Source organism: Marivivens sp. ABH4_498 (genome assembly GCF_056160585.1).
The window spans coordinates 564,158-676,319 of sequence record NZ_JBSWXL010000001.1 but is presented as its reverse complement, the minus strand read 5'-3'; the positions used below and the strand labels follow the sequence as shown (position 1 = coordinate 676,319).

Genomic DNA, 112,162 nt, shown 5'->3' with positions numbered 1-112,162 from the left:
GTCGCAGGGGCGCCCTGTGATCCTCGCCAGCGCGTCTGATCAACGTTTGGTTCAAGCCGTCGCCGATCACTATGGTTTCGATGGTGCGATCGGATCCAAGGATGGTCATAATCTAAAAGGTTCGAACAAAGCCGCGGCACTGGTCGAACGGTTTGGCGAAGGCGGCTTTGATTATGCAGGCGATCATCCTGTTGATGTCGCGATATGGGACAAATCGGATCGCGCAATTGTTGTTGGGGGTGCCAAAGGCGCAGCCGATCATTACGCAGCCGACCGTGTCACGCATATTCCGGCCGAACAGAAAACGTCAGAGATCATCCGCGCAATGCGTCCCCATCAGTGGGTGAAAAACGTCTTGTTGTTCTTGCCGATGATCGCGGCGCACCAATTCGATCTGAAAACCATTGGCCTGATCCTTTTGGGGATGATGTCATTTTCGTTCGCCGCATCCTGCATTTACATTGTGAATGACCTGCTGGACCTAGAGGCAGATCGTCTACACACCAAAAAATGTAAACGTCCCTTTGCGGCGGGCACCGTGCCGATCAAAACGGGCATGATCGTATGTGCCGCGTTGGGCCTGTCATCCATGTTGATCGGCGCGTTTTTGGGCTGGGCATTCTTTGGCGTGGTCGTTTTGTATATGATCCTGTCGCTTGCCTATTCGCTGAAACTAAAACGCCTGCGTTGGATCGATATTTTCACGCTTGCGTCGCTATATACCATTCGCGTGGTTGCGGGCGCGGCGGCATCGCAGGTTGATGCATCGGTCTTTATGCTGATCTTTATTTTCCCGATCTTCGTCACGTTGGGCTGTGTGAAACGCCTGACCGAATTGACGCTGGCTGTTGATGATAACCGTCTGCCGGGGCGCGGGTACGGACGCCCCGACCGGCCTGATTTGCTAAACGTCGCAGTGTTGGGCATGGTCGGCGCGCTGGTTATCTTTTTCCTGTATTCGTTTAGCGATCAGGCGCAATCGCTGTATCCGTCGCGATGGCTGCTGTGGGTGGCGCTGATCCCGATTTTTGCATGGCTTAACCGGATGGTGCGATTGGGCTGGTATGGCAAACAGGACTATGACCCGATCGTTTTCGCGCTAAAGGATAAACGGGGTATCGGCCTACTGCTGATCACTGTTTCGCTGATGTTCTATTCAGCAGGGCTGTGGCAGCAGTGGTTTGGGTTCTAGGGCACAGGCCCTAGAACGATAGCTTTTTGAACACAGGTTCGGGGATCAATTTGATCACCGTCATGATCGGGAACCAGATTTTCGCGGTATAGATCACGTTCCGTTTCTTTGAGACGCCTTTTAGGATGTCGGCAACGGCGGCCTCTGGCGTTGTCATCGCGGGCATTTTCATACCCCAAGTCATCGACGTATCCACAGGCCCTGGTTTCACCGTCATCACGTGCACGCCCGAACGGCCCAAACGGTTGCGCAGGCCCGACAGATACGTGGCAAATCCGGCCTTGGCCGCGCCGTAGACATAGTTGCCCAATCGGCCACGGTCGCCCGCAACGGACCCAACGCCAACAATGGTGCCCTGTTCGCGCAATTCCATGATGGGCGCCAGCTGCGTCAGGAAATGCGCAGGGCCGGTAAAGCTGTCGGTGACAACGCCGTCGATCAACGACGGGTCGGCGTCAATTTCAGACTGTTCCGGCATCGATCCCACGAAAACAGCGCAGTTGATGGTCCCGACGATGGTCTTTGCGGCCTCGATTACTGGCGCAAAGGTTTCCGGCGCGCGGACGTCGATCGGCAACACCTGCGCTTCGGCTGAACCGCGCGCTTGCGCATCGGCGGCAGTTGCAGCCATGTCGTCGGTATCGCGGCCGCACAGAATGAAAGATGCGCCTTTTTCGGCCTCGGCACGAATAAACGCGCGGGCGATGGCCGATGTCGCGCCCAAGATGATCCAAGTATTGTTCATTTTTCACCTCTTAGGTTCAGGCGGCGGGTCAGGTCTGTTGCGAATGTGTGGTCGGGGTCGGTGGCATTGACCGCGTTCGCCCAATCGGTTTGTTCGGGATACATACCCGCGATTGCGGCGGGTGTGGCCATGCTATCCTTGGCGAAATAGATGCGGCCTTGGGCGGCTGCGGTCAGGGTGATTAATTCTTTGATCAGGTCCTTTGCTGCGTCGCGGGCTGGGAAATCAACGGCCAAGGTGTACCCTTCGATCGGGAAAGACATCATGCCGCCGCGACCAGGGCCCATGCGTTTCAGCACCGCCAAAGGTGACGCAAGGCCCGATTCCGCGATCGCGTTTAACATCGCCTTTAGCGCGTCGACCTGATTGGTCGGCACCACGCATTGAAACTGGTGGAACCCGCGTTTGCCATACAGTTTGTTCCAGTCCTGCACTTTATCCAGCGGGAAAAAGAACTGTTCGAAACTGCGGTTCACGGTGCGGCCTTCGGCGGGGACGCGGTTGTAATAGGCCGTGTTGAACAGTTTCACGATTGGTTTCGACAGGGCAAAGCTGGGCGCATCCAAAGGCACCTTTTTGCCGCCCTTCGGCGCATCGTATTCGCCGGATGTTACCTGTGCCTCTTCGATGATGCCGCGGCCCATGGCGTCGCCTTTGGCGGTGGCATCGATCCAGCCCACGCAATAGGGCGCCGTGCTGGCGTCCAGCCGTTCGATATGCTGTTCCCAGTTTGCCGCGCGGGTTTCCGTCACTTTCATCTGGCCCCCGCTGATTGGCGACAGCTTTAGTTTGGCGGACAGGATCACACCCGTCTGGCCCAAACCGCCGATTGTTGCACGCCATAGCGCATCATCGGCAGGCGTGATCGTTTTGTCGCCATCCGCCGTGCGCAGTGTGATTTCTGTCACGTGCTGGCCAAATGATCCGGCGTGGTGATGGTTTTTGCCGTGCACGTCCATGCCGATCGCGCCGCCAACTGTGGCGAACCCCGTGCCGGGCATAACTGTCGGCAGGTATCCCTGTTTGGCGTAAATGCGGGTCAATTCGCCCAGCGTCACGCCCGCCTCGGCATGTACGATGCCGTTTTCGAACCCGATGATACGGTTCATGCGGGACATGTCTGTTGCTTTGCCATCGGAATTCAGCGGCGCATCGCCATAGCTGCGGCGGTTGCCGATTGCGGGGCCTTCGGCGGTGATGTTGCGGGTCCGTTCTGGGCGCGCCAATTCGCCCGTAGCGGTCAGGGCGCGGCCCCAACCGGCGTAGGTGTCAGTCTTCCATTGCATGTCTTAAATTGCCTGTTTGATCGATTGCCGTTCGGCATATGGAAATACGATGAGCCCCAGACCAATCGCGAACCACAGGGTGGTCACACGGATAATGGCCGTCGCGGGCAAAGAGGTTTCTAGCGGGACGCCTTGCAGCGAAAGCAGGGCGATCATTGCGGCTTCGGCGCCGCCAACGCCGCCGGGGGCACCCGTCAGGCCGCCCGCAAGCGTCGAGAATGTAAAGATGGTCACAGCCATCCAAAATCCGATGTCCGCGCCCATCCAGACCAGCAGCAGATGGAACGCCATGCCTTCGGCGATCCAGCCAATCAGGCCCAGCCCTAAGGTCACGATCATCGTTTTGGGTGACGTAAATGCGGTCAGCGAATGGGCAGCGCGGCGCAAACGCACCATAAGCCGTGGGAACAGGCCTGTCGCGCGGTAGGCATAGGTCGTGATCGCCGACAGCAGTGTCGGGCGCGTTGCCACATAGGCCGCAAGCAAGGCCACGCAAACGACAGGCGCGCCAAAGGTCACGCCGCCCGTGCCCAATGCCAACCCCATCGCCAAAATCAGCGCCATCGCCGCCAAATCGGACGCGCGGTCCATCAGGACCAGCGGCGCGGTACGTTCTACGGCCCAACCCGTTTCGCGTTTGATCCAACGCATGCGGATCAATTCGCCCACGCGGCCGGGGGTCACGGACATGGCAAAACCACCAATGAAATGGCGAATATCTTGGCTGAATGTCGTTGGTAGACCCAGTTTCTGCGCCATGATGTGCCAGCGCCCGCCGCGAAACAGATAGTTCACTAGGCTCAGCGCAAGTAGGGCCATAAACTGCCACGCCTGCAATTTGCGCAGCTGTGCAATCGTTTCGTCCCACCCCGTCGCGGCGGCAAGCCCCGCAAGGCCAAGGATGACGAACCCGAACAACCCGCCCAATAGCGCGATGTCACGCCAGCGGCGGTTTGCCGGATTCGATTGCGCAGTATGAGGCATGATATGTGCGGTGTTTGCTGTCATTTGCCGCTGTTATGGCGACAAAATGGGGCAGGATTGTGAACCTGTTGCGGCATTGGAAACAATTTTTGCCCAAAGTGGGGGAGGAGCAGTGCCCCTCTGGGCCGAAGGCCCGTTTTCCCCGTTTTTTATAACCTTAGTGATCGGTTAGACGATCTGCGCCTCTGTCGCGGCTTTGATGTCGTCTTCGGTCACGCCATCCGCGCATTCGACGATTTTCAATCCGCCTTCGACCACATCCAAAACGCCAAGGTTTGTGATGATGCGATCTACAACGGCTTTGCCCGTCAAAGGCAAGGTGCAGGATTTCAGCAGTTTGGATTCGCCGTGTTTATTGGTGTGATCCATGACCACAACCACGCGGCCAACGCCCGCAACCAGATCCATGGCGCCGCCCATACCTTTGACCAGCTTGCCCGGGATCATCCAGTTCGCCAGATCGCCGTTTTCGGCAACCTCCATAGCGCCCAAAATCGCCATGGCGATTTTACCGCCGCGGATCATACCGAACGACGTTGCACTGTCAAAATAGGCGGTGTGGGGCAATTCAGTGATGGTTTGTTTGCCCGCGTTGATCAGGTCGGCGTCTTCTTCGCCTTCGATCGGAAACGGGCCCATGCCCAGCATGCCGTTTTCAGACTGCAGAGTGACCGACACACCTTCGGGGATGTAGTTGGCGACCAGCGTCGGGATGCCGATACCCAGATTCACATACCAACCGTCTTGTAGCTCTTGTGCGGCACGTGCCGCCATTTGATTACGATCCCAGCCCATTATACGTCCTCCGCCTTGCGCACGGTGCGTTGTTCGATACGTTTTTCATGTGCGCCTTCGATCAGGCGATGCACATAAATACCGGGTAGGTGAATGTGATCGGGGTCCAAGGTGCCCGCTTCGACGATCTCTTCGACCTCGGCGACGCAAATTTTACCGCAAGTCGCTGCGGGTACGTTGAAGTTACGCGCAGTTTTACGGAAAATCAGGTTGCCGGTGGTGTCGGCTTTCCACGCTTTGACGATGGCAAGGTCGGCAAAAATGCCTTCTTCCATGATGTAGGTTTCGCCGTTGAAATCACGATGGTCTTTGCCTTCGGCGATGACGGTGCCGACACCGGTTTTGGTGTAAAATCCGGGGATACCAGCGCCGCCCGCGCGCATACGCTCGGCCAAAGTGCCCTGCGGGTTAAATTCCAGTTCCAGTTCGCCAGACAGGTATTGGCGCATAAATTCTGCGTTTTCCCCAACATAGGACGAAATCATTTTTTTGACCTGACGAGTCTGCAGCAATAGGCCGATGCCGAAATCGTCGACGCCTGCGTTGTTGGATGCAAATGTAAGGTCTTTGGTGCCTGCTTCTTTTATGGCGTCAATCAGCAGTTCAGGAATGCCGCACAAGCCGAAGCCGCCCGATGCGATGAACATGCCATCGAACAACAGACCGTCTAGGGCTTCGGATGCGCTTCCGAATATTTTATTCATAACTTCCCCCTCTTTGGGTTAGGCCAAATTGGCTGGCGGTCCCCCCTCGTAGGGTCAAGTTAGGTCGGATTTTTATGCGGTTGTCAAATTTTTGCTGTGGTGCAGCGAAAAAAGCTGCAGCGCAAAAAAGAAGCGGGCCGTAGCCCGCTGCCTTATTCGTCTTTTTCTGCGGTTTTTTTCTTTGCCGCAGTTTTCTTGGCGGCCGGTTTTTTCGCCGCTGGTTTCTTCGCGGCGGCCTTTTTGGCGGGGGCTTTGCGTTTCTTACCGCTTTTCGCCGCCTTTTCGTTCACCAGTTCGATCGCTTGTTCGACGGTGACCTCTTGCGGGTCGACATCTTTGGGCAGGGTCGCGTTGACCTTTTCCCATTTGACATAAGGCCCATAGCGGCCTTCCATCACCGCCATTGCGCCGCCATCTGGGTGATCTCCCAGCTCTTTCAAAGGCTTAGCAGCCTGACGTCCGCCGCGACCCGCAGCTTTCAATGCCAACACTTCGACTGCGCGGTTCATGCCGATTTCAAACACCTCGTCGACCTCTTTGAGGTTGGCATAGGTGGTGCCGTGTTTGACGAAGGGACCAAAGCGGCCCAATCCGGCCTCGATCATCACGCCGTCATCTGGGTGAGGGCCAATTTCGCGCGGCAGGTTCAGCAGGGTCAGCGCCTTTTCCAAATCGATGGATTCGGGCGACCAGCCTTTGGGCAGCGATGCGCGGGGCGGTTTTGGCACCTCTTCGGTCACATCGCCGCGCTGAACGTAGGGGCCATAGCGGCCATCGCGCAGCGTGATTTTGTCTTCGTTATCGTAGCCCAGCAATTTGCCATCTGGACCAATACCCGAATCTGCCGCACCCGGAGGGCCGAACGGACGCGTGTAACGGCATTCTGGATAGTTCGAACAGCCAATGAACGCGCCGCCGGAACGCGCGGTGCGCATCGACAAACGACCAGCGCCGCAGTTTGGGCACAGGCGCGGATCGGTGCCTTCGTCATTCGCTGGGAACAGGTGCGGCTCTAGGACTTCGTTGATTTTTTCCAGAACGTCGGTGATCCGCAGTTCGGATGTTTCCGCAACCGCAGCAGAAAAATCTTTCCAGAATTTTTCCAGCAGTTTGTGGTAATCCACATTGCCTGCCGACACTTCGTCCAGTTCGTGTTCCAGTTCCGCCGTGAAATCGTATTCCACGTATTGTTTGAAATAGTTCGACAGGAACACCGTGACCAAACGGCCTTTGTCCTGCGGGATCAGGCGGTTTTTATCTTTGCGAACGTAATCGCGATCCTGAATTGTGGTCACAATCGACGCATAGGTGGACGGACGGCCGATACCCAATTCTTCCATGCGTTTGACCAGCGTTGCCTCGGTATAGCGGGGCGGAGGCTGAGTGAAATGCTGTTCGGGTGTGACCGATTTTTTGTCGGCCTTGTCGCCCGTGTTCAGCAATGGCAGGCGTTTGTCGTCGTCATCGATAACGCTGTCGTCGCGGCCTTCTTCGTAGACGGCGATGAAACCTTCGAACAACACGACCTGACCTGTCGCGCGCAGAACGACCTGATCGTCGTCAGAGGCGATATCAACGGTTGTGCGTTCCATCTGTGCGGCGGCCATCTGGCTGGCGATGGTGCGTTTGTAGATCAGATCGTACAGTTTTTTCTGATCGGATTCAGATAGTTTGGCGTCCTCGGGAGATACAAACATATCCGTTGGGCGGATACATTCGTGGGCCTCTTGCGCGTTTTTCGCTTTGTTTTTGTACATGCGCGGGCTGGACGGCAGGTATTTTTCGCCGAACTTTGCCTTGATCGCGTCGCGGGCGGACATGACAGCCTCGGGGGCCATGTCGATGCCGTCGGTACGCATGTAGGTGATCAAACCGGCCTCGTACAAACGCTGCGCCGCGTTCATGGTCTGACGCGCGCCCATGCCAAATTTGCGCGATGCCTCTTGCTGCAGGGTCGAGGTCATAAAGGGCGGCGATGGGTTGCGGTTGGCGGGTTTCGCTTCGACCGATGTCACCTTTAGGTCGCGGTGTTCGATAGCGGCAGCGGCAATCGCGGCCTGATTTTCATCAGGGATGTCGAATTTATCCAGCTTTTTGCCAGCGAAATGGGTTAGGCGGGCTTCGAATGCTTGGCCGCGCGGGTTGGCCAGCATTGCTTTGACCGTCCAATATTCTTGGGCGCGGAAGGATTCGATTTCCATTTCGCGTTCAACGATCAGACGCAGGCACACCGATTGCACGCGGCCAGCCGAACGGGCGCCAGGCAGTTTGCGCCACAGAACAGGCGACAGGTTGAAACCCACCAGATAGTCCAACGCACGGCGGGCCAGATAGGCCTCGACCAGTGGCGCGTCGACCTGACGTGGGTTTTGCATGGCTTCGGTGACGGCGGCTTTGGTGATCGCGTTGAATGTCACGCGGCTAACGGCGGTCGATTTTTTGATCGCGCGGCGTTTGGTCAGCGCCTCTTGCAGGTGCCAGCTGATCGCTTCTCCTTCGCGATCGGGGTCGGTCGCGAGGATCAGTTCGTCGTCGTCTTTTAGGGCGTCTGCAATCGCTTTGACATGCTTTTTGCTGTCGTTTGCGACCTCCCAAGTCATCTCGAAATTGTTTTCGGGGTCAACCGAACCGTCTTTGGGGGGCAGGTCACGGACGTGTCCGTAGGATGCCAGAACGGTATAGTTCGGTCCCAAATATTTGTTGATTGTCTTAGCTTTAGCCGGAGATTCGACAACAACAACTGGCATGGGGACTCCTGTAACGACAGCATGGTCTATAGCGGCGCAACATGTGTGCGATGCATTTGAAATGTCAATGCATCAAAATTAATTGCGTCAAACGGTCGTCATGACAAGAGCGATATCATCCCCCCGGGTTGGCGTTGAATGCGGCCGTCCAATTCCAAATCCACGATCGCCGGTCCGCCTTGTTTTGGGTTCAGTTTGAGATCGCGTAAAACCTGATCTTCGGCGATCGGCGATGGGCCAAGACGCGACAGGATCTGTGTGTGCAAATCTGCGGTTTCCCGCAAGCTGCGTTTTTGCGGTTTCGGTTTGGGCTGAGGTAAGTCGAGCGGCATTTGCGGTGCGATTGGCGCGAGGGCCTGTAAAATATCGTCGGCGCTGCGCACCAATGTCGCACCATCGCGGATCAAGGCGTTGCAGCCGCCTGCGCGACCATCAAATGGGTGTCCGGGCACGGCCATAACATCGCGGCCTTGGGCCAATGCGGTTTCTGCTGTGATCAAACTGCCAGATTTCTGCGCGGCTTCGACCACGACAGTGGCGCGGCACAAGCCCGAAATGATCCGATTACGCGCCGGAAAATGGCGGGCTTGGGGTTGCAGGCCAACGGGTTGTTCCGACAATCGCAACCCTTTGGCACCGATCGCATGGAATAAATCGGTATTTTCTTGCGGGTATATAACGTCCACGCCGCCGCCTAATACCGCGATTGTGCCACTTTCGACGGTGACCGAATGAACGGCCGCATCGATCCCGCGCGCCAGTCCCGACACAACCACGTAGCCTGCCTCGGCCATTTCGGTCGCGAGCTTGCGCGCCATCCGCGTGCCCAGTGATGATGTATTGCGGGCGCCGATCAGTGCGATCATCGGGCGCTGTAAAAGGTCGACATTGCCGATTGCCCATAAAAACGGAGGGGCGTCGTTGATGTCCGCCAAATCCGTTGGGTATTCTGGTTCGCCCATGCAAATCATCCGCGCTTTGGCAGTGCGGGCCGATTTCAGTTCGGCGTGAATGACGCCTTCGGGACAGATTTCATAGTTTCGCACGCCAGCAGCGGCTGCGATTTGTGGCAAAGCCTCTAACGCGGCGGCGGCGCTGCCGTGTTCCGCCATAAGGCGATGATATGTAGACACGCCCACGCGCCGTGATCGCAACAGACGAAGACGATTAAAACGGTCTTCCTCCGTGGTGGGTGGGAGTTGGGGGTGAAAAGAAGACTGTGATGCTGGGGGCATTCTGCGCTCCGTCTGTTGCAAGACTTGGATAGCAATCCGAATCTTAAACAGACGTAAACGCAGATAAATTAATTCGAATTAGGCCGAACCACCGACGGTCAGGCCGCCAATCATCAGCGACGGCTGGCCAACGCCGACAGGCACCCATTGGCCTGCTTTGCCGCAGTTGCCGATGCCCGGATCCAGCGCCATATCATTGCCGATGGCGCGAATTTGGCCCATTGCAGTTGGCCCATCGCCAATCAGCGTGGCCCCTTTGACGGGTGCGCCGACCTGACCGTTTTTGACGCGGTAGGCTTCGGTGCAGGAGAAAACAAATTTGCCGTTGGTGATATCCACCTGACCACCGCCAAAGCCGACGGCGTAAATGCCATCTTTGAGATCAGCCAGAATCGCCGCAGGGTCAGAATCGCCGCCCAGCATGTAGGTGTTTGTCATGCGCGGCATTGGCGCGTGTTCGAAACTTTCGCGGCGGCCGTTACCTGTGGGTTCGACGCCCATCAGGCGGGCGTTTTGGCGGTCTTGCATATAGCCGACCAAAATGCCGTCTTCGATCAGGACGTTTTTGGCCGATGGCGTGCCTTCGTCATCGACGGTAATCGACCCGCGGCGGCCTTCGATGGTGCCATCGTCCAGAACGGTCACGCCTTTGGCAGCGACCTGTTGGCCAATGCGGCCCGAAAACGCGCTGGTGCCTTTGCGGTTGAAATCACCCTCTAACCCGTGACCGACCGCTTCGTGCAGCAGAACGCCGGGCCAGCCTGGGCCCAATACGACATCCATGACACCTGCTGGCGCGGCTTCAGCATCAAGGTTGACCAAGGCGATCCGCAACGCTTCGCGTAGTGCAGGTTCCCAGTGGTCGCGGGTGATCAGGCCCAGCAGTCCTTCGCGGCCGCCGCCGCCGTGGCTGCCGGATTCGCGACGGCCGTTGGCGTCTTCAACGATGACGCTGATGTTGATGCGGCTCATTGGGCGGGTGTCGGTGACCAAAATGCCGTCAGGGCGCAGGATCACGACCTCTTGCAATGATGCGGCAAGCGACGCTGTGACTTGAACGACGCGTTTGTCCATCTGGCGCGCGGTTTCGTCGATTTCCTTTAGCAGGTCGATCTTCGCAGGGAACGTCGCCTGAGAGATCGGGTCAACGTCGCTATATAGATGACGGTTGGTTGGTTTCGGTCCATCGGCCAACACGCCGCCGCCCGCGCCAATCGCCAGCATCGCGGTTTGTGCGGCGCGTTTCAGCGAAGATTCGGAAATCGTGGTGGAATGGGCATAACCGGTGGTTTCGCCGCGAACGGCGCGCAAACCGAATCCTTCAGAGGCGTCATAGCTGGCGGTTTTGATACGACCATCGTCTAAAACCAGTGCTTCGGACCGGCGGCGTTCCAGAAAAAGCTCTCCGTCATCAGCGCCGTTCGTGGCCTGTTGGACGATCGAAAGGGCCGATTCCATGTCCAAATTGGTGTCAAACGGGCGGAAAATGTCGGTTTGCATGGGCGTCTATCCTGTTGGCGGCTTTGATATAGGTCAAAAAAAGGACAATATGCCGCCCTTGGGGTTCTTGAGTTGTGCCTCAGGATATGTGACATGCTTCGCTGGATACAATGGGATTCCGTAAATCTGTTTGCGACATTCCGAGACGGGAGGGGTTTTGGCCCCGACAAGACACAGGGTATAAAATGCGACTGACCAATTTTGCCACCAAGCTTTCGGCAGCTGCTGCGATGGTATTCGCCGGCATGGCCGCCCGGGCGCAAGATGTGACCGAGGGACTGGAAATCGTTGGTGCACCAGTTGATGGTGCATTAGGTTTTCAACCTGCTTCGACCGAACTAGCCCGCGATCTGCAGTGGCTGGACGGCATGCTGCTAGTGATCATTACCGCGATCACACTGTTTGTTGTTGCGCTGCTGGCGTTCGTAATCGTTCGCTACAACCGCCGCGCCAACCCAAATGCAGCGACCTTCACCCACAACTCTCCTTTGGAAGTTGCATGGACCGTCCTGCCGATCGTGATCCTTGTGGTCATCGGTTCGTTCTCTTTGCCGATCCTGTTCAAACAGCAGGAATTCCCAGAAGGTGACATCACCATCAAAGTAACCGGCTACCAGTGGTACTGGAGCTACGAATATGTTGATGACGCCGTGATGTTCGACAGCTACATGCTGGGCCACCCTGCAACTATGCCTGCGTCGATCGAAGCAGAACCATTCGTTCGCTCTGAAGGCATGAATGAACTGCTGGCATCCTACGGCTACTCCGAAGATGAATTCCTACTGGCAACGGACACCGCAGTTGTTGTTCCTGTAGGCGCAACCGTTGTGATGCAGGTGACCGCAGCAGACGTGATCCATTCGTGGACAATCCCAGCATTCGGCGTCAAACAAGACGCTGTTCCTGGCCGTCTGGCACAGCTGTGGTTCGCAGCGGAACGCGAAGGCATCTACTTTGGCCAGTGTTCGGAACTGTGCGGTAAAGACCACGCATACATGCCGATCACCGTCAAAGTCGTAAGCCAAGAAGCCTATGACGCATGGCTGGAAACTGCGAAAGAAGAATTCCCAGCGTAATCGCGGAATTCGGGCGGCTTTGGTCGCCACCTGATAAAGCTGCGCGGCGGGTGATCCCCGCCGCCTTTGTCAAACAAAACCTTGGACCTCGATATGACGGACGCTAGCTTGCAAGATACGCCACGCGAAGCCGGTTTGGGTGATTACTTTGCCCTGTTAAAACCGCGTGTGATGTCGCTTGTGGTTTTCACCGCACTTGTTGGTTTGATTGTTGCGCCGGTGCCGGTCCATCCGTTCATCGCGTTTGTTGGCATTTTGTGCGTCGCTGTGGGTGCAGGTGCATCCGCGTCGCTGAACATGTGGTGGGATGCGGACATTGACCGCATCATGAAACGCACCGCAAACCGCCCGATTCCGTCGGGCAAGGTTCAACCCGAAGAAGCCTTGGCCGTTGGTCTGGCGCTGTCGGGATTTTCCGTGATCCTGCTGGGATTGGCCGCCAACTGGCTGGCTGCGTTCCTGCTGGCGTTCACCATCTTTTTCTACGCCGTTGTCTATTCGATGTGGCTGAAACGTTCGACACCGCAGAACATCGTGATTGGCGGCCTCTCTGGCGCGCTGCCTCCGATGATCGGTTGGGCGATTGCGACGGGCAACATCACCATTGAATCGACGCTGCTGGTTGCGCTGATTTTCATGTGGACCCCGCCGCATTTCTGGTCGCTGGCGATTTTCGTGAAATCGGACTACGGCCGCGCTGGTGTGCCTATGCTGACCGAAACGCATGGTCGCCGCGTCACCCGTAATAACATCATGGGTTACATGGTCGCACTTGTGCCGGTTGCGCTGGCGATTGGCTTCACCTCGATCGGTGGCCCCCTATATCTGGCCGTGTCTGCGGCGCTGAATGTGTGGTTCTTGAAAGCGTGCTTTGTGGTTTGGCGCCGCGACGAAGAGCAGGCAGAGGCCGACAATTTCGCCGCTGAAAAGAACGCGTTCAAAGTGTCCTTGGCTTATCTGTTCCTGCATTTCGCAGTGTTGCTGGTTCTGCCGGCAACCGGATTTGGAGGCTGGTAATGACGATTAAAGTCGAACACGAAATGCACACCCGCCGTAAGTCAAAGAACTACGGTGTGTTCATCCTTTTGATTGCGTTTGTTGCGCTGGTTTTTGGCCTGACTGTGGTCAAAGTCCTGCAGCTGGGCGACGCGAAAATGTTTGAAGCAAACGACCATGTTGTGCGCCCTGCGTTGATCCCGACCGAGGAGGCGCAGCAATGAAACTGTTCCCAAACGTACAGGGCCCCAAACGCACCGTGCTGCAATTGCTGACGGTTGTGTTTGTGATGGGCGGGCTGTCTTGGGCGTCGGTGCCGTTTTACAGCTGGTTTTGCGCTGTAACGGGTTTCGGCGGCGTCACAGACGTGGCCGATGCGGGTAGTGATGTCGTATTGGACCGCGAAATGACCATCCGTTTTGATGCGTCGACCGATCCATCGCTCGCGTGGACTTTCAAACCGGTTGAACGCGAAATGACCGTGAAAATCGGTCAAACTGCTTTGGCCTATTACGAGGCAACGAATATTTCCGACCGCCCTGTTGCGGGTCAGGCGACATATAACGTTGTCCCATACGAAGCAGGCGGCTTTTTCGACAAAATCGAATGTTTCTGCTTTACCGAACAGGTGTTGCAGCCGGGTGAAACCGTGCTGATGCCCGTTAGCTTTTTCGTCGACCCTGCAATCGTCGACGACCGCGATGCAAAGTATACACACACGATCACGTTGGGTTATACTTTCTTCGAAATTCCGCTGCCGGAGGAACAAACCGCGGCATTAATCAACGCGGCTCCGGCCGAAACACAGACAAACTAAAGTCCAGCCTCAGGGAATACCGACATGGCTCACGCTAAGAACCACGACTATCACATCCTACCGCCTTCGATTTGGCCGTTCCTTTCGTCCGTTGCAGCATTCATCATGCTGTTCGGCGCGGTCATGTGGATGGCCAACGACATGCCTTGGCTGTTCTTCATCGGCTTTGTTGCGACGCTGTATTCGGCAGGCGCATGGTGGGCTGACACCATCAAAGAAAACATCGCAGGCGATCACACCCCTGTTGTGCGCATCGGTCTGCGTTACGGCGTGATCTTTTTCATCATGTCCGAAGTCATGTTCTTTGTGGCTTGGTTCTGGGCGTTCTTCAAAACCAGCATGTACCCAATGTGGACATATGCAGGCACCGAATACGTCAAACCAGAAATCCACACGGTTGACGCATTCCACCTGCCACTGATCAACACGCTGATCCTGCTGTGTTCGGGTGCTGCAGTGACTTGGGCACACCACGCGCTGGTTCACGAAAACAACCGCAAAGACCTGATCCAAGGTCTGACCATCGGTATCCTGCTGGGCGCTGTTTTCACCCTGTTCCAGGCATACGAATACTACGAACTGATCGCACACGAAGGTTGGTCGCTGGGTGGTGACATCTTCTACAACACCTTCTTCATGGCGACCGGTTTCCACGGCTTCCACGTTCTGGTTGGTACCGTATTCCTGCTGGTCTGCTTGATCCGCGCGAAAAAAGGTCACTTCACCCCAGAGAGCCACGTTGGTTTCGAAGCAGCAGCTTGGTATTGGCACTTTGTTGATGTTGTGTGGCTGTTCCTCTTCGTTGCTGTATACATTTGGGGTCAGAGCGGCTTCTAAAGCTGTGGCGGGGTTGACCCGCCGCCCAAGACAAGACAACAAACGCGCGGGGCAATGCCTTGCGCGTTTTGCGTATGAATAGGGGTTACGATGCGTCGTTATTTATTCGTTTTTTTGTTGGGAATTCCTGGCTTGGCCGTTTTGCTGGGGCTGGGCGTCTGGCAGATGCAGCGCCTAGACTGGAAACAGGACATTCTGGCGGAAATGGACACGCGTATTGCTGCGCGCCCCATCGAATTGCCGATGAACCCACAAGAAGGCACCGACGAATATCTGTCCGTTCGCATGACGGGAACGCCCACGGGGGACGAACTGCATGTTCTGTCGTCGGGCACTGCTGCGGGCACAGGATACCGCGTGATTTCGGCGTGGGAAACGGATACGGGCCGCCGCGTCATGGTCGACATGGGCGTGATGCCGCTGGACCGCAAACGCCTGAACCCTGACATCGCGACGCAAAACATCACTGGTAACTTGCTGTGGCCCAATGACGCCGCCGATAAATCGCCAGCGCCGGATCTGGAAAACAATCTATGGTTCGCCCGTGATGCGGCCGCAATGGCGAACGTGTTGCAGGCAGAACCATTCATGGTCGTTCTGCGCGATTCCGATAACCCCGACCGCCGGATCACGATGGTTCCGGTCGATACATCCAATATTAAAAACGACCACCGCGAATATGCGATCACTTGGTTCCTGTTGGCGCTGGTATGGGCGGCGATGACAGGGTATTTCGTGTATCGGTCGAACAAAGCCGCAAAGAAGGACTGATAGATGCGTTACATTTCTACTCGTGGGCAGGCGCCTGCACTGACCTTTGAAGAGGCGATGATGACCGGTCTGGCCCGCGATGGCGGCCTGTACGTACCTGAAACCGTGCCGACCTTTACCGCCGATGACATCGCGGCAATGGCGGGCAAATCCTACGAAGACATCGCATTCACCGTGATGAAACCGTTTATCGGCGACACGTTCACTGACGAAGAATTCAAAGGCTTGATCGACAAAGCCTATGCTGATTTCGGCCACGACGCCCGCGCGCCTTTGGTGCAATTGGCGCCGAACCATTTCTTGTTGGAACTGTTCCACGGCCCGACGCTGGCGTTCAAAGATTTCGCCATGCAGATCATCGGCCAGATGATGCAGGCCGCATTGGCACGTTCGGGTAAACGCATCACCATCGTGGGCGCGACATCTGGCGACACAGGGTCGGCCGCGATCGAAGCGTTCCGCGGTTTGGACAACGTTGATGTGTTCATCATGTACCCGCATGGCCGCGTGTCCGAAGTGCAGCGCCGTCAGATGACCACTGCGGTTGAATCGAACGTGCATGCCCTAGCCGTCGAAGGCGATTTCGACGATTGCCAAGGCAAGCTGAAAGAGATGTTCAACGATTTCGAATTCCGCGACGAAGTGCATCTGGCTGGCGTAAATTCGATCAACTGGGGCCGCGTTCTCGCGCAGGTCGTTTATTACTTTAGCTCGGCGGTTTCGCTGGGCGCGCCGCACCGCAAAGTGTCGTTCACCGTGCCAACGGGTAACTTTGGCGACATTTTTGCAGGGTTCATTGCAAAACAAATGGGCCTACCTGTGGAACGTCTGGTGATTGCGACCAACCAAAACGACATCCTGCACCGCTGTATGCAGTCCAGCGATTACACCAAACACGGTGTGACTCCGTCGATTTCGCCATCGATGGATATCGAAGTGTCGTCGAATTTCGAACGCGCGCTGTTCTGGGCGCATGACCACGATGGCGCGGCCGTTGCGGGCCTGATGGACGAATTGAAAACCAAAGGCACGTTCCGCATTTCGCAAAACGCGATGACCGCTTTGCGCGATCATTACGACAGCGGCGCCGTGGACGAACCAACCACCTATGCGACCATCGCGTCGGCGTTGGAACATTCGGGCGAATTGCTATGCCCGCATTCGGCTGTTGGCGTTCATGTCGGCACCGAACATCAGGGCGAAAACCCAGAGGTGCCGATGATCACCTTGGCCACCGCACACCCTGCAAAGTTCCCGGCAGCTGTCGAAAAAGCAGCGGATGTCTATCCACCCCTTCCACCGCGTATGGCTGATCTATATGATCGTGCGGAACGGGTAACGCAGGTACCAAACGACCTAGCCGCCCTACAGGCAATCATTCGGGAGCGTCGCGCGCATTGACAGTACAGACCCACACTTTGTCCAATGGCATGCGCATCGTAACCGAAGCCATGCCGGGCATGCATTCTGCCTCTATCGGTGTTTGGGTTTTGGTTGGCGGACGTCACGAACGTCTGGACCAAAACGGGATTGCCCATTTCCTTGAACATATGGCGTTCAAGGGGACAAAGACGCGCAGCGCGCTACAGATCGCCGAAATGATCGAAGACGTAGGCGGTTATATCAACGCCTACACCAGCCGCGAAATGACCGCCTACTACGCCCGCGTGTTAGAAGAGCACGTACCGCTGGGTTTGGAAATCATCGCGGATATCCTGAACAATTCCGTCTTTGATCCCAAAGAGATCGAAGTCGAACGCGGCGTGATCTTGCAAGAAATCGGTCAGGCTTACGACACGCCCGACGACATCGTGTTTGATTGGCTGCAAGAGGCCGCATACCCTGATCAACCGTTGGGGCGCACCATTTTGGGGCCTGCTGAACGTGTGTCGCATTTCGGACGCGATGATCTGTCCAGCTTTGTGGCGGAACATTACGATCCGTCCCGCATGATCCTATCGGCGGCTGGCGCTGTGGATCACGACGCATTGGTCAAACAGGCCGAGGCGTTATTCGGCCATCTGGCCAAACACGAAAATAGCAATGTGATCGTTCCTGCGCGTTTTCAGGGCGGCGAAAAACGCGAACTGAAATCGCTGGAACAGGTGCATTTCGCATTGGCGTTCGAAGGCCCAGATTATCGCGGCGCGGATATCTATACCGCGCAGGTTTATGCAACTGCGATGGGCGGCGGCATGTCGTCCCGTTTGTTCCAAGAAATTCGCGAAAATCGCGGTCTGTGCTACACGATCTTTACCCAAGCGGGTGCCTATGCCGATACTGGCATGATGACGCTATATGCGGGGACTTCGGCGGCGCAGATCGGGGAACTTGCGCAGATCGCGGTGGATGAAATCAAGCGGTCCGCCGATGGTTTGTCCACTGCTGAAATCGAACGGGCCCGTGCGCAGATGAAGGCAGGATTGTTGATGGGGCTGGAAAGCCCGTCTTCACGTGCCGAACGGATGGCGCATATGATCCATATTCATGGCCGCGTTCCAACGATCGAAGAAAGCACAGCGCTGATTGATGGCGTCACAACCGAAGTGCTGCGTGATTTTGCAGGTGGTCTGCTGGGGCCAGCTGGCAAAGCGATGGCGCTATACGGCCCTGCGGATCAAGCGCCCAATCTGGATGCGTTAAAAGCAAGGCTGGTCGCGTAATGTTGGGGCGGCGTCGGAAGGTTCAGCTCGAAACCGAGCGGATGTCACTGCGCCTGCCTGACCACGGTGATTGGCGCGCGTGGGCCGACCTGCGCGTCCAAAGCCGCGATTTTCTGACGCCGTGGGAACCTGCGTGGTCGCCCGATCATTTGTCGCGCAAGGCGTTTACGAACCGTGTGTATTGGGCCCAGCGGTCGTATTCCAACGGCACGGCTGTTCCGTTTTTCCTGATCCGACGGTCCGATAATCAGTTGCTGGGGGCCATCACGCTGGACAACATCCGCCGCGGCCCTGCGCAGGCGGGCACGACGGGCTATTGGATCGGTGAACCATTCGCACGTCAGGGATACATGCGCGAAGCGATTGCAGCCGTGGTTCACTATGCCTTTGTTGATCTGGACCTAAGCCGGATCGAAGCGGGCTGTTTGCCTGAAAACACGCCTTCGCGTCGTTTGTTGGAAGACTGCGGTTACAAATACGAAGGCGTGGCGCAAAGCTATCTGGAAATCAACGGACGTTGGCGCAACCACGTCTTATATGCAAATCTACGCGCTGACCGGCGCGGTAAAGCGGTTATTGCCTAATGTTAAATTCTGCGACTCCTGACGTCGTGGCGGCGCTGAAAGCGGCGTTGCCTTCCTTGCGTGTCATTGATGATAGCGCGAAATACCTAGAGGAGCCCAGAGGGCGGTATGTGGGGCAGGGCGTTGTCGTCGCACCAGTGGACACCGCCGAGGTCGCGGCCGTCGTCAAATTCTGTTCGGACCGTGCATTGGCCGTTGTCCCCTATGCAGGCGGTACGGGGCTCGTTGGCGGCCAAATTATGGAAGGCGGCATTGTTCCTATTGTTATCAGTATGGAACGTATGACGCGGATTCGTGATGTGTTTCCGACTGAAAATGTACTGGTTTGCGATGCGGGCTGTATTTTGGCCGATGTGCAAACCGCAGCGTCGGACGCGGGCCGTTTGTTTCCGCTGTCGCTCGCCTCTGAAGGGTCTGCGCGTATTGGCGGGCTGTTGGCAACCAACGCGGGCGGATTGAATGTCCTGCGCTATGGAAACGCGCGCGCGCAGGTATTGGGGTTAGAGGTCGTGACAGCCCAAGGCGACGTGCTGAATGGACTGACCCGACTGCGCAAAGATAACACTGGCTATGATCTGCGCGATCTGATGATCGGATCCGAAGGGTCATTGGGAATTATCACGGCTGCCGCGTTAAAACTGGTGCCGAAACCATCGGTCGAAGGCACAGCGATGATGGTCGTTCCGTCACCGACGGCGGCTTTGGATTTGTTGTCCATGGCGCAAGCGCGCATTGGCGAAGGAATCTCTGCCTTTGAATTGATTGGCCGTCAGGGGCTGGAGTTTTTGGATGAGGTTGGGCCGCAGGTGGTCAAACCATTTGAAACCCATCCCGACTGGTGCGTTTTGATTGACCTTGGATTGCCGGCTGGGTTGGATCCGCAAGCTGCGTTGGAAAACCTGTTCGTCGAAGCGAGCGAAGCAGGCATCGTCACAGATGGCATGATTGCCCAGAGCCAGCAACAGCGCAACGATTTCTGGACCATCCGCGAAAGCATTCCGGCCGCGAACAAACGGATCGGTTCCGTGTCGTCGCATGATATTTCGGTGCCCCTGTCGAAAATCGCCGATTACATTGTCGAAGGCCGCAATAATTTAGCGGCCATCGCGGATTTCCGCGTCAATTGCTTTGGGCATTTGGGCGATGGAAATTTGCATTTCAACGTCTTCCCCGCCAAAGGCAAATCCCGTTCCGAATACGAACATTTGCGTGGAGACGTGAAAAAATGCGTCCATGATTTGGTTCACAAATACAACGGATCCGTCAGCGCGGAACACGGTGTGGGGCGTCTAAAAGTTGAAGATCTGGAACGATATTCGGATCCGGTAAAGCTGCAGATGATGCGCGCGATCAAAGATGCGCTGGACCCACAAGGTATTATGAACCCCGGCGCAGTACTAAGGGCCCGCTGACAAAAGGCGCGGCTGCGCCGCATTGGTATATGCCGCACCCGTGAGGTGCGGCGGTGGGCGCTATTTCGCGTCGGGGCGCACCAAAGAAAAGATCGTGTCGATGGCAGCGTAGTCTTGGTACCCTAGGCGGGCGAGTGGTTTGTATGTCGTCACATCAAAGATGCCGTTTACAACGCAATCGTCGCGCAAACGAATGCCTGTCACCTCTCCGAAAATGGCGTGAGATCGGTCGCCTTCGAGTTTGATGATTTGTGTCATTTTGCATTCAAGCGTTGCCGGTGCAGAGGCGACATAGGAACAGGCAATCGTATCGCATTCGGCGCGTTCGATATCTGCGTGGCTAAATTCGTCGATATGCGATTCCATTGTTGCGGATGTTTTGTTCATCACATCACGCATGGCATATTCGACGATGTTGACACAAAATACGCCTGTTTCGCGAATATTGGCTAGTGTGTCTTTGCCATCTTGGTCGGCCTTTTTGCCGTTCGACGAAAACATGACCTGAGGCGGGGTATATGCAACGGCGTTGAAAAACGAATAGGGTGCAATATTGTCAATGCCGTCGGCGCTGCGGGTCGATATCCATCCAATCGGACGAGGGGACACGATTGCAGGGAATGGGTTATGTGGCAGTCCGTGGCCATCATTTGGGCGATAGAACATGGATGGGTCCCTTCTGGTTTGCGGCAGAGGTAGCGTCATGTTACGGCCACATCCAGACCCAGAGCGGAAAAAAGGCCCAATGATCGAAATTACGCGGGAAACTAAAAACGACTGGTGGGAAGTCGAGGCGCTGTACGATTTGTGTTTTGCGCCTGGGCGGACGGCTTTGTCGTCGTACCGTTTGCGCGATGGGGTCGATCCATTGTCCGATTTATGTTTTGTCGCGCGGGACGCCGATGGGATTTTGGGCGGGGTGATCCGCAATTGGCCGGTTTGCGTTGGTGGTCGCATGGCCATTTTGTTGGGTCCCGTCGCGGTGCATCCAACCCGCCAAGGTGAAGGTGTGGGCGCCATGCTGATGCGCAAAGCGTTGAACCGTGCCCACGATTTGGGGTGGGCACGCGTGATGCTGGTGGGGGACTATCCCTATTATAAACGTTTTGGGTTTTTCAAACTTGAAGGCGTGGACATGCCGCCGCCGACCAACCCTGATCGAATTTTGGGATATAACCTGACACCAGCTGCGTGGATCGGGGTTTCCGGCGAAGTTACATCCGCGAAGGATTGTAAAAATTGGGAACGCCCCCAATCTATTGATCATGAGCAATCGAGATGACGAGTTAAGGGTCGTAAACCCGACTGACCCTTTGGATGATCAGGGCCGTGCTGATATTCAGCGATTGGCCGCGCGCCAGCGCAGCGCAAATGGTGTCCTGATGAAGGCGATCAATTTTGTCGGCTCTCAGGTCGAGGATGGTTTGAAATCGATGCCTTCGCCGGTTCGAACGCGGTTCGAAGCCGCGGCGAAAAAAGCTTTGGGTTACAGTTTTCACGCGGCCAAAGCGACCCACGGAAAAGCGACGCTGACCGACAAGGGACATACCGCGGTTGCGGCGATCGCTGGTGCTGTCGGAGGTATCGGCGGACTGCCGACGGCGATCGCTGAATTGCCCATAACAACGACAATCATTTTTCGTGCGGTGCTGGGCGTTGCCGAAGCTTATGGCGAAGACCCTGATGCAGAAGATACCCGCGTCGAATGCCTGCGCGTTTTCGGGGCCGGCGGCCCAGGTGGAGAGGATGATGGCATCGACACGGCGTTGATCGGGGCCCGATTGGGGCTGTCGGGGGCGGGGATCAACAGTCTGATTGCGCGAATCTCTCCTAGATTCGCGGCGGTGATGTCACAAAAACTGGCGGGGCAGGCGGTTCCGATTATTGGTGCTGCGGCGGGCGCGGGCACGAACTATGCCTTTGTGCGTTATTACGTTGAAATGGCCCACGTCCATTTCGGACTGCGACAGTTGTGCCGAATTTATGATGAAAATCAGGTGGTTGAAGAGTTTCACAAGGCCCTAAATGTGAGAAAATTGCGATAACGCATCATGTGGTGATTTTTCGGCCTGTCAAAAATGCGACAAGGGAAAGTCCTCTAATCTTTGACCTGATGTTCGAAATTGTTATGCTGCAGGTGCAAAAGGGTGGTGTCATTTTTTAGCACCAAACCTTTTTAAATCAGCTCCGTTATTTTCGGGGGAGTGAGTGGCCCGAAGCTAGCCACCCTTTTGCAGCTTTACTGATTTGCCAACCAATGCGTGATCGACGAACGGACGGATTGTTCGCCATTTTTGCACGCGGCATCGATGACCTCACGTGCTTCGGTCAGGTCGATTTTCCGCAAAATATGTTTCACTGGGCCGATAGATGCAGGGCGCATCGATAGGTTTTTGATGCCCATCGCGGCAAGGCAAATTGCCTCAACCGGACGGCCCGCATCTTCTCCGCAGAAGGACAACGGTTTGCCTGCGCGTTCGCAGCGTTCCACCACCTGACGCAGGAACGATAGAAAGCTAACGTTCAAAGTATCATAGCGGCGGCGGACCCGTTCGTTTTCACGGTCTGCCGCGAAAAAGAACTGTTTCAAATCGTTGCCGCCAATCGATAGGAAATCGACTTCTTCGAAAAAGACATCTGGCGCAAAGGCAAGGCTGGGCGTTTCCAGCATCGCGCCGATTTTGATGTCCGACGGCGCGGGGTGGCCTAGTTTGATTTCGCGGTCCAATGCCTTTTGCATTTCAGCTTTGGCATCGCGGAATTCTTGCAACTGCGCGACAAATGGGAACATGACTGTCAAAGGCCGTCCATTTGCAGCACGGATCAGGGCCTGCAGCTGCATCCGCAAAATGCCCGGTTTATCTAAACCCACGCGGATCGCACGCCAGCCCATCGCGGGGTTGGGTTCGTCTTGCGGGGTCATGTAGGGCAACACTTTGTCGGAACCGATATCCAAGGTGCGGAATACAACGCGTTTGCCATCGGCCGCATCCATGACGCGCTGGTACAGTGCAGACAGTTCCGCGCGTTTTGGCATTTGGTTTCGAACAAGAAACTGTAGCTCTGTCCGGAATAGCCCGACGCCTTCGGCGCCCGATGATGGCAGCGATGGCAAATCTGCCATAAGGCCCGCGTTCATTTGCAGGGAAATGGTCGTGCCGCATTTTGACGTCGCTGGCAAATCGCGGATCGAGGCATAGCGTTCTTGGGCGCGGGCCTGCATCGCGATTTTGTCACGGAACGCGTTCTGTACGTTTTCGTCGGGGCGCAGGTGCGCGATGCCCTGATCGCCATCGACCAAAATCGTATCGCCGTTCAGGGCGTCAGCGGTAATATTTTTGGCGTGAATGACCAAAGGAATGGCCCATGCGCGCGCTACGATCGCAGCGTGAGACCCGACCGAGCCTTCCTCTAGCACGATACCGCGCAGGGTCTTGCCGTATTCCAGCAATTCACCGGGGCCAATGTTGCGGGCGACCAAAACAGGGTTTTCGGGCATTTCTGCGCCGGTTTCTTTGCCCTGACCGGTTAGAATACGCAGCAAACGGTTTGATAGGTCATCCAGATCGTGCAGACGATCACGCAGGTACGCGTCACCCGCCGATTGCATGCGGCTACGGGCCAGCGATTGTTCTTTTTCCACCGCGGCTTCGGCAGAAAGGCCGGATTGCACGTCCTCTTCCATGCGGCGCATCCAGCTGCGCGAATTTGCGAACATGCGGTAGGCCTCTAGAACTTGGACCTGTTCGGCGTTCACCGTTGTCGTGGTGGATAGCATTTCATCGACCGAAATGCGCAACGCGTCCACGGCTTCGCGCAGGCGAGTAAGTTCGGTTTCCGGATCGTCAGCCACCGGATTTGTCACAACAACGCGCGGTTCATGCAGGTAAACCTGACCTTCGGTCGCGCCTTCTTGGGCGGTGGATCCGCGGAACAAAATGGGTTGCTGATGGCGGGCGCTTAGGGCAGCACCTTCGCCGACAAAGGCACCCAGTTCGGTCATTTCTGCCAGAACCATCGCTACGACTTCTAACGCGTACACTTCGTCACTGGAAAACTGGCGGGCGGCTTTGGACTGAACCACCAAAACGCCCAATGCGTTGCCAAGACGCTGAATGGGAACGCCGCAGAACGACGAATACCGTTCCTCGCCCGTTTCGGGCATATAGCGGAACCCTTTTTCGGACGGTGCATCGGCGGTGTTGATGACATTTCTGGTGCGCGCGGCGCGACCAACCAGACCTTCGCCCAAACGCATACGGGTTTGGTGCACAGCGGCGGCATCCAAACCTTCGGTGGCGCATAGTTCCAACGTTTCGGCGTCGCGGAACAGATAGATAGAACACACTTCGGTTTGCATCGAAGACGCAATGAGATGCACAATTTTGTCCAGACGCGCCTGACCAGCCGAATCCTCGGCCATAGTGTCACGCAAACGGCCTAACAGCTTGCGGCTATCTGTTTCGATGCGTTCTGGCATACTTCTGTCCCTTCTGGTCAGCCTATCTATAGGCGATGCGTCACGCAAATGGGAGTGGGCAAAACCGTCACAGGCAAATCATTGACACTACGTTGTTTTTTGCATGTGCAGCATTTTTGGAAAACCGCCCGCCGTCCAACCCAAAAGGGTTTTGAATGGTCCAAAATTTAAGCAACAGCCAAACCTTCGCATTGGCAGCAAAATGTGCACGGCGAAGACTGACAGAATTGTGAAGGCCGTGGGGTTTCAAAAATCGACGATGATTCTGCCTGTCGCGATGCCAAAACGACGAAAGCCGCCCCATTGGGACGGCTTTCTAGACAAGTCTGCTATTTAACTCAGGCTTTATCCAGCTCGAACGCGTCGTGCAGGGCCTGAACAGCCAGCTCCATGTATTTACGGTCAATCAGGACCGAAATTTTAATTTCCGATGTCGCGATGACTTTGATGTTGATGCCTTCGTTCGACAGAACTTGGAACATCTTTGCAGCAACACCTGCGTGGCTGCGCATGCCGATGCCAACAACCGAAACCTTGGCAACTTCGGTGTCTGCTTCCAGACGGTCGAAATTGATCAGGCCTTTTTCTTTGGCTTCGTTCAGAGCCTTTTCCGCGCGCATTTTCTGATCGATCGGGCACGAGAAGGTCATGTCGGTCACGCCGCCAGCGTGGCCCTGATAGTTCGTTTCAGAAATGTTCTGAACGATCATATCGACGTTTACGCCTGCTTCGGACAGTGGGCCAAAGATCGACGCGGCAATGCCTGGTTTGTCATCGATGGTGACAAGCGTCATCTTTGCTTCTTCGCGGGAATAGGCGACGCCAGAAACTACGTTGGATTCCATGATTTGCTCCTCTGCGCAGACCAGCGTGCCTGCGTCATCTGACGGTTCTTCGAACGAGCTGAGCACGCGCAGTTTCACATTATAGCGCATTGCCAGTTCAACCGAACGGGTTTGCAGTACTTTGGCACCCAGCGACGCCAATTCCAGCATTTCTTCAAAAGCGATCTTGTCCAGCTTGCGGGCTTTGGACGTGATGCGTGGGTCGGTCGTGTAAACGCCGTCCACGTCGGTGTAGATGTCGCAACGCTCTGCATCAAAGGCAGCGGCGAACGCCACAGCGGTGGTGTCCGATCCGCCACGGCCCAGCGTGGTGATGCGGCCTTCGGGGGAAATACCTTGGAAACCAGCGACGACAGCAACTTTCATGCCTTCGCCGAATTTCTGGTTGATGTTGTCCGATGGGATTTCTTCGATCCGTGCGGCGCCGTGTGCGCTGGTGGTTTTTACCGGCACTTGCCAGCCTTGCCAGCTGCGCGCAGGGATACCCATTTCCTGAAGACGTAGCGCCATCAGGCCCGCGGTGACGTTTTCACCAGACGATACGATCGCATCGTATTCACGTGCGTCATACAGCGGAGAGGTTTCGTTAACCCAACCCACCAGTTCATTGGTCTTTCCCGACATGGCCGAGACGATGACGATCACGTCATAGCCTTTTCCCACCTCAAGAGCGACGCGTTTCGCGGCGCGGGCAATTCGATCTAGATTGGCGACCGAAGTGCCGCCGAATTTCATGACAAGCGTCGGCATAGCTGTCCCTTGCAAAATATCGCGCATCCCTTAGCGGCTGTGGCGCTAAAGGGCAATTGGACAAAGCAGCTATGGCAACATTTTTGTAACACGAAATCCCCTGTTTTGCGGGGATTTCGTTAATTTGGCCAACGACGCCTGTTTCTACAGGTCGTTCAATCCGCCACCCACGCCGCCGCTGGACGATTGCGTTGCGACAGCGATCAGGGCCAAAAACACCAATGGGATGATAATCGAAGAGCTGGAGCCGGCAGGCGCGGCTTCGACGATTGTTTCTTCTTCCATGACTGGTACCATGGGCGCCATTCCCCCAGCGAACGCGGTGGACCCAGCAAATGCGAATGTGGCTGCGAGCAATAATTTTTTCACGTTGAACTCCTTTTTACTTAAACGCGAAGCCTTAAAAACTTCGGTTCAAGTATCGTCACGCGGGCGTGATCGAGTCCAGATTTTTTTACCTTTTGGTCTGGGATGCCATACCCCAACCAAACTGAAACCGCGTTTTTTGCCCAATCCCCGCGCAAAACGGGACTAGAAACGGGTCAATTTGTCTGTTTGCGCGGGGTAAATGGCAGTGGCGCGACGGGAATGCCGTCTTCGATCAGTTTGATCGCATCCGCCGGTTTGGTTTCGCCCCAAATGTTGCGTTCAGGTGCATCGCCATCGTGGATTTTGCGGGCTTCGGTTGCAAAATCGCTACCCACGTAATCGGCATTCTGTTCAACGTCTTTGCGCAATTTGGCAATCGCGTCTTCGGTCGGGGTGCTGGGCGTCGATAGTGGTCGCTTTGATTCTTTGGCCACCGCAGGTGCCATGAGCGATTTTGTCACTTCGGTTGATCCGCAATGGGTGCAAGCCACCATCCCCGTCTGAAACAGCCGGTCAAATGCGTCAGCCGATTTGAACCAGCTATCAAAGCTGTGACCATCAGCGCATTTTAGCGAATAGCGGATCATTACGAACCTTTGGTTGCATCAAGGCCCAACCAAAATAGCGATTTCAGCGGGGGGATTCAATCTGGGTAAACAAAAGGGCGGCAGGCCATCGTGCCGCCGCCCTGTCGCGTATGATTGTAGGCTATTTGTTAGAACGTTCCATAGCCGCGTTCGTCTTCGTCCACGACAACCGGTCCACTATACGCTGGCGCGGTCGTTTTATTTGCGGCAGGTGCATCAACGGCTTTGCGGTACAATTCATCGTTTGTCGCTGGCGTTTGCTCGGCCACCGACAATGGCGTGATATCGATGGTATCGGACACCACCGTATCGCTCAGTTTGAATTTGGCGATTTCTTCGCGCAGGGCTGCGTTGGTCATCGCCAGTTCGGTCGCGGTCGATGCAAATGTATCAGCCTGCTTGCTGGTAAACCGCGTGATGCGGGCAATATCAACAATCGCTTCGTTTACTTGTTCAACGCCGCGAGCCTGTTCGGTGCTTGCCGCAGAAATATCGCTGACCAAATTAGATACTTTGTCGATGTTCTGCGCAATTTCGTCAAAGGCTGCGCGGGTCTGTTCCGAAATTTCGACGCCTTGCTGAACGCTGGCGCGGCTTTTTTCGATCAGGCTGCTGGATTCGCTTGCTGCTTTGGATGACCGTGCGGCCAGATTGCGAACCTCTTGGGCGACCACGGCAAACCCGCGGCCGTGTTGCCCGGCGCGCGCTGCTTCGACTGCGGCGTTCAGCGCCAAAAGGTTTGTCTGGAACGCGATTTCATCAATCACTTTGATGATCTTTGCGATATCTTGGCTCGATTTGTTGATGTGGGTCATCGCATCAACCATATCGGTGATTTTTTCACTGCCCCGCGTCACAACGGACGATGTCGCGGCAACCACGCCTTCGGCGCTTTGTGCGGCTTCGGCGTTGTTACGCACCTGCGCCGACGTCTGTTCCAAAGAGGCTGACAGTTCTTCGACCGCAGAGGACTGGGTTTCTGCATTGTTCGCAAGCGATTGGGCGGCTTGTTCCAATTCCGACGATGCGGATCCCAGCCGGTCGGTACGCGCACGCACCTGAGCCAAAGAGTTGTCGATAAACATGATGAGACGATCAAATGCGCCCGCAGTCTGACCCATTTCGTCATTGCGTTCGATGACCAGCATCCGTTTCGTCAGGTCACGTTCGTCCGCCATTTTGTCCATGCGGTGCGATACCCATTTGATCGGGCGTACAATGGCGCGGCCAACAAAGAAACTGATCGCCGAGGTGACCAGAATAATGCCAATCACCACATAGAAAATCGTCCAGCGCAGCGAAATCGCATCCGCCATCAGAGCGTTGTAATTCACTGTTGTGCTGAACAGATGCGGGCGGCCGCTTAGGTCGATGGTTCCGTAGGTCGAGATCAGTTTTTGACCGTTGTCGCTGGTAAAGACGGCGGTGCCTTCTTCGCCGTTGATGGCCGCAGCAATGTTCGTGTCCGTGCGTTCCTGAACCAATTCAGTGCCGTCAGCATTGGTCAAACTTCCTGCGGATGCGATTGCGCGGCCCGTGGTGCGCATAAGCAATGTTTGCGACGGCACGCTTAGTCCCGTTTCTTGGGACATTGCGATTTCCAAAGGGGTCACAGGCATCGCAAGGACCAGAATGCCGGCGAATTCGCCATAGCGGTCCAACACAGGGGACCCCATGAATGCGTTCAGTGCATTTTGGCCAGGGTTATACGGGCGGAATTCCGACATAAACACAGGATAGGCCTGTGCGTTGGGATCAGAGGACGCAAGATAGGATTCGGTTGCTTTCAGGGTTTCGTCGAACGTCAGTTTCAGTTGCGTATTTGCAATGTGCATCGCGTCGACAGTGTTTCCGAAATCACCCCGTTTTGCGTAACTGTAAACGACTGTCCCGTCCTTATCGATCAGCAGAATATCGTCCAGCGACATTTCGTTTACGGTATCCGTAAACCATCCGTGCCAATGGGCATGCACACGCGAATAGGCGCCAGCGCCTTCAGCTTCGAATAGTTCGTGACGGCGATCAATTGGCAGGTCGTTGCCACCCACGAATGCGTTGCGGATGTTCCCCATCGCAGGTTCACCGTCAACGATCTGAGTCGTCAGCATATAGAACGTGGAAAGCGCAGAATGCAGGCTGCGGTCTTGGGCCAGAATACTGGTCAAAGATTTGTAGTGATCAATTTCGGTTTCGATCGCGCCGGATACGACATTCTGGCTTGCCGACAGTTGTTCGTTTGCGGCGCGCTCTATCGTGGTCGACATGCGATTCGACGCCAAAACACCAACAAGCACCGCGGCTGTTGTGGTTAGGGCTACAAAAACAAGCTGAAGCTTGATCAATAGTGAAAGTTTCATTTGGGCATTCCGACGTTTTCCCGACCTCTGCACTGGGCCTCGGATGGGTGAACGACCAGATCGCCTATATTTTTAGAAACATATCCGCATGGTATACAGAAAACCGTATAGACTAGTATTCAGCCAGCGCAGTCATGAAACGAATGTGGGGGGGATGGTGCTGCAGGGGAGGATTGAACTCCCGACCTCTCCCTTACCAAGGGAGTGCTCTACCACTGAGCTACTGCAGCGTCCGTTTTGTGCCCGCCGAAGCGGTGAGCGGGGATTTAGTCGCAAAAAAATCTATGCGCAACCCCTATCTGGACGGTTTTTTTATCTAAGGGTACAACACCCCCCATGAAGAACAGTTCTGGCGATAAAAAAACCACTAAAAATAAGACAAGTCGCGAAGACCGGTTAAAGGCCGCGCTAAAGTCTAATATGGCAAAACGTAAGGCTCAGGCGCGTGCGCGGGCCGAGCAAACAGATAAAACCGAGGATAGCGAGTAGTATGGATTCGATTTTGGTAAAAGGCGGTAAGGCTCTGAAAGGGCAAATCGCGATTGCGGGTGCAAAGAACGCGGCGCTGACATTGATGCCCGCCACATTGCTAAGCGAAGAGCCGCTGACCCTAACCAACATGCCGCGCCTGTCGGATATCCGTACTATGACGCTGTTGTTGCAATCGCTGGGCGCCGAAGTGTCGTCGCTGGCCGATAACAAAGTGGTAGCGATGTCCTGCCACGGTTTGTCATCCACCCACGCCGATTACGACATCGTTCGCAAAATGCGTGCGTCCAACCTTGTTCTGGGTCCATTGCTGGCACGCGAAGGTCACGCAACCGTATCGTTGCCCGGTGGCTGCGCAATCGGTGCGCGCCCCATGGATATTCACATCACCGCACTAGAGGCGCTGGGCGCGCAGATCGAACTGAAAGACGGCTATTTGCACGCAACGACCCAAGGCGGCCTAAAGGGCGGTCTGGTCAAACTGCGTTTCGCATCCGTTGGTGCAACCGAAAACGTTCTGATGGCAGCAACGCTGGCCAAAGGCACGACCATTATCGAAAACGCCGCGCGCGAACCTGAAATCGTGGATCTGGCCGACTGTCTGCGTGCCATGGGCGCCCAGATCGAAGGCGACGGCACGTCCCGCATCGAAATTCAGGGCGTTGATCGTCTACACGGCGCGACCCACCCCGTTGTGACCGACCGTATCGAACTGGGCACTTATATGCTGGCCCCGGTCATCGCGGGCGGCGAGGTCGAATGCCTGGGCGGTAAACTGTCGCTGGTCGAATCGTTTGTTGAAAAACTGCACGAAGCCGGCGTCACCGTCGAAGAAACCGCCAAAGGTTTGAAAGTCCGCTGTGATGGTGGCCGCCCGAACGCGGTGAACGTGACCACCGAACCGTTCCCCGGTTTCCCGACCGACCTACAGGCGCAGATGATGGCGATGCTGTGCTTTGCCAACGGCACATCGGTGTTGGAAGAAAAGATTTTCGAAAACCGTTTCATGCACGCCCCTGAATTGACCCGCATGGGCGCAAACATCGAAGTGCACGGCGGCCACGCAACCGTTCACGGCGTTGAAAAAATGAAGGGCGCTCAAGTCATGGCGACCGACCTGCGCGCATCGGTGTCGCTGATTCTGGCGGGTCTCGCTGCCGAAGGCGAAACCCAAGTGAACCGCGTCTATCACCTAGACCGTGGTTACGAACACGTCGAAGATAAACTGGGCGCAGTTGGTGCGACCATCGAACGGATCAAGGAATAACCCATGACCGATGCCCGTTTCGAAGACGCCGGTGAACAGCCCCTACGTATCAAAGCGTTGGATGCAGAAGACCTGAAAATCCTGTCCAGCCTTGTGCAGGATTCGGTGTTTCCGGCCTCCGAAATGGTTTGGAAATCGAAAGAACGACGCTTTGCCGTTCTTTTGAATCGCTTCCGCTGGGAAGACGTAGACGCGGCGCAGGCCCGTGGCCGTGCGTTTGAACGGGTGCAATCCGTTTTGGCGATTGAGGACGTTCAAAAAATCCGATCCGCAGGCGTTCCGCGCGGCGATGCGGATACCGTTTTGTCCCTTTTGGCCATTGAATGGGCCGAAAAACAGGACGGCGCGGGGACTGTCACGCTGGTGCTGGCGGGCGACGGCGCGATTGAAATCGACGTCGAAGCTCTAGAGGTCGTCGTCAAAGATGTGACGCGCCCCTATGCCGCCCCATCGGGAAAATCGCCCAAACACGCGATTTAGTCGCGGAATTAACGACAGACGTGCATTGAAGCGGCCCCATCCCAAGGGTATCTACCCAAGAGAAGGAGACCGCCCATGCCGCATTTTCTGAACACTCTGGATGATAATTTCGAGGCCGCGTTCGTTGCCCTGCTGGGAATGAAACGCGAAGACAGCCCCGATGTGGATGCTGTGGTCGCAGATATCATCGCAGATGTCCGTGCACGGGGCGATGCGGCGGTTCTGGAATTGACCGCGAAATTCGACCGTTTGGAACTGACGCCTGAAACCATGCGGTTTTCGGATGCAGAAATCGAATCCGAATGCGCCAAGGTCGATGACGAAGACCGCGCAGCGTTGGAAATGGCCGCTGCCCGTATTCGCGCCTATCACGAACGCCAAATGCCCGCCGATGCATGGTGGGAAGACGAAACAGGCGCGGCGCTGGGCTGGCGCTGGTCGGCTGTTTCGGCGGCTGGTCTATATGTGCCTGGTGGTTTGGCATCCTATCCTTCGTCCGTATTGATGAACGCGATTCCGGCCAAAGTGGCGGGCGTTGACCGTTTGGCGATTGTGGTGCCGACCCCAGATGGCGTTGTGAACCCGCTGGTGCTGTTGGCTGCAAAAATCGCGGGCGTCGATGAAATCTATCGTATCGGCGGCGCGCAGGCCGTTGCGGCGTTGGCCTATGGCACCGATACCATTGCGCCCGTTGATAAAATCACTGGCCCAGGCAACGCTTTTGTAGCCGCCGCGAAACGCCGTGTATTCGGCAAGGTCGGCATCGATATGATCGCAGGCCCGTCCGAAATTTTGGTGATCGCGGACAAAGACAACGATCCCGACTGGATCGCCGTCGATCTACTTAGCCAAGCCGAACACGACGAAAGCGCACAATCCATCCTGATCACCGATGACGCCGATTTTGGCCGCGCGGTCGCCGCTGCGGTGGAAAAACAGCTGGAAACGCTGGAACGCCGCGCCATCGCTGGCCCCAGCTGGCGCGATTTCGGCGCTGTGATTGTTGTGAAAGATATGGAGGAAGCCGTCCGCCTGTCCGACCGTATCGCGCCCGAACATTTGGAAATTTGCACCAACGATGCCGAAGACCTGCAAACCAAAATCCGCCACGCTGGCGCGATTTTCATCGGGTCGTGGACGCCAGAGGCGATCGGCGATTATATCGGCGGGCCGAACCACGTGTTGCCGACGGCCCGTTCTGCCCGTTTTTCGTCCGGTTTGTCGGTCATGGACTTCATTAAACGGACAACTTTGTCACGCATGACGCCTGATGCTCTTTTGGCTATTGGCCCATCGGCCGAACGTCTGGCAAAGTCAGAAAGCCTAGAAGCGCATGGTTTGTCTGTGCGGGCGCGTTTGGATCGTTTGAATAAAGGTTAGGGTCATGTCAAAGATTGTTCATATTGAATTGGACGACAGCAATCTGCCGCCCCCCACGCCAGAGGTGGAACAGGAACGCAAGGTTGCGATTTTTGACCTGCTAGAAGACAACTCTTTTGCGTTGTTGGACCGTGATGGGCGTACCCCGCCCGAAGGTCCGTACAAACTGTATCTGTCTGTGCGCGAACGTCGTTTGGTGTTTGATATCAAAACGGAAAACGGCAGCCCTGCGGGCGAACTGCACCTTGCGCTGGGGCCATTTCGTCAGGTGGTCAAAGATTATTTCCAAATCTGCGCGACCTATTTCGATGCCGTGAAAACCGCCGCGCCCAGCCAGATTGAAACCATCGATATGGCCCGCCGCGGTATCCACAACGAAGGCGCCAATGTTCTGCAAGAACGGTTAGAAGGCAAAGCCGAGATGGACCATGACACCGCCCGCCGCTTGTTCACCCTAATCTGTGTTTTGCATTTCGGGGGATAACGTGAGCGAGGGAGGAAAGGAATATCAGGATCTACCGCAGTCCATTCTGTTCTGCTGCGATCACAATTCGGTACGGTCGCCGATGGCCGAAGGGCTCATGAAAAAAATCTACGGCCCGAACTGCTATGTGCAGTCTGTGGGCGTGAAATCCGACTTGGAAATCGATGGGTTTGCCATCGCGGTCTGCCAAGAATTGGATGTGGAACTGTCGCGTCATCGCTCTCGATCATTCGAAGAGCTGAAAGAATGGGGCGATGATCTGTCGTCGTTCGATCTGGTGGTGGCATTGACGCCTGCCAGCCAACGCCAAGCATTGGAATTAACCCGTTTTTTCCATCTGGATGTCGAATATTGGCCAATTATGGACCCTTCTGGGTTAGGCACGACCCGCGATGAAAAGTTAGAGTTCTATCGCAAAGCCCGTGATCAGATCATTGATCGCCTTCAGGAAAGGTGGGGCCCTTCTAAGGAGTGACCATGGACGCCAAAGCCGTTCTGAAACGTTATTTTGATGCCTTTAATGCGGGTGATAAGGCCGGAATGCTGGCCGAATTGTCCGATGACGTTGCCCACCACGTGAACGAAGGCCAAGTGCGCGTTGGTAAAGACCTGTTCAGCCAGTTTTGCGACCACATGGATCGCTGCTATCGCGAAACTCTGACCGACGTCGTGATTTTCGGTAACGACGACGGCACGCGCGCATCCGCTGAATTCGTTGTGAATGGCGAATACCTAGCAACGGACGAAGGCCTGCCAGAGGCGAAGGGCCAGAAATACGTCCTGCCTGCCGGATCGTTTATGTCATTGAAAGACGGCAAAATTTCGCGGGTTACGACCTATTACAACCTTGCTGATTGGGTTCGTCAGGTCAGCGCATGACGTTGAACTATGACGTTCTGACAGGCGATGCCGTCACCGATGCGCTGGATGATCTGGCGCGCTTGCGGATCGACGTTTTCGCCGCGTGGCCATATTTGTACGACGGATCGTTGGACTATGAACGCGGGTATGTCGCGACCTATCGCGACGCGCCAAATTCCATTCTGGTGGCCGCAAAATCGGGCGACAAAATCGTGGGCGCGGCAACGGGCACCCCGATGGAGGATCACGCGTCAGATTTCTCCGATGCCTTTGCGTCGACGGGCATTGCGCTGACCGACATTTTCTACTGCGCCGAATCGGTATTGCTGCCGGACTATCGCGGGCAGGGCGCGGGCCATGTGTTTTTCGATAAACGAGAGGCAAAGGCGCGGGCGCTGGGTCGCAGACACATCGCTTTTTGTTCGGTGATGCGGCCAGCGGATCACCCCGCGCGGCCCGCTGATTATCGCCCGCTGGATGGGTTCTGGTCCGCCCGCGGATATGCGCCATTGGACGGCGTGATTGCGCATTTTGAATGGCCCGATATCGGCGCGGATGGTCCGACCAAGAAACCCCTGCAATTCTGGATGAAATCCTTATGAAAATCGCCACCTCTGCCTATTTGCCCGAATGGCACCCCAGCTGGTCGTCGGTCGAAGAAAAGCTGGCAAAATGGGTCGAAGCAGCGGTCGCCCAAGGCGCGGACCTGTTGGTATTTCCTGAATACGCGGGATGCGAGGCTGCGCTGGTCGGCGCGCCGAATGACTGCGCCCCCGCCGATTGGCCCGCGCGCATGGCCGACCGCGCCGAAGATTGGCTATCGCTGCATTGCGATCTGGCGGCACAGCATGGCGTCTATATCGTGGCGGGGTCCATCTGTGTACGCAGTGGCGACACATATGTGAATCGGTCATATTTTATTGGGCCTTCGGGCGATGCCGAATGGCAGGATAAACTGATCCTGACGCCCTATGAACGGGTTGATATGCAGATAAGCGGCGGGGATGAAATCCGCCTGTTTGATACCAAACATGGCCGCGTTGGCATCCTGATTTGCTACGACAGCGAATTCCCCATCTGGTCGCGCACCATGTGTGAACAGGGGGCCGATATGATTCTGGTCCCGTCGGCCACGGATTTTCCTGCGGGGCAAACGCGCGTGCGTCAATCGTGCCGTGCACGGGCGATCGAAAACCAATGTTTGATCGTGCAATCCCCCGTTCTGGGGCCTGTGGCGGATTGCGATATTCTGGATCAGGGCACGGGCCGCGCCGCGATTTTCTGCCCGCCAGATCATGGGCTACCCAGCAACGGCATCATTGCCCAAGGCGAAACAGACGAGGCCGGTTGGATCATCGCCGATGTGGACCCAGCCGCGATCTGTGCACCGCGTCAAACGGGGCAGGTGGGCAATTTCAGCCATTGGATCGAACAAGATTCCCGCGCAAATAGCGTTATCATTTCGGCATTGGCCTGATTAACCCTTGAATAATTGGCAAATCGGGCGCATTTAACCGCCGTTCCGCATAATTTGGCGGAAGGTGCTACTATGGAGATCACATGGCCAAGGAAGAACTGCTCGAATTCCCCGGTGTCGTGAAGGAACTCCTGCCGAACGCGACATTCCTGGTCGAGCTTGAAAACGGCCACACGATCATCGCGCACACGGCGGGCAAACTTCGCAAAAACCGCATCCGCGTCCTAGCAGGCGATAAGGTGCAGGTTGAAATGACGCCTTATGACCTGACCAAAGGTCGTATCAACTATCGTTTTCGGTGAGCACCGTTTCACCGACATCCGGTCTGAAACTTGTCTTGGGCTCTGGTTCGCCGCGGCGACTGGAGCTTTTGGCGCAGATCGGTGTGACGCCTACGGATGTTCGTCCGCCTGACGTGGACGAAGGCCCGATCAAAGGCGAAATCCCCCGTGAATATGTAAACCGCATTGCCGCCAGCAAGGCTGCAGTGGTGACCTGCGCAGATGACGAAATCGTTCTGTGTGCCGATACGACCGTCGCTTTGGGCCGCCGTATCATGGGCAAACCCGCTGACGCGGCAGAGGCTGCGGAATTTCTGCATGCTTTGTCGGGCCGTCGCCACCGTGTTATCACGGCTGTGGCTGTCAAACGCGGCGAACGTATCTGGCAAAAGGACGTTGTGACCACCGTTTCGATGAAACGTTTGTCCAACCCCGAAGTGAATGCCTACCTTGCGTCGAATGACTGGCAGGGCAAGGCGGGTGGCTATGCCATCCAAGGGCCAGCAGGTGCCTTTATCCCGTGGATCAATGGATCTTTTACGGGTGTTGTGGGCCTGCCTCTGACCGAAACCGCCGGTCTGCTGACCGCTGCGGGCTATCCCCTATACGGAGAGAAATAAATGAAGGGTCGCACGATTCTATTGGATCACGTCGCAGGGCGTGAGGCTGCAGCGCTGATGGTTGATGGCAAATTGGATGATTTGCTGATTGATGACGACAGCCAGCCGCGTCCTGGGGCGATCTTTCGTGCGATCTGTGACCGTCCGCTAAAAGGGCAGGGCGGCATGATGCTGCGTTTGCCTGACGGCGAAACAGGGTTCTTGCGTCAGGGCCGCGGACTGCGCCCCGGTCAGCCGATTTTGGTGCAGGTGACAGGCTATTCCGAAGCGGGCAAAGCGATCCCTGTGACCGACCGCGTCATTTTCAAAAGCCGCTACGCCATCGTCACGCCCAACGCGCCCGGTATCAACACCAGCCGCGCCATCGCGGACGAAGAAGAACGCGCACGCATCAACGCCATTGGTCACGCCGTGATGGAAGGGGTCGAACACGGCCTGATCCTGCGGTCGTCCTGTGCGGGCGCTGACGACGAAGATATCGCCGAAGATATCGAAGCGATGCTGGACATGGCCACGGCCGTTTTGGGCGATTTGGACGGCTCAGACCCCGAAGCCCTGACCGAAGGCGACGGCCCCCACGTTCTGGCGTGGCGTGAATGGACGTCCCGTGCTGATGTCATCACGGACGAAGATTGTTTCGAACACCACGGTGTTCTGGACCAGATCGAAGACATCAAATCCGCCCATGTCGATCTGGGCGAAGGCCACATGTACGTGGAATCCACCCGTGCGCTGGTCGCTGTGGATGTGAACACGGGCGGCGATACGTCGCCTGCTGCGGCGCTCAAGGCGAATTTGGCGGCATCGCGTGCGTTGCCCCGTGCGCTGCGCCTGCGCGGGCTGGGCGGGCAGATAGCCGTCGATTTCGCACCTATGTCCAAGGCGCACCGCAAACAGGTGGAACAGTCCCTGCGCGCGTCATTCAAAAACGATGGCATCGAAACCAGTCTGGTGGGTTGGACAACGATGGGTCTGTTCGAATTGCAGCGCAAACGCGAACGTCTACCAATCGCGGAATTCATTCGGAAAATCTAATGGCCTGCCCGATTTGTTCAAAAGAAACAGTCAAGGACTACCGTCCGTTTTGTTCGAAACGCTGCGCGGATATAGATTTGTCTAAATGGCTATCGGGCAGTTACGTTATTGCTGGAAATACTTCGATAGAGGACGAAGAAATTCCTGACGTCGAAAATAAAGAATTTCCACATTAGATACGATAACGGCAATCGCGCGACGCGTTTTAGCCTGGAAATGAAATTAATTTAGCGAATGATTCGAAAGTCGGCCTTTGGGCTGGCTTTTTGTTTTTGCGGTCACTTTGTCTGCAATCTTGGGTGGTTTTTCTAAAATTTCTTCCGCTTTGGCGTTTTAGACTTTTGGACAAATAAACTCGATAGTTCGGTTTTGGGGTATGCGAACAAAACTATTCGCATGGTTCCAATCTATCCTTTTGAAACCCCATGCTGACCTTTGGATTCATCGCCAACCTCTTGGTCATGCGCCTTAACCTTATGTTTCCTTAAGGTTTCCCCCTTCGGGAGAGACAATCTGTTTGTGGCTAGTTCGCCACTCTGATCGTCGGTGACGGTCCGGATTTCAGGTTGCCTGCGGGGGCGGTTGTGTCGGTTCATCGGTTAACATTTGGAGAAGCAGAATACAGCTCTGATGTTCTAACTTCAGAAATGTTCGGTCTGAATTCTTTGTTCACAAAAGACAGCGTTCGCGAAGATGGTCAATACGATACATTCGTTGATCAAATGGGTGCGAATTCGTTTCGTTTTCCGGGTGGAACTGTAACCGAAAAAATCCTTAATCCTAATTCGGCTGAATACGATCGTTTTTGGGAATTGGACGGCGAACCAGTTCTGGACGACGATTTTATTACGGCCGGTCAATTCGTCGAATATGCAGATAGCAAAGACGCAACTGTTGATTGGGTATTGCCGACCGAAGGCTATTTTTCGTCGAAAACGGACAGCAACGGCAACCGCTACATCAACCATACCGCCGTCAACAACCTGATGGATCGCATCGATGCGCTGATCCGCGGTGAATATGGCGACGTGAACATCGACACGATTACGATCGGGAACGAATATTGGTACGACAACGGGGACCGTTCGTCTGCTGTTGAATATGGCCGCATGGTTAATGTCATGGCGGACAAACTGAACACCGTGATCGAAAACTATCGTGCAGAGCTGGATGATCCAGACAGCTGGGACGCGCCAAAAATCGCCATGCAGTCGGTTTTGCCATGGGACGGGGATGATATCCCTAAAATCCTGAACCAGATCGACATCGAAACGCGTGGCTATATCGACGTTATCGAATCTCACTACTATCCAAATACGCTGGACGACGCGGTCAATGGTCAGGTCATGTTTGATCGTATGGATCAGATCGCGGATGCGCCAGGTTTTGGTGACGTAGAATATTACGTGTCTGAATGGAACGTGCAGGCACGTGACTATAGCGAATTCGGGATGGAGCACGCCTCGAACCTGATCCAGATTATGGAAACGATGTCCGAACGCGGTGTCGATCAGGCATCTGTTTGGGGCACGACCTACAAATCTTTGTGCACACGTTTGTCACGCATCTATAACGACACGGATGCACCTGGCGGTACTGCCAGCGAATTGACGGCTGCTGGCGAAGTCATGCGGATGATGTCGCGCAGTTTGGAAGGTACCCAGGTTCTGGATATCAGCACACCTGCCTATCTGTCGGATGAGATCGGCGAAGACGGCGCCACAGATCAGGTGTGGTTCAATGCCTTTGGCAGCGATGAGACGGTTGTTATCTTTATCTCGTCCCGTTCTGCAGATGGTATTGATCTGAATTTGAACATTGATGAACTGGTTGGTGATTACGATCACCTATGGGTCCAGCAACTGTCGACCATTGATAACCCGTGGTCAGATTGGTTGGATGAAAGCGACCCGTTGTCCGAATTGGCGCGCCCTTACACTGAAACGTTCATGGGCGACGAAGTGACGGCCAGCAATGGCACCATCAATCTGTCTCTTGATGGCTATGACATCGTAAAGCTAGAGTTTTCGACAGGGACCGGCGTTGATATGTGGGGCAATGACGCCCGCGTAGACCGGAACGCAGATTACAACGATCATCTGGTCGGCACGGACCACGGCGACACGATCCAAGGCAACTTGGGCGATGACGCGCTATACGGTATGGAAGGCCGCGACAGCATTTATGGCGGCTCGGGTGATGACTATCTGGACGGCGGTGATGGCGACGACACCATCGTCACGGGCGAAGGCCACGATACCGTCGTTGCGGGTGCGGGTGAAAACATCATCTTTGCCGAAGAAGGCGAAAACGACATCGATATCACCGATGGCACGGGCCACCTGTTCGTCGATACCTCTGGCGATACGATTGTTACGGGGTTCGACGTTGAAACGGGTGACACGCTGTCGTTCATGGGGGATTACGACAACCTGTCCGACCTTATGGACACCGTACAAGTGTTCGAAGATGATCTGGTGTTTTTCCACGAAGCAGGCGGTACAACCGAATTGATTGGTGCCGCTGGTCAGTTGGATAAACTGGATGCAGCCTTGGTCGATTTCACAGCGCCAGAGCAGACCGCGCAAACCATCGACCATGTGGTTAACATGGACGACTATGATGCCTTTGCCGACGTCATGGTCAACGGAACGCCGCAGGACGTTGTGGATTTTCTGGCCGAGCTTTCGCCTGATCAAATCTCGGACATTTTGGAAGACGAAGATCTGGATAAATTGCTGGCCGACATCCCTGCGGAAAACCTGCCAGAGTTGTTGAATATGCTGGACGCGGAAAACCTTGAAACCTTTTTCGAGGATACCGAAACGGTCAGTCTGCTGGATTACCTGAATGCATTCGGTGCCGCGGCCGCCGATATTCTAGAGGCGCTGGAAGCCGATCCGTTCAATGCCTTCGTCAACGCTCTGTCGTCTGACATGGATACGGTCAGCCGCTATGCGTTTGACCAAGATACGCACGACGCCTTGTCAGAAGTCGCCGCGCCATTGGCGGCTACGCAAGTTGCCGAAGACGGCATTACAGGCCTTCCTCCAGAGGAAGAGGACGCCGAAGGCGAAGATAATGTGCCTGATCTGGAGGCTGGTCTGGCAGGGGACTGCTTTGTGGCGACGGCGGCGTATCAGGACAAATACCACCCTGATGTGGCCTACCTGCGCAAAGTCCGCGACCACGTTCTGGTCCACTATGCACTGGGCCGCGTGTTCATCTGGGTTTACTGGCGCGTTGGCCCATGGCTGGCTCGTACCCTGAAACCATACCCTGGTGCACTGCGTGCCGCGCGCGGCATTCTGGGGTTTGTCATTTCGGCACTGCGCAACCGCGATGTTGTCTCCCGTAACGATCACGGCTTCAAATCCTCGGTTTATTTGTCTTTGCGCAAACCGGCCGGTCGCAAATAATCAAAGAAAAATCAGTCCAGATGCATTTTGTGTGAAAATGCCTCTGGACACCCCCGCTCAACCAAATTAGAAGGCCGCTACCCAAGCAAAAGCAAACGCTTTTGCATCCCGTGCCCGGGTAGCTCAGGGGTAGAGCAGTGGATTGAAAATCCTCGTGTCGGTGGTTCGATTCCGCCCCTGGGCACCACTTTCCCAACCTGATTATACATAAAATTCTACGTTGATCGTCGCCTATATCGTGCGCCTATGCGTCGCGCGTGTGCGTGATGTACAAAAGCGATGAAAAGCCTTAGGAGCTTAGTTGAACTTGCAAGCGGGCACCTTTTGGTATACTGCGGCATACAATGAGCTTTCCCGGACTCGCCAGAAGCCTCTGACACCCGGCGCTCTAGCTACATAAACACATAGCCGACGGGACAATCATGAGCTTATACGCTGATTACTTGAACGAGATCGAAACGCGCAAAGGCGAAGGTCTGCACCCAAAGCCAATCGACGATGGTGCGCTGGTTGCTGAGTTGATCGCGCAGATCAAAGACGAAGCAAACGAACACCGCGCAGATTCGCTGAACTTTCTGATCTACAACACGCTGCCGGGCACAACGAGCGCCGCAGGCGTGAAAGCTGCGTTCCTGAAAGAAATCATTCTGGGCGAAGCAGTCGTTGCTGAAATCACCCCAGAGTTCGCTTTCGAACTGCTGTCGCACATGAAAGGCGGCCCTTCGGTTGCTGTTCTGCTGGATCTGGCGCTGGGCGATGACGCTGCGATCGCTGCTCAGGCTGCTGACGTGCTGAAAACCCAAGTGTTCTTGTACGACGCTGACATGGCCCGTCTGGGTGACGCGTTCAAAGCAGGCAACGCAGTCGCCAAAGACATTCTGGAAAGCTATTCCAAGGCGGAATTCTTTACCAAACTGCCAGACGTCGAAGAAGAAATCGAAGTCGTGACCTACATCGCTGCTGAAGGCGATATCTCGACCGACCTTTTGTCGCCAGGTAACCAGGCGCACTCGCGTTCGGACCGTGAACTGCACGGCAAATGCATGATCACGCCAGAAGCACAGGCCGAGATCCAAGAGCTGCAAAAACAGCACCCAACCAAACGCGTTATGCTGATCGCTGAAAAAGGCACCATGGGCGTTGGTTCGTCCCGTATGTCCGGCGTGAACAACGTGGCGCTGTGGACCGGTAAACAAGCCAGCCCATACGTTCCGTTCGTCAACATCGCACCAGTTGTTGCAGGCACCAACGGCATTTCGCCGATCTTCCTGACCACTGTTGGCGTGACCGGCGGTATCGGTCTGGACCTGAAAAACTGGGTCAAAAAAGTTGATGCAGACGGCAAACCGATCCTGAACAACGACGACAGCCCTGTTTTGGAACAGAAATATTCGGTCGAAACCGGCACTGTTCTGAAGATCAACACCAAAGAAAAGAAACTGCTGAGCGAATCCGGCGAAGAGCTGGTTGACGTATCGGGTGCTTTCACTCCGCAAAAAGTAGAATTCATGAAAGCCGGCGGTTCCTACGCGATCGTTTTCGGTAAGAAACTGCAGACATTTGCGGCAGAGACTTTGGGCGTTGAAGCAACCCCAGTGTTCGCCCCAGCCAAAGAGATCAGCAAACCTGATCAGGGCCTGACCGCTGTTGAAAAAATCTTTAACCGCAACGCTGTTGGCGTCACGTCCAAAGACCCGCTGCACGCTGGTTCCGACGTCCGCGTCAAAGTGAACATCGTGGGTTCGCAAGACACCACCGGTCTGATGACATCGCAGGAACTAGAGGCGATGGCGGCAACCACCATTTCGCCAATCGTTGACGGTGCGTATCAGTCGGGCTGTCACACGGCATCCGTTTGGGACAAAAAGGCACAAGCCAACATCCCGAAACTGATGAAGTTCATGAACGATTTCGGCCTGATCACCGCGCGTGACCCGAAAGGCGAATACCATTCGATGACCGACGTTATTCACAAAGTGCTGAATGACATCACCGTCAGCGACTGGGACATCATCATCGGCGGCGACAGCCACACCCGTATGTCCAAAGGCGTCGCATTCGGTGCTGACTCGGGTACTGTTGCGCTGGCTCTGGCAACTGGCGAAGCCACCATGCCAATCCCTGAATCGGTCAAAGTCACCTTTAAGGGTGAAATGAAAGACCACATGGATTTCCGTGACGTGGTACACGCGACCCAATCGCAGATGCTGAAACAGCATGGCGACAACGTGTTCCAAGGCCGCATCATCGAAGTTCACATCGGCACCCTGCTGGCGGACCAAGCGTTCACCTTTACCGACTGGACTGCAGAGATGAAGGCGAAAGCGTCGATCTGTATTTCCAACGATGAAACCCTGATCGGTTCGCTGGAACTGGCGAAAGACCGTATTCAGGTGATGATCGACAAGGGTATGGATAACGAAGCCAAAACCCTGCAGGGCCTGATCGACAAAGCCGACGCACGTATCGCAGAAATCAAATCGGGTGCAAAACCTGCCCTGACCCCTGATGACAGCGCGAAATACTACGCCGAAGTTGTTGTTGATCTGGACGCGATCGACGAACCAATGATCGCTGACCCTGACGTGAACAACGAAGACGTGTCGAAACGTTACACCCACGACACCATTCGCCCGATTTCCTACTACGGTGGCGAGAAAAAGGTCGATCTGGGTTTCGTCGGTTCGTGCATGGTTCACAAAGGCGACATGAAAATCGTTGCTCAGATGTTGAAAAACCTAGAGGCAGCAAACGGCGAAGTGAAATTCAACGCGCCGCTGGTTGTTGCTGCGCCGACTTACAACATCATCGACGAACTGAAAGCCGAAGGCGACTGGGACATCCTGCAGAAATATTCGGGCTTCGAGTTCGACGATCTGTTCCCCAAAGCGCAAGCTCGCACCGAATACGAGAACATCATGTACCTCGAACGTCCGGGCTGTAACCTGTGCATGGGTAACCAGGAAAAAGCGGCAAAAGGTGACACCGTTCTGGCAACCTCGACCCGCCTGTTCCAAGGCCGCGTGGTAGAGGACAGCGCCGAGAAGAAAGGTGAATCCCTGCTGGCATCGACCCCTGTTGTGGTTCTGTCCGCAATTCTGGGCCGCACGCCAACCATCAGCGAATACAAACAGGCTGTTGCAGGCATCAACCTGACCAAATTTGCACCGCCTTTGGCGAAACCTGCGACGACACAGTCCGCACATTTCTAATAGCAAAAGGCGCCGGTCAGATGATCGGCGCCTTTTCTAACAGAACAGGGCCCCCGTTTCGGGGGCCTTTTCGTTTAGTCCGCGCCGAACAAATCGCGGGTAAAGATTTTGTCGGCGACGTCGCTGATGTCATCGGTCATGCGGTTGGCAATGATCACGTCACAGTCTGATTTGAACGCCGTCAGATCACGTTCAACGCGCGAGCCAAAGAAATCGTCATCCTCTAGCACGGGTTCATAGACGACAACGTTGATGCCTTTCGCCTTGATGCGTTTCATGATGCCTTGGATCGACGACTGTCGGAAATTATCGGACCCCGCTTTCATCACCAGACGATATACCCCGACCTGTTTTGGTGCGCGGGCAATGATCTGGTCTGCCAGATAATCTTTGCGGGTTCGGTTTGCGTCGACGATTGCCGCGATCAGGTTTTGTGGAACCTCGGAATAATTCGCAAGCAGCTGTTTGGTATCTTTGGGCAGACAATAGCCGCCATAACCGAACGACGGATTGTTGTAATGCGCCCCAATGCGCGGATCGAGGCTAACGCCATTGATGATCTGGCGACTGTCCATGCCGCGCGATAGGGCATAGCTGTCCAATTCGTTAAAGAACGCGACGCGCATCGCAAGGTATGTATTGGCGAACAGTTTGATCGCCTCGGCTTCTGATGGGTCGGTGAACAGAACCTCGACATCGGTTTCTTCGGCGCCTTGCAGCAAAAGGTCGGCAAAGGTGCGGGCACGATCCGATTGTTCCCCCACGATGATACGGCTGGGATGCAGGTTGTCGTACAGCGCGCGGCCTTCGCGTAGGAATTCGGGCGAAAACAGAATGCGGTCGGTGTCTTTTTCGGCGCGGATACGGTCGATGAATCCTACTGGAATGGTTGATTTCACAACGATGGCAGCCGTGTCATTCACGGCCAAAACCTGATCGATCACCGCTTCGACGCTAGAGGTGTCAAAATAGTTGCTGACCGTGTCATAGTTTGTAGGGGTGGCAACGATCACGAAATCGGCGCCCGAATAGGCGGCGGCAAAATCGGTCGTAGCCGTCAAAGACAGGTCGCGGTTTTTCAGAAAATCGGACAGTTCGGCATCCACAATCGGGGATATGCCGTTATTGACCATCGACACACGTTCATCGGATATATCTACGGCTGTCACACTGTTGTGCTGGGCTAATAGGACGGCGTTAGACAGGCCAACATAGCCCAATCCTGCAACTGCAATTTTCATATCAATTACCTTGGTCGGCGGGTACAAAGACCGCAAAATCGCCTGTAAAATAGCTGTGCTATGCAAGGCGGGTAAAGCGGATAACGCCAAACTGTTGTATCCGCATCGATTTTCAAAGACCGCAATTGCATCTTCGTGTTTTCAAACCTATCGCAGTTGCAACATTGCCCCTAGGTGAACCGCCAACGGGCCAAATTTTAGGTGAAGACATGAACAACCCGTTCAAAACCCGTTTTGCAGAGCCAAAGATGATCGCGGCAGCTTGGTCCGAATTGGGCAGCCCGGACACCGCTGAAATCATGGTGCGCCATGGTTGGGATGTCATCGTGATTGACGGCGAACACGGGCGCGGCGGGTTAGAGGATTGGGTCCATGTGTCCCGCGCGGTCGAAGCGGCCGGTGGCACCGTGGTTTTGCGCCTGCCCGAAGGGTCCGACACCGTCATCAAACAATCGCTGGATCGGGGATTTCGCAATTTCATCGTGCCGATGGTGAATTCCGCTGCGGATGCACGCCGCATTGTGTCGGCATTCCATTATCCGTCGCGCGGTCATCGTGGCTATGCGGCGCCTATCGTGCGCGGTTCCAATTGGGGGGCGACGCCCGATTACGCCCGCGAAAACGCCTCCAAAGAGGTCGTGATCATGGTTCAGTGTGAACACGTTGATGCTGTGGCTGACCTAGAACAAATCGCGGCAATCGATGGTATCGATGGGATCTTTATTGGGCCAAACGACTTGGCTGCCTCTGCGGGGTATCTGGAACGTATGGATGACCCTGCGTTTTTGCCCATGTTTGATCAGGTCGAATCTATTGCGAAAAAACATGGCAAACCGCTGGCGACGGTGCGCAGTCCGGGCCGGGACTGGGATGAATTGGAACACCGCGGTTTTCGTTTGGTCGCGGGCATCAATGACGTGTCGCTGATCATTGATGGCGCGCGGGCCGAGCTGGAAAAACTGACAGGTCAGTCTGCGGGTTCGGTCGGGCGTTATTGATCCTGCCGACACGACCTGACGACATCCGAAATTTGGCGTAAATGATCAGACAATGGACTGGTTTTACGCCAGATCATCCCGATTGTTCTGCGCGGCTGGGGCGCTGGGAAATGCGAAACCGCGACCGAAGCGGACCGCGTTTCCACTGGCACGGCCATTTCGGGAATCAGAGTAACCCCCATGCCTGCGCCGACCATTTGCACCAAGGTTGACAGCGAACTGCCGTCCATGACTTCGCGCGGTCGAACGGACGGCATCGAGCAAAACGACAGCGCCTGATCGCGGAAACAGTGGCCTTCCTCTAGCAACAGCAGGCGCATTTCGCGCAGAATTTCGGCCGATGGGACAGGTTTGTCGGCGTCATTTTCGGGCCGCACCAAAACGAAATCTTCGGTGAATAGTGGGACCTCTTCGAATTGGGATTCGGACACGGGTAGGGCCACGATCGCGGTGTCGATACGGCCAGCGGTCAATTCTTCGATCAGGCGCGGTGTGATTGTTTCGCGGATGTGGACCGCTACGGCGGGAAATACATCATCAATCTGGCGCATCAGACTAGGCAGCAGATACGGCGCGACGGTCGGAATCACCCCGATCCGTAGCGGCCCCGCGATACCCGTCGCGGCAGTGCGAGCAAAGTCGCTAAGTTCATCGACGGACCGCAGGATGTCGCGCACGCGTTTTACGTATTCTTCGCCAAAGGTGGTCAGGCGGATGTTCCGCGTTGTGCGTTCGAACAATGGCGCGCCGACGGTTGCCTCTAATTCCTTGATTTGCATGGATAGGGCGGGCTGCGTGATGGAACAAAAATCGGCCGCATGTCCAAAATGGCCCAGCCGTGCCACAGCATCAAAGTAACGCAGTTGTCTGAGTGTGATATTATCCATAACTTTTTCTTATATATCCTATCAGAAAATACAAATTATTTTTATCAACGCCTTAGGTTAGAGTGATTCCAGAATGAAATCAGGCCGCAGCGCAGGCCGCGACTGCGAACCCAGAGGGAGAGACCAATGGATGGTAACAACGTGGGCAAATGCCCAGTCATGCATGGCCCAGTGCCAAACGTCAGCAACAAAGCACGCGGTAACCGCGATTGGTGGCCGAACCAGTTGAACCTGCAGGTTCTGCACCAAAACCCTGTGGCTGGTAACCCGCTGGGCGCTGATTTTAACTATGCCGAAGAATTCAAAAAGCTGGATCTGGAAGCGGTCAAAGAAGACCTGCGCGCCCTGATGACCGATAGCCAAGAATGGTGGCCAGCGGACTACGGCCACTATGGCCCGATGTTTATCCGTATGGCGTGGCACTCTGCCGGTACGTACCGCACGGCTGACGGCCGCGGTGGTTCGCGTTCGGGTACGCAGCGCTTTGCGCCGCTGAACTCTTGGCCTGATAACGTCAATATCGACAAATCCCGCCGTCTGCTGTGGCCGATCAAACAGAAATACGGCAACAAACTGAGCTGGGCGGACCTGTTCATTCTGACAGGCAACGTCGCGCTGGAAACCATGGGTTTCAAAACCTTTGGCTTTGGCGGTGGACGTCCCGATCAGTGGGAACCAGAAACCGACATCTATTGGGGCCCAGAGGGCGAATGGCTGGCGACTTCTGACAAAGATAACAGCCGGTATTCCGGTGACCGCGATCTGGAAAACCCGCTGGCTGCTGTGCAGATGGGTCTGATCTATGTGAACCCAGAAGGTCCGGACGGCAATCCTGATCCTGTGGCTTCGGGCCGCGACGTACGCGAAACCTTTGGCCGCATGGCGATGAACGACGAAGAAACTGTTGCTTTGGTTGCGGGGGGGCACACCTTTGGTAAATCGCACGGCGCTGGTGATGCTGCGCTGGTTGGCGCCGATCCAGAGGCTGCACCAATCGAACAAATGGGTCTGGGCTGGGCATCGACCCACGGCACAGGTATTGGCGGCGATACCATCGGTTCGGGCATCGAAGGTGCGTGGAAACCAAACCCAACGACTTGGGATATGGGTTACCTGAAAGTGCTGTTCAAATACGATTGGGAACTGTGCAAATCGCCAGCCGGTGCGCACCAGTGGCATCCGATTGATTGCGAAGACGAAGATATGGTCGTTGACGCGCATGATCCGTCGAAAAAGCATCGCCCAATGATGACAACCGCAGATATGTCGCTGAAATTCGATCCGATCTACGAACCGATTTCGCGCCGCTATCTGGAAAACCCAGAAGAGTTCGCAGACGCGTTTGCCCGCGCTTGGTTCAAACTGACCCACCGCGATATGGGCCCGAAAATCTGCTATCTGGGTTCTGAAGTACCAGCCGAAGAACTGGTCTGGATGGACCCGATCCCAGCATGCGATCACGAGGTCGTAAACGCGGCCGAAATCACAGACCTAAAGGCGAAAATCCTGTCGTCTGGCCTGTCGGTGCGTGAACTGGTTCTGGCGGCTTGGGCGTCGGCATCGACGTTCCGTGGGTCGGACCTGCGCGGCGGTGCAAATGGCGCACGTGTGCGTCTGGAACCTCAGATCAATTGGGAAGCAAACGAACCCGAACAGCTGACCAAAGTCCTGAACGTTCTGGAAGGTATCAAAGCTGACTTTGAACAGGGCGGCAAAAAGGTATCTTTGGCTGACTTGATCGTCCTTGCGGGCTCTGCCGCTGTTGAAAAAGCAGCGAAAGACGCGGGCCACGATATCGAGGTTCCGTTCACACCGGGCCGCATGGACGCAAGCGCCGAACAAACCGACGCTGAATCCTTTGACCCGCTGGAACCGATGGCAGATGGTTTCCGCAACTACCAAAGCCAACAGTTCACCACATCGGCAGAGGAACTGCTGGTCGACAAAGCACAGCTGTTGACCCTGACAGCGCCTGAAATGACCGTTCTGGTCGGTGGTATGCGTGCAATGGGTGCCAATTATGGCGATACCAAGCATGGTATTTTGACGGACCGCGCTGGTCAGTTGACCAACGATTTCTTTGTAAACGTGCTGGATATGGGCACCGTTTGGAAAGCCGTCGAAGAGGACCAGCTGTACGAAGGCCGCGACCGCGCCACCGGCGATGTGAAATGGACCGCAACCCGCGCTGATCTGGTGTTCGGTTCCAATTCGCAGCTACGCGCCTTGGCAGAAGTTTATGCCCAAGACGACAACGGCGGAAAATTCGTTGCCGACTTTATCGCGGCATGGACCAAGGTCATGGAATTGGATCGTTTCGATCTAAAATAAGAACACCCGTAGGATGGGGTGGGGGTCGCGTTTCGGCGCGGCCCCATTTTTTTATGCGCTGGCGATTTGAACGGCTGTGTCTTGAACAGCGGTCAAGGCAGCCTCTAACGCGGCGCTGTCTGCGGCGCGTTGGGTGTCATCCGCATCTTTGTCTAATGGATGGTTCCATTCTAGGAACAACGCCGCCCCGCTGGTGAACGGCAACGGCAACACCATGCTGTCCCAAGTCCCCAAAATGCGGTGCCGTTTGGTGGCAAAGCCAAAGGTGTACACCTTTGCGCCGGAACGCCGCGCCCAATCCAATGGGGCCGGTTTCAATTGACGTGCTGGGCCCGTGGGGCCATCCGCGGTCAACCCCATAGATCCGCCTGACCGTAGGTGGCGCAGCACTTTGCGGGACGCTGTTAGATTGGTGTCTTTGGCCGACATGGAAATGGGCGACAGACCAAAGCGGGATTGAACCCCTGCCGACAGATTTCCCGCCGGTGACGGGTCGCGCAGGGTGACCAGCTTTACCTTTTCTTTGGCGACATGCGCGGGCGCCATCAGGATCGCGCAGTGCCACATGACCAATATGGTTGGACCTTCGGCAACCGACTGACGAAACCCTTCGGCGCCGCGAATGTCCCAGCGTGTTGTCGCAAAACAAAATCGCAAATACAGCGTCAACGCCCCGCTGACTGCGGCGTTGATGATGGCTGAATTTTCAATTTTTTTGCGTAGGTTCATGCGGGGGCGCCAGACGAAACGGTGTTAAATTTGCGGTGTGACTGACAGATATCAATGCGTGCATCCGGTTCAAGGTGAATAGCGCACGACTTTGGTCATAATTGTACCTGTTGCGACAATTGATTGGGTGCGTTAGGTCGCTGTCTTTGATTTTGAATCGCGGACGGGCAGGATATGGCGAATACAAGTTTGGGAATTGATTTCGGTACATCCAATTCCGCGGCTGCCTTTGTCCGTGATGGGCAGATTGTGCGCGTTCATTTTGATGGTGATCACGACACATTGCCAACCGCCGTGTTTTTTCCAGATGGCGGCGACATGCAGATTGGTCGCGCCGCCGCTGAATCCCTGATCGAGGGCGAAGAGGGCAGGTATATGCGGGCCCTCAAATCGGTCTTGGGCACATCCCTGTTTCATGAAAAACGGTTGATCGGCGGTAAACGTCAGACGCTTGCCGATATCGTGACGCAGTTCCTGCTGCGGTTGCGCAACGGTGCGGCCCAGCTTGCGGGGCATGATTTTGATTGCGTCATATCGGGGCGGCCCGTGCGGTTCCACCATGACCCCGAACGGGACGCCTGCGCCGAACAGGATTTGCGTGCATGTTATCTGGCGGCTGGTTTTGAAAACGTCGAATTTCTGTTCGAACCCGAAGCCGCGGCAATCGCCAGCGGGGGGCAACTGGCCGATCAATCGATTGGATTGATCGTCGATATTGGCGGCGGTACGTCCGATTTCACGGTGTTCCGTGCGGGTGCCACCCCGACTGTGGTCGGCAGTCACGGCATTCGTTTGGGGGGCACGGATTTCGACCAATCGGTTTCCATGGCCCATGTCATGCCGCTGTTCGGATTGGGTGGTGAATTGCGGCGCACGCTGGGGGATGGGCTGCTGCCTGTGCCGCGCGCGGTCTATGGCGATCTGTCGAACTGGGCGATGATCCCGTTCCTATACGCCAAAGACACGGAACGTATGGTCGATGATTTGCTGAAACACGCCTGCGAGCCTGAAAAAATCCAGCGTCTGGCCGATGTGATTGCAGACAGATTGGGGCACGACGTGGCTTTCGCCGCCGAGGCCGGCAAAATCGACGCTAACAACCGGGCGGCGGGCGCTGCGATTGATCTAGGCGTGGTGGAAACGGGTCTGCAGGCGGCGATTTCGGCGGGGTCGTTAAACGCCTGTCTGGTGGGATTCCGTGATGATTTGCGGACGGCGATTTATGAAACCCTGATGAAGGCGCAGGTGGCACCACAGCAGGTGGACACGATTGTTTTGGTTGGTGGGTCCAGTTTGATGTCCTTCGTCCGCCAAGAGGCGCAGGCCGTCATTCCTGGTGCTAAAATCGTGGAAACGAACGCCTTTACCGCCGTTGTAGATGGATTGGCGATTGCCGCAGCGCGTTAGTGCGCGGCAAGACGGCCCATTCACCCGTGACTGGGCGCGGTTCATAGGCGTAATCATACCAGCGACATGCCAGATAGAACGATGTGTAAAAGGGGGGAATTTGGTGGAGCCTAGCGGGATCGAACCGCTGACCTCCTGCATGCCATGCAGGCGCTCTCCCAGCTGAGCTAAGGCCCCACGTTTTGGCGTTTCCGCCATGGGCAGCGGCGTTTCCGTCGCTGTTCCGGTTCTTTATAATCGGGCTCGGACGGGTGCAAGACCAAAATCGCCCGAGCCAGAAAAATTAGTTATCGTCGTCGTCGTTGGCTGCAACGTCGCCTAGATCGTCGAACGACACGTTGTCATCGTCGTCTTCGTCCAGAACGTCATCACCCAGATCAACGTCTTCGTCATCATCGTCCAGGATCAGATCGTCTTCTTCGTCCGAAGATTTCAGTTTCTTGGTCTGTGCGTCTTCGGCGTCCGCTACCATGGTGCGGGTCTTGGACGACTCAATGTTCACGATTTCGCCGGTGTATGGGCTGACGATCGGATCTTTGTTCAGGTCATAAAAACGTTTGCCAGTAGTCGGGCAAACACGTTTTGTACCCCATTCTTCTTTGGGCATAGTCATCCCCTTAAACTTGTCACGCTCTTGCGGTGGAATGATGCCACCTGCCATAAGCTATTAGACGTGTCAAAGCCTTTGACACACGAATTCTAGGAAAAACCATATGGGACGTCTTGTTCTGGGTGGCAACCCCCCGATTGAGGTCAGTTTACGTAGATCGGCCCGCGCGCGGCGTTTAAGCCTGCGAATTTCGCGTTTGGACGGCCGTGTGACGATGACTCTGCCTAATCGAGTGCCAGAACGCGAGGCAATGGCGTTTCTACGGGACCGTGAAAATTGGGTTCGGGACCATCTATCGGGGATAGAAGGCGAACGTTTGGCCGCATTTGGTCAGGTGATTCCTTTTTGCGGAACGGACTATGAAATTACGCCGCACGGCAAACGGGGCGTCGCGTTGGATGGCGGCCGTTTAATGGTGCCCGATGATCCCGAACGTGTCGGTGCGCGGCTACAGGGGTTTTTGAAAACGCATGCGCGCGATGCACTGGCCGCTGCGTCTGATAAATACGCGGCCCAGTTAGGGCGCAGTTACGGTCGCATTACATTGCGCGATACGCGGTCTAGATGGGGGTCATGCACATCGCGCGGTGATCTGATGTACAGCTGGCGGCTGATTATGGCACCGCCGCATATTCTGGATTACGTGGCCGCGCATGAGGTCGCGCATTTGGTCGAAATGAATCATTCCGCGGCATTTTGGGATGTCGTTCACGGGCTGTACCCCGATTTTGAATCGGCGCGTCTTTGGCTGCGTGATCACGGTGGGGCATTGCATCGCATTCGTTTCGATTGACGGCGCCCGTAGATGTGATCACATAGGGCCATGATCGCATCTCAACGCCCATCCGAACAGTCAGGCGCGGCCCATGAACGGGTCTACCGCGCACTTCGCACCCAAGTCATGCACGGAGAGATCCTGCCGGGGCAGTCGCTGACGTTGCGGGGCATTGGCAAACAATTCGATGTGTCCATGACTCCAGCCCGTGAAGCGGTTCGGCGTTTGGTCGCAGAAGGTGCATTATTTTTGTCGTCATCGGGTCGCGTTTCCACGCCCGAATTATCGAATGACCGTATCGAAGAATTGGCCGCCCTGCGCGCGATGCTGGAACCTGAATTGGCCAGCCGCGCGTTGCCGCGTGCGCACTTTGCCCTGATCGAACGGTTAGAGACGATCAATAGCGGCGTCAGTCAGATGGTCGCGCGCCATGATGCGTCGGGCTATATCAGGATGAACCTAGAATTTCACCGCACGCTGTATCTGCGCGCTCAGGCGCCTGCGATCCTAGCGATGGCGGAAACGGTGTGGTTGCAGATGGGGCCCACGATGCGGGCGCTGTATGGGCGTCTGAACCGAAAAGAACCGCCGCCCCACCACAAACTGATCCTAAGCGCGCTGAAGGCGGGGGATGAACCCGGTTTGCGGTTGGCTGTACGGGCAGACGTGACCCAAGGTTTGAAAATGCTGCGCGGTTAGGCCGCCGCGCGGGTCTGGGCGACCCGTGTCAGGATGGAACGCACGTCCGTTGCTGGCAGCTGCAACATTTTGGCGATTTGCGTGACCGCGTCGTATTCGGGGGCTTTTATTTCACCATCAAAGGTGGCGATGCTCAGCGCGGCTTCCATGACCAATTCGCGATCGCTTTGGTTTAGGTCCGTGCCGATTGCGTCAATCGCCGTGGGGTCGGTGCTGGTGTAATCCAGAATGTCCTGAATTTGTTGTGCGCTATATTTTTTGCCCGTCAGTTTCGTCAGCGTTTGCGAAATTGTGGAAATATCGCCCGAATGATCCCGACCATCGGCGGTCGTGACAAAACACATGGCGGCCAGAACCTGTACCGCGGTGTCATCCCCACGGCTATTCGACGATTTTAGACTGCGGCGCATGGCGGTGCGCATAATCATGCTGGCCACAAGCAGGGCCAAAATGGCGATTGCGCCATAAACCGAATAGTTCCGCAGGCGATACGCAAAAGGTGTTTGCGGTTCGGCTGGCAAAGCCGCAGGGAAATCGCCTGTTTGCTGGAATAGTGCGAATTGTTCAGCGGTCGGGACGGTGTAGTCTGCGGCGTTGCATTCATCGGATGCCAGCGCATAGTTTTCCGCCGCATAGGTGATTTCGACGCCAAACACACTGCGCGCCGTCCCCAAATAACATAGCGACAGCGTAGCCCCGGATTCATCCGATAGGGGCGTTGGCGCCAGATACGTCAGCTTTGGCGCCGATGTAATAACACCGTCGGCCTGTGCCGTTTGTGGCGAAACGCACCACATTGCTGCGGCCAGTGCCAGCGTTTTTGCGAAACAACGCATAACTTTTTCCTCATTCCTGCAATGCCCAATTGCTGGTGAAACATGGCGCTGATGGGGCAGCTGTCGGGAAAGATCGTGCAATTGGCGCTGTACCTGTCGCCTAGGCGCACAAAAGGGCGGCTTTGTGGGCCGCCCTTTGGATTTTTTGCTGTGCCTGACGGATTAGGCGTGGATTGCACCGTCGCCGCAAGCCAGTGCCGCTTCGCGGACCGCTTCGGAGAAGGTTGGGTGCGCGTGGCAGGTGCGTGCCAGATCTTCGGCTGCTGCGCCGAATTCCATCGCAACGCAGATTTCGTGGATCAGGTCGCCCGCCGCTGGGCCAATCAGGTGTGCGCCCAGAACGCGGTCGGTTTCTTTGTCCGCTAGGATTTTGACGAAACCGTCGCCCATGAACACAGCCTTGGCGCGGCCGTTGCCCATAAAGCTGAATTTGCCGACCTTATAGGCGCGACCTTCTTCTTTCAGCTGCTCTTCGGTTTTGCCAACCGATGCAACCTCTGGCGAGGTGTAGATAACGCCTGGGATCACGTCATAGTTCACGTGACCAGCTTGGCCTGCCAGAACCTCGGCGACGGCCATGCCTTCGTCTTCGGCTTTGTGGGCCAGCATTGGGCCTTCGATTGCGTCACCGATGGCGTAGACGCCTTTGATGTTGGTGGCGTAATGCGCGTCGGTTTTGATCTGGCCGCGTTCGGTCAGTTCAACACCCAGTGCGTCCAGACCCAGACCAGTGGTGTACGGACGGCGGCCCGTTGCGACCAGAACGACATCAGCGTCGATGGTGGCTTCGGAATCGTCCTTGCGCAGTTTGTAGGTCACTTTGGCTTTTTTGTTCTTGGTCTCAACGCCCTGAACCGCCGCACCCATGATGAAATTCAGACCCTGCTTTTGCAGCATTTTCTGGAACGTTTTCTGAACGTCACCGTCCATGCCTGGGGTGATTTTGTCCAGGAATTCCACGACGGTCACTTCGGTGCCCAGACGTTTGTAAGCCGAACCCAGTTCCAGACCGATCACGCCCGCGCCGATGACAACCATCGATTTCGGGATCTTCGGCAGAGACAGCGCACCGGTCGAGGTCACAACGGTTTCTTCGTCAACTTCGATGCCTGGCAGCGAGGATGGTTCGGAACCCGATGCGATGATGATGTTTTTGGCTTCGTGGACGTCGTCGCCGACTTTGACTTTGCCGGCTTCTGGGATGGAAGCCCAACCTTTGATCCAATCGACCTTGTTCTTTTTGAACAGGAATTCGATGCCTTTGGTGTTACCGTCGATGACCGACTGTTTGTATTCCTGCATCACTGGCCAATCGACGGATGGCGATTTGCCTTTCAGGCCCATCTTGGCAAAGTTTTCTTCGGCTTCGTGCAGCGAATGGGTCGCGTGTAGCAGCGCCTTGGATGGGATACAGCCCACGTTCAGGCAGGTTCCGCCCAGCGTGTCGCGGCCTTCGACCACGGCTGTTTTCAGGCCCAGCTGGGCGCAGCGGATTGCACAGACATAGCCGCCGGGACCGGCGCCGATTACGATAACGTCATAGCTGGACATTGCTGTCTCCTTGGATTTACGACTCTAAAATTGTTTCAATTAGCCGCCCCTCGCCACGCAAGTGGGCAGCAACATGGGGTGATCTTATGTCTAAAGGCATCATATCAATGCCGGGCAACGCGTACAGGTGTTCCGCCTGATTGCTGTCGCGCCGGTTTTGTTGCGGATAGACGTTTTTCGTTGGTACGGCTGATAATAGGGCAAAACGTTCCGTAGATCGTTTTGTGGATCTTTCAGGTCAAAACCACGGGCATGCGGAGTTTCGCCGCTATAGTGCCGAAAAATCCGCGCATTGATCATGGTCTGAGGCGCAAAGGCGACAACGCGGTCCGCTTGGGCAACCCAGCCTGCGAATATCGCCGCATAGCCCCCTGCGCTATTGCCAATGAAAATCCACGGACGCGGCAGGTTCAGATCCAAAGACGCAAAGGCGGTAAAGGCGTCATGACGGTTGTCGCCCAGCCCCTTTAGGCCTTTTTGATACCATGTCTGTTCGTTGTCTTTGACGTAGACAACGGAATAGGGCGTATCGGTCAGCGTTTTGCGAAATTCGAATTCGGCAAACGACCCTTCTTGGCTCAGCCCAGCAAAGGAAAAAATCGTACCTACGGCGTTCGGTTTTAAATCGTATGCGATCGGGACAAATCGCGCGCCTTCGTCCGAAACAGGCAAGGCAGGGCCATTTTTGCGCACGACTTCGGTCAGCAGCATGGATAGCAGCTGGTTCTTAAGCCGCAGCTTGCGCCCTAATTTGCTGATTTCGTCTTCGAGCGGCGCGGCTTGCATTACATCACCAATGCAGATGCAATCATCGCCATGGTCGCGAATAGGCCGACGGCCCAGATGGCACTGCGCCATGGGCGCCAGCCGAAATAATATGCGGGCACATACAGAACGCGCGCGGCCAGATAGACCCATGCGCAGGCTGCGGTAAAACCGGTGGATTTATCACCCATCGTCACAACGACAACAGCGATGGTGAATAGGATCAACGCTTCGAAATGGTTGTTCATGGCGCGGTGCAGTCGGCCTGTGCCGATGCTGACCTGTTCCATCAATGGTTTGTCCATTTTCTGCGGATCACGCGGAGAGGAGGTTTTGCCCGTGCCCAATTCGATATTGGCAGGGACAGCCATCAAAACGATCTGACCGAATTGCAATAGGCCAGCAAGGGCAAGAACGGTAAGTTCGGGGGTCATTTCGCGCTCTCGTATTTTGTCATGAGTTCTGTAACTTTTTCCATTTCGTCGCCCGTGATTGTCGATGATTGGTCACTGACCTGCAATTCCTGCAGAATAGACCATTCGCCTTGTGTTATCACTTTGCCGCGCTTCAGAACCTTGTCTACCGTTTTGCGGATCAGCCCCGCTTTGTCATAAAAATCGAACCCTGTATGGGTACGAAAATCGTTCAGAAAACGGCTGATGCTTTGGGCAACATCGTTTCCTTGGTCCATCAGGTCGCGCAGGTCATTGGCCGTTAGCGCGTACCATTTCTGAACCTCTTGGATGAAAAACCGTTTGCCGCGGGCATCAGATTGTTCATCAAAAAGGTCGATCCATTCTTTCCCGGAAATCACCAACGCTGTCAGGTCCGGTTCCGCGTGCTTACCGTGCTGTTGTTTGAACAGGGCAATTTGCCAATCGCGGTAGTAATCCACACCCTTTGTCAGTGTTTCCAGTTCTGCCCGCAGTCGCGCGTTATCGTCGGGGGATGACATGGGCATTTACCAAAAATGGTGGGGGTGTCGGGGGCGCGTGGCCCCCGACGAGTGATTTATTACAGGTCCATCAGCAGGCGACGTGGATCCTCTAGCGCTTCTTTTACGCGAACAAGGAAGGTCACAGCGCCTTTGCCGTCTACGATGCGGTGATCGTAGGACAGGGCCAGATACATCATTGGACGGATCACAACCTGACCGTTGATCGCCATTGGACGATCTTGGATTTTGTGCATGCCCAAGATACCCGACTGAGGAGGGTTCAGGATAGGCGACGACATCAACGAACCGTACACACCACCGTTCGAAATGGTGAAGGTGCCGCCCTGCATTTCAGCCATGGACAGTTTGCCGTCACGTGCGCGTGCGCTTTTTTCTGCGATCGCTTTTTCGATTTCAGCAAACGACATCTGGTCAGCGTCGTTCAGCACAGGAACAACCAGACCGGTTGGTGTACCAGCCGCGATGCCCATGTTGACAAAGTTTTTGTAAACGATGTCGGTGCCGTCGATTTCTGCGTTAACTTCAGGAACTTCTTTCAGCGCGTGGATACAGGCTTTGGTAAAGAAGGACATAAAGCCCAGTTTGACGCCGTGCTTTTTAAAGAACAGGTCTTTGTATTCGTTGCGCAGCGCCATCACCTCGGTCATGTCGACCTCGTTGTAGGTGGTCAGCATTGCAGCGGTGTTCTGCGAATCCTTCAGACGCTTTGCGATGGTCTGACGCAGACGGGTCATTTTCACGCGCTCTTCGCGTTCTGCCTGCGATGCGGCAACTGGTGCGCGTGGAGCCGCAGCTGCAGCTGGTGCTGCCGATGCGCCGCCCGAAATCGCTTTCAGAACGTCTTCTTTCATGACGCGGCCGTCTTTGCCCGAACCCTGAACATCAGCCGCAGCGATGTTGTTTTCGGCCATCAGTTTTTTCGCCGATGGAGCGTCTTCGACGTCTTTGCCGCCGGATGCAGCAGGTGCAGCAGCAGGTGCCGGAGCGGCCTCTTCTTTGGCAGCGGCAGGTGCAGGGGCTGCGCCTTCGCCTTCGTTGATGTGCGCCAGCAGGGCGTCAACACCTACGGTTTCACCTTCGGCAGCGACGATGTCGCCCAAAGTGCCAGCCGCAGGGGAGGGCACTTCGACGGTGACTTTGTCGGTTTCCAGTTCGCACAGCATTTCGTCAACTGCGACGGCATCGCCAGGCTTTTTGAACCAGGTGGCGACGGTGGCTTCGGTGACGGATTCACCTAGCGTTGGCACACGGACTTCGATGCTCATGGTTTAGTTTCCTTCGATGGTCAGCGCGTCGTTCACCAGCGCTGCTTGTTGGGCTTTGTGTTGCGAGGCAAGGCCGGTTGCTGGCGATGCCGATGGGGCGCGGCCCGCGTAAACGGGACGTTTATGTTTCGCGTCGATGCGGGTCAGAACCCATTCGATGTTTGGTTCAACGAACGACCATGCACCTTGGTTGCGTGGTTCTTCTTGGCACCAGACCATCTCGGCGTTTTTGAAACGCTCTAGTTCGCGCATCATGGATTGCGCTGGGAACGGATAGAACTGTTCCAGACGCAGGATGTAGACATCGTCCAGACCACGTGCATCACGTTCCTCTAGCAGGTCATAGTAAACCTTGCCCGAGCACATGACGACGCGTTTGATTTTGTCGTCAGCGACCAGTTTCGCGGTCGAACGGCCGGTGTTCTTTTCGTTGTCTGCATCATCCCACAGAACGCGGTGGAAGGACGAACCGGTTGTGAAATCTTTCATGTCCGATACGCACAGTTTGTGGCGCAGCAGCGATTTCGGGGTCATCAGAACCAGCGGTTTGCGGTAGTTGCGGTGCAACTGACGGCGCAGGATGTGGAAATAGTTCGCAGGGGTCGAACAGTTGGCCACGATCCAGTTGTCACCGCCACACATCTGCAAGAAACGTTCTAGACGTGCGGACGAGTGTTCGGGGCCTTGGCCTTCGAAACCGTGCGGCAGCAGCATGACCAGACCGGACATACGCAGCCATTTGGATTCGCCCGACGAAATGAACTGGTCGAACATGATCTGCGCGCCGTTGGCGAAATCGCCGAATTGCGCTTCCCACATGACCAGAGCGTTCGGCTCTGCCAGCGAGTAACCGTATTCAAAACCCAGCACCGCGTATTCCGACAGCATCGAATCGATGACTTCGTAATGCGCTTGGCCTTCGCGAATGTGGTTCAGCGGGTAGTAACGTTCTTCGGTTTTCTGATCGATCAGACCCGAATGACGCTGAGAGAACGTACCGCGGGTCGCGTCCTGACCGGACAGACGAACAGGGTAGCCTTCGGTTTGCAGGGTACCAAATGCCAATGCTTCGGCGGTTGCCCAGTCGAAACCGGTGCCGCTGTTGAACATTTCTTTTTTGGCGTCCAACTGACGGGCAACGGTGCGGTGAATGTTGAAACCTTCTGGGTAGGTGGTCAGCGCATTACCGACCTCTTTCAGGGTTTCTTCTTTCACTGCGGTTTTGCCGCGCTGGTATTTGCCTTCTTTCTGGCGGTCCATGTGCGACCAACGACCGTCCAGCCAGTCTGCTTTGTTCGGCTTGTATTCTTTACCTGCTTCGAACTCTTCGCTCAGCATAGCTTGGAATTGGGCCTTCATATCCTCGATTTCGCCTTCGGGGATCAGACCGTCTTTGACCAGACGTTCGGTGTACAGCTGCAACGTTGTCTTGTGCTTTTTGATGTTTGTGTACATCGCCGGGTTGGTGAACATCGGCTCGTCGCCTTCGTTGTGACCAAAGCGGCGGTAGCAGAAGATATCCAGAACAACGTCTTTGTGGAATTTCTGGCGGAATTCGGTCGCAACTTTCGCAGCGTGGACAACGGCCTCTGGGTCGTCGCCGTTCACGTGGAAAATCGGAGCCTCGACCATCAGCGCGATGTCGGTTGGATAGGGCGACGAACGCGAGAAGTGTGGAGCGGTGGTGAAGCCGATCTGGTTGTTCACAACGATGTGGATCGTGCCGCCGGTGCGGTGACCTTTCAGACCCGACAGGCCGAAACATTCCGCAACAACGCCCTGACCTGCGAATGCCGCATCACCGTGCAGCAGGATCGGCAGGGTGGTGTGACGGGTTGGGTCGTTCATCTGATCGGTTTTCGCGCGTGCCTTGCCCAGAACAACTGGGTTCACCGCCTCTAGGTGCGATGGGTTTGCGGTCAGCGATAGGTGAACTTCGTTACCGTCGAATTCGCGGTCGGACGATGCGCCCAAGTGGTATTTCACGTCGCCCGAACCATCAACGTCCTCAGGCTTGAACGAGCCGCCCTGGAATTCGTTGAAAATCGCGCGATATGGTTTGGACATCACGTTTGCCAGAACCGACAGACGACCACGGTGTGGCATGCCGATAACGATGTCTTTCACACCCAACGCCCCGCCGCGTTTGATGATCTGTTCCATCGCTGGGATCAGGCTTTCGCCGCCGTCCAGACCGAAACGTTTCGTGCCCATGTATTTCACGTGCAGGAATTTTTCGAACCCTTCGGCTTCGACCAGTTTGTTCAGGATCGCCTTACGGCCATTCTGGGTAAAGGTGATCTCTTTGCCGAAACCTTCGATGCGCTCTTTCAACCAGCCAGCTTGCTCTGGATCGGAAATGTGCATGTACTGCAGGGCAAAGGTGCCGCAATAGGTGCGGCGGACGATCGCGATGATTTCGTTCATCGTCGCGACTTCTAGGCCCAGAACGTTGTCGATAAAGATCGGGCGATCCATGTCGGCATCGGTAAAGCCGTAGGTTTTTGGGTCCAGCTCTGGGTGAGGTGTCTTGTCCGTCATGCCCAGTGGGTCCAGATCAGCGATCAGGTGACCACGGATACGGTAGGCGCGGATGATCATCAGGGCGCGGATCGAATCCAGAACAGCGCTGCGCACTTGTTCTTCGGAGATCTGAACGCCTTTTTCTGCAGCTTTCGATTTGATCTTGTCGCCTGCAGCTTTGGGGTCTGCTGGCCACTGGCCGTCCAATGCGGCGGTCAGATCGTCGTTTGGCACGGGCGGCCAATCGTTTCGTGCCCACGATGGGCCTGCTGCCTCTGCCTTGGCGTCTACCGCTGCGTCACCCAAAGCCGCGAAAAATTCGCGCCAGGATTCGTCAACAGCGCCGGGGTTTTCGGCGTATTTTGCGTAAAGCTGTTCGATATATTCGGCGTTATGTCCCTGCAAGAAGGACGAGGCGTGGAATACGTCGTTAGGGGATTGATCGTTCATGATAGAACCTCAGTTCGAGGGGGCGGGGAAAGTCAGTCGCGTCAACACTCCGTTAGACGCGGCAAGGGGCGGGACGGGATCGGATTCTGGGACCAGTTGCATGACGTAGATCGTCGCTTCGGCGTCGTCACCTTCGACGATGCCGGAATAGGTCACCATACGATACCCGTTAAGATCGATGTGGTCGTGGTCTTCTTCGGCGTTCAGTTCTTCATCGGCGTCATGGCCAATGTCGGCTTCGGTGCCTTCAAAGAAATCATTGGTCAGGCGGTCATCGGCCAGCGCAATCGCGCATTCGACCTGCAGACGGCCATCGGGCACCATATAGCCGGCCAATAGCAGCGTCGCGCCGTCCTGTTCCAAAATGGCGCGGCCGTTCATCAGTGTCATCGCATCAGCCGCCGCAGCGCCCGAACGATAGTCCATCATACCAGCCCAATCGGTTGGCTGAGGTGCATTGATCGGCAAAAACGCATCAATCAGGCGGGACATTGCGGCGATGCGATCATTCGCATCGGTCCAGCCTTCGGCCTGTAGGCCTGCTAGATAGGCGTTTTTACCAGAAAGAGGCACATAGCAGGTGTCAAATGGCGGCGACAACGGATCGGTGTCGGCTGCGCCATAAGCAAACGAGCTAAGTAAAATCAGACCCAGCGCAGCGATCAGCATCACAAAAACCCGAGGGGCAAGCGTATCGCGATCCGCGTTGAACTGGAAAAAGTTGCGAAGGCCACGCATATCAGCAGCCTCCGCCAATGGGTGTATGTGCCCATGCCATAGCAGCCGATGGGCGCGGGGCCTCGGCTGCTAGGAACATATGTTGGGCACGCGGGCGCATTATTCGCCTTTGATCGCTTTCATGACTGCTTCGCCCAGAGTTGCTGGGGAATCAGCGACAACGATACCAGCCGATTTCATGGCTTCGATTTTCGATTCCGCGTCACCTTTGCCGCCAGCGACGATCGCGCCAGCGTGGCCCATGCGGCGGCCTGGAGGTGCAGTACGACCAGCGATGAAGCCTGCGACTGGTTTCCAGCGGCCTTTTTTGCGCTGTTCGGCCAGGAACTCTGCAGCTTCTTCTTCTGCGGTACCACCGATTTCACCGATCATGATGATCGACTGGGTTTCATCATCGTCCAGGAACATGTCCAACACGTCGATGTGTTCGGTGCCTTTGATTGGGTCGCCGCCGATACCAACAGCAGTCGACTGGCCCAGACCGATGTCCGCAGTTTGTTTCACTGCTTCGTATGTCAGAGTGCCCGAACGGGACACAACGCCAACCGAACCACGGCGGTGGATGTGACCAGGCATGATGCCGATCTTACATGCGTCAGGTGTGATGATACCTGGGCAGTTAGGGCCGATCAGGCGCGATTTGGAATCTGCCAGCGCGCGCTTTACCTTCATCATGTCCAACACAGGAATGCCTTCGGTGATGCAGACGATCAGTTCCATTTCAGCGTCGATCGCTTCTAGGATCGAATCTGCCGCAAAGGGCGGAGGAACGTAGATCACCGATGCGTTCGCTTCGGTCACGTGCTTTGCTTCGTGAACCGAGTTGAACACAGGCAGGTCCAGATGCGATTGACCGCCTTTGCCTGGGGTCACACCGCCAACCATTTTGGTGCCGTATGCGATTGCCTGTTCCGAGTGGAACGTACCCTGCGAGCCGGTGAAGCCCTGACAGATCACTTTGGTATTTTCGTTAACAAGGATTGCCATTGTTCTTAGCCTTTCACCGCTTTCACGATTTTCTCTGCACCATCAGACAGGTTGTCAGCGGCGATAACGTTCAGGCCAGAGGTGTTGATGATCTCTTTGCCTTTTTCGACGTTGGTACCTTCCAAACGGACAACCAGTGGAACCTGCAGGCCGACTTCTTTAACGGCTGCAACAACGCCCTCTGCGATCACGTCACAACGCATGATGCCGCCGAAGATGTTGACCAAGATGCCTTTGACGTTCGGGTCAGAGGTGATGATTTTGAATGCTTCGGTGACTTTTTCTTTGGTAGCGCCGCCACCAACGTCAAGGAAGTTTGCAGGCTCTGCGCCGTACAGTTTGATGATGTCCATGGTGGCCATCGCCAGACCTGCACCGTTCACCATACAACCGATTTCACCGTCCAGAGCGATGTAGTTCAGGTCGAATTTCGACGCTTCTAGCTCTTTTGGGTCTTCTTCGGTGGTGTCGCGCAGTTCAGCGATGTCTGGCTGGCGGTAGATCGCGTTGCCGTCAAAGCCGACTTTCGCATCCAGAAGTTTCAGGTTGCCCGAACCTTCCAGAACGATCAGCGGGTTGATTTCCAGCTGTTCCATGTCTTTTTCGATGAACGCCTTGTACAGGATGCCCATCAGTTTAACGCATTCTTTAACCTGTGGACCTTCCAGACCCAGCGCGAACGCAACGCGGCGGCCGTGGTATGGTTGGTAACCGGTCGCCGGATCAACCGAGAACGACAGGATTTTTTCAGGGGTCGACGCAGCGACTTCTTCGATGTCCATGCCGCCTTCGGTCGAACATACGAACGACACGCGCGATGTCTGACGGTCGATCAGCAGGGCCAGATACAGTTCGCGTTCGATGTCGGAACCGTCTTCGATGTAGATGCGGTTGACTTGTTTGCCTGCAGGGCCGGTCTGGTGCGTGACCAGAGTTTTGCCCAGCATCTGTTTCGCCATCTCGGCTGCTTCCTCTACGGAAAACGCCAGACGAACGCCGCCTTTTTCACCGGCTTCTGGTTCTACGAATTTGCCTTTACCACGGCCACCGGCGTGGATCTGGGATTTCACAACCCAAAGTGGGCCGTCCAGTTCGCCTGCTGCGGTTTTTGCGTCTTCAGCCTTTAGAACAGCGCGACCGTCGGAAACGGGTGCGCCATAGCTGCGCAGTAGCGCTTTGGCCTGATATTCATGGATGTTCATCGAGTGTCCCTCGCTGTGCTTCGGTTTCGTCCCACTAAACACAACAATACGCCCAAAAGAACGTTTATTTTAACTGTGAGCGGTAAAACCCGACATTTGTGATCACAGTTTTAAAAAGTGTGATCACAAAATTCACCAGTGGGGGAAAGCGTTGTGAATACCCTTTGAGTCGTTGAACAGATCCAGCACAGCTTGATCGATGGTCCCACGCCGCACCAATTCTGCAATTGCGAATCCTGCGATGTCTTTGCTGCGCGTGACAAGCGACGCAATCTGAACGGTTGTGCGCAGTTGATGTTCGGTCCAGTCGCGAATGGTGCGCAAATCGCGGAAATAGATCGCATCGCCATCAACAATCTGACGCCGCCAACGCCGGCGTGTCGGCGCATCGCCCGATGACAAATGCAGTTTCATGATGCTGTCAAAATCATGGAGCCTGAACCCCTGACCGACCAGTTCCAATTGCAGATCACCAAAGTCCGGTTCGTTGTCATACAAAGGAAAGAAACGGACTTCGGTCCAGACGCACACCGCATCGGATAGTTTGTTCCGTCCGTTCGAAATGATGTTCAGTTCGCTGCCCTGTACGTCGATTTTCAGCATGTCGATTTGCGGGACGTCCACCAGATCATCCAACCGCGATGTTTCAACGCGAAATGTATCGCGCAGGGTCATATATTTCGCCAGATTGGTGGTCAGGTCGATGGTCGATTGATTGGGTCCGTAACAGGACGAAAACCCAGAACCGCGATAGACATTGAAATCGACGGGTTCGCCTGTGCCTAATGCGTTCGGGAAATAGGTTTCGTCGTCTGACTTCACCTTGTTCAACTTTGCCAAAGCGTCAGGTTGGGGTTCAAATCCTGTCACCCGCGCAAGCCCCTGTTCCAACATAGGCGCATAGGGCGCGGCGTTGTCGATCGGGTTTGCGCCAATGTCGCAGACTTCGATTTTTTTCAGAGGAGCAGCCGCCAATAAAACGGTTTTCAGATTGGCATCCATTGGAACCCTTTGATCTGCGCGCAGGCATTGGCGACAGCAAAATTGGATAGCCAGTTTTGCATCAACGCAACGGTTTCTTGTTCGTGGATCAGGTGGTCGGTCACCTGACATTCATTCATGTTTCGCCGATTATAAAACTGGTGATTTCGATTAACGGGGTTGTCCGTCGCCGCAAACCACCCATCACCGCGTTCCTGTTTTCGGGCAAACATTTCGGGCGTTCGGATGATGAAATGGATGACTTGCGCCAATTTCCACGGCTCCAAACCTTGGTATTTGATGCGGTTGTAGGGCGGGCCGTCATTTGACAAAAAACCGTCCTGCGCCGTGTGGCCAGAGGAATTGATGTACCGATATGTGTCATGCGACATGGTTTCAGACACCAATGGCCGATGAATCGACAGACCCGCGATATGTTCGTTCACGCGAAACAGCGTTTTACCTTGGCGCCAGCCTGCCTCGTCGATGTCTTGGGCCCATGTAAACGCGGGCGAGATGTGACGACCGGGAAATCTGGCGTTGTGGCTATCACCATAATATCGCCACGCCACGGCCATTGCGTCAAAACTCTGATCGTTGATCAGGTCATCCAGTTTTCGGTCGCCCATCGACGGTAGCAAAAATTCATCGCTATCCAGCCACATGACCCAATCGCCATGGGCGAAATGACCCGCATTCCACGCGATATTGGCAGCGTTGCGTTGGGGGCTTTCGTTTTCGGGAACAGCGTGGCGGTAATGTTCAACAGCCCCAATATCATGCAACGCATCCAGCAAAACATCGGACCCATCGGTACAGTCGTTGGAATAAACGATGACGCGATCAAAGCCCAACACACGATGATAGGCGACCCATTCCAGCAAGAATGGACCTTCGTTTCGTTGGGCACTGAACAGAATTTTCGTCAATCAACTACGCCGAATAAATATGTGTTTGCCCTGTGTCGCCGTGGCGATCGCGCCGTGCAAGTCTGGCGCGAACGATCAGGACTGCGATTTGGGTGCTGGTTTTGCTTCGTCTTTGCGGCGACGGGCGCTGGCCCCTCCGCCGATGTGACCGCAATAGCCCGGTTGCAGATACGCAACGTGTTTGCCCATCTGGCGGAAATGGATCGAAACCTTTTTTTCGCCGCGGAACTGGCTGAAACCACCGATTTCTTTCCACAAGGACAGACGCGAAATATGTGGGTTGAACGTGTACCCGTGCCAATCCGGATCAATATTGTCCATCCGATTGATCAGGTGACCCGCAACGGTTTCATCCATCACCTGTTCGGCCTTTTCGGGTTTTAATTTAAAGTCAGCCAGCGCACGCAGGCACACCATCGACACATCGCTGTCGGCATCCAGCACATCGATCGCCGGTTGGACAAAATCGCAATTGGTGAATCCCCAGTCGTCTTCGATATGGAAAACATAGGGCGTTTTGACATGTTCGTAGATCGCGTCGATGGCTTTGGTGTGGCCAATGCGACCGCCTTTGTCGATCAGGGTGCCATTTGGCCAAAGGCTGTGAAACATGTCGTTGGTTTCAGTGTCGCCAAAATCATTGATCGCAACAATCGGCAGCGATTGTAATTCGGGGCTCAGGCTTTCGAATGTTTCCTGCAATAGGTCGGGGCGCAGGCCCATCGTGATGCAGGTAGTGATCTTGTCGGTCCAGCTCATTCGTTATGCCTGTTGGTTATTCTTTTGGTTGATTGCCTGTAAATAAGCCAAAATTGTCGGGTTTAAGCAACCGTAGTTTGTTGAAGATACAGCAACAAAAAAGGCCCGCAGCATGTGCGGGCCTTTGAAAATTGATCTAATCGCAGATTATGCCAGCGACGAGTCGATGCCTTTGCATGCGTCGACCAGACCTTTAACGGCGTCGACCGATTTGTCGAACATCTCTTGCTCTTCTTTGTTCAGCTTGATGTCGATGACTTTTTCGATGCCGTTCGCGCCGATCACGGTTGGAACGCCAACGTACATGCCTTTGACGCCGATTTCGCCGTCACAGTATGCTGCACATGGCAGAACGCGCTTTTGGTCTTTCAGGTAGGCTTCGGCCATTTCGATTGCCGAAGTCGCAGGTGCGTAGAATGCCGAACCTGTTTTCAGCAGGCCAACGATTTCTGCGCCGCCGTCACGGGTACGCTGAACGATTGCGTCCAGTTTTTCCTGTGTGGTCCAGCCCATTTCAACCAGATCTGGCAGAGGGATACCGCCAACGGTCGAATAACGAACCGAAGGAACCATGGTGTCGCCGTGGCCGCCCAGAACGAATGCGGTAACGTCTTTCATCGATACGTTGAATTCGGTCGCCAAGAAGTGCGAGAAGCGAGCCGAGTCCAGAACGCCAGCCATGCCGCAAACTTTGTTTGTTGGCAGACCCGAGAACTGCTGCAGAGCCCAAACCATCGCGTCCAGCGGGTTGGTGATGCAGATAACGAATGCGTTTGGCGCGTGCTCTTTGATGCCTTCGCCAACGGATTTCATGACTTTCAGGTTGATGCCCAGCAGGTCGTCGCGGGACATGCCTGGTTTACGTGGAACACCTGCGGTCACGATGCAAACGTCTGCGCCAGCAATATCAGCGTAGTCGTTGGTGCCTTTGAACGTTCCGTCGAAACCTTCCGAAGGGCCGGATTCAGCGATGTCTAGCGCTTTGCCCTGTGGGGTGCCTTCGGCGATGTCGAACAGGACAACGTCGCCCAGTTCTTTGATCGCAGCCAGGTGAGCAAGCGTGCCACCGATTTGGCCAGCGCCGATGAGGGCAATCTTTGGTCGAGCCATAATTCCATCCTTAATAAGGGTTGTGGTCGGCGCAAGGGGTAGACCTTTGGCGCGAAGCAATCAAGGGTGCCGCGGTGCGGCAATTAAAATCACCTGTTAGATAAGGGATGTTTGCGCTAAAGTTCGGCACACAATTGTATGCCGAACGGCAATTTGATCAAGAATCATGCAACTGATTCTTCGGTTTTGGGGGAAATATGGTCGATATTTGGTTCTGGGTCGCAGCAGTGATTGCTGCGATCAGCGTCGGTTTGAGCAAGGGCGGTCTGGCATCTTTGGGGACTGTGGCGGTGCCGATTATGGCGCTGGTTATGGATCCGATCATGGCCGCTGGCATGCTGCTGCCTGTCTATATCGTGTCCGATATTTTCGGCGTTTATACCTATCGCAAGGCCTATGACATGCCCGTTTTAAAGATCGTTTTGATCGGCGGCACGTTGGGCGTTATCGCGGGCGGTTTGCTGGCTTCCATCGTGCCCAAAGCCGCCGTGACGTTGATGGTTGGTGTGATCGGCGCGGTCTTTACCCTGAATTTCATCCTTCGCCGCGGCCGCGAAGTGCCGCCCGCACCATTGAATAAACCCAAAGGTGTTTTCTGGATGGCGGTGTCTGGTTTCACCAGTTTTGTCAGCCACGCAGGCGCGCCGCCCTATCAGATGTTCGTGCTGCCACTTAAGTTGGATAAACTGGTGTTCGCGGGCACAACGACCATTGGGTTTGCCTATATCAACGCGATCAAATTGGTCCCTTATGCGATGTTGGGCCAGATCAACCTAAGCAGTTTACGCAATGCGGCGATCCTGATGATCCCTGCGGTGATTTCCGTTTTCGTGGGCGTCAAATTGGTCAAAGTGATCCCGGAAAAGATATTCTTTAATTTTGTGGTGATCACGCTGGGGTTGGTGTCGATCAAATTGATCTACGACGCAATCGGGCAATTCTAATAGAAAAGGCCGCCCACATTGGGGCGGCCGAAACTCGTTAACAGTCGTCTGAATTACGATGCTTGGTACTCTGGCATTTCGGCCAGAACTTCGGCGCTGGCGCTCATGTAAACGCGCATGTCGTCGCCATCGGTTTCTTCTAGGATCTGTAGATCGTCATAGGCGACCTCGACCGGTTTTGCGCCCAGACCCAAGAAACCGCCCACGTCCAGAATAACAGCGTCGATGTCGCCGTCAGCGGTCAGAACGATGTCGCTGATGGTGCCCAGATCTTCGTCTTCCATGTTGGTGACGTCTTGGCCGATCAGCATATCGGCAGTCAGTTCGCCCACCGCAACGCTGCTGTAGCCATCGATCATGATGATGTCGTCGCTACCTACGGTCGCAACAACGGTCGCGTCAGAGTCTGTCATCGCGTCGATTTCATCCATCGCATCATCTGCAGCATCCGCGATCGAGGTTTGCGCTTCGTCAATTGTTGCGCCCAGACCGGTTTCGGCTTCGGCGGTCGCATCCATTTCTGCTGACATGGTGTCGCCAACTTGTGCATCCATTTCGGTCGAAACGGCGGCGTGGGATTCGGCCAGAGCAGGGCCAGCAATCATCAGGGCAGCAGCGGAGGTCAGTAGAATGTTTTTCATAATGTATTCCTTTATCTGTCGCCGGTGCGTCACCGGCATTTGCAGACACAACACCGTTTCCGTCGAAAAAGTTGCGAGAAAAGATATAATAAATTCAGGGAACTTTCGGCTGGTTGCCGCGTTTCGGGCGCGTTCTTTCTAGATAATAAGTCGAAGTGTCGCTGCGTTGCGGCAAATTTCCCTTTGAATGAATCGGTTATGTATGTTCATTTCTGCGCAACAATATTGCGAGGTAGAATCATGTCCGACCGTCCATTCCGTTCCGCACTGTATATTCCGGGTTCCAAAGATCGCGCTTTGGACAAAGCACGCGGTCTGCCTGTCGATGCGATCCTGTTCGATCTAGAGGACGCCGTCGCGCCAGATGAAAAGGTGAACGCCCGTGAAACGCTGGCGGCGGCGCTGTCTGCTGGCGGCTATGGCGCGCGCTACCGCGTTGTCCGCGTGAACGGTCTGGATACCGAATGGGGCGAAGCGGACTGCAAAGCCGCCGCTGCGATGGATTGCGACGCCGTTCTGGTGCCAAAGGTAAACAGCCCTGCAGACGTGGATGCCGTTGCCGCGCTGGTTGGCGATAAAAAGATCTGGGCGATGATGGAAACGCCGCTGGGTGTGATCAACGCCGCGTCGATTGCGGCGCATGACCGTATCGAAGGGTTCGTTTTGGGCACCAACGATCTGGCCAAAGACCTGAACACCCGCAAATCCGACAACCGCGAACCGCTGCTGTACAGCCTGCAGGCCTGTCTGGTTGCGGCCAAGGCATACGGCGTGGTTGCGATCGACGGCGTTTATAACGCGTTCAAAGATGACGAAGGTCTGAAAATCGAATGCGATCAGGGCCGCGACATGGGTTTTGACGGTAAATCGCTGATCCACCCTGCGCAGGTTGAAATCACCAACACCGCATTTGCCCCGACCGAGGCTGAAATCGAACTGGCCGAACGTCAGATCGCTGCCTTTGAAGAGGCCGAAAAACAGGGTCTGGGTGTCGCCGTTGTGGATGGCAAGATCGTAGAAAACTTGCATATCGTCACAGCCAAGGCCACGCTGGCCAAAGCCGCAGCAATTGCTGCCATCGAAAGCTAACAGGGCGGATCATTTCGCCCGAAAGGGAATGAAATGATCCTTCTTATCTTAGGCGTTCTGTTATGGTCGGTCGCTCATCTGTTCAAACGACTGTCGCCCGCGCGGCGCAATGCTTTAGGGGCAAAGGGGCGGGGGCCCATCGCCTTGGCTTTGCTGCTGTCCGTGGTGCTGATGGTCGTGGGCTATCGGATGTGGTGGGCCGGTCCGGCCTATGCGCCGCCCGTTTGGGGCACGCACCTGAACAACCTGTTGATGTTGTTCGCGGTTTACCTGTTCGCCGCGGCGGGCATGAAAACGGCGATCACGCGCAAAATCAGGCATCCGCAGCTGACGGGCGTCAAACTATGGGCCGTCGCGCACCTGTTGGCGAACGGCGATTGGGCGTCTGTGGTTCTGTTCGGCGGTTTGCTGATCTGGGCCGTAGTCGAGGTGATTTTGATCAGCCGCGCGACCACATGGGAAAAACCCGCGCCCGCGCCAATGGGCAAAGAAATCGGTGCGGTCGTTGGGACCGTGTTGGTTTACAGCGTAATTGCCTATATCCACGTCCTGCTGGGCTACATGCCCTTTGGTTAATCCCGCGCCCCATTGGGTCGCGGCCAGTACAGGATGCGACCCGATGAAGGCCTATCGTTTTCTATCCGAAGATGACACCGCAGATTTCTGCCACAAAGTCACCGAAGCTCTGAGCAAAGGCTGGGAGCTATATGGCGATCCCACCTATTCCTTTGACGCGGCCCGCGGCGTGATGCGCTGTGGTCAGGCCGTCGTGAAAGAGGTGGATGCCGAATATTCACGAGAGATAAAACTGGGACAGCTATGACCAAAACCAATCCGGGACGTTTTTTCGAAGATTATCAGGTAGGGCAGGTGATCAAACACGCTGTCCCGCGCACCGTCGCCGAAGGCGAACGCGCGTTGTACCACGCGCTATATCCTGCACGTCACGCGCTGTATTCGTCGGACGTGTTCGCCGCTGATTGCGGTTTGGACGGATCGCCCGTGGATGACCTGATCGCGTTTCACGTGGTCTTTGGCAAAACTGTTCCGGATGTATCGCTGAACGCGGTGGCCAACCTGGGCTATGCCGAAGGTCGCTGGCTGCTGCCCGTTTACCCCGGCGATACTCTGCGGTCGGAATCCGAGGTGATCGGGGTCAAAGAAAACTCGAACGGTAAAACCGGCGTTGTTTACGTGCGTACTCGCGGCATCAACCAAAACGACGATGTGGTTCTGGAATACGTGCGCTGGGTTATGGTTCGCAAAGGCAACATCGATGCCCCAGCGCCGGAAACCGTGCTGCCCGATCTGAAAAAGGTTCTGTCGGTTGACGATCTGATCATCCCCGAAGGCCTGACATTTGAAAACTATGATTTCGATCTGGCCGGCGAACAGCATCGTTGGGGTGATTATGCCGTTGGCGAAGTCATCGACCACGTAGATGGCGTCACGATCGAAGAGGCCGAACACATGCTGGCCACGCGCCTGTGGCAAAACACGGCCAAGGTGCACTTTGACCTGACATTCCGCCCCGAAGGTCGTCTGATCTATGGCGGTCACGTGATTTCGATGGCCCGCGCGCTGTCGTTCAACGGTCTGGCCAATGCGCAGATGATCGTTGGACTGAATGGCGGCGCGCATGCGAACCCATGTTTCTCGGGTGATACGATCAAGGCGTGGACCGAAGTGTTGGACAAAGCTGAAACCGATGTTCCGGGCGTTGGTGCGATCCGCCTGCGTCTGGTCGCAACCAAAGACGGCACCGTCGGAGAGCTGAAGGGCGAGGACGGAAAATACAAATCCGGCGTCCTGCTAGACCTCGATTATTGGGCGCTAATGCCTGTCTAAAACGCCTAAGCGTCGCGAATCGCGGCGCTTTTTCATGACTAAAATAGTCGGAAATTTATTTGTGATCACAGGCGGAAAACTCGTGATCACAAACTGCTGTTTTAGCGCTAACTGCGTCAGTTTTTCATCAATTGTCCTGATCGGATAGCGTGACAGAACCGTAAAAACCGTTAGAAGAGTAGCCAATGACCCGCACGCGGGCGCGACTTTGTCGTTCGTCCCGCAACGCCCAATGACATAGGGGACAAAAATGGCAGAAAAAACCCAAGGCGTTCAACGCCCACTTTCGCCGCACTTGCAAATTTACCGTTGGCAGATTCCGATGCTGACGTCGATCCTGACACGCGTCACCGGCAACGCGCTGATCGTGTCGACCATTCTGGTGGTTTGGTGGCTGATCGCCGCTGCAACCAGCGAAGCCTATTTCAATATCGCAAATGCTGTTCTGACATCGTTCATCGGTGATATTGTCATGACCCTGTCGGCGCTGGGCGTTTGGTACCACTTCCTCGCTGGTCTGCGTCACCTGTATTATGATGCAGGCAAAGGCCTGGACATTCCAACCGCTGAAAAGCTGGGCTGGGCGTGTCTGATCGGATCGGTCGTTCTGACCATCATCACTGTAATTATCGTCTAAGGGGTCCACGATGCGTTATCTGACCGCCCGTAAACGTGCCGAAGGTAAAGGCGCCGCACATTCTGGCACCGAACATCACTGGTACATGACCGTCAGCGCCGTAGGTCTGGCACTGATTATCCCTGCTTTTCTCTATGTCTTTGGCAAGGCGCTGGGCAGCGACTACGCCACTGTTCAGGCGACCTTTGCGCGTCCGATCCCTGCGATCCTGACGGCGCTGGTTTTGGTGTTCGGCCTGAAACACTTTAACAAAGGCTTTCAGATCATGATCGAAGACTACACCGGCGGCATCGCCCGCAAGGCGTGGATTTCGCTGATGACTGCATTCACCTATGGCCTGATGGCGACTGGCCTGTTCGCTCTGGCGAAGCTGGCTCTGTAAGGAATACGACCAATGGCATCTTACGAATACGAAACACACGAATATGACGTTGTCGTAATCGGCGCTGGTGGCGCTGGTCTGCGTGCAACGCTGGGTATGGCCGAACAGGGCCTGCGCACCGCATGTATTTCCAAAGTTTTCCCAACCCGTTCGCACACTGTTGCGGCGCAGGGTGGTATTGCGGCATCGCTGGGCAACATGGGCCCAGACAGCTGGCAGTGGCACATGTACGACACCGTCAAAGGGTCGGACTGGCTGGGCGATACCGACGCGATGGAATATCTGGCGCGCGAAGCCCCCAAAGCTGTTTACGAACTGGAACACTATGGCGTTCCGTTCAGCCGTACCGAAGAAGGTAAAATCTATCAGCGTCCGTTCGGCGGTCACACCACCGAATTCGGCGAAGGCCCGCCCGTACAGCGTACCTGTGCTGCTGCTGACCGTACCGGTCACGCGATCTTGCACACGCTGTATGGTCAGTCGCTGAAAAACAACGCTGAATTTTACATCGAATATTTCGCGATCGACCTGATCATGAGCGATGACGGCCAGTGTACCGGTGTTGTCTGCTGGAAACTGGACGACGGTACGTTCCACGTATTCAACGCGAAAATGGTTGTTCTGGCGACCGGCGGTTACGGACGTGCCTATTTCTCCGCTACCTCGGCGCACACCTGTACGGGTGACGGCGGCGGCATGGTTGCACGTGCTGGTCTGGCTCTGCAGGACATGGAATTCGTTCAGTTCCACCCAACCGGCATCTACGGTTCGGGCTGTCTGATCACCGAAGGCGCACGCGGCGAAGGTGGTTATCTGACCAACTCCGAAGGCGAACGTTTCATGGAACGTTACGCGCCAAACTACAAAGACTTGGCGCCACGTGACTATGTTTCGCGTTCGATGACCATGGAAATCCGCGAAGGCCGCGGCGTTGGTAAAGACGGTGATCACATTCACCTGCACCTGAACCACCTGCCAGCCGAAGCATTGGCAGAACGTCTGCCAGGCATTTCGGAATCGGCGAAAATCTTTGCTGGTGTTGACGTGACCAAAGAACCAATTCCGGTTCTGCCAACGGTTCACTACAACATGGGCGGCATTCCAACCAACTATTGGGGCGAAGTGCTGAACCCAACCGCTGACAACCCAACCGGCATCGTGCCTGGCCTGATGGCCGTGGGCGAAGCGGGCTGTGCGTCGGTACACGGTGCAAACCGTCTGGGTTCGAACTCTTTGATCGACCTTGTTGTGTTTGGCCGCGCCGCTGCGATCCGCGCAGGTCAGGTTGTCGACCCGAACTCGGCAAACCCTGTCCTGAACCAAGCGTCCATCGACAAAGCGTTCGACCGTTTCGACGGCCTGCGTCACGCCAAAGGCAACATGGCAACCGCCGAGCTGCGTTTGGAAATGCAGAAAACCATGCAGGCAGATGCGGCCGTGTTCCGTACCGCCAAAACCATGGCTGAAGGCGTTGAAAAGATGACCGCAATCGCGGGCAAAATGGACGATCTGTCGGTCACCGACCGCAGCCTTGTCTGGAACTCGGATCTGATGGAAACGTTGGAACTGACCAACCTGATGCCGAACGCGCTGGCAACCATCGCAGGCGCCGCAGCACGCGAAGAATCGCGCGGTGCGCACGCCCACGAGGATTTCCCGAACCGCGACGACGAAAAGTGGCGCGTTCACACCGTTGCGCGCGTGAACGACACGCAGGTTGACCTGTCCTATCGTCCGGTGATCACCGATCCGCTGACCACCGAAGATCAGGGCGGCATCAGCCTGAAAACCATCGCACCAAAGGCGCGTACGTTCTAATGCGGACGGCGGTGCTGCTATTGGCGATTTCCCCCGTTTGGATTGTCGGTTGCGGCAAGACAGTGGTGGAACATTCGGCGACCACGGTTGCCGAATGCGCCGCGCAGTACAACGCTGCACCCAGCCCCCAGACATTGGCGGCCTATCAGCAATGCCTGACTATGATCGGTGCGAATGTACCGCAGGCTGCGTTCGATGATCCGACCATGGCGGCGTATCTGGAACCTGTTGGCGAACAACGGCAACCCGTACAGCTACAGGCGCCTAGCCTGTACTGCACTGGCGGCTCTAGCTTTATGCAAGGGGGGGCAGGGTATTGTATCGGTGGTTTCTGATCGGTTCTCTGGTTGCTGTTGCGGCCTGTGGTCCGATTGCACCTGAACGCGCAGCCCAGATTTGCGAAGAACGCGCCCAACGCGCTGATGGCCCATTTGGGAATGTCACGCTGGGGACGAATTCAAAATCGGGTGCATATGCATCGGGTGAAATCGGGATTTCCACGGACTACCTGCGTGGGACCGATCCGATGACTGTTTACGAACGTTGCGTTGTTGACCTGACGGGCACTGGCCCGATCCGGCCACCATCGCTGTAAAAGGAGAGTGATAAGATGAAACAGATCATTCTGGCATGTTGTGCCGCGGCCGCGATTGCGGGGTGCACCATGACCGACACTCTGACTGAAAAAGCCGAAGTGGCGCAGACAGACATGGCCTATGCCGTGATCGTGCCTGTGTTGATGCAAACCGAATTGCCAGGTGGCGTATCGATCCCGCGCGGGGTTGCTGAACCAATGGCGCGCTGCATCACAGAAAATGCTACCGTTTCCGAACTGTCGTCGCTTGCTGCGGCATCGGTGACGGGTCCGACCGCCGATACGAACTATATCGTTTCGAATATTCTTAACCGTGCCTCCACCACGACCTGCGCGACCGCTGCGCTGTCGGGTGGTGCCAGTGCCTAAGACTAGGAGCCTGACCCATGGTCCAATTCTCCCTTCCTAAAAACAGCCGTATGACGGTTGGCAAAACCTGGCCCAAACCCGAGGGTGCAACCAACGTCCGCAAATTCCAGATCTACCGCTGGAACCCAGACGACGGCAAAAACCCTGCGATCGACACCTATTTCGTCGATATGGATGACTGCGGCCCGATGGTTCTGGACGCGCTGATCTACATCAAGAACAAGATCGACGCGACCCTGACATTCCGTCGTTCGTGCCGCGAAGGCATCTGTGGGTCCTGTGCAATGAACATCGACGGCCGTAACACGCTGGCATGTATCTACGGCATGGATGAAATCAAAGGCGACGTGAAAATCTATCCGCTGCCGCACATGCCAGTGGTCAAAGACCTGATCCCAGATCTGACCCATTTCTACGCACAGCACGCATCGATCATGCCGTGGCTGGAAACCAAAACCAACCGCCCAGCAAAAGAGTGGAAGCAGTCCATCGAGGACCGCAAGAAACTGGATGGTCTGTATGAATGCGTGATGTGCGCATCTTGCTCGACCTCGTGCCCTAGCTACTGGTGGAACTCGGATAAATATCTGGGCCCAGCTGCGCTGTTGCACGCATATCGCTGGATCATCGACAGCCGTGATGAGGCAACCGGTGAACGTCTGGACGAACTGGAAGATCCGTTCAAACTGTACCGTTGCCATACCATCATGAACTGCGCAAAAACCTGTCCAAAGGGTCTGAACCCAGCAGAGGCAATTGCGAACATCAAAAAGATGATGGTCGATCGTCACGTCTAATCGACGCCAAACGATTTGAAAGGCCCCGCTTTGGCGGGGCTTTTTGTTTTTGGGGATTGTGGTCGCTGCGCGGATTTGTATCGTTTGATCAAATATCAGGAGCCGACCATGACCCGTGACCCGCAACAGGCACCCGCTGATGCAGATGACCGCCGCGCTATTGCGCCCGTCATTTGTTATCCGAATAACGCTTTGCCGCCCGCCGATGTTGCGGGTTATCGCGCGGCCTTGCAGACGGCCATGGCAGGGGACGCTGTCATTGCGCCGCCACGTGATGCCGCATCCATTTTAGTGCCTGCGGGGTCGATCCTGCGCATTGGGTGCCCTGATGGCCCGCAGGTGGGCGATTTAAATCTGTTTAATGCCAATAATCTGAAAGAGCATTTCTTTTCTGGAAAAACGCGCGCCATTCACGGAACGCACGTGACTGTTGGGCATCGTTTATGGTCGAATTTTCCGTATCTACGCCCAATCGCTACCGTCATTAATGATACTTTGGAATGGTACGGTGTCGATGAATTTGGCGGACGCGTTCATGATGTTATCGGAACGCGCTGCGATCCCTACACGGGCCGCGCGTTGGGTGGTCCTAATTATCATTATTGCTGCCATTCAAATTTAACGCGGGCATTGGCCGATCATCAGGGAATGCCTTTAGATCAGGCTGAACCGTATGTGCACGACGTATTAAATGTATTTATGTGCACGGGTTTCACACGCGATACCGGACAATATTTTATGAAAGCCAGCCCCGTTAGGGCAGGGGATTATATCGATCTATTTGCCGAAATAGATTTGTTGGCCGTGCTCAGCGCCTGCCCTGGCGGAGATTGCAGTAGCGAACATTCGTCCGACACGGCGGCCTGCTATCCGCTGTCGATGCAGGTATTTACGCCGCAAAAAGGGGCGCTGCCGAATTGGCAATCGCCCCCTTTAAATCCCTATGACCGTAGTCACGGGCGCTAATTAGATAGCAAAGCTTTCGATGTCGGTGCCTGCGGCTTCGGCATCTTTGATCCACTGTGGTTTGCGACCACGACCGGACCACGTTTGCGTTGCATCAGCAGGATTGCGGTATTTCGCTGCGGCTTTGGCTTTGGGGGCTTTGGCGCCACCTGCCAGTTCTTCTAATGAAAAACCGAATTCAGCTGCGGCTTTGGCTGCGGCTTCGCGGGCGGCTTTTAATTCGCGCGCGCCAACACGCGACAGAGCTTTTTCTACGTCTGCGCGCAGTTGTTCCAGCTCTTTGCGGGACATGGATTCCAGATCGAATGACATTATCGTTCCTTTTCGAGTGATAAAAAGGAACATGCCCCTAATTAATTAAATAATCAATTAGGGGCGTATTAAATTAAGCCGCTTTTTCGGATGGATCGACCAAGGTGACAATGTCATCCATAATACGGTTTAATTCGAAATCTTTGGGCGTATAAACGCGAGAAACGCCCATTTCGATCAATTTTTGCGCGTCTTCGTCCGGAATAATGCCACCTGCAATGACTGGAATGTGATCCAGCCCTTTTGCTTTCAGCTTTTCCACGACTTCGCTGATAAGCGGCAAATGCGATCCCGAAAGGATCGATAGGCCAATAACGTGGGCATCGTCGCGTTCGGCGGCTTCGATGATTTCATCGGGCGTTAGGCGAATGCCTTCGTAGGTGATGTCCATGCCGCAGTCACGCGCGCGGGCGGCGATTTGTTCGGCGCCGTTCGAATGGCCATCCAGACCAGGCTTGCCAACAATGAATTTCAAGGGACGGCCCAGTTTGCCCGACACATTTGCAACGCGGTCGCGGATGTCGTCCAAACCTTCGGTGCGGTTCGACGGGTTTTTCGACACGCCGGTTGGGGCGCGGTATTGGCCGAACACCTGACGGATCGCTTCGGCCCATTCGCCAGTCGTCACGCCTGCTTTGGCAGCGGCGATCGACGGGATCATGATGTTTGTGCCGTCTTTGGCGGCGGCTGACAGATCGGCCAATGCTTTGGCGACTGCATCTGCATCACGGGACGATTTCCAGTCGTTCAGGCGTTCGATCTGTTCGGCCTCGACCGCAGGATCAACGGTCATGATCGCGTCATCGCCCGATGTCAGCGGCGAAGGTTCGCCCTGCTGCCATTTGTTCACGCCGACAACGGTGGTTTCGCCCGCTTCGATGTTGTTGATGCGATTGCCGTTGGATTCGACCAGTCGGGATTTCATGTATTCGATCGACTGAACCGCGCCGCCCATACCGTCGATGGTGGCTAGCTCTTCGCGAGCGCCCTCTTTCAACGCGGCAACCTTGCGTTCGACGGCTGGGTTGTTGTCGAACAGGTCTTCGTATTCCAGCAGGTCGGTTTCATAGGCCATGATCTGCTGCATACGTAGGGACCACTGTTGGTCCCATGGGCGCGGGAGGCCTAGGGCTTCGTTCCATGCGGGCAGCTGAACCGCGCGGGCACGCGCGTTTTTCGACAGCGTCACAGCCAGCATTTCGATCAAAATGCGGTAGACGTTGTTTTCAGGCTGCTGTTCGGTCAGGCCAAGGCTGTTGACCTGAACGCCGTAACGGAAACGGCGCATTTTCGGGTCTTCGACGCCGTAACGTTCCTGACAAATTTCATCCCACAGTTCGACGAATGCGCGCATTTTGCACATTTCGGTCACGAAACGGATGCCTGCGTTCACAAAGAACGAAATGCGGCCAACCATGTTGGGGAAATGTTCGGCTGGAACTTTGTCCTTTAGGTCGTCCAGAACGGCCGTGGCGGTGGCCAATGCGAATGCCAGCTCTTCCTCTGGTGTCGCGCCTGCCTCTTGCAAGTGGTAGGAACAGACGTTCATCGGGTTCCATTTCGGCAGGTTTTCACGGGTATAGGCGGCCACGTCCGTGATCATGCGCAGGGATGGTTTGGGTGGGCAGATATAGGTGCCGCGCGACAGGTATTCTTTGATGATGTCGTTCTGTACAGTGCCTTGCAGTTTGGACACGTCCGCGCCCTGTTCTTCGGCCACGGCGATGTATAGCGACAACAGCCAAGGCGCGGTCGCGTTGATCGTCATCGATGTGTTCATCTGTTCCAACGGGATCTGGTCGAACAGCGCGCGCATATCCCCTAGGTGGCAGACGGGCACGCCCACCTTGCCGACTTCGCCGCGCGAAAGGCGGTGATCGGAATCATATCCGGTCTGGGTTGGCAGGTCGAAAGCGACCGATAGACCGGTCTGACCTTTTGCCAGGTTCGAACGATACAAAGCGTTGGACGCAGAGGCGGTCGAGTGACCCGCATAGGTCCGGAACAGCCATGGACGATCTTTCTGCGCTTGCGACATCTTGGGCCTCCTAAGAATCTGTTGAGTAATTTTATTACCCTCAGGAATTGAATACGGAAACAAAGCATCCCTGTCAATTCGCTGCAACGCGGCGTCAGCCTATTGTCGAATATCCGTTTTCAGTCCATTGTCCGCCCGATGACTACGCCCGTGACATTGCCGCTATGGCTTTTGGTTTTGATTGTGCTCTTCGCGGCGGTAACGTTCGCGTCGCATTTTCTGTTTCCATCGGTCCGCTGGTTTTTCCGTCGGCGCATGGAACGCGCGGTGTCGCGGTTGAACAAACGCCTGACGCGGCCGATCGAACCGTTCAAATTGGCGCGCCGTTACGACACGATCCAGCGCGTCATTTATGACCCCGAAGTCACCAAAGCGATCCACCGTGCCGCGCGTGTCGAAGGTATTCCCGAAAACGTGGCATCCGAACGTGCCCGCAGATATGCCCGCGAAATCGTGCCCAGTTTTTCCGCGACCGTTTATTTCGGGATCGGAACGCGCCTATCACGGTGGCTATCGCGCGCGTTCTATAAGATCCGACTGGGGTCTTTGGACCGCAGTGAATTGGCGGCGATGGACCCGAACGCCACATTGGTGTTCGTCATCAACCACCGCAGCAACATGGACTACGTTCTGATCACGCATATGATCAGCAGCGCGGGAACGCTGGCCTATGCGGTGGGTGAATGGGCGCGTGTTTGGCCGTTGTCGTGGCTGGTGCGTGCGATGGGGGCCTATTTCATTCGTCGCGGATCACATGGGCAGCTATATCGGGCTGTTTTGTCTGCATATGTGCGTTTGGCCACGCAAAACGGCGTTTCTCAGGCGTTTTTCCCCGAAGGCGGGTTGTCTTTGACCGGTGCGATGGGGCGGCCAAAGCTGGGATTGCTGAGCTATATGATCGAAGGCTGGGACGCCGATGATCGCGATGTCATCTTTGTTCCTGTGGCGCTGAATTATGACCGCGTCCCCGAAGATCGTATTTTGGTCCGTGCCGCGCAGACGGGTGAACGAAAATTCCGGCCTTCGTTTGGTGCGGCTGTGCTGGCGATTCCTGTGACGATTTGGCGGGCGATCAGATTGAAATTCACGCCCTTTGGAACGGCTGCGGTTGGATTTGGCAAACCGTTGGTTCTGTCGGAATTCATGAAATCATCGGGCAGCCACGCGGTCGAACAGCTGGCTGAAAATCTTATGGGGCGTATGGCGGACACGGTGCCTTTGGTCCCGACGCCATTGGTCGCGCGGGCGATTTTGGCGGGCGCGGATACGGCGGCAAAGATCGAAAACCATATCGCAGGCACACTAGATATATATGCGGCTCGCGGTGGTGCGTTGCCTAGGCGCGGACCAAAAGGGTTGGCCAAAGAAGGCATCGCCCTGTTTGTCGCCCGCAAGATTCTGGTCCAATCGGGCGAGAAATATTCTGTCGCGGAAGGCGAGATGCCGTTGATAGAATATTACGCCTCATCCATCGCGCACCATTTCGATCACTGATTTTACCGACATTAGTCGCACAGATGACCCGCGCCGCCCCGTGCAGCGCGGTTTTTTCGTGAATCTGGGCTAAAATCGGCTTTTTACGCTGCGTTGCGGAAGAAATAAAATTACAAAGATCAAAACAGAATGATTGTAATCTTTCGCGCAAGATTGTATCTCTGCAGTACAGCGTCCGATTCTGCGACGCAGCAAATTTGAAACAATCGACCGATGGAGAGACCGATGGCCCTCGATTACGATGCACCGAAAAAAGACCTCTACGAGGTTGGTGAAATCCCTCCGCTCGGCCATGTGCCGGCACAAATGTACGCGTGGGCAATCCGCCGCGAACGTCATGGTGAACCTGACAAATCGTTTCAGGTAGAAGTTGTGGAAACCCCGAAACTGGACGCGAACGAAGTTCTGGTTTTGGTGATGGCTGCTGGCGTTAATTATAACGGCGTCTGGGCTGGTCTGGGCGTTCCGATTTCGCCATTCGACGGCCACGGCGCGGATTACCACATCGCAGGTTCCGACGCGTCCGGCATCATCTGGGCCGTTGGCGACAAGGTGAAAAACTGGAAAGTCGGCGACGAAGTTGTCATCCACTGTAACCAGGACGATGGCGACGACGAAGAATGCAACGGCGGCGACCCGATGTATTCCCCGACCCAGCGTATCTGGGGCTATGAAACCCCTGATGGTTCGTTCGCACAGTTCACCCGCGTTCAGGCGCAACAGCTGCTGCCGCGTCCTAAACACCTGACTTGGGAAGAGTCCGCTTGCTACACCCTGACGCTGGCGACCGCATATCGCATGCTGTTCGGCCACGCGCCACACGACATCAAACCTGGTCAGCACGTTCTGGTTTGGGGCGCATCGGGTGGTCTGGGTTCGTTTGCTGTTCAGTTGGCCAAAGCCGCTGGCGCGCATGCAATCGGTGTCATCTCGGATGAATCGAAACGCGACTTTGTTATGTCGATGGGTGCCAAAGGCGTCATCAACCGCAAAGATTTCAACTGCTGGGGTCAGCTGCCTACGGTAAACACGCCAGAATATGACGCGTGGTTCAAAGAAGCGCGCCGTTTCGGCAAAGCGATCTGGGAATTCACCGGCAAAGGCAACAACGTAGACATCGTGTTCGAACACCCAGGTGAATCGACGTTCCCAGTGTCCAACCTTGTCTGTAAAAAAGGCGGCATGGTTGTGATCTGCGCGGGTACAACCGGTTTCAACTGTACCTTCGACGTTCGCTACACGTGGATGCACCAGAAACGCCTGCAGGGTTCGCACTTTGCCCACCTGAAACAGGCAGCATCCGCGAACCGTCTGGTCTGCGAAGAAAAAATCGATCCGTGCATGTCCGAAGTGTTCCCATGGGCCGAAATCCCTGACGCACACATCAAAATGCTGCGCAACCAGCACTTGCCAGGCAACATGGCAGTTCTGGTTCAGGCCCAAGAAACCGGCCTGCGCACATTCGAGGAAGTGTTGGAACGTTCCGGCAAATAAATTGCGAACGATCTGAATAGAAACGCGGGGCCATCGGTCCCGCGTTTTGCGTTTGGTATCTGGTGCCTGTCGCGGGGGCGCTGTAGGGTCGCAGCATGTCGAATACTGCGCTTACTTTCTCTGACGATCAGGCCCACGCTTGGGACCAATTGACCGAACTTTTGGCAAATGCCGGGATCAATCTGGCCGATGATCTGCTGATGCCGCCCCAAGGTGACAGTAGCGCGGTGATGGCCGTAATCGGCAAGGCGGGGTCTGGTAAAACGCTGCTGTTGGCGGAAATGACCAAAGCGTTGAAAGAGGCGGGCGTTTCCATTGTTTCGGGCGATTTTGAAAGCAAACGCAAAAAAGATCGCCGTTCGCTGGCCATTTTGGCCCCAACGAACAAAGCCGCATCGGTGCTGCGCAATCGCGGCGTGCCTGCGACGACGATCCACCGGATTTTGTACACGCCCGTCTATGATCCTGAATATGAAAAACTGGCGGAATGGCTGAACGGCGAATGTGACCGCCCCGATATCGAAGGCCTGACCGACGTCGCGCTGGATCGTGCTTATGCGTCGTTCCAAATCAACGCGTCGGTCCCTGCGGCGCTGGCCGCGGCGGGGCTGCGCGGGTCGGATTTCATCACAGGCTGGAAACGCCGCGAAGAGCCGCTGGATATCGGGTTCATCGATGAAAGTTCGATGCTGGATCAAAAGGCGCTGGACGATCTGCGCGATATTTTCCCGACGCTGGTGTTGTTCGGCGACCCTGCTCAGCTGCCGCCCGTTCAGGGCACGGGCGGGATGGTGTTTGAAAAGCTGCCAGAAAAGAACCGTTTGGTTCTGAACCGCATCCACAGACAAGAGGCCGACAGCCCCATTCTGGATCTGGCCCACGCGCTGGCCGATCCGATGGTCGATTTCTACCGTTTCGAACGCATGGTCGAAGAGGCCGCCGCCCGCGACCCGCGTGTTGTGCTGGCCCAAAGGGTCGAAGCCGACCTGATGGCGCGATCCCCTGTGCTGGTCTGGCGTAATGCCACGCGCATCCGCCTGATCCACGCCTTTCGCGCGGCCTATGGTGCCCCCGATGACGCGCTATTACCGGGCGAGCCGTTGATCTGCGACGGTATCGAATTGCCGATGAAACACCGCAAAAAACGTCTGGACCTAGAGGCGCGCGGCCTGATCAAAGGCGCACAAGTCGTCTATCGCGGCCCCGGATCGCGGCCCGGATTTTCGAAACTGTGGATTATGGGGGCCGAAGACCCTCAGGTCGCGGCGGCAAGCATCGTAAAGATCGAAAAAGAGGGCGAAGAAGAGCCGTTCATCCCCTACGCCGCGCGCATGGGGGCCGTGTTCCTGCATGGCGCGGCCGTCACCATTCACAAAGCGCAGGGGTCGCAGTGGGATACCGTTCAGGTCTTTGCGCCTGACATCGAAATCGCCGCGAAAATGGGGCGGGTCGAGGCGGGTCAGCCGCTGTGGAAACGATTGGCCTATGTGGCGATTACGCGGGCAGAACGGGAACTACGCTGGGTCGTGCGCAACCGTCTGGCGCGTCCGTCAGAGCCGTTGGGCGTTGATGATCTGGACGCCCCAGCGCCGCAGTTTGAATTGACCGCGCAAGAACAGGACGATTAACGTCGCAGCGCCGCAAAGGCCGCAGAGGCAGCCCATCCCGCAACGGCGGCAATCAGTAATGATAGCAGGCCATACAGTGCGGCTTGGGTTTGGCTCAGGTTATACAGCCAGCGTTCAATCCCGACTTTGTAGACGGGAATTTCAGTCTGGAACGTATCGATGATATGCCCGTCCCGCGTCAGGAAGATACGTGTTTTGTAATCGCCTTCGGTCAGGTTGGACGGCAATTTGATCGCGGTATGAAACAGGGTATCGTTTTCGATTGCGACCGCGCCTTCTAGCATCTGAAACAGGTCGCTGTTTTGTTTAATGCGCATGTAGGCTTCGGTGTATTCGTTCATGGCAAAGGCATCTTGACCAACTGCGCGAACCACGCGGCCCCATGAAATGGCGTTGTGCAAATCCTCTAGTGGTAGCAAAACGTCGGACAGGGGGGCGGATGATGCGATGGCATAGAACGACGGCGCGATGTCGATTGCTGCGCTGTCCGTATTTACCCAAATGCCCGCAACGCGATCTTTTTGCCGAACTTCGACGGGGACGTTCGGGCCTGCAACGGCGATAATGACACCCAATTCGGTGGTTTGGGGCGGGGGAGTATCGCGGCTGATCGCGCCAAAAATCAAAATTTCCGACCCAGTAAAAGAGGCCGTGATCGAAACTTCGTCTTGGCTAAGGCCCAGAACAATTTTTTCGTCAGCCGCCACGATCGCTGGGATCATTGCAAACAAAAGGGTCAGAATGCGGATCATTGTTGCACCCCGATCGAAAACAGTTCGGATGGTTCAATCAACAGGTCTAGACCCAATTTGGCGCAGACCAATAAAACCAAAGTTGCCAATAAGATGCGCAACTGTTCTGCCTTTAGACGCATCCCGATTTGCGCCCCGACCTGCGCCCCAATAACGCCGCCGATCAACAGCAAAAGAGCCAGAATAATATCCACGGTCTGGTTGGTGATCGCATGCATCATCGTGGTGAACGCCGCGACAAAGGTGATCTGAAACAGCGATGTCCCGATCACAACCTTTGTGGGCATGCCCAGCACATAAATCATTGCGGGCACCATGATGAACCCGCCGCCAACGCCCATGATTGCGGCCAAAATTCCCACCGCTACCCCGACCATCAGGGGCGGGATCACCGAGATATACAAACCGGACACGCGGAATTTGATTTTGAACGGTAGATTGTGAACCCAGTTGTGGCGACGGCGTTTTGGTGCGCCTGAACGTTTGCTACGCATTAAGGCGCGTAGGCTTTCGATCATCATCAGGCCGCCAACGATGCCCAGAAATACGACGTAGCAAAGGTTCACCAGCAGGTCGACTTGGCCCATCGATTTCAGGATGTTGAACACCTGCACGCCCACGGCAGACCCGATTAGCCCGCCAATCAGCAGCACCCAGCCCATGGCGAAATCCACGCCGCGCCGTTTGATGTGCCCCAGCAACGCCGAGACCGAGCTGGCAACAATCTGATTGGCCGACGTCGCAACAGCCACCGCTGGCGGGATGCCGACGAAAAACAAAAGCGGAGTGATCAGAAAACCGCCGCCTACGCCAAACATGCCCGAAAGCACACCAACAATCCCCCCTATGCCGAGGAGCAAGTAGATGTTGACCGAAATTTCGGCGATGGGCAGGTAGATTTGCATATCCTGTCCGTAGGTAACGTTTTGTTCACCTCACCCCGTAATCGGCATGGTGTCAAATGGATAGACAAAAAACGGCGAGGATGACCCCGCCGTTATAATTTATGCTGCTTCTGGTTCTTTCGCGCCTGTCATCAGGGCAACCGCGTCTGACATGCTATGTTTTTTAGGATCGATCACACACAGACGTTTGCCTAGGCGGTGAATGTGGATGCGGTCGGCGACTTCGAACACGTGGGGCATGTTGTGGCTGATCAGGATGATCGGAATGCCGCGCGATTTCACGTCTTGGATCAGTTCCAGCACCTTACGGCTTTCTTTGACGCCTAGGGCGGCGGTGGGTTCGTCCAGAATGATCACTTTGGACCCGAACGCCGCCGCTCGCGCAACCGCGACGCCCTGACGCTGACCACCAGACAGGGTTTCGACCGCTTGGTTGATGTTCTGAATGGTCATCAGGCCCAGTTCAGACAGCTTTTCGCGGGCGAATTCCTCCATCGCGGGGTAGTCCAGCATTTTCAGGGCCGATCCCAAGAACCCCTTTTTGCGGATTTCGCGGCCGACGAACATGTTGTCCACGATCGACAGGGCAGGGGACAGAGCCAGCGTCTGATATACCGTTTCGATGCCTGCGTCGCGTGCCTCTAGCGGGGTGCCGAAATTGACGGTTTTGCCCTCTAGCTGGATTTCGCCTTCGTCTGGAGTGACGGCGCCTGATAGCGCTTTGATTAGGGTCGATTTGCCCGCGCCGTTGTCACCGATAACCGCCAGAATTTCGCCGGGGTACAGTTCGAAATCACAGTGATCCAGCGCGGTCACACGGCCATAGCGTTTGACCAGATTTGTTGCTTTTAGGATGGGCTGTGTCATGCCGATACCTTTCTGATCCATTGGTCAATTGCGACTGCGATGATGATGAGCCAACCGATGGCAAACACCTGCCACAGAACGTCCACGCCAGCCATGCGCAGGCCCGATTGGAACACGCCCACAATCAGCGCGCCGAACAATGCGCCCATGATGGACCCGCGTCCGCCGAACAGGGAAATGCCGCCGATCACAACTGCGGTGATGGATTGCAGGTTGCCTTCGTAGAACGACTGAGGAGAGATCGAACCAACGCGGCCGATAGACGCCCAGCCCGCGATGGCACAGACCAGACCCGCCAGCGCATAGACCGAAATCAGCACACGGTCGGAACGGATGCCGGCCAGATCTGCGGCCTCTTTGTCGTCGCCCACGGCGTATACGTGGCGGCCCCATGCGGTTTTGTTCAGCATGTACCACAGAACGATGAACACCAGCACCATCAGGACGGACCCATAGGTGATGCGCGCGCCTGCGATATCGAACGAATGGCCAAAGAATTTCAGCAAGGGTGCGAAATCATCAATGTCTTGGCTGCGCATGGATTGCGCGCCCGACAGGTACAGGTTCAGCGCGAAAAAGATCGACCAAGTGCCCAGTGTCGTGATGAATGGCGGCAGTTTGACCTTGGTGATGAACCAACCGTTCATCATGCCTGCCGCAACGCCGCCCGCCAGGCCAACAACAATGCCGATCGGGGTAGGGACGCCCATTTCGATGGATAGTTTGCCCATGATCACGGACATCAACACCATGATTGCGGCGACCGACAGGTCGATACCTGCGGTGATGATGATCATCGATTGGGCTGCGGCCAGAATGCCGATGATCGAAACCTGCTGCATGATCAGCGACAGGTTAAAGGCCGAAAAGAAACGGCCACCCGCGATAAACCCGAACACAATCAGGCTAAGCGCAAGGACGATGACGGGAACCAGCGTTGGGTTGCTGTGTAGAATATGTTGGATTTGCTGGACAGGCGTGCGTTTTGTATCGGCAAAGCTGGCAACGCGCGTGTCGCTGCTGCCTAGAACCTGTTCGAAATCCTGGCCTTTGGGCTTTGGATCGGTCGTTTCAGTCATTTATGTCTCCTTCCAGCGGGGCGGCGGGCCGCCCGCAGGGCGGGAATTTAAAGATGTGAGAGAGATGATAGTGCAAAGAGGGGCAATTTTGCCCCCCTTTTTTAGGTTAGAGGGTGCGAGGCATTAGCCCCAGCATTTCTCCAGACCTTCGGCAGAGGTCAGCGATGGGATGCCGTCAACTGGCTGGTCGGTGATCAGTTCAACGCCAGTGTTGTAGAAATCCAGACCGTCAGAGTTCGATGGCTTTTCACCGGTTTCCGCAAAGGTTTTGATCGCTTCGATACCCAGCGATGCCATCAGCAGCGGGAACTGCATCGAAGTCGCTCCAATCACGCCTTCGCTGATGTTCTGAACGCCCGGGCAACCGCCGTCGACCGATACGATCATGACGTCGTTTTCACGGCCAAAGGATTTCAGAGCCTCATACGCGCCAGCAGCTGCTGGTTCGTTGATGGTGTAGACCAGGTTCACACCTGGATCGATCTGCAGAAGGTTTTCCATCGCGGTGCGACCGCCTTCTTCGTTGCCGTTGGTGACGTCGTTGCCAACGATGCGCGGATCGTCTTCGTCACCGATGTCGGTTGGGTCTTTGATGTCGATGCCAAAGCCCTGCAGGAAACCGTTGTTACGCAGGTAGTCCACGGAAATTTCCGATGCGTTCAGGTCCAACAGCGCGATTTTTGCGTTTGCAGCATCGTCGCCCATTTGTGCCGCAGCCCATTCGCCGATCAGAACGCCAGCTTGGAAGTTGTCGGTCGCAAAGGTCGCGTCGGCAACGTCAGCAGGTTCGAACGGGGTGTCCAGTGCGATAACCAATGCGCCTGCTTCGCGGGCTTGGGTCACAACAGGAGCCAGCGCGCGGCTGTCCGATGGGGTAATCAGAATACCCGAAGCACCAGCCGCGATGCACGATTCAACAGCGGCAACTTGGCTTTCGACGTCGCCGTCGATTTTACCGGCAAAGGTCATCAGTTCGATGCCGTTTGCTTCTGCTGCTGCGGTCGCGCCTTCCTTCATCTTAACGAAGAATGGGTTGGTATCGGTTTTGGTGATCAGGCATGCAGTGGTGCCGTGGCCAGCAGCGAAAGCCGAACCAGACATAGCAGCGAATGCGATTGCCGAAGTAGCGAGAATTTTTTTCATGGTTTCCTCCCAGTGATGACAGGCCAGACGGCCTAGCTCCCGACTCTCCGTGTCGGGGATGACGAAAGGGAAACAGGATTCGCGCGGATCGTCAATAAATAAATCTAGTTGATTTATTAACTGAGGTGTATTCACATAAATCGAAGGGGAGGATACTAAACGCTATGACAGACAATCAGGCCCGAGAGCTAAGCGCCGGTGTGAACCAACACGGGGTGCGCGATCACAACGAAAGACTAATCCTTTCAATGCTTCAGCGTCACGGGGCGCTTGCGGGTAGTGACCTATCCCGAAAGGCGGGGCTGTCCCCCCAAACGGTTTCTGTGATTCTTCGCGGGCTCGAGGCGGATGGTCTGTTACGTCGTGGTGAACCGCAGCGCGGAAAAATTGGCAAACCTTCGATCCCAATGGGCATTAACCCCGAAGGCGCGTTTTCGCTGGGTTTGAAAATCGGTCGTCGTAGTGCTGATGTCATCATAGTCGATTTCGAAGGCACCGTGCGTCAAGTAATTCACACTGCCTATCATTATCCCACCCCTCAGGCGATTTTGGCATTTCTGGGCGAAGGTCTGCGTCAGGCCCAAGAGTATCTGGGCGCAGAAAAATACGCGCGGATCGCGGGGATTGGCGTAGCGACGCCGTTTGAAATCTGGCGCTGGCACGACACAATCGGTGCGCCGGCCGATGAAATGGATAAATGGCGGGATTTTTCCCTGCAGGATGAAATCGCCAAAATCACAGACCTGCCCGTGTTTATTCAAAATGATGCGACCGCCGCGTGCCGCGCTGAACATGCCTATGGCAGTGGGCGGCAGTACAGCGACTATGCCTATTTCTATTTAGGTGCGTTTATTGGCGGCGGCATCGTGCTGAACAATTCGATCTTTGACGGCCCGACGAACAACGCCGGCGCGTTCGGATCGTTGCCCGTCATGAGCGATAAGGGCGGCAAGCCAAAGCAGCTGATCGATGTGGCGTCCCTATATTTGCTGGAACAACAGTTGGTGGATCACGGCATCAATCCGCTGCGTTTGTGGCAGGCTCGCGATAATTGGAGCGATTACACCGATCATGTCGATGCTTGGATTGAAACGACGGCCCCCTATATCGCGCAGGCCGCGTTGACCGTCTGTGCTGTTGTCGATTTCGAAGCCGTCATGATCGACGGCGCGATGCCCAAAAACGTGCGTGCCAAACTGGTCGAAAAAGTCGCCGAAGCGATTGTCGATTTGGACGACCGCGGCATCGCGGCCCCCAAAATTGTCGAAGGCAATATGGGTCTGGACGCGCGGTCACGGGGTGCCGCCAGCACCCCGATCAACGCGAAATATTTCCTGAACAGCCACGGCCAGATGGGCAGCTGATCAATAGTTCCGCAAGAAACGGCGCAGAACCTTTTCCAATTTGGCAGCGCCCAATGGGGCCATCGCTTTGGTGTGTTCGTGGCTGATCGCCTCGTCGCTCATGCCTGCGGCCATGTTGGTGATCGTCGAAATGGCGGCGGCGCGCAGACCCATGAAACGGGCTAGGATCACCTCGGGCACGGTGGACATGCCGACCGCGTCAGCGCCCAGCGTTTTGATCGCGCGGATTTCGGCAGGGGTTTCGAACGACGGGCCCGAATACCACGCGTAAACGCCTTGGTGGATTGTGACCTCTTCCCATGCGGCGGCTTCGATCAGTTTTTCCCGCAGTTCAGGCTCATAAGCGTCCATCATCGGAACGAAACGTTTGTCGGTCGGCTCGCCGATCAACGGGTTCAGGCCGCTGAAATTGATGTGGTCTGTCAGCGCCATGATCGACCCTGTTGGCATGTCGTGACGCAAAGATCCCGCCGCATTCGTCGCGATCACCGTATCCGCGCCCAGTTCGCACAACACCTCTAGCGGGACGCGCATTTCATCGGGTTTGCCGCGTTCGTAATAATGCGCACGCCCGCCGAAAACGGCGACGCGCACGCCCTCTAGCGTGCCGATGACTAGGTTCGGGTTATGCCCCGAAACGCCCGCGTGCGGAAATCCGTCCAGTTCGGAATACGGAATTGCCACGCCTTCGACAGCGCCAGCAATATGACCCAGTCCAGACCCAAGGATCAGGCCCAGACGCACCGGTTCGTCGCCCGCGTGTTCGCGGATGGTTTCTAATAATTTAGCGTTCTTTGACATAGGGTTCTCCGCCCGCTTTTGGCGGGATAGCTTTGCCGACGAAACCAGCCAGCACGATAACAGTTAGAATATAGGGCAGGGCGTCCAGCACCTGAGTCTGAACGCGAATGCCGATCGCGCGTTCCAGAATATCAGGGCGGATCGCCAATGCCTGTAGATAGCCGAACAGCAGGGTCGCGCCCAGTGCGCTCCATGGTTTCCATTTGGCGAAAATCAGGGCGGCTAGCGCGATATAGCCGCGCCCCGCGGTCATTTCGCGCACGAAACCAGCCTGCAGGCCAGTGGACAGATAAGCCCCCGCCATGCCGCACAGCACGCCGCAGATGATCACAGCCATGTACCGCATGCGAACGACCGAAATACCTGCGGTGTCCACCGCGCCCGGGTTTTCACCAACCGCACGCAGGCGCAGGCCGAAACGGGTGCGATACAGGGTCCACCAGACCAGCGGTACGATCAGAATGCACATGTAGACGATGATGGTGTGGCCCGACAGCAATTCGGAATAAACCTTCATCGGCAGGTCGGCTTTGTTGATGTCGCGGATGCGGGTCAACGCGCCTGGAAATTGGATCGATTCAAACCGTGCGTCACCAGACAGCGACGGGGTGCGTCCGCCTTGGCCAAACCAGCTTTGTGCGGCGACAACAGTGATGCCCGACGCGAAAAAGTTGATCGCAACGCCCGAAATCAGCTGGTTCCCACGGAACGTGATCGACGCAAGGCCGTGCAGCAGCGACAATAGGACGGATGCGAAAATACCCGCAAACATGCCGATCCAAACAGAACCAGAGGTGAACGACACAGCCGCCGCCAAAAATGCCGAAATCAGCATTTTGCCCTCTAGCCCGATGTCGAAAATACCGGCCCGTTCCGAAAATAGACCAGCCAGACAGGCCAGCAGCAGCGGGATGGCCAGACGAACTGTGCCGTCCAGAACCGCGATATCAAAGAACGCCAAAAGGTCCATTATTTTGCCTCCTTCCGACGTAGGGATAGGAATAGTTTTTCAATCGGCATGCGCACCATGTTGTCCAACGCGCCGGTGAACAGGATGACCAATGCCTGAATGACGGTGACCATTTCGCGCGGAATGCGCAGTTCGGCCGACAGTTCGGCGCCGCCCTGATACAGGATGCCAAACAGCAATGCCGCAATCAGGATGCCTAGCGGGTGGTTGCGCCCCATCAGCGCCACAGCGATCCCGATGAAACCAGCGCCTTCGACAGCGTTCAGGACCAGACGTTCGGCTTCGCCCATGACGTTGTTGATCGCCATCATTCCCGCCAAAGCGCCCGAAATCAGCATGGCGATCATGATGATTTTGGTCGGATTGATGCCTGCGTATTTCGCCGCGCTTTCGCTTTCGCCGAATGCGCGGGTTTCATAGCCCAGTTTCGTGCGCCAGATCAGGATCCAAACGCCAACGCAAGCCAGCAGCGCGATGACCAAAGCAAAGTTCGCAGGCCCGCGATCCGAAAACGCGATGCCGAATGTGCCCAGAATGGCAGACAGGTTCGGCAAGGCCATTTCGGCGGCAAACGATGGGGTGGCGGGTTCCATGCCTTCGGCTTTGATCGGACCGTTCAACAGGTAATTCACCACCGGATAGGACATATAGTTGAACATGATCGTCGTGATGACGATGTGGCTGCCGCGTTTCGCCTGCAAATAGGCAGGGATCGCCGCCCACGCAGCGCCGAACGCCGCCGCCGCCAAACCGCCGCCGATCAATGCCAGCGTCCAATGGGGCCACGGGATGTATAGACACGCCAGCGCCGCGCCCAGACCGCCGATATAGGCCTGACCTTCGCCGCCGATGTTGAACATCCGCGCATGATAGGCGACCGCGACCGCAAGGCCGGTAAAGATAAAGTTGGTGGCGTAATACAGCGTGTAGCTGAAATTCGTCGAAGTCCCCAGCGCCCCGCTGACCATCAGTTTCAACGCATAAACGGGATTGTGGCCGATCAAGGCAATCACGACGCCCGAAATCACAGCGGCCAGCAGCAAAGACAACAGCGGGACCAGAATTGTATCGGCCCAGTTTGGCATTTTATTCATCAGGCGGTTTCCCCTTGCACGCCAGCCATCAACAGGCCGAGTTCCTGAGTATTCGTTTCATCGGGCAGGCGTTCGCCCATGATTTGCCCGTCAAACATGACCGCGATGCGATCCGACAGCGACATGATTTCATCCAGTTCGACCGACACCAGCAGGATCGCTTTGCCCTGGTCGCGTAGGGCGATGATCTGTTTGTGGATGAATTCAATCGCGCCAATATCCACGCCGCGGGTCGGTTGCCCGATCAACAACAGATCGGGATTACGTTCGATTTCGCGCGCCACGACGATTTTCTGCTGGTTGCCGCCCGAAAAATTCTTGGCAGCCAACATCGGGTTTGGCGGGCGAACGTCGAACCGTTCCATTTTTTCGGCGGTGTCCTGAACAATCGCCGCGTTGTCCATCAGAACGCCGTTTTTCTGGTATTTTTCGTCCTTGTGATACCCGAACGCGGTGTTTTCCCAAGCCGAGAAATTCAGGATCAGGCCTTCGCGGTGACGGTCTTCGGGGACGTGCGCGATGCCGCGTTCGCGGCGGCTTTGCCCGTCGGATTTATCGCCTGTCAGATCAATGGGTTCGCCGTTCATGAAGATATTGCCTGTCGCCACGCAATATCCGCCCAGCACCTCTAGCAGTTCGGATTGCCCATTGCCCGCAACCCCCGCGATGCCCAGAATTTCACCAGCGCGGATGTTAAACGACACGTCTTTGACACGGTGAACGCCCTGTTCGTCGGTCACGTTCAGGTTTTTAACGTCCAGAATAATTTCGCCCGGTTGGGCGGGGGCTTTGTCGACCTGCAACAGAACCTTGCGGCCCACCATCAATTCGGCCAGATGCGATGGGTTGGTTTCCGCGGTTTTGACGGTCGCGGTCATTTCCCCGCGGCGCATCACGGAAACCGTGTCGGTGATATCCATGATTTCGCGCAGTTTGTGCGTGATCAGGATGATCGTCTTACCCTCTTCGCGCAGGCGACCCAGAATGCGGAACAGCTGATCAGCCTCGGACGGGGTCAACACGCCCGTGGGTTCGTCCAAAATCAGGATATCCGCGCGGCGATACAGCGCCTTTAGGATTTCCACGCGCTGCTGCATGCCGACGCCGATGTCTTCGATCACGGCATCAGGATCGACGTTGAGTTCGTATTCTTCGGCCAGCTGGCGCAGTTCTTTGCGAGCTTTGTTCAGGGATGGTTTCAGCAGGAACCCATCTTCGACGCCCAGAATGACGTTTTCCAGAACAGTGAAATTTTCAACCAGTTTAAAGTGCTGGAACACCATCCCGATGCCCGCGTTGATCGCGGCCTGACTATCGGGGATTTCCGTTTTCTTGCCGTTGATGAAAACCTCACCCGAGTCTGCTTTGTAAAATCCATAAAGGATCGACATCAAGGTGGATTTACCGGCGCCGTTTTCACCGATGATCCCGTGGATCGTGCCGGGCATAACGCGGATGGAAATGTCTTTGTTGGCCTGAACCGGGCCAAAGGCTTTGGAAATGCCTTTTAACTCAATGGCGGGGGATTGTTCAGTCATCTTGAACCCTTATCACGGGTAGGAAAAAGGCCGCGCCGATGGTCAAGGCGCGGCCTAATTGCGTGGTTCTAAAAAATTAGAATTCCAGAACTGGGCAGGTTTCGTCCGACATGTAGTCGTGAACGCTGATTTCGCCCGCTGCGATTGCGGCCGATGCTGCGTCAACAGCGGCTTGCATATCAGCAGAGATCAGTTCTGCGTTGAATTCGTCCAGCGCGTAACCAACGCCGCCGTTATCCAGACCCATTACGTTGAAACCAGCCTCTAGTTCGGTGCCAGCGGAGAACGCGTCATAAACAGCCGTATCTACGCGTTTCAGCATCGAAGTCAGAACCGAACCTGGGTGCATGTAGTTCTGGTTGGAATCGACGCCGATCGAATAAACGCCTTGGTCCGCTGCGGTTTGCAGAACGCCAACGCCAGTGCCGCCAGCCGCTGCGTAAATCACGTCAGCGCCTTGGGAAATCTGTGCCAGAGTCAGTTCCGAACCTTTTACAGGGTCGTTCCATGCAGCAGGGGTGGTGCCGGTCATGTTCGCCAGAACGGTCGCGTCTGGGTTCACAGCCAATGCGCCCTGTGCGTAGCCACATGCGAATTTACGGATTAGCGGGATGTCCATGCCGCCGATGAAACCAACGGTGCCGTCTTCGGATGCCATCGCTGCCAGCATACCGACCAGATACGACCCTTCGTGTTCGTTAAAGACGACCGACTGAACGTTCGGCGCGTCAACAACCATGTCGATGATCGAGAATTTCAGGTCAGGATATTCCGACGCAACGGTCGACAGTGGGGTGCCCCACGAAAAACCAGCCATGACGATTGGGTTGTAGCCTTCTTCGGCGAAACGGCGGATCGCCTGTTCGCGCTGCGCATCAGAGCTGATTTCGAATTCGGCAAAGGTTCCGCCGGTTTCTTCGGCCCATTTGGTGGCGCCGGTGAATGCAGCTTCGTTAAAGGATTTATCGAACTTGCCGCCAAGGTCGAAAATGATTGCAGGATCGGCAGCAGCAGCACCAGCAGTCAGTGCCAAAGCAGCGGTCGCGCCAAAGAATTTGGTGAAGAGGGTCATTCGTGATTCTCCCAACTGGAATTGGCCCCTGCGCCTACTTGGCTTGCAAGGGCTGACATCTTCTTGTGTCTGATCAAATTAGTGCGGGTTAAGATCGCAGGGTCAACCGTATTCTTGCGTAAATCGCGGGCTTTTTGATCATGCGATCAATTTTTCATCAACTTATAGATGGATTTGCATGACCAGCGCGTCAATCGTCTGCCCGTCGGGGTGTTTATAATAATTTTTCCGCCGCCCCGATTCGACAAAACCCGCTGATTTGTACAACGAAATTGCGGCGGCGTTGTCTGCGGCGACCTCTAGAAATGCCGTTGCTGCGCCGCGCGTGCGGGCGGTGTCGATAAAGGATAACAGTAACGCGCGGCCTTGCCCCGTTCGGCGCGCACTGGGCCTGACGGCGATGGTCAGCAGTTCGGCCTCATCAACGATCACGCGCCCCATGACGACGCCGTTCGCGTCGCCTGTCGTGAAAACAGTCGGATCGGATTGCAGGCTTATAAACTCGGCTTCGGTCCACGGGCGGGGCACGGTAAAGCATTCCGCATGGATGCTGGCGTAGACCGCGTTCATGTCAGAATTTTCGGCGCCGGATCGCGTGGCGGTGCCGCATCGGCTGCGCGGACATAGAGCGGCACAGGTCTGCCGTGGTCGGTGCCGATCTTTGCCTTGGCAATACGTGCAATAACCGTGATTTTTTCGTCGACGGTTTGTTCCGGTGTTACGGGACCGTCAATTACGACCGTCGAGGTATCTATCATTGTCGGGGCATCTTCGCCGGTTTCGGTGAAATGCTGCATATATGCCTGATCACGTGGAGCACTGATTAACGCAGTGATCGGACGGGGCTGATTATAACTCAGCACTTCAAACCCGTTCACGCCAATCGCGGGGATGGATCGACCTAAGGCAATGCCGCGCGCCGTTGAAACAGCAATGCGAATGCCTGTGAAATTGCCAGGACCCGTGCCGACACCGACCGCCGATATGTCGTCAAAGGTTAGGTCGTTCTCCGCCAAAAGCGACTGAACGATCGGGATCAGCTGTTCGGCTTGACCTTTCGCCATGTCGACGACGCGGGTTGCGATGGACCCATCGCCCAATAGCAAAGCGGCGGCGCAATGCGCCGCCGATGTATCAATCGCCAAAACTGCGGTCTTAGGCGGCAACGGGGCGTACCTCGACCACTTCGGGGATGTAGTGACGCAGCAGGTTTTCGATGCCCATTTTCAACGTCAAAGTAGACGAAGGACACCCTGCGCAAGCGCCTTGCATGTGCAGATACACAACGCCGCGTTCAAACCCGTGGAACGTGATGTCGCCGCCGTCTTGAGCCACGGCAGGGCGGACGCGCGTATCCAACAGTTCTTTGATCTGGGTGACGATTTCAGCGTCTTCTTCGCTGTGGTTATCGGCGTGGCCCGATGCGGCTGTGCCTTCCATCGTGGCGGCGCCGGATTGGAAGTGTTCCATGATCGCGCCAAGGATAGCAGGTTTGATGTGGTCCCATTCGGTCCCGTCGTCTTTGGTCACGGTTACAAAATCCGAACCAAAGAAGACGCCGGAAACACCGCCCACGGCAAAAATGCGCGATGCCAATGGGGATTGCGCCGCTGCTTCGGCGGTTGGGAAATCTGCGGTACCTGCGTCCAGGACTGTCTGACCTGGCAGGAATTTCAGGGTCGCCGGGTTCGGCGTGGATTCAGTCTGGATAAACATGCGGGCCAACCTTTTCTGTCAGGTTTCAGATATCGTGCCTCGGACAAGAATAGTCAAGGTTTAGAATAATTCTAAATATACACCAATTGATGACAACATGAAACAAGAAAGGCCGCCCCATCAAGGGCGGCCCATTCCACGAGGGTCATCGTGTTTTATTTGACGTAGAGCGTTTCAGTTACAACCGGAATGCCGTCGACGGTCAGGACTGCCAGAACTTTGTCTGCAGTGTTCAGGCCAACGTCGATGGTTTTGTTGATGTTACCACCCGCATCCACGGATCCTGTGCCCAGCAATTCGCCGACCGTATCGCCGGTGTAGGCAAAGATTTCCACCGTGCCGGCCGCTGGAGCGTGAATATACTCTAGCGTGATTTCATCGCCGCTATCGACTGTGTTTTGAACACCGAAATAGGCATCAGTTGCGGCCGAAGCGTATCCCGCTGCACCAACCGTTGTGATAACAGCAAGGGCGATTGTTTTGGTCAGATTGAACATTTTAATCTCCTTATTACTGGTTGGTTAGATTCAGTATTGATTACATTTGATCTACGTATAGGACTTCTTGTGCGACGGCTTCGCCATCAACGGTCAGAACAGCCAGCACCTTGTCATAGGTGTTCAGGTCCAGTTCGATGTCGGTGTTGATGTTACCGCCTGCGAACACTTCTTCGGAGCCCAGCATTTGGCCTGCACCTTCGGCGTTGTAGCCAAAGATTTGCACTTCGCCTGCAGCTGGCGAATTTACGTATTCAATCGTAATTTCGCTGCTGTCTGCGACGGTGTTCTGTACACCGAAATATGCGTCCGAAGCAGCCGATGCAGCACCAGCAAAGCCAGCAGTTGCGATCAGGGTAGTTGCGATAGTTTTGGTCAGGTTAAACATGATATTTCTCCGTAATTTCGTGTGATGTGTTAAATTCAGTTTGGGTTATTTGACGTACAGGACTTCGGATGCCAGATCGGCGCCATCAACGGTCAGAACAGCCAGCACTTTGTTGTAAGTGTTCAGGTCCAGTTCGACGTCGGTATTGATGTTACCGCCTGCGAATACTTCTTCGGTGCCCAGCAGCTGGCCGACGCCTTCAGCGTTGTAGCCGTAGATTTGCACTTCGCCTGCAGCTGGCGAATTTACGTATTCGATGGTGATTTCTTCGCCGTTATCGACGGTATTCTGTACGCCGAAATATGCGTCCGAAGCAGCCGATGCAGCACCAGCAAAGCCAAGGGTTGCGACAGCAGCAAGAGCAGCGGTTTTATTAATGTTAAACATGATAGTCTCCGTAATTTGTTTGGCGCCGTTTCGTGTTTGGCGTTTGTGAAACGTTATCTGTGGCCCATTCCGTTGCTCGGAAAGGGATTGAAATATCACGAAAAAATGAGTGGAATTTGACGACGGAAACACATCCAGTCCCGTTGTCGGGGGTTCCGTGAATTGGTGCATAACCGTCTGTGCATCGATGCAAAGAAACGGTGGGTTCCGCGCATTTTTAGCGGCTGGTTCGGTCCATTTTGCACATCAGAAAACCAAAAAGAGCCGCAAAAAAAGTTGAGAATTTTTTTCGGAACAAAATAAATTCCGCAAATTTTCACGCGCCTGTGATCGATGGCGTGAATTTTGTGGGGTCAGAACACAAAAAGGCCGCCCCAAAGGACGGCCAGTCAGTCGATTTTTTGCGGTGTCAGGTGATCGCTTCTAGCTTTTCTTTGCTTAGATCGCCCGGAACGATGGTGATTGGGATCGGCAAAGACCCCGATTGGCGGGTCATTTGGCTGACCAACGGGCCCGGGCCCTTTTTGTCGTTACCGGCGCCCAGAACCAACACACCGATTTCGGGGTCTTCTTCGATAAGCGTCAAGATTTCGGTGACGGGCTGGCCTTCGCGGATAATCAATTCGGGATCGACACCTTGGCGGTCGCGCATCCATTTCGCGAAAACTTCGAAATGGGCGATGATCCGTTCACGGGCCTCTTCGCGCATGATTTCACCGATACCGATCCAGTGATTGAATTCTTCGGGTGGGATGATCGATACGATTGCGACGCCGCCCCCTGTGTGGTTCGCGCGCATTGCTGCAAATCGCATCGCGTTCAGGCATTCGCGGCTGTCGTCCAGCACGACCAGAAACTTACGCATGGTGGCTCCGTTTTTCTGGAATATTGACCGAACCCACAGCCCAAGGCAACGACAGACTATATAAAAGGAAGCGCGCCCGGGCGGGGAAACCCAAGCGCGCAAATTTTTTGTCAGCTGGGACGGGCTGACGAAATGTTTCGATCAGGGTGGACGGCCTAACCAAAACGCAGACTCAGGATGGGCCGAGTCTGATTCAACATTGTGACGCGTGTAGATTCACGTTGTCATTCCTGCGACAGTTGAGTGCGATAAGTCAGCCGCGAAGAAGCCCAACGATATCATATGTCTGCTTGAGGATCGGCTGAGCGATTTCACGGGCACGATCCGCACCGCGCGCCAACAGGCGATCGATTTCTGCAGGATCATCCATCAGACGTTTCATTTCGTCCGAAATCGGTGCCAGTTTCGTCACAGCCAAATCAGCCAGCGCAGGTTTGAATTTACCCCAACCTTCGCCGCCGAATTCCGCCAGAACCTGTTCGTTGGTCTGATCGTTCAGCGCGGCATAGATGTTCACCAAATTCCGTGCCTCTGGGCGATCTACCAAACCTTCGACGGTTTCTGGCAGTGCTTCGGCGTCGGATTTTGCTTTCTTGAACTTTTTCGCGATGGTGTCGGCATCATCGGTCATGTTGATGCGTTCCATATCGGATTCACCCGATTTCGACATCTTTTTCGACCCGTCGCGCAGGTTCATCACGCGCATGGCTGGGCCTTCGATCACAGGGACCGTTTCAGGGAAGAAGTCGGTTTTGAAATCGTGGTTAAATTTTTTCGCGATGTCGCGCGTCAGTTCGACGTGCTGTTTCTGGTCTTCGCCCACTGGGACGTGGGTCGCGTGGTACAGCAAAATATCCGCCGCCATCAGCGAAGGATAGGCATACAGACCCAGCGACGCTTTTTCCGCGTCTTTGCCTTGGCCGGCTTTATCCTTGAACTGGGTCATGCGGTTCATCCAACCAACACGGGCGACACAGTTGAAAATCCAGCCCAGTTCGGCGTGTTCTGCCACTTGGGCCTGATTGAACAGGATCGACTGTTCGGGATCGATACCCGACGCCAGATAGCCGGCTGCAACTTCGCGGGTTGCGTTTTTCAGCTCGGCTGGATCCTGCCAGACGGTAATCGCGTGGAGGTCAACCACACAATAAAGCGTCTCGAACTGGCCACCTTGCATATCTACGAAACGCTTAATCGCGCCCAGATAGTTGCCCATAGTTAGCCCGCCCGAGGGTTTGATGCCTGAGAACACGCGCGGCGTGAAGTTTTGTTCGGTCATCTGAAAACCTTCTGGGTCTGGATTTACGGTCCGCAAAGGACTACCCACGACGCAAAGGGCCGTCAATGCGGTGCGGCAAAAGGGGCAGGTAATATGGAACGCGAAAGCATTTTAAACGACATTCCAAACGGCGCAGCGGCGATTGCGCTGTTGATCGCAGGGGTCGAGATCCTGATGCAAGCCGCAGGTGCGGGCATCGTCGGCGGTCAAATGGGGATCGGTTGGCGCAACGACATGATTTCCGATTTCGCGTTTTTCCCTGCCGTTCAGGACGAAATCATCAACCGCGGTTTCCTGCCTGCGCAGTATCTGTGGCGCTATTTCACCTATCCGTTCATTCACGACGGCCTGACCCACGCATTTTTCGCGCTGGCGCTGGTTTTGGCGTTGGGCAAATTTGTGGGGGATCGCTGGCACTGGGCATCGCTGATCGCGGTGTTCCTGATCCCGGGGGCTGTGGCTGCGGCGGTCTTTGGTCTGATCGCGCCGCAAAACTGGCCTTTGTACGGGGCCTATCCGCCTGTCTACGGTTTGGTCGGCGCATTCACTTATATGTTGTGGATGCGTTTGGGCGAAACGGGGGGTAACCCGTGGCGTGCCTTTGCGATGATCGGGATGCTGGTTTTGGTTCAGATCCTATGGGGCCTGATGATGAAAATCTTTGCCCTGCTGGGCATGGGCGGTGATCCCACGCCGTTCGTGTTTTTCATGGGCGTTGGCGATTTGGCAGGCTTTGCGACAGGTTTGGCGTTGTCGCCCATCGTTGGGCCAGGCAGCTGGCGCGCGTTCGTTGCGCGCCTGCGCCAGCGTTAACCGCGTTTGAACGCGCGTTTAAATTCCGCCAAACGGAACGCGCCAATCAACTGTCCTGCAATGCCGTAGCTGATCATGCCAATGGCGACCAGCACGGCCAATGCGAAATAGCGCCAGACTGGCAGGCCAAAGAACGGCAGCAGCACGACCCAAGCGGCCCACAGAACAGCGGCCATCAGGCCTGAGGCCAAAACGATGCGCCACAGGCGATTGGTAAACCGCGAGTCAAAACGTGCGGCGTCCCCCAAGCTGCGCGATTGCCACCATAGGAAACCAACGGTCGCCCACGCAGATAATGTTGTGCCGACGGCGGCTGCCATAAATCCGATAACCGGCATCAGTCCGATGGCAATGGCGGCATTAACGACCAAAGACAGCAGCGCGATGTAGAACGGTCTGCGGGTATCTTCGCGCGCGAAAAACAGCGGTTGTAGCGCCTTTTGCATGACGAACGCCGGCAGGCCCAAACCATAGATGGCCACGGCAACGGCAGTGTTCATGGTGTCATCGGTGCCAAATGCGCCCCGTTCGAACAGAACCTGCACCAGCGGCACAGGGATCACCATCAGGGCAACCGCCGCTGGAATCGTCAACGCCAGAGACATTTCACACGCGCGGTTGAATGCATCGCGCCCGCCTGCCGTATCGCCTGCGCGCAGGCGGCGGGACAGGTCGGGCAACAGAACCACGCCGATTGCGATCCCGACAACGCCCAAAGGCAACTGATACAAACGGTCCGCATAGGACAGCCACGCAACAGCGCCGTCATAAAAACTGGCGACCTGTCGTCCGATCAGCAGGTTCACTTGCAACACGCCGCCCGCCAGCGCGGCTGGGGCTGCGATGATTGCCAGCCGTTTCAGTTCAGGTGTGAATTTCGGGCGGCGCGGACGCAACGTGAAACCCGCCTTTTTCGCGGCGATCCACACCAACATCATCTGCGCGACGCCTGCAAATGGCACTGTCCACGCCAGCGTCAGGCCCACCGACCACCCCGCCAGATTGCCGGCGATCATTGCCGCGATGAACATGACGTTCAGCAAAACAGGTGCCGCCGCTGCCGCAGTAAATCGGCCCACAGAATTCAAAACGCCCGACAGCAAAGCGGCCAAAGAAATGAACAGGATGTATGGAAACGCGATGCGGCCATACAAAACAGCCAGCGAAAAACGGTCGTCTTCGGCAAAACCTGACGCCATCGCCAGCACCAGCCATGGCATGAACACCATCGCGGCCACGGTGAAAACGATCAGGATCGTGGCAAGGCCCGTGAACGCGTCATTGGCGAACCCTTCGGCATCGTCGCCGCCTTCGAATTTTTTCGAAAACATCGGGACAAAGGCCATGTTGAACGCGCCTTCGGCGAAAAAACGGCGGAACATGTTGGGCAGGGAAAAGGCGATCAGGAACGCTTCGGCGACGGGGCCGGTGCCCAGGTAGGCGGCGATCATCACATCGCGCACGAACCCCAAAACGCGGGACAACAGGGTCCATAAACCCACAGTCAAAAAGCCCGAAATAAGACGAATGGGTTTCATTATACTGCCCTTGAAAACATGTTTTGCGGCAGTATTAGCCGCTGCGATGTGGCGGCGCTATGGTGTGTTTTGCAATTCGGCTTTCGCGTGCCGATCCGACCACAGCGGAACGGCACGCGATCCATTTATTTGTTCGCGCGTTCTGCGCCCTGCGAAATCGCTTCGCGCAGTTTCTTTTCCAACGCTTCGCGGCGGTGGTCCTGATGGAATTTCAGACCGAACATATCTTTGACGTAGAACACATCGACCACCTGTTCGCCGTAGGTCGCGATCACGGCGGATGCGATATAGACGTTGTTGGCGGCCAAAGTGCGCGTCAGATCGTGCAGCAAACCAGCGCGGTCGCGGGTGTCGACCTCGATAATGGTGTAGATGTCTGATCCTTCGTTATCAAAGGTGACATGGGTCTGAACGCGGAACGCTTTTTCGCGCTTTTTGATCTTGTCTTTGTCTTTCAGCGCCTCGCGGGCGATGACTTCGCCCTTGAGCGTGCGTTCGATCATGTTGCGCAGACGCGGTAGGCGGGCCTGTTCATAAGGGTGACCGTCCGCGTCCTGAATCCAGAAAATTGCGGTCGCATAGCCGTCTTTGGACGTATAGGTGCGCGCATCCACGACGTTCGCCCCGACCAAAGCCAGCGCGCCAGCCATGCGGCTGAACAAACCCGGGTGGTCGGCCATCGCAAAACAGGCGCGAGTGGCATCGCGGTCGTGATCCAGTTCCAGATCGATGCGAATTTCGCTGTCGGTGATGTCGCGCAGCTGGTTCGCAAACACAACCTGAGCCGAGGCCGGCAGGCCCTGCCAGTACGGGCCATAGTGGCGGCCAATTTCCGTGCGCAGGTCTTTCGCGTCCCAATCGGACAGCGCTTCGCGCAGCAGGCGTTTGGCTTCGTTTTCGCGGCTGTTGCGGTTCAGTTCCTCCATGCCGTTTTCCAGCACGGATTTGGTTTGCTGGTGCAGGTCGCGCAGCAACATTGCTTTCCAGTTATTCCAAGTGCCCGGACCAACGCCGCGGATGTCGCAGACGGTCAGAACAGTCAGCAAATCGAGGCGTTCGACGGATTTCACGGCCTTGGCAAAATCGCGGACGGTACGCGGATCGGACAGGTCACGTTTTTGCGCAACGTCGGACATCAACAGGTGATAGCGGACCAGCCATTCCACCGTTTCGCAGTCTTTTTTCGACAGCCCCAAACGCGGCGCGACCTTGCGTGCGATTTGGGCGCCAAGGATCGAATGATCCTCGGGGCGGCCTTTGCCGATGTCATGCAGCAGCAGGGCGACATACATGACCTTGCGGTTGATGCCGCGTTTCAGAATGCCAGATGCGACGGGCAGTTCTTCGACCAATTCGCCGCGTTCGATCTGCGCAAGGTGCGAAATACATTGGATCGTATGTTCGTCCACCGTGTAGTGGTGGTACATATTGAACTGCATCATCGCCACGATCGGCGCAAATTCAGGCACAAAGGCCGACAGAACGCCCAATTCGTTCATGCGGCGCAGCGCACGTTCTGGGTTGCCGTGTTTCAGCAGCAGATCCAGAAAAATGCGGTTCGCCACTTTATCTTCGCGCATGTTGTCGTCGATGCGATCCAAATTCGCAGCCAGCAGCCGCATCGCATTGGGGTGCAGCAGGGTGCCGGTACGCATGCCTTCTTCGAAGATGCGCAGCATGTTCAAAGGATCAGAGAAAAACGCCGTTTCATCGCCAACCGTGATGCGGTTTTGTTCGATGGCATAGGGCGGGCGCGCTTTGCGTTTGCGGGTCAGCAAACGGGTCAACATCGGTTCGGGTTTGGTGTGCTCTGCCTCTAGCGAGGTTAGGAAAATGCGTGTCAATTCACCCACGCGGGTCGCGTGGCGGAAATAGTCCTGCATGAAAATTTCCACGCCACGACGACCGTTGGAGTCGTTGTATCCCATGCGGTCGGCGACTTCGACCTGTAGGTCAAATGTCAGCTGATCCATCGCGCGTCCTGTGATCAGATGCAGATGGCAGCGAACGGCCCACAGGAATTCTTCGGCCTGATGGAATGTCACGTATTCGTCGGGCGTGAATACACCGCGATCCACCAGTTCGGATGCCGTGGCCACGTGGTTGATGTATTTCGCGATCCAATACAGCGACTGCATGTCGCGCAGGCCGCCTTTGCCCTCTTTTACGTTGGGTTCAACGACGTAACGCTGGCCGCCTTGTTTGCGGTGACGTTCCGCGCGTTCGGCCAATTTAGCTTCGATGAAATCGGTGGCGGTGCTGCTGAATAATTCGTTCCACAGCTTGTCTGCCAATTCAGTCGCCAACGCTTCGTCGCCAGCCAGATAGCGGTATTCCACTAGCGAGGTACGGATTGTGTAATCTTCGCGCGCGAGTTTCAGGCAATCCTTGATCGTGCGACTGGCGTGACCGACCTTTAGCCGCAAATCCCACATCATATACAGCATGGATTCGATCAGGCTTTCGGCCCATGGCGTGATTTTGTAGGGCGTCAGGAACAGCAGATCGACGTCGGAAAATGGCGCCATTTCCCCGCGCCCATAGCCGCCAACAGCCACAATCGTCAGGCGTTCTGCAGCGGTGGGGGTGTTCAGTTTGTGCAGGCGCGTTTCAGCGACATGCAAAACCGTTTTGACGATCCAATCGGTCATTCGCGTGTAAGACCGTGTCAGAGGGCGCGCATCGAATGGCCGTTCTGCAAAGGCAGCGGCGATGCGTTCCATCCCGTTTTTACGGGCTGCGTTTAGGATTTCGACCGTAATTTTGCGAATTTGCATCGCATCGGTCACGTCCTCTAGCCGTGCATCTAATTCCGCACGGATCGCATTGGCGTCAAAAATTTCGGCGGCCGGACAAATAAGTCCGTCCGCCGCCGTTTCTTCGGGGGCTTGTGTGAGGAGTGTCGGCTCAGAAGCCGAGTCCCGCAAAGCTTCTTGGGGCTGGTTCAACGATAACCACCTGATTGTTTTGAATTTGGGCAATAGCAAGTGCCCGTTGATTAGTACCATCTGGCAGCAAACGGAAGACACCTTGGGTTCCTTGGAACCCTTGGGCTTGGGTTAGGCCGCCAAAAGATAGCGCTTCGGGGTTTCCGTCAGCCAATAGGGCGCCAACAGCGGCAATGCCGTCAAAGGCCAAACCGGCCAACGGATGCGGTGTTTGGCCATAGGCCGCGGCGTAACGGGATTCGAACAGATCGATCATCTGGGTGTCAGGCAATGCAAACATACCGCCCTGCAAACCAGGCAGCGCCAACGCTTGTGGTGCGACATCCCAACGGGTCAGGCCCAACATTTTTGTGGTGTTCGGGTTGATCCCTTGTTCTGGCAATGCGGTCGCAATGATTGGCAGGTCCGCGTTGATGCCACCTGTTAGGAACACCGACTGCGCACCGGACGCACGGATTTGGCTGGCGATACCGCTCGCCGACGAAATGATGCCCTGTTGGGACATCGGATAGGACGCGACACCTGCAAGGGTTGCGCCATTTGTGCGGACTGCCGACGAAATGGCATCACGGCCAACAGCGCCTTGCAGGTCATCACCATGGACAATCATATACGAATTGATGCCTTGGGATTTTGCATAACCGATCAGGCGGTTCGCGGTGTTTTGGAATGTTGCGCCCAAAACGAATACGTTGTTACCGGCAATCGATGTGTTGTTCGAAAATGCCAAAACGTTCACGCCGCGGTCTGCGACCGCTACGCCAGCTGCGTTCGCGGCTTCGGCGTACAGAGGGCCTAGGATGATCTGCGCGCCATCGTTGACCGCTTGGGTCGCGACGGCGGCGGCTTGGGCTGGGCTAGCTGCGGTGTTGTAGACACGCAGGTTAATTTGAACACCGTTCAAATCGGAAATTGCCAACCGCGCGGCGTTTTCCAAATTGGATGCCAGAAAGCTGTCTGATTCGACGCCAGAGCCGCCAGGTACTAGCAGCGCGACCGTCACTGGGTCGTTTGGGTTAACCTTTGATGTGTTGGAATTAGTGACAGGAATCGGCTCACATGCGGCGACCCAAATTACTGAAATTAATGCAAAAAAACGCGCAAGGCGTAGTCGCGCAGCGCGCACGGTCGAAAACATCTGTCATAACTCCTCTTGCGTGGGACTGCGCAATTGCGGCAGACCCAGCAGGTCCAATCTGTAACGGATAATAGACTGCACAACCAAAGGGTCCAGTTATGAATCACCGTATTATTCCCCTTGAAGCAGGTCTGTATCTGGTGGCGACGCCGATTGGGACCGCCCGCGATATCACGTTGAGAGCGCTGGATATTCTGGCCAGCTGCGATTTGATTGTCGCCGAAGACACCCGAACCGCGCGCAAATTGATGGATATTCACGGCATCCCGCTGAACGGTCGCCAGATGATCGCCTATCACGATCATTCCACCGAAGCTCAGGTCGCAGGCATTGTGAAACTAATCAGCGAAGGCAAATCCGTCGCCTGCGTTTCCGAAGCAGGCACCCCCATGGTTGCCGATCCCGGTTTCGAATTGGGCCGCGCTGCGATTGCGGCGGGCGCGAATGTGACCGCTGCGCCGGGGGCTTCGGCTGTTTTGACCGCGCTGACTGTTGGAGGATTGCCCACCGATAAATTCATGTTCGTCGGTTTTTTGCCCGCCACAAAATCACAGCGCCAAACCGATATCGCATCCCTGCGCGACGTCCCCGCCACGCTGGTTTTTTATGAATCGCCCAAACGCATTAAGGAAATGTTAGCCGATTTGGCCGACGTTCTAGGGGACGAGCGAGAGGCCGCAGTGTGTCGCGAACTGACCAAAAAGTTCGAAGAGGTCTCTCGCGGTCCGTTGCGTGATCTGGTGGCTGAATATGCCGACCGCACGGTCAAAGGTGAATTGGTTGTTTTGGTGGGCCGCGCTGGTGCCGCCGAAGTCGATGAAATGGATGTGGAAACCGCATTGAAAAAAGCGATGGAAACCATGCGCGTCAAAGACGCAGCAACAGCGGTCGCGGGTGCGCTGGGTCTGCCAAAACGGCAGGTCTATCAAATCGCGCTCGACTTGCAGAAGGCAGGGGAATGACCGCATCCGCGCTGCATCATCGTGGGCACAGAAATTATCAGGCGGGATTGGCCGCCGAAGGGATCGTTGAACGGCACTATACAGCGCAGGGCGCATTGCTGATTGCGCAACGTTGGCGCGGCAAACATGGCGGCGAAATCGATCTAATCTTTCGCCACGGGGACCGCACGATTTTCGTCGAGGTTAAGAAAAGCAAATCCCACGCATCAGCCGCCACGCGGATCACGCGGGCGCAAATGACCCGCATCATGACCAGCGCGACCGAATTTATGGGCGCAAAACGCGCGCCAATGCGGATCGACGTGGCGCTGGTTGACGGTATCGGCGCGGTGAAGGTGATTGAAAACGCACCGATGGGCATGTGGTAGGCATTGAAGCGCGGGCCGCGCTGGGCCATGTATAAGCCAACAGTTATACAAAGGCCGCATGATGTCTCTTAAAGTTGCTATTCAGATGGACCCGATTGGTCCGATCAATATTGACGCCGACAGCACGTTCCGCATCGCCGAAGAGGCGCAAAAACGCGGGCACACATTGTTTTACTACACCCCCGACAAATTGGCCTATCAAGAGGGCCGCGTTACCGCCCGTGGTTGGCCTCTGACCGTTCAGCGCGTCAAAGGTGATCATGCGATCTTGGGCGACGAACAAGAGGTCGATCTGGCCGATTTTGATGTGGTCTGGCTCCGTCAGGACCCTCCGTTCGACATGGGGTATATCACGACGACCCATATTCTGGACCGCATTCATCCTGAAACGCTGGTCGTTAATGATCCGTTCTGGGTTCGCAACTATCCTGAAAAGCTGCTGGTTCTGGATTTCCCTGACCTGACGCCGCCCACTGCGATTGCACGCGATCTGCAAACGCTGCGCGAATTCCGCGAACGTCATGGTGATATCATCCTGAAACCGCTGTACGGCAACGGCGGCGCGGGCGTGTTCAAATTGAGCGCGGGCGACGGCAACCTTGCGTCGCTGCATGAAATGTTCACGGGCATTAACAACGAACCGCTGATCGTGCAGAAATTCCTGCCTGCGGTATCTGCTGGTGATAAACGCGTTATTCTTGTCGACGGCGAACCCGTCGGTGCGATCAACCGAGTTCCGCAAAAGGGCGAAACCCGTTCCAACATGCACGTGGGCGGCCGCGCGGAAAAGGTTGAACTGACAGACCGCGACCGCGAAATCTGTGCCGCCATTGGGCCGCTATTGCGCGAAAAGGGCCAGATTTTCGTCGGGATCGACGTGATCGGCGATTATCTGACGGAAATCAACGTGACCTCGCCCACGGGTATTCAGGAACTGGAACGTTTCGACGGCACCAATGTCGCTGAAAAAATCTGGCAAGCGATCGAGGCGCGAAAGGCAAAATAATGTCGTTTCGCCTGCGTTTGTACTCGGTTGGGGCGCGGTTATTGGTGCGCCCCGTTTTCAAATATTCGCACAACCCTATCCGCGCGGCAAAGCGCATGGATCGTTTGGCTGCCGCGTTTGTGTTGCTGCCGCCATATAGCTATCGGTTGCAG

At 55.7% G+C, this 112,162-nt stretch carries 110 protein-coding genes and 3 tRNA genes (2 of these 113 cut by a window edge); 55 read left to right on the top strand and 58 right to left on the bottom strand.

What is annotated here, in order from left to right; genetic code table 11:
• A protein-coding gene (locus ACXAGA_RS03470) for a UbiA family prenyltransferase (protein WP_475116108.1) crosses the window boundary here: on the top strand, positions 1–1,192 show its 3' portion. It extends 236 nt beyond the left edge of the window; the window shows 1,192 of its 1,428 coding nt (coding positions 237–1,428); its start codon lies off the left edge, out of view; it ends in the stop codon at positions 1,190–1,192.
• A 10-nt stretch (positions 1,193–1,202) separates the two neighbouring features.
• On the opposite strand, the gene ACXAGA_RS03465 is transcribed toward ACXAGA_RS03470, so the two are convergent.
• The 8 genes from ACXAGA_RS03465 to tldD all read right to left on the bottom strand — a co-directional run bounded on the left by ACXAGA_RS03465 (position 1,203) and on the right by tldD (position 11,188).
• The gene (locus tag ACXAGA_RS03465; RefSeq protein ID WP_475116107.1) at positions 1,203–1,937 is read right to left on the bottom strand and encodes an SDR family NAD(P)-dependent oxidoreductase; all 735 of its coding nucleotides are present in this window, start codon (positions 1,935–1,937) and stop codon (positions 1,203–1,205) included.
• Positions 1,934–3,223 carry an FAD-binding oxidoreductase gene (locus ACXAGA_RS03460; RefSeq protein WP_475116106.1) on the bottom strand — a complete coding sequence of 430 codons (1,290 nt, stop codon included), beginning with the start codon at positions 3,221–3,223 and terminating at the stop codon, positions 1,934–1,936. The genes ACXAGA_RS03465 and ACXAGA_RS03460 overlap by 4 nt, the downstream gene beginning before the upstream one ends.
• Positions 3,224–3,226: 3 nt before the next feature.
• A complete protein-coding gene (locus ACXAGA_RS03455) occupies positions 3,227–4,231 on the bottom strand; it encodes a lysylphosphatidylglycerol synthase transmembrane domain-containing protein (protein WP_475116105.1) in 1,005 nt (334 codons plus the stop codon).
• A gap of 144 nt (positions 4,232–4,375) precedes the next feature.
• A complete protein-coding gene (locus ACXAGA_RS03450; protein ID WP_475116104.1) occupies positions 4,376–5,002 on the bottom strand; it encodes a 3-oxoacid CoA-transferase subunit B in 627 nt (208 codons plus the stop codon).
• On the bottom strand, positions 5,002–5,706 hold the full coding sequence (locus ACXAGA_RS03445; RefSeq protein WP_475116103.1) for a CoA transferase subunit A: 705 nt from the start codon (positions 5,704–5,706) through the stop codon (positions 5,002–5,004). The genes ACXAGA_RS03450 and ACXAGA_RS03445 overlap by 1 nt, the downstream gene beginning before the upstream one ends.
• Before the next feature lie 152 nt (positions 5,707–5,858).
• Complete coding sequence (gene topA, locus ACXAGA_RS03440) at positions 5,859–8,453, bottom strand: type I DNA topoisomerase (protein ID WP_475116102.1); 2,595 nt, start codon at positions 8,451–8,453, stop codon at positions 5,859–5,861.
• 98 nt (positions 8,454–8,551) lie between these two features.
• Positions 8,552–9,688 carry a DNA-processing protein DprA gene (gene dprA / locus ACXAGA_RS03435; RefSeq protein ID WP_475116101.1) on the bottom strand — a complete coding sequence of 379 codons (1,137 nt, stop codon included), beginning with the start codon at positions 9,686–9,688 and terminating at the stop codon, positions 8,552–8,554.
• Positions 9,689–9,766: 78 nt separating this feature from the next.
• The gene (tldD, locus tag ACXAGA_RS03430; RefSeq protein ID WP_475116100.1) at positions 9,767–11,188 is read right to left on the bottom strand and encodes a metalloprotease TldD; all 1,422 of its coding nucleotides are present in this window, start codon (positions 11,186–11,188) and stop codon (positions 9,767–9,769) included.
• Positions 11,189–11,373: 185 nt separating this feature from the next.
• Between tldD and coxB the strand changes: the two genes are divergently transcribed.
• The 10 genes from coxB (at position 11,374) to ACXAGA_RS03380 (ending at position 20,344) form a co-directional block, all read left to right on the top strand.
• Entirely contained in the window at positions 11,374–12,264 is an 891-nt protein-coding gene (gene coxB / locus ACXAGA_RS03425; protein ID WP_475116099.1) for a cytochrome c oxidase subunit II, read from the top strand.
• A 93-nt stretch (positions 12,265–12,357) separates the two neighbouring features.
• Positions 12,358–13,281, top strand: a complete 924-nt coding sequence (gene cyoE / locus ACXAGA_RS03420; RefSeq protein WP_475116098.1) for a heme o synthase — start codon at positions 12,358–12,360, stop codon at positions 13,279–13,281.
• A complete protein-coding gene (locus tag ACXAGA_RS03415) occupies positions 13,281–13,484 on the top strand; it encodes a hypothetical protein (RefSeq protein ID WP_475116097.1) in 204 nt (67 codons plus the stop codon). Before cyoE ends, ACXAGA_RS03415 begins: the two co-directional genes overlap by 1 nt.
• A complete protein-coding gene (locus tag ACXAGA_RS03410; RefSeq protein WP_475116096.1) occupies positions 13,481–14,077 on the top strand; it encodes a cytochrome c oxidase assembly protein in 597 nt (198 codons plus the stop codon). Before ACXAGA_RS03415 ends, ACXAGA_RS03410 begins: the two co-directional genes overlap by 4 nt.
• A gap of 24 nt (positions 14,078–14,101) precedes the next feature.
• Positions 14,102–14,914 carry a cytochrome c oxidase subunit 3 gene (locus tag ACXAGA_RS03405; protein ID WP_475116095.1) on the top strand — a complete coding sequence of 271 codons (813 nt, stop codon included), beginning with the start codon at positions 14,102–14,104 and terminating at the stop codon, positions 14,912–14,914.
• A gap of 90 nt (positions 14,915–15,004) precedes the next feature.
• Positions 15,005–15,685, top strand: coding sequence for an SURF1 family protein (locus ACXAGA_RS03400; RefSeq protein ID WP_475116094.1), 681 nt, complete (start codon positions 15,005–15,007; stop codon positions 15,683–15,685).
• A 3-nt stretch (positions 15,686–15,688) separates the two neighbouring features.
• Complete coding sequence (gene thrC, locus ACXAGA_RS03395) at positions 15,689–17,086, top strand: threonine synthase (protein WP_475116093.1); 1,398 nt, start codon at positions 15,689–15,691, stop codon at positions 17,084–17,086.
• The gene (locus ACXAGA_RS03390; protein WP_475116092.1) at positions 17,083–18,348 is read left to right on the top strand and encodes a M16 family metallopeptidase; all 1,266 of its coding nucleotides are present in this window, start codon (positions 17,083–17,085) and stop codon (positions 18,346–18,348) included. Before thrC ends, ACXAGA_RS03390 begins: the two co-directional genes overlap by 4 nt.
• Positions 18,348–18,932 (top strand): GNAT family N-acetyltransferase, encoded by a 585-nt coding sequence (locus tag ACXAGA_RS03385; protein ID WP_475116091.1) that lies wholly within the window; start codon positions 18,348–18,350, stop codon positions 18,930–18,932. Before ACXAGA_RS03390 ends, ACXAGA_RS03385 begins: the two co-directional genes overlap by 1 nt.
• Entirely contained in the window at positions 18,932–20,344 is a 1,413-nt protein-coding gene (locus ACXAGA_RS03380) for an FAD-binding oxidoreductase (protein WP_475116090.1), read from the top strand. Before ACXAGA_RS03385 ends, ACXAGA_RS03380 begins: the two co-directional genes overlap by 1 nt.
• A gap of 60 nt (positions 20,345–20,404) precedes the next feature.
• Here the strand turns inward: ACXAGA_RS03380 and ACXAGA_RS03375 are convergent, their stop codons facing one another.
• Positions 20,405–21,010: a flavin reductase family protein gene (locus ACXAGA_RS03375; RefSeq protein WP_475116089.1), complete on the bottom strand. Its 606-nt coding sequence runs from the start codon at positions 21,008–21,010 to the stop codon at positions 20,405–20,407.
• A gap of 79 nt (positions 21,011–21,089) precedes the next feature.
• Between ACXAGA_RS03375 and ACXAGA_RS03370 the strand changes: the two genes are divergently transcribed.
• Together ACXAGA_RS03370 and ACXAGA_RS03365 are read left to right on the top strand one after the other, a co-directional pair.
• Complete coding sequence (locus tag ACXAGA_RS03370) at positions 21,090–21,626, top strand: GNAT family N-acetyltransferase (protein ID WP_475116225.1); 537 nt, start codon at positions 21,090–21,092, stop codon at positions 21,624–21,626.
• Positions 21,610–22,389, top strand: a complete 780-nt coding sequence (locus ACXAGA_RS03365; protein ID WP_475116088.1) for an EcsC family protein — start codon at positions 21,610–21,612, stop codon at positions 22,387–22,389. Before ACXAGA_RS03370 ends, ACXAGA_RS03365 begins: the two co-directional genes overlap by 17 nt.
• Positions 22,390–22,583: 194 nt before the next feature.
• On the opposite strand, the gene ptsP is transcribed toward ACXAGA_RS03365, so the two are convergent.
• The 6 genes from ptsP to ACXAGA_RS03335 all read right to left on the bottom strand — a co-directional run bounded on the left by ptsP (position 22,584) and on the right by ACXAGA_RS03335 (position 29,962).
• Complete coding sequence (ptsP, locus tag ACXAGA_RS03360; RefSeq protein WP_475116087.1) at positions 22,584–24,824, bottom strand: phosphoenolpyruvate--protein phosphotransferase; 2,241 nt, start codon at positions 24,822–24,824, stop codon at positions 22,584–22,586.
• Positions 24,825–25,162: 338 nt separating this feature from the next.
• Positions 25,163–26,419 carry an aspartate kinase gene (locus ACXAGA_RS03355; RefSeq protein ID WP_475116086.1) on the bottom strand — a complete coding sequence of 419 codons (1,257 nt, stop codon included), beginning with the start codon at positions 26,417–26,419 and terminating at the stop codon, positions 25,163–25,165.
• Between the two features lie 144 nt (positions 26,420–26,563).
• Complete coding sequence (locus ACXAGA_RS03350) at positions 26,564–26,788, bottom strand: hypothetical protein (RefSeq protein WP_475116085.1); 225 nt, start codon at positions 26,786–26,788, stop codon at positions 26,564–26,566.
• A gap of 173 nt (positions 26,789–26,961) precedes the next feature.
• On the bottom strand, positions 26,962–27,375 hold the full coding sequence (locus ACXAGA_RS03345) for a DUF1178 family protein (protein WP_475116084.1): 414 nt from the start codon (positions 27,373–27,375) through the stop codon (positions 26,962–26,964).
• A 128-nt stretch (positions 27,376–27,503) separates the two neighbouring features.
• Positions 27,504–29,732 (bottom strand): methyl-accepting chemotaxis protein, encoded by a 2,229-nt coding sequence (locus tag ACXAGA_RS03340; protein ID WP_475116083.1) that lies wholly within the window; start codon positions 29,730–29,732, stop codon positions 27,504–27,506.
• Positions 29,733–29,887: 155 nt separating this feature from the next.
• Positions 29,888–29,962, bottom strand: a tRNA-Thr gene (locus ACXAGA_RS03335).
• A 260-nt stretch (positions 29,963–30,222) separates the two neighbouring features.
• Here ACXAGA_RS03335 and murA point away from each other — a divergent pair.
• From murA to ACXAGA_RS03260, 15 genes are all read left to right on the top strand, one after another.
• Entirely contained in the window at positions 30,223–31,488 is a 1,266-nt protein-coding gene (gene murA, locus ACXAGA_RS03330) for a UDP-N-acetylglucosamine 1-carboxyvinyltransferase (RefSeq protein ID WP_475116082.1), read from the top strand.
• 3 nt (positions 31,489–31,491) lie between these two features.
• Entirely contained in the window at positions 31,492–31,968 is a 477-nt protein-coding gene (locus ACXAGA_RS03325; protein WP_475116081.1) for a DUF2948 family protein, read from the top strand.
• Positions 31,969–32,043: 75 nt separating this feature from the next.
• Positions 32,044–33,348, top strand: coding sequence for a histidinol dehydrogenase (gene hisD, locus ACXAGA_RS03320; RefSeq protein ID WP_475116080.1), 1,305 nt, complete (start codon positions 32,044–32,046; stop codon positions 33,346–33,348).
• Positions 33,349–33,352: 4 nt separating this feature from the next.
• Positions 33,353–33,832: a UPF0262 family protein gene (locus ACXAGA_RS03315; RefSeq protein ID WP_475116079.1), complete on the top strand. Its 480-nt coding sequence runs from the start codon at positions 33,353–33,355 to the stop codon at positions 33,830–33,832.
• 1 nt (position 33,833) lies between these two features.
• Positions 33,834–34,307 carry an arsenate-mycothiol transferase ArsC gene (locus ACXAGA_RS03310; RefSeq protein ID WP_475116078.1) on the top strand — a complete coding sequence of 158 codons (474 nt, stop codon included), beginning with the start codon at positions 33,834–33,836 and terminating at the stop codon, positions 34,305–34,307.
• A gap of 2 nt (positions 34,308–34,309) precedes the next feature.
• Positions 34,310–34,711: a ketosteroid isomerase-related protein gene (locus ACXAGA_RS03305; protein WP_475116077.1), complete on the top strand. Its 402-nt coding sequence runs from the start codon at positions 34,310–34,312 to the stop codon at positions 34,709–34,711.
• Positions 34,708–35,295: a GNAT family N-acetyltransferase gene (locus tag ACXAGA_RS03300; protein WP_475116076.1), complete on the top strand. Its 588-nt coding sequence runs from the start codon at positions 34,708–34,710 to the stop codon at positions 35,293–35,295. Before ACXAGA_RS03305 ends, ACXAGA_RS03300 begins: the two co-directional genes overlap by 4 nt.
• Positions 35,292–36,170: a carbon-nitrogen hydrolase family protein gene (locus ACXAGA_RS03295; protein WP_475116075.1), complete on the top strand. Its 879-nt coding sequence runs from the start codon at positions 35,292–35,294 to the stop codon at positions 36,168–36,170. Before ACXAGA_RS03300 ends, ACXAGA_RS03295 begins: the two co-directional genes overlap by 4 nt.
• A gap of 83 nt (positions 36,171–36,253) precedes the next feature.
• Complete coding sequence (gene infA / locus ACXAGA_RS03290; RefSeq protein WP_067550718.1) at positions 36,254–36,472, top strand: translation initiation factor IF-1; 219 nt, start codon at positions 36,254–36,256, stop codon at positions 36,470–36,472.
• Between the two features lie 23 nt (positions 36,473–36,495).
• Complete coding sequence (locus ACXAGA_RS03285) at positions 36,496–37,071, top strand: Maf family protein (RefSeq protein ID WP_475116224.1); 576 nt, start codon at positions 36,496–36,498, stop codon at positions 37,069–37,071.
• On the top strand, positions 37,072–38,106 hold the full coding sequence (locus ACXAGA_RS03280; protein WP_475116074.1) for a ribonuclease E/G: 1,035 nt from the start codon (positions 37,072–37,074) through the stop codon (positions 38,104–38,106). It begins immediately after the preceding gene.
• Positions 38,106–38,282, top strand: coding sequence for a DNA gyrase inhibitor YacG (locus ACXAGA_RS03275; RefSeq protein ID WP_475116073.1), 177 nt, complete (start codon positions 38,106–38,108; stop codon positions 38,280–38,282). The genes ACXAGA_RS03280 and ACXAGA_RS03275 overlap by 1 nt, the downstream gene beginning before the upstream one ends.
• A gap of 471 nt (positions 38,283–38,753) precedes the next feature.
• Positions 38,754–41,525 carry a calcium-binding protein gene (locus ACXAGA_RS03270; protein ID WP_475116072.1) on the top strand — a complete coding sequence of 924 codons (2,772 nt, stop codon included), beginning with the start codon at positions 38,754–38,756 and terminating at the stop codon, positions 41,523–41,525.
• Positions 41,526–41,637: 112 nt separating this feature from the next.
• A tRNA-Phe gene (locus tag ACXAGA_RS03265) sits at positions 41,638–41,712 on the top strand.
• A 235-nt stretch (positions 41,713–41,947) separates the two neighbouring features.
• Positions 41,948–44,737 carry a bifunctional aconitate hydratase 2/2-methylisocitrate dehydratase gene (locus ACXAGA_RS03260; RefSeq protein ID WP_475116071.1) on the top strand — a complete coding sequence of 930 codons (2,790 nt, stop codon included), beginning with the start codon at positions 41,948–41,950 and terminating at the stop codon, positions 44,735–44,737.
• A 74-nt stretch (positions 44,738–44,811) separates the two neighbouring features.
• On the opposite strand, the gene ACXAGA_RS03255 is transcribed toward ACXAGA_RS03260, so the two are convergent.
• Positions 44,812–45,978, bottom strand: coding sequence for a nucleotide sugar dehydrogenase (locus ACXAGA_RS03255; protein ID WP_475116070.1), 1,167 nt, complete (start codon positions 45,976–45,978; stop codon positions 44,812–44,814).
• A 209-nt stretch (positions 45,979–46,187) separates the two neighbouring features.
• On the opposite strand from ACXAGA_RS03255, the gene ACXAGA_RS03250 reads away from it, so the two are divergent.
• Entirely contained in the window at positions 46,188–46,976 is a 789-nt protein-coding gene (locus ACXAGA_RS03250; RefSeq protein ID WP_475116069.1) for an HpcH/HpaI aldolase family protein, read from the top strand.
• On the opposite strand, the gene ACXAGA_RS03245 is transcribed toward ACXAGA_RS03250, so the two are convergent.
• Positions 46,970–47,863, bottom strand: coding sequence for a hydrogen peroxide-inducible genes activator (locus ACXAGA_RS03245; protein WP_475116068.1), 894 nt, complete (start codon positions 47,861–47,863; stop codon positions 46,970–46,972). The genes ACXAGA_RS03250 and ACXAGA_RS03245 overlap by 7 nt on opposite strands.
• Before the next feature lie 126 nt (positions 47,864–47,989).
• Between ACXAGA_RS03245 and katG the strand changes: the two genes are divergently transcribed.
• Positions 47,990–50,194: a catalase/peroxidase HPI gene (gene katG, locus ACXAGA_RS03240; RefSeq protein WP_475116067.1), complete on the top strand. Its 2,205-nt coding sequence runs from the start codon at positions 47,990–47,992 to the stop codon at positions 50,192–50,194.
• 51 nt (positions 50,195–50,245) lie between these two features.
• On the opposite strand, the gene ACXAGA_RS03235 is transcribed toward katG, so the two are convergent.
• Positions 50,246–50,923, bottom strand: coding sequence for a lysophospholipid acyltransferase family protein (locus tag ACXAGA_RS03235; RefSeq protein WP_475116066.1), 678 nt, complete (start codon positions 50,921–50,923; stop codon positions 50,246–50,248).
• 174 nt (positions 50,924–51,097) lie between these two features.
• On the opposite strand from ACXAGA_RS03235, the gene ACXAGA_RS03230 reads away from it, so the two are divergent.
• The gene (locus ACXAGA_RS03230; protein WP_475116065.1) at positions 51,098–52,330 is read left to right on the top strand and encodes an Hsp70 family protein; all 1,233 of its coding nucleotides are present in this window, start codon (positions 51,098–51,100) and stop codon (positions 52,328–52,330) included.
• Positions 52,331–52,431: 101 nt separating this feature from the next.
• Here the strand turns inward: ACXAGA_RS03230 and ACXAGA_RS03225 are convergent.
• Both ACXAGA_RS03225 and ACXAGA_RS03220 read right to left on the bottom strand, forming a co-directional pair.
• A tRNA-Ala gene (locus ACXAGA_RS03225) sits at positions 52,432–52,507 on the bottom strand.
• A gap of 106 nt (positions 52,508–52,613) precedes the next feature.
• Positions 52,614–52,937: a TIGR02300 family protein gene (locus ACXAGA_RS03220; RefSeq protein WP_475116064.1), complete on the bottom strand. Its 324-nt coding sequence runs from the start codon at positions 52,935–52,937 to the stop codon at positions 52,614–52,616.
• Between the two features lie 106 nt (positions 52,938–53,043).
• Between ACXAGA_RS03220 and ACXAGA_RS03215 the strand changes: the two genes are divergently transcribed.
• Both ACXAGA_RS03215 and ACXAGA_RS03210 read left to right on the top strand, forming a co-directional pair.
• Positions 53,044–53,733: a M48 family metallopeptidase gene (locus ACXAGA_RS03215; RefSeq protein WP_475116063.1), complete on the top strand. Its 690-nt coding sequence runs from the start codon at positions 53,044–53,046 to the stop codon at positions 53,731–53,733.
• A 30-nt stretch (positions 53,734–53,763) separates the two neighbouring features.
• Complete coding sequence (locus tag ACXAGA_RS03210; protein WP_475116062.1) at positions 53,764–54,414, top strand: GntR family transcriptional regulator; 651 nt, start codon at positions 53,764–53,766, stop codon at positions 54,412–54,414.
• Here ACXAGA_RS03210 and ACXAGA_RS03205 read toward each other — a convergent pair.
• The 14 genes from ACXAGA_RS03205 to mdh form a co-directional block, all read right to left on the bottom strand.
• Positions 54,411–55,250, bottom strand: coding sequence for a tellurite resistance TerB family protein (locus ACXAGA_RS03205; protein ID WP_475116061.1), 840 nt, complete (start codon positions 55,248–55,250; stop codon positions 54,411–54,413). The two genes, ACXAGA_RS03210 and ACXAGA_RS03205, sit on opposite strands and share 4 nt — an antisense overlap.
• A 162-nt stretch (positions 55,251–55,412) precedes the next feature.
• The gene (lpdA, locus tag ACXAGA_RS03200; RefSeq protein ID WP_475116060.1) at positions 55,413–56,801 is read right to left on the bottom strand and encodes a dihydrolipoyl dehydrogenase; all 1,389 of its coding nucleotides are present in this window, start codon (positions 56,799–56,801) and stop codon (positions 55,413–55,415) included.
• Between the two features lie 99 nt (positions 56,802–56,900).
• On the bottom strand, positions 56,901–57,587 hold the full coding sequence (locus tag ACXAGA_RS03195; protein WP_475116059.1) for a hypothetical protein: 687 nt from the start codon (positions 57,585–57,587) through the stop codon (positions 56,901–56,903).
• Positions 57,587–58,000 carry an MAPEG family protein gene (locus tag ACXAGA_RS03190; protein WP_475116058.1) on the bottom strand — a complete coding sequence of 138 codons (414 nt, stop codon included), beginning with the start codon at positions 57,998–58,000 and terminating at the stop codon, positions 57,587–57,589. The genes ACXAGA_RS03195 and ACXAGA_RS03190 overlap by 1 nt, the downstream gene beginning before the upstream one ends.
• Entirely contained in the window at positions 57,997–58,521 is a 525-nt protein-coding gene (locus ACXAGA_RS03185) for a hypothetical protein (RefSeq protein ID WP_475116057.1), read from the bottom strand. Before ACXAGA_RS03185 ends, ACXAGA_RS03190 begins: the two co-directional genes overlap by 4 nt.
• A 59-nt stretch (positions 58,522–58,580) precedes the next feature.
• Entirely contained in the window at positions 58,581–59,789 is a 1,209-nt protein-coding gene (odhB, locus tag ACXAGA_RS03180; protein ID WP_475116056.1) for a 2-oxoglutarate dehydrogenase complex dihydrolipoyllysine-residue succinyltransferase, read from the bottom strand.
• Positions 59,790–59,792: 3 nt separating this feature from the next.
• The gene (locus ACXAGA_RS03175) at positions 59,793–62,762 is read right to left on the bottom strand and encodes a 2-oxoglutarate dehydrogenase E1 component (protein ID WP_475116055.1); all 2,970 of its coding nucleotides are present in this window, start codon (positions 62,760–62,762) and stop codon (positions 59,793–59,795) included.
• A 9-nt stretch (positions 62,763–62,771) separates the two neighbouring features.
• Positions 62,772–63,500 carry a hypothetical protein gene (locus ACXAGA_RS03170; RefSeq protein ID WP_475116054.1) on the bottom strand — a complete coding sequence of 243 codons (729 nt, stop codon included), beginning with the start codon at positions 63,498–63,500 and terminating at the stop codon, positions 62,772–62,774.
• A 99-nt stretch (positions 63,501–63,599) separates the two neighbouring features.
• Complete coding sequence (sucD, locus tag ACXAGA_RS03165; RefSeq protein WP_475116053.1) at positions 63,600–64,487, bottom strand: succinate--CoA ligase subunit alpha; 888 nt, start codon at positions 64,485–64,487, stop codon at positions 63,600–63,602.
• A gap of 5 nt (positions 64,488–64,492) precedes the next feature.
• Positions 64,493–65,689: an ADP-forming succinate--CoA ligase subunit beta gene (sucC, locus tag ACXAGA_RS03160; RefSeq protein WP_086451440.1), complete on the bottom strand. Its 1,197-nt coding sequence runs from the start codon at positions 65,687–65,689 to the stop codon at positions 64,493–64,495.
• A gap of 132 nt (positions 65,690–65,821) precedes the next feature.
• Positions 65,822–66,691 (bottom strand): FkbM family methyltransferase, encoded by an 870-nt coding sequence (locus ACXAGA_RS03155; RefSeq protein WP_475116052.1) that lies wholly within the window; start codon positions 66,689–66,691, stop codon positions 65,822–65,824.
• On the bottom strand, positions 66,676–67,599 hold the full coding sequence (locus tag ACXAGA_RS03150; protein WP_475116051.1) for a glycosyltransferase family 2 protein: 924 nt from the start codon (positions 67,597–67,599) through the stop codon (positions 66,676–66,678). The genes ACXAGA_RS03155 and ACXAGA_RS03150 overlap by 16 nt, the downstream gene beginning before the upstream one ends.
• A gap of 75 nt (positions 67,600–67,674) precedes the next feature.
• A complete protein-coding gene (locus tag ACXAGA_RS03145) occupies positions 67,675–68,358 on the bottom strand; it encodes a hypothetical protein (RefSeq protein WP_475116050.1) in 684 nt (227 codons plus the stop codon).
• A 147-nt stretch (positions 68,359–68,505) separates the two neighbouring features.
• Positions 68,506–69,468: a malate dehydrogenase gene (mdh, locus tag ACXAGA_RS03140; protein WP_086451443.1), complete on the bottom strand. Its 963-nt coding sequence runs from the start codon at positions 69,466–69,468 to the stop codon at positions 68,506–68,508.
• Between the two features lie 197 nt (positions 69,469–69,665).
• Between mdh and ACXAGA_RS03135 the strand changes: the two genes are divergently transcribed.
• The gene (locus tag ACXAGA_RS03135; RefSeq protein WP_475116049.1) at positions 69,666–70,412 is read left to right on the top strand and encodes a sulfite exporter TauE/SafE family protein; all 747 of its coding nucleotides are present in this window, start codon (positions 69,666–69,668) and stop codon (positions 70,410–70,412) included.
• A 53-nt stretch (positions 70,413–70,465) separates the two neighbouring features.
• Here ACXAGA_RS03135 and ACXAGA_RS03130 read toward each other — a convergent pair whose 3' ends face one another.
• On the bottom strand, positions 70,466–71,053 hold the full coding sequence (locus ACXAGA_RS03130; protein ID WP_475116048.1) for a PRC-barrel domain-containing protein: 588 nt from the start codon (positions 71,051–71,053) through the stop codon (positions 70,466–70,468).
• A 240-nt stretch (positions 71,054–71,293) separates the two neighbouring features.
• Between ACXAGA_RS03130 and ACXAGA_RS03125 the strand changes: the two genes are divergently transcribed.
• The 12 genes from ACXAGA_RS03125 to ACXAGA_RS03070 all read left to right on the top strand — a co-directional run bounded on the left by ACXAGA_RS03125 (position 71,294) and on the right by ACXAGA_RS03070 (position 79,554).
• A complete protein-coding gene (locus ACXAGA_RS03125; protein WP_475116047.1) occupies positions 71,294–72,142 on the top strand; it encodes an HpcH/HpaI aldolase/citrate lyase family protein in 849 nt (282 codons plus the stop codon).
• A gap of 33 nt (positions 72,143–72,175) precedes the next feature.
• Positions 72,176–72,718 carry an NnrU family protein gene (locus ACXAGA_RS03120; protein ID WP_475116046.1) on the top strand — a complete coding sequence of 181 codons (543 nt, stop codon included), beginning with the start codon at positions 72,176–72,178 and terminating at the stop codon, positions 72,716–72,718.
• A gap of 43 nt (positions 72,719–72,761) precedes the next feature.
• Entirely contained in the window at positions 72,762–72,965 is a 204-nt protein-coding gene (locus tag ACXAGA_RS03115) for a DUF1737 domain-containing protein (protein ID WP_086451448.1), read from the top strand.
• Positions 72,962–73,990: a MaoC family dehydratase gene (locus ACXAGA_RS03110; RefSeq protein ID WP_475116045.1), complete on the top strand. Its 1,029-nt coding sequence runs from the start codon at positions 72,962–72,964 to the stop codon at positions 73,988–73,990. The genes ACXAGA_RS03115 and ACXAGA_RS03110 overlap by 4 nt, the downstream gene beginning before the upstream one ends.
• Positions 73,991–74,240: 250 nt before the next feature.
• Complete coding sequence (gene sdhC / locus ACXAGA_RS03105) at positions 74,241–74,627, top strand: succinate dehydrogenase, cytochrome b556 subunit (RefSeq protein WP_475116044.1); 387 nt, start codon at positions 74,241–74,243, stop codon at positions 74,625–74,627.
• Positions 74,628–74,637: 10 nt separating this feature from the next.
• Complete coding sequence (sdhD, locus tag ACXAGA_RS03100; protein ID WP_475116043.1) at positions 74,638–75,009, top strand: succinate dehydrogenase, hydrophobic membrane anchor protein; 372 nt, start codon at positions 74,638–74,640, stop codon at positions 75,007–75,009.
• Between the two features lie 12 nt (positions 75,010–75,021).
• Positions 75,022–76,827, top strand: a complete 1,806-nt coding sequence (sdhA, locus tag ACXAGA_RS03095) for a succinate dehydrogenase flavoprotein subunit (RefSeq protein ID WP_475116042.1) — start codon at positions 75,022–75,024, stop codon at positions 76,825–76,827.
• Positions 76,827–77,162, top strand: coding sequence for a hypothetical protein (locus ACXAGA_RS03090; protein WP_475116041.1), 336 nt, complete (start codon positions 76,827–76,829; stop codon positions 77,160–77,162). The genes sdhA and ACXAGA_RS03090 overlap by 1 nt, the downstream gene beginning before the upstream one ends.
• Positions 77,144–77,422 (top strand): hypothetical protein, encoded by a 279-nt coding sequence (locus ACXAGA_RS03085; RefSeq protein ID WP_475116040.1) that lies wholly within the window; start codon positions 77,144–77,146, stop codon positions 77,420–77,422. Before ACXAGA_RS03090 ends, ACXAGA_RS03085 begins: the two co-directional genes overlap by 19 nt.
• A 15-nt stretch (positions 77,423–77,437) precedes the next feature.
• Positions 77,438–77,791: a hypothetical protein gene (locus ACXAGA_RS03080; RefSeq protein WP_475116039.1), complete on the top strand. Its 354-nt coding sequence runs from the start codon at positions 77,438–77,440 to the stop codon at positions 77,789–77,791.
• 17 nt (positions 77,792–77,808) lie between these two features.
• On the top strand, positions 77,809–78,588 hold the full coding sequence (locus tag ACXAGA_RS03075; protein WP_475116038.1) for a succinate dehydrogenase iron-sulfur subunit: 780 nt from the start codon (positions 77,809–77,811) through the stop codon (positions 78,586–78,588).
• 108 nt (positions 78,589–78,696) lie between these two features.
• On the top strand, positions 78,697–79,554 hold the full coding sequence (locus ACXAGA_RS03070) for an urea carboxylase-associated family protein (RefSeq protein WP_475116037.1): 858 nt from the start codon (positions 78,697–78,699) through the stop codon (positions 79,552–79,554).
• On the opposite strand, the gene ACXAGA_RS03065 is transcribed toward ACXAGA_RS03070, so the two are convergent.
• Both ACXAGA_RS03065 and ACXAGA_RS03060 read right to left on the bottom strand, forming a co-directional pair.
• Positions 79,555–79,866, bottom strand: coding sequence for an H-NS histone family protein (locus ACXAGA_RS03065; protein WP_475116036.1), 312 nt, complete (start codon positions 79,864–79,866; stop codon positions 79,555–79,557).
• 73 nt (positions 79,867–79,939) lie between these two features.
• Positions 79,940–81,904, bottom strand: coding sequence for a protein meaA (locus tag ACXAGA_RS03060; protein WP_475116035.1), 1,965 nt, complete (start codon positions 81,902–81,904; stop codon positions 79,940–79,942).
• Between the two features lie 102 nt (positions 81,905–82,006).
• Between ACXAGA_RS03060 and ACXAGA_RS03055 the strand changes: the two genes are divergently transcribed.
• The 3 genes from ACXAGA_RS03055 to ACXAGA_RS03045 all read left to right on the top strand — a co-directional run bounded on the left by ACXAGA_RS03055 (position 82,007) and on the right by ACXAGA_RS03045 (position 86,520).
• Positions 82,007–83,398: a 1-acyl-sn-glycerol-3-phosphate acyltransferase gene (locus tag ACXAGA_RS03055; protein ID WP_475116034.1), complete on the top strand. Its 1,392-nt coding sequence runs from the start codon at positions 82,007–82,009 to the stop codon at positions 83,396–83,398.
• Positions 83,399–83,623: 225 nt separating this feature from the next.
• Positions 83,624–84,892 (top strand): crotonyl-CoA carboxylase/reductase, encoded by a 1,269-nt coding sequence (gene ccrA / locus ACXAGA_RS03050; RefSeq protein WP_475116033.1) that lies wholly within the window; start codon positions 83,624–83,626, stop codon positions 84,890–84,892.
• A gap of 95 nt (positions 84,893–84,987) precedes the next feature.
• Positions 84,988–86,520 carry an ATP-dependent DNA helicase gene (locus tag ACXAGA_RS03045; RefSeq protein WP_475116032.1) on the top strand — a complete coding sequence of 511 codons (1,533 nt, stop codon included), beginning with the start codon at positions 84,988–84,990 and terminating at the stop codon, positions 86,518–86,520.
• On the opposite strand, the gene ACXAGA_RS03040 is transcribed toward ACXAGA_RS03045, so the two are convergent.
• From ACXAGA_RS03040 to ACXAGA_RS03020, 5 genes are all read right to left on the bottom strand, one after another.
• Positions 86,517–87,272 (bottom strand): TIGR02186 family protein, encoded by a 756-nt coding sequence (locus ACXAGA_RS03040; RefSeq protein ID WP_475116031.1) that lies wholly within the window; start codon positions 87,270–87,272, stop codon positions 86,517–86,519. The two genes, ACXAGA_RS03045 and ACXAGA_RS03040, sit on opposite strands and share 4 nt — an antisense overlap.
• Positions 87,269–88,177, bottom strand: a complete 909-nt coding sequence (locus ACXAGA_RS03035) for a sulfite exporter TauE/SafE family protein (RefSeq protein ID WP_475116030.1) — start codon at positions 88,175–88,177, stop codon at positions 87,269–87,271. The genes ACXAGA_RS03040 and ACXAGA_RS03035 overlap by 4 nt, the downstream gene beginning before the upstream one ends.
• Before the next feature lie 99 nt (positions 88,178–88,276).
• Entirely contained in the window at positions 88,277–89,044 is a 768-nt protein-coding gene (locus ACXAGA_RS03030; protein WP_475116029.1) for an ATP-binding cassette domain-containing protein, read from the bottom strand.
• Positions 89,041–90,123 carry an ABC transporter permease gene (locus ACXAGA_RS03025; RefSeq protein WP_475116028.1) on the bottom strand — a complete coding sequence of 361 codons (1,083 nt, stop codon included), beginning with the start codon at positions 90,121–90,123 and terminating at the stop codon, positions 89,041–89,043. The genes ACXAGA_RS03030 and ACXAGA_RS03025 overlap by 4 nt, the downstream gene beginning before the upstream one ends.
• Positions 90,124–90,246: 123 nt before the next feature.
• Positions 90,247–91,266, bottom strand: coding sequence for a substrate-binding domain-containing protein (locus ACXAGA_RS03020; RefSeq protein ID WP_475116027.1), 1,020 nt, complete (start codon positions 91,264–91,266; stop codon positions 90,247–90,249).
• Positions 91,267–91,430: 164 nt separating this feature from the next.
• Between ACXAGA_RS03020 and ACXAGA_RS03015 the strand changes: the two genes are divergently transcribed.
• A complete protein-coding gene (locus tag ACXAGA_RS03015; protein WP_475116026.1) occupies positions 91,431–92,630 on the top strand; it encodes an ROK family transcriptional regulator in 1,200 nt (399 codons plus the stop codon).
• On the opposite strand, the gene ACXAGA_RS03010 is transcribed toward ACXAGA_RS03015, so the two are convergent.
• The 13 genes from ACXAGA_RS03010 to trpS all read right to left on the bottom strand — a co-directional run bounded on the left by ACXAGA_RS03010 (position 92,631) and on the right by trpS (position 103,237).
• Positions 92,631–93,431: a purine-nucleoside phosphorylase gene (locus tag ACXAGA_RS03010; protein WP_475116025.1), complete on the bottom strand. Its 801-nt coding sequence runs from the start codon at positions 93,429–93,431 to the stop codon at positions 92,631–92,633.
• Positions 93,415–94,401, bottom strand: a complete 987-nt coding sequence (locus ACXAGA_RS03005; RefSeq protein ID WP_475116024.1) for an ABC transporter permease — start codon at positions 94,399–94,401, stop codon at positions 93,415–93,417. Before ACXAGA_RS03005 ends, ACXAGA_RS03010 begins: the two co-directional genes overlap by 17 nt.
• A complete protein-coding gene (locus tag ACXAGA_RS03000) occupies positions 94,401–95,495 on the bottom strand; it encodes an ABC transporter permease (RefSeq protein ID WP_475116023.1) in 1,095 nt (364 codons plus the stop codon). Before ACXAGA_RS03000 ends, ACXAGA_RS03005 begins: the two co-directional genes overlap by 1 nt.
• On the bottom strand, positions 95,495–97,033 hold the full coding sequence (locus tag ACXAGA_RS02995) for an ABC transporter ATP-binding protein (RefSeq protein ID WP_475116022.1): 1,539 nt from the start codon (positions 97,031–97,033) through the stop codon (positions 95,495–95,497). The genes ACXAGA_RS03000 and ACXAGA_RS02995 overlap by 1 nt, the downstream gene beginning before the upstream one ends.
• 76 nt (positions 97,034–97,109) lie before the next feature.
• Positions 97,110–98,105 (bottom strand): BMP family lipoprotein, encoded by a 996-nt coding sequence (locus tag ACXAGA_RS02990; RefSeq protein WP_475116021.1) that lies wholly within the window; start codon positions 98,103–98,105, stop codon positions 97,110–97,112.
• A gap of 162 nt (positions 98,106–98,267) precedes the next feature.
• Positions 98,268–98,675: a ribosomal protein S18-alanine N-acetyltransferase gene (gene rimI, locus ACXAGA_RS02985; protein WP_475116020.1), complete on the bottom strand. Its 408-nt coding sequence runs from the start codon at positions 98,673–98,675 to the stop codon at positions 98,268–98,270.
• Positions 98,672–99,271, bottom strand: coding sequence for a tRNA (adenosine(37)-N6)-threonylcarbamoyltransferase complex dimerization subunit type 1 TsaB (tsaB, locus tag ACXAGA_RS02980; RefSeq protein ID WP_475116019.1), 600 nt, complete (start codon positions 99,269–99,271; stop codon positions 98,672–98,674). The genes rimI and tsaB overlap by 4 nt, the downstream gene beginning before the upstream one ends.
• Complete coding sequence (locus tag ACXAGA_RS02975) at positions 99,261–99,821, bottom strand: NifU family protein (RefSeq protein ID WP_475116018.1); 561 nt, start codon at positions 99,819–99,821, stop codon at positions 99,261–99,263. The genes tsaB and ACXAGA_RS02975 overlap by 11 nt, the downstream gene beginning before the upstream one ends.
• A gap of 155 nt (positions 99,822–99,976) precedes the next feature.
• On the bottom strand, positions 99,977–100,318 hold the full coding sequence (locus tag ACXAGA_RS02970; protein ID WP_475116017.1) for a hypothetical protein: 342 nt from the start codon (positions 100,316–100,318) through the stop codon (positions 99,977–99,979).
• Between the two features lie 40 nt (positions 100,319–100,358).
• Positions 100,359–100,706 carry a hypothetical protein gene (locus ACXAGA_RS02965; RefSeq protein ID WP_475116016.1) on the bottom strand — a complete coding sequence of 116 codons (348 nt, stop codon included), beginning with the start codon at positions 100,704–100,706 and terminating at the stop codon, positions 100,359–100,361.
• A gap of 45 nt (positions 100,707–100,751) precedes the next feature.
• On the bottom strand, positions 100,752–101,093 hold the full coding sequence (locus ACXAGA_RS02960) for a hypothetical protein (RefSeq protein WP_475116015.1): 342 nt from the start codon (positions 101,091–101,093) through the stop codon (positions 100,752–100,754).
• Positions 101,094–101,502: 409 nt separating this feature from the next.
• A complete protein-coding gene (locus ACXAGA_RS02955) occupies positions 101,503–101,958 on the bottom strand; it encodes a universal stress protein (protein WP_475116014.1) in 456 nt (151 codons plus the stop codon).
• A gap of 253 nt (positions 101,959–102,211) precedes the next feature.
• Entirely contained in the window at positions 102,212–103,237 is a 1,026-nt protein-coding gene (gene trpS / locus ACXAGA_RS02950) for a tryptophan--tRNA ligase (RefSeq protein WP_475116013.1), read from the bottom strand.
• A 93-nt stretch (positions 103,238–103,330) separates the two neighbouring features.
• On the opposite strand from trpS, the gene ACXAGA_RS02945 reads away from it, so the two are divergent.
• Positions 103,331–104,050 (top strand): rhomboid family intramembrane serine protease, encoded by a 720-nt coding sequence (locus ACXAGA_RS02945; RefSeq protein ID WP_475116012.1) that lies wholly within the window; start codon positions 103,331–103,333, stop codon positions 104,048–104,050.
• Here ACXAGA_RS02945 and murJ read toward each other — a convergent pair.
• The 3 genes from murJ to ACXAGA_RS02930 form a co-directional block, all read right to left on the bottom strand.
• Positions 104,047–105,588 carry a murein biosynthesis integral membrane protein MurJ gene (murJ, locus tag ACXAGA_RS02940; protein WP_475116011.1) on the bottom strand — a complete coding sequence of 514 codons (1,542 nt, stop codon included), beginning with the start codon at positions 105,586–105,588 and terminating at the stop codon, positions 104,047–104,049. The genes ACXAGA_RS02945 and murJ overlap by 4 nt on opposite strands.
• A 125-nt stretch (positions 105,589–105,713) precedes the next feature.
• Positions 105,714–108,536, bottom strand: a complete 2,823-nt coding sequence (locus ACXAGA_RS02935; protein ID WP_475116010.1) for a [protein-PII] uridylyltransferase — start codon at positions 108,534–108,536, stop codon at positions 105,714–105,716.
• Entirely contained in the window at positions 108,496–109,674 is a 1,179-nt protein-coding gene (locus ACXAGA_RS02930) for a penicillin-binding protein activator (RefSeq protein ID WP_475116009.1), read from the bottom strand. Before ACXAGA_RS02930 ends, ACXAGA_RS02935 begins: the two co-directional genes overlap by 41 nt.
• Positions 109,675–109,772: 98 nt before the next feature.
• On the opposite strand from ACXAGA_RS02930, the gene rsmI reads away from it, so the two are divergent.
• From rsmI to ACXAGA_RS02910, 4 genes are all read left to right on the top strand, one after another.
• Positions 109,773–110,636: a 16S rRNA (cytidine(1402)-2'-O)-methyltransferase gene (gene rsmI, locus ACXAGA_RS02925; protein ID WP_475116008.1), complete on the top strand. Its 864-nt coding sequence runs from the start codon at positions 109,773–109,775 to the stop codon at positions 110,634–110,636.
• Positions 110,633–111,004: a YraN family protein gene (locus ACXAGA_RS02920; protein ID WP_475116007.1), complete on the top strand. Its 372-nt coding sequence runs from the start codon at positions 110,633–110,635 to the stop codon at positions 111,002–111,004. The genes rsmI and ACXAGA_RS02920 overlap by 4 nt, the downstream gene beginning before the upstream one ends.
• A 61-nt stretch (positions 111,005–111,065) precedes the next feature.
• Complete coding sequence (gshB, locus tag ACXAGA_RS02915; RefSeq protein ID WP_475116223.1) at positions 111,066–112,010, top strand: glutathione synthase; 945 nt, start codon at positions 111,066–111,068, stop codon at positions 112,008–112,010.
• On the top strand, positions 112,010–112,162 hold the 5' end (the start) of the coding sequence (locus ACXAGA_RS02910) for an alpha/beta hydrolase fold domain-containing protein (RefSeq protein WP_475116006.1). 753 nt of this gene lie beyond the right edge of the window; the window shows 153 of its 906 coding nt (coding positions 1–153); it begins with the start codon at positions 112,010–112,012; the stop codon falls past the right edge of the window. The genes gshB and ACXAGA_RS02910 overlap by 1 nt, the downstream gene beginning before the upstream one ends.

What these genes read in the sequence shown, in the direction of transcription:
- ACXAGA_RS03345 (WP_475116084.1), bottom strand. Translation starts at nt 27,375, where the DNA reads ATGATCCGCTATTCGCTAAAATGCGCTGATGGTCACAGCTTTGATAGC.
- ACXAGA_RS03185 (WP_475116057.1), bottom strand. Translation starts at nt 58,521, where the DNA reads ATGTCATCCCCCGACGATAACGCGCGACTGCGGGCAGAACTGGAAACA.
- ACXAGA_RS03125 (WP_475116047.1), top strand. Translation starts at nt 71,294, where the DNA reads ATGTCCGACCGTCCATTCCGTTCCGCACTGTATATTCCGGGTTCCAAA.
- ACXAGA_RS03445 (WP_475116103.1), bottom strand. Translation starts at nt 5,706, where the DNA reads ATGAATAAAATATTCGGAAGCGCATCCGAAGCCCTAGACGGTCTGTTG.
- ACXAGA_RS02995 (WP_475116022.1), bottom strand. Translation starts at nt 97,033, where the DNA reads ATGACTGAACAATCCCCCGCCATTGAGTTAAAAGGCATTTCCAAAGCC.
- thrC (WP_475116093.1), top strand. Translation starts at nt 15,689, where the DNA reads ATGCGTTACATTTCTACTCGTGGGCAGGCGCCTGCACTGACCTTTGAA.
- ACXAGA_RS02960 (WP_475116015.1), bottom strand. Translation starts at nt 101,093, where the DNA reads ATGTTTAACATTAATAAAACCGCTGCTCTTGCTGCTGTCGCAACCCTT.
- ACXAGA_RS03410 (WP_475116096.1), top strand. Translation starts at nt 13,481, where the DNA reads ATGAAACTGTTCCCAAACGTACAGGGCCCCAAACGCACCGTGCTGCAA.
- ACXAGA_RS03030 (WP_475116029.1), bottom strand. Translation starts at nt 89,044, where the DNA reads ATGACACAGCCCATCCTAAAAGCAACAAATCTGGTCAAACGCTATGGC.
- ACXAGA_RS02955 (WP_475116014.1), bottom strand. Translation starts at nt 101,958, where the DNA reads ATGCGTAAGTTTCTGGTCGTGCTGGACGACAGCCGCGAATGCCTGAAC.
- mdh (WP_086451443.1), bottom strand. Translation starts at nt 69,468, where the DNA reads ATGGCTCGACCAAAGATTGCCCTCATCGGCGCTGGCCAAATCGGTGGC.
- ACXAGA_RS03250 (WP_475116069.1), top strand. Translation starts at nt 46,188, where the DNA reads ATGAACAACCCGTTCAAAACCCGTTTTGCAGAGCCAAAGATGATCGCG.
- ACXAGA_RS02965 (WP_475116016.1), bottom strand. Translation starts at nt 100,706, where the DNA reads ATGTTTAACCTGACCAAAACTATCGCAACTACCCTGATCGCAACTGCT.
- topA (WP_475116102.1), bottom strand. Translation starts at nt 8,453, where the DNA reads ATGCCAGTTGTTGTTGTCGAATCTCCGGCTAAAGCTAAGACAATCAAC.
- ACXAGA_RS03115 (WP_086451448.1), top strand. Translation starts at nt 72,762, where the DNA reads ATGAAGGCCTATCGTTTTCTATCCGAAGATGACACCGCAGATTTCTGC.
- ACXAGA_RS02970 (WP_475116017.1), bottom strand. Translation starts at nt 100,318, where the DNA reads ATGTTCAATCTGACCAAAACAATCGCCCTTGCTGTTATCACAACGGTT.
- ACXAGA_RS03355 (WP_475116086.1), bottom strand. Translation starts at nt 26,419, where the DNA reads ATGCCGACGCTTGTCATGAAATTCGGCGGCACTTCGGTCGCCAATCTA.
- ACXAGA_RS03110 (WP_475116045.1), top strand. Translation starts at nt 72,962, where the DNA reads ATGACCAAAACCAATCCGGGACGTTTTTTCGAAGATTATCAGGTAGGG.
- ACXAGA_RS03275 (WP_475116073.1), top strand. Translation starts at nt 38,106, where the DNA reads ATGGCCTGCCCGATTTGTTCAAAAGAAACAGTCAAGGACTACCGTCCG.
- sdhC (WP_475116044.1), top strand. Translation starts at nt 74,241, where the DNA reads ATGGCAGAAAAAACCCAAGGCGTTCAACGCCCACTTTCGCCGCACTTG.
- ACXAGA_RS03190 (WP_475116058.1), bottom strand. Translation starts at nt 58,000, where the DNA reads ATGACCCCCGAACTTACCGTTCTTGCCCTTGCTGGCCTATTGCAATTC.
- ACXAGA_RS03210 (WP_475116062.1), top strand. Translation starts at nt 53,764, where the DNA reads ATGATCGCATCTCAACGCCCATCCGAACAGTCAGGCGCGGCCCATGAA.
- sdhA (WP_475116042.1), top strand. Translation starts at nt 75,022, where the DNA reads ATGGCATCTTACGAATACGAAACACACGAATATGACGTTGTCGTAATC.
- ACXAGA_RS03230 (WP_475116065.1), top strand. Translation starts at nt 51,098, where the DNA reads ATGGCGAATACAAGTTTGGGAATTGATTTCGGTACATCCAATTCCGCG.
- ACXAGA_RS03405 (WP_475116095.1), top strand. Translation starts at nt 14,102, where the DNA reads ATGGCTCACGCTAAGAACCACGACTATCACATCCTACCGCCTTCGATT.
- ACXAGA_RS03025 (WP_475116028.1), bottom strand. Translation starts at nt 90,123, where the DNA reads ATGACTGAAACGACCGATCCAAAGCCCAAAGGCCAGGATTTCGAACAG.
- ACXAGA_RS03400 (WP_475116094.1), top strand. Translation starts at nt 15,005, where the DNA reads ATGCGTCGTTATTTATTCGTTTTTTTGTTGGGAATTCCTGGCTTGGCC.
- ACXAGA_RS03005 (WP_475116024.1), bottom strand. Translation starts at nt 94,401, where the DNA reads ATGGACCTTTTGGCGTTCTTTGATATCGCGGTTCTGGACGGCACAGTT.
- ACXAGA_RS03220 (WP_475116064.1), bottom strand. Translation starts at nt 52,937, where the DNA reads ATGCCCAAAGAAGAATGGGGTACAAAACGTGTTTGCCCGACTACTGGC.
- ACXAGA_RS03065 (WP_475116036.1), bottom strand. Translation starts at nt 79,866, where the DNA reads ATGTCATTCGATCTGGAATCCATGTCCCGCAAAGAGCTGGAACAACTG.
- murJ (WP_475116011.1), bottom strand. Translation starts at nt 105,588, where the DNA reads ATGAAACCCATTCGTCTTATTTCGGGCTTTTTGACTGTGGGTTTATGG.
- ACXAGA_RS03305 (WP_475116077.1), top strand. Translation starts at nt 34,310, where the DNA reads ATGGACGCCAAAGCCGTTCTGAAACGTTATTTTGATGCCTTTAATGCG.
- ACXAGA_RS03385 (WP_475116091.1), top strand. Translation starts at nt 18,348, where the DNA reads ATGTTGGGGCGGCGTCGGAAGGTTCAGCTCGAAACCGAGCGGATGTCA.
- ACXAGA_RS03045 (WP_475116032.1), top strand. Translation starts at nt 84,988, where the DNA reads ATGTCGAATACTGCGCTTACTTTCTCTGACGATCAGGCCCACGCTTGG.
- ACXAGA_RS03315 (WP_475116079.1), top strand. Translation starts at nt 33,353, where the DNA reads ATGTCAAAGATTGTTCATATTGAATTGGACGACAGCAATCTGCCGCCC.
- gshB (WP_475116223.1), top strand. Translation starts at nt 111,066, where the DNA reads ATGTCTCTTAAAGTTGCTATTCAGATGGACCCGATTGGTCCGATCAAT.
- ACXAGA_RS03325 (WP_475116081.1), top strand. Translation starts at nt 31,492, where the DNA reads ATGACCGATGCCCGTTTCGAAGACGCCGGTGAACAGCCCCTACGTATC.
- ACXAGA_RS03365 (WP_475116088.1), top strand. Translation starts at nt 21,610, where the DNA reads ATGAGCAATCGAGATGACGAGTTAAGGGTCGTAAACCCGACTGACCCT.
- lpdA (WP_475116060.1), bottom strand. Translation starts at nt 56,801, where the DNA reads ATGTCCAGCTATGACGTTATCGTAATCGGCGCCGGTCCCGGCGGCTAT.
- dprA (WP_475116101.1), bottom strand. Translation starts at nt 9,688, where the DNA reads ATGCCCCCAGCATCACAGTCTTCTTTTCACCCCCAACTCCCACCCACC.
- ACXAGA_RS02990 (WP_475116021.1), bottom strand. Translation starts at nt 98,105, where the DNA reads ATGACCCTCTTCACCAAATTCTTTGGCGCGACCGCTGCTTTGGCACTG.
- ACXAGA_RS03205 (WP_475116061.1), bottom strand. Translation starts at nt 55,250, where the DNA reads ATGCGTTGTTTCGCAAAAACGCTGGCACTGGCCGCAGCAATGTGGTGC.
- sucD (WP_475116053.1), bottom strand. Translation starts at nt 64,487, where the DNA reads ATGGCAATCCTTGTTAACGAAAATACCAAAGTGATCTGTCAGGGCTTC.
- ACXAGA_RS03020 (WP_475116027.1), bottom strand. Translation starts at nt 91,266, where the DNA reads ATGAAAAAAATTCTCGCTACTTCGGCAATCGCATTCGCTGCTATGTCT.
- trpS (WP_475116013.1), bottom strand. Translation starts at nt 103,237, where the DNA reads ATGACCGAACAAAACTTCACGCCGCGCGTGTTCTCAGGCATCAAACCC.
- ACXAGA_RS03195 (WP_475116059.1), bottom strand. Translation starts at nt 57,587, where the DNA reads ATGCAAGCCGCGCCGCTCGAAGACGAAATCAGCAAATTAGGGCGCAAG.
- ACXAGA_RS03465 (WP_475116107.1), bottom strand. Translation starts at nt 1,937, where the DNA reads ATGAACAATACTTGGATCATCTTGGGCGCGACATCGGCCATCGCCCGC.
- cyoE (WP_475116098.1), top strand. Translation starts at nt 12,358, where the DNA reads ATGACGGACGCTAGCTTGCAAGATACGCCACGCGAAGCCGGTTTGGGT.
- ptsP (WP_475116087.1), bottom strand. Translation starts at nt 24,824, where the DNA reads ATGCCAGAACGCATCGAAACAGATAGCCGCAAGCTGTTAGGCCGTTTG.
- ACXAGA_RS03015 (WP_475116026.1), top strand. Translation starts at nt 91,431, where the DNA reads ATGACAGACAATCAGGCCCGAGAGCTAAGCGCCGGTGTGAACCAACAC.
- ACXAGA_RS03155 (WP_475116052.1), bottom strand. Translation starts at nt 66,691, where the DNA reads ATGGATGCCAATCTGAAAACCGTTTTATTGGCGGCTGCTCCTCTGAAA.
- ACXAGA_RS03255 (WP_475116070.1), bottom strand. Translation starts at nt 45,978, where the DNA reads ATGAAAATTGCAGTTGCAGGATTGGGCTATGTTGGCCTGTCTAACGCC.
- ACXAGA_RS03080 (WP_475116039.1), top strand. Translation starts at nt 77,438, where the DNA reads ATGAAACAGATCATTCTGGCATGTTGTGCCGCGGCCGCGATTGCGGGG.
- infA (WP_067550718.1), top strand. Translation starts at nt 36,254, where the DNA reads ATGGCCAAGGAAGAACTGCTCGAATTCCCCGGTGTCGTGAAGGAACTC.
- ACXAGA_RS03135 (WP_475116049.1), top strand. Translation starts at nt 69,666, where the DNA reads ATGGTCGATATTTGGTTCTGGGTCGCAGCAGTGATTGCTGCGATCAGC.
- ACXAGA_RS03075 (WP_475116038.1), top strand. Translation starts at nt 77,809, where the DNA reads ATGGTCCAATTCTCCCTTCCTAAAAACAGCCGTATGACGGTTGGCAAA.
- ACXAGA_RS03010 (WP_475116025.1), bottom strand. Translation starts at nt 93,431, where the DNA reads ATGTCAAAGAACGCTAAATTATTAGAAACCATCCGCGAACACGCGGGC.
- ACXAGA_RS03260 (WP_475116071.1), top strand. Translation starts at nt 41,948, where the DNA reads ATGAGCTTATACGCTGATTACTTGAACGAGATCGAAACGCGCAAAGGC.
- murA (WP_475116082.1), top strand. Translation starts at nt 30,223, where the DNA reads ATGGATTCGATTTTGGTAAAAGGCGGTAAGGCTCTGAAAGGGCAAATC.
- ACXAGA_RS03215 (WP_475116063.1), top strand. Translation starts at nt 53,044, where the DNA reads ATGGGACGTCTTGTTCTGGGTGGCAACCCCCCGATTGAGGTCAGTTTA.
- ACXAGA_RS03175 (WP_475116055.1), bottom strand. Translation starts at nt 62,762, where the DNA reads ATGAACGATCAATCCCCTAACGACGTATTCCACGCCTCGTCCTTCTTG.
- ACXAGA_RS03460 (WP_475116106.1), bottom strand. Translation starts at nt 3,223, where the DNA reads ATGCAATGGAAGACTGACACCTACGCCGGTTGGGGCCGCGCCCTGACC.
- ACXAGA_RS03040 (WP_475116031.1), bottom strand. Translation starts at nt 87,272, where the DNA reads ATGATCCGCATTCTGACCCTTTTGTTTGCAATGATCCCAGCGATCGTG.
- ACXAGA_RS03370 (WP_475116225.1), top strand. Translation starts at nt 21,090, where the DNA reads ATGATCGAAATTACGCGGGAAACTAAAAACGACTGGTGGGAAGTCGAG.
- ACXAGA_RS03070 (WP_475116037.1), top strand. Translation starts at nt 78,697, where the DNA reads ATGACCCGTGACCCGCAACAGGCACCCGCTGATGCAGATGACCGCCGC.
- ACXAGA_RS03270 (WP_475116072.1), top strand. Translation starts at nt 38,754, where the DNA reads ATGTTCGGTCTGAATTCTTTGTTCACAAAAGACAGCGTTCGCGAAGAT.
- ACXAGA_RS03415 (WP_475116097.1), top strand. Translation starts at nt 13,281, where the DNA reads ATGACGATTAAAGTCGAACACGAAATGCACACCCGCCGTAAGTCAAAG.
- odhB (WP_475116056.1), bottom strand. Translation starts at nt 59,789, where the DNA reads ATGAGCATCGAAGTCCGTGTGCCAACGCTAGGTGAATCCGTCACCGAA.
- ACXAGA_RS03450 (WP_475116104.1), bottom strand. Translation starts at nt 5,002, where the DNA reads ATGGGCTGGGATCGTAATCAAATGGCGGCACGTGCCGCACAAGAGCTA.
- ACXAGA_RS03060 (WP_475116035.1), bottom strand. Translation starts at nt 81,904, where the DNA reads ATGTCGCAAGCGCAGAAAGATCGTCCATGGCTGTTCCGGACCTATGCG.
- rsmI (WP_475116008.1), top strand. Translation starts at nt 109,773, where the DNA reads ATGAATCACCGTATTATTCCCCTTGAAGCAGGTCTGTATCTGGTGGCG.
- ACXAGA_RS03455 (WP_475116105.1), bottom strand. Translation starts at nt 4,231, where the DNA reads ATGACAGCAAACACCGCACATATCATGCCTCATACTGCGCAATCGAAT.
- ACXAGA_RS03130 (WP_475116048.1), bottom strand. Translation starts at nt 71,053, where the DNA reads ATGAAAAACATTCTACTGACCTCCGCTGCTGCCCTGATGATTGCTGGC.
- ACXAGA_RS03380 (WP_475116090.1), top strand. Translation starts at nt 18,932, where the DNA reads ATGTTAAATTCTGCGACTCCTGACGTCGTGGCGGCGCTGAAAGCGGCG.
- ACXAGA_RS03035 (WP_475116030.1), bottom strand. Translation starts at nt 88,177, where the DNA reads ATGCAAATCTACCTGCCCATCGCCGAAATTTCGGTCAACATCTACTTG.
- ACXAGA_RS03340 (WP_475116083.1), bottom strand. Translation starts at nt 29,732, where the DNA reads ATGAAACTTTCACTATTGATCAAGCTTCAGCTTGTTTTTGTAGCCCTA.
- rimI (WP_475116020.1), bottom strand. Translation starts at nt 98,675, where the DNA reads ATGAACGCGGTCTACGCCAGCATCCATGCGGAATGCTTTACCGTGCCC.
- sdhD (WP_475116043.1), top strand. Translation starts at nt 74,638, where the DNA reads ATGCGTTATCTGACCGCCCGTAAACGTGCCGAAGGTAAAGGCGCCGCA.
- ACXAGA_RS02945 (WP_475116012.1), top strand. Translation starts at nt 103,331, where the DNA reads ATGGAACGCGAAAGCATTTTAAACGACATTCCAAACGGCGCAGCGGCG.
- ACXAGA_RS03300 (WP_475116076.1), top strand. Translation starts at nt 34,708, where the DNA reads ATGACGTTGAACTATGACGTTCTGACAGGCGATGCCGTCACCGATGCG.
- ACXAGA_RS03295 (WP_475116075.1), top strand. Translation starts at nt 35,292, where the DNA reads ATGAAAATCGCCACCTCTGCCTATTTGCCCGAATGGCACCCCAGCTGG.
- ACXAGA_RS02920 (WP_475116007.1), top strand. Translation starts at nt 110,633, where the DNA reads ATGACCGCATCCGCGCTGCATCATCGTGGGCACAGAAATTATCAGGCG.
- ACXAGA_RS03170 (WP_475116054.1), bottom strand. Translation starts at nt 63,500, where the DNA reads ATGCGTGGCCTTCGCAACTTTTTCCAGTTCAACGCGGATCGCGATACG.
- hisD (WP_475116080.1), top strand. Translation starts at nt 32,044, where the DNA reads ATGCCGCATTTTCTGAACACTCTGGATGATAATTTCGAGGCCGCGTTC.
- ACXAGA_RS02975 (WP_475116018.1), bottom strand. Translation starts at nt 99,821, where the DNA reads ATGTTTATCCAGACTGAATCCACGCCGAACCCGGCGACCCTGAAATTC.
- ACXAGA_RS03375 (WP_475116089.1), bottom strand. Translation starts at nt 21,010, where the DNA reads ATGTTCTATCGCCCAAATGATGGCCACGGACTGCCACATAACCCATTC.
- katG (WP_475116067.1), top strand. Translation starts at nt 47,990, where the DNA reads ATGGATGGTAACAACGTGGGCAAATGCCCAGTCATGCATGGCCCAGTG.
- ACXAGA_RS03280 (WP_475116074.1), top strand. Translation starts at nt 37,072, where the DNA reads ATGAAGGGTCGCACGATTCTATTGGATCACGTCGCAGGGCGTGAGGCT.
- ccrA (WP_475116033.1), top strand. Translation starts at nt 83,624, where the DNA reads ATGGCCCTCGATTACGATGCACCGAAAAAAGACCTCTACGAGGTTGGT.
- ACXAGA_RS03000 (WP_475116023.1), bottom strand. Translation starts at nt 95,495, where the DNA reads ATGAATAAAATGCCAAACTGGGCCGATACAATTCTGGTCCCGCTGTTG.
- sucC (WP_086451440.1), bottom strand. Translation starts at nt 65,689, where the DNA reads ATGAACATCCATGAATATCAGGCCAAAGCGCTACTGCGCAGCTATGGC.
- ACXAGA_RS02930 (WP_475116009.1), bottom strand. Translation starts at nt 109,674, where the DNA reads ATGTTTTCGACCGTGCGCGCTGCGCGACTACGCCTTGCGCGTTTTTTT.
- ACXAGA_RS03090 (WP_475116041.1), top strand. Translation starts at nt 76,827, where the DNA reads ATGCGGACGGCGGTGCTGCTATTGGCGATTTCCCCCGTTTGGATTGTC.
- ACXAGA_RS03245 (WP_475116068.1), bottom strand. Translation starts at nt 47,863, where the DNA reads ATGGATAATATCACACTCAGACAACTGCGTTACTTTGATGCTGTGGCA.
- ACXAGA_RS03145 (WP_475116050.1), bottom strand. Translation starts at nt 68,358, where the DNA reads ATGAGCTGGACCGACAAGATCACTACCTGCATCACGATGGGCCTGCGC.
- coxB (WP_475116099.1), top strand. Translation starts at nt 11,374, where the DNA reads ATGCGACTGACCAATTTTGCCACCAAGCTTTCGGCAGCTGCTGCGATG.
- tldD (WP_475116100.1), bottom strand. Translation starts at nt 11,188, where the DNA reads ATGCAAACCGACATTTTCCGCCCGTTTGACACCAATTTGGACATGGAA.
- ACXAGA_RS03235 (WP_475116066.1), bottom strand. Translation starts at nt 50,923, where the DNA reads ATGAACCTACGCAAAAAAATTGAAAATTCAGCCATCATCAACGCCGCA.
- ACXAGA_RS03120 (WP_475116046.1), top strand. Translation starts at nt 72,176, where the DNA reads ATGATCCTTCTTATCTTAGGCGTTCTGTTATGGTCGGTCGCTCATCTG.